The following is a 115,343-nucleotide window of genomic DNA, read 5'->3' on the forward strand; positions in this document are numbered from 1 at the left end:
GAAGGCGCCGAAGTGGCCCATGGTGAAGCTGCCGTCGGCGTTCACGAAGGCGGTGTAGAACACCGTGCCGACTGGCACGGCCAGGAACAGCAGCAGAAAACCGAACACCAGTAGCGCCGTCAGCAGGGGGCCGACGGGCAGGCGCGAGTGGCCCGAAGAATTCATCGAGATTCCCGAAATCGTTGCCAGGGGAAAGCCGCGGCGGCGGACGGGACCGGCCCGTCCGCCTCGCGTCCTGCGGGTGTGGCGGCCTAGAGCGCGGCGGCCTGCTTGGCGAGCTTCACGGCTTCTTCGTAGTTCGCCTTGGAACGGCCGTTCCATTCGCCTTCCAGCTGGGTGATTTGCTGGTTCACGGCGGCGTCCTTCTTGTTGCCGGCGAAGATCGCCAGGAAGGCCGGGTCGGCGGCCTTCTTGCCGTCCACGAGCGGCGCCCAGGTCAGCTTGCGGGCCTGCGCCAGCAGCTCTGCAGCCTTGCCGCTCTTGGCCTTGTCGCCCAACTTGGCTTCGGCCTCGTAGATGGCCTTGGTGGCGGCCTGCAGTTCCTTCAGGCGGAACGTGACCGTCTGGTCATACAGCGACTGCACGACGTAGTAGCGCGACTGCGACAGGTCGGCGTTGAATTGCACCTTGCTGCGTTTGGCGATCTCGGCGGGGTCGGGGTAGCCCTGGGGAATCTTGCCGGCCAGCGCCGTGTAGGGCAGCACCGGCAGGCGCGAGATCTTGGGTTCCAGCAGCAGTTCCTGGCCGGCCTGGCTGAGGGTGAAGGCGATGAACTTCTTGCCTTCCTCGGTGTTCTTCGCGCCTTCGATCAGCGCGATATTGGCCGGCACGATGGCGGTTTCGGAGGGGTAGACGAACTCGACCGGGAACTTGGAATACTTGCTGGACAGGCCGAAGAAGTCGATCACCGGGCCGGCGCCGAACTGGCCGTTGTTGACGCCGTCCGGCACGCCGAAAGAACGTTCGGTGACGGCGCTGCTGTTGCCCGACATGCGCAGCAAGGTGCTCCAGCCTTCGTCCCAGCCTTCGCCCTGGAGGATGGTTTCCACCGTCAGGTGCATGGTGCCCGAGCGCGACGGCGAGGTGATGCCGACATGGCCGAACCATTGCGGCGACAGCAGGTCCTTCCATTCCACCGGCGCGGGGATCTTGTGCGCCGCGATATAGCGGGTGTTGTAGATGATGCCGTAGCCGGCCAGGGCCTGGCCCAGGTACATGCCGCCGGGATCGTTGATGGGGTAGTTGCCGATCTTGTCCGGCACCTGCTTGTTGGCCACGTCTGCGGAGCTTGCCAGCAGCTTGTCGCGGCCCAGCACTTCAAAGGCGTCGGGCGCGCTGGCCCAGAACACCTCGGGACGCTGGCCGGCGGGCGTTTCGCGCACGTAGGCGATGCCCGATACGGTGTTCTTGTTCAGGATTTCCAGCGTGATGCCGGGGTTGGCCTTTTCGAAGGCCGTCTTGTAGGCCTGGGTGAGGTCTTTGGGGAACGACGTGATCACCGTGACGGTGCCTGCCAGGGCAGGGGCCGCGCAAACGGCCAGCACCGCACCTGCAAGAGCTGTGCGCATTGCATGCATGGTTTGTCTCCGTAGTTTTAGATTTGTCCGGAGACAGTACTGGCCGGTCCAGGCAGCGTCCAATCACAAATTTTGATGCGCGCCATCAATGCGGGCGCCCCGGCCGGGCGGGGCGCCGTGCCTGGCCCGCTAGGCCGTGGCGGATACGCCGCGTTTCATGGCCTGGGCCTGCTTCTCCATCACTGCAGTGATCTGCTGCTGGATCTGCATCGCCTGGGCATTGAGCGCCATCAGTTGCTGGGCCTTCATTTCGGCCGGCATGCCGCTGGCCTTGACCTTGGCGATCTGGTCCATCACGCGCTTGAGTTGCTTCTGCAGTTCCTTGATCTGGCGCGTGTAGGCGTCGTCGTTGCTGGAGTCTTCGGTTTCCTTGGCTTCCTGCACGTTGCCCATTTTCAGGCCGCCGGGGTTGTTGACGCGGATCTTGCCGTCCGCGGACACCGTGCTCGTTTCCGCGTCCGAGGCGCTTTTGGCTTCCTTGTTGGCGCGGATCTTCTGCGCCCAGAGGTCGGCCAGGCTGTTGATTCGGGAATTGCCGCTGATGGGATCGATCGCCATGATTGCTCCTGCCGCCTATGAGGATTTCGGGGTTTTCACTAGTACGGCATTCTGACGGCGAACTTAAGCATTGCCCCCCGTTTGCGGCCCCCTTTACACTGGCGCCCGCTCACACCCGACACCTACTTTGGGATATCCATGTCCAATTCCTACTTTCCGCGCTGGCGCCTGGCGGACGACACCGAGCCCGGCGTCATCATCGCGCCCGACGAAAGGCTGTCCTGGCCCAAGAACGTGGCCATGGGCGCCCAGCACGTGGTCGCCATGTTCGGCTCCACCGTGCTGGCCCCGTTGCTCATGGGCTTCGACCCCAACGTCGCCATTCTCATGTCGGGCATCGGCACGCTGATCTTCTTCCTGTTCGTGGGCGGCAGGGTCCCCAGCTACCTGGGTTCCAGCTTCGCCTTCATCGGCGGCGTGATCGCCGTGACCGGCTATGCCGGCGGCGGGGCGAACGCCAATATCGGCGTGGCGCTGGGCGCCATCATCGCCTGCGGCCTGGCCTACACGTTGATCGGGCTGATTGTCTGGTTCGTCAACGCGCGCGCCGGGGGCGGCGCGAACTGGATCGACACGCTGATGCCGCCCGTCGTCACCGGCGCGGTGGTGGCGGTCATCGGCCTGAATCTGGCGCCTATCGCGGCCAAGGGCGCGATGGGCGCGTCGGGCTTCGACAGCGTGATGTCCATGGTCACCATCCTCTGCGTGGGCGGCATCGCCGTGTTCACCAAGGGCATGGTGCAGCGCCTGCTGATCCTGGTCGGCATGATCCTGGCCTGCGTGGTGTACGGCATCCTCGCCAACGGCTTGGGGCTGGGCAAACCCATCGACTTCTCCGGCGTGGCGGCCGCAGCCTGGTTCGGCCTGCCGCATTTCGCCGCGCCGGTGTTCAAGGCCGAGGCCATGGGCCTGATCGTGCCTGTCGCCATCATCCTGGTGGCCGAGAACCTGGGGCACGTGAAGGCTGTCAGCGCCATGACCGGGCAGGACCTGGACCGTTATCTGGGCCGCGCCTTCGTCGGCGACGGGGTCGCTACCATGGTGTCCGGCGCCGTGGGCGGCACGGGCGTCACCACCTACGCCGAGAACATCGGCGTGATGGCCGTCACGCGCATCTATTCCACCCTGGTGTTCGTGGTGGCCGCCCTGATTGCCATCGTGCTGGGCTTTTCGCCCAAGTTCGGCGCGCTGATCCAGATGATCCCGGCGCCCGTGCTGGGCGGCATGTCGGTGGTGGTGTTCGGCCTGATCGCCATCGCCGGCGCCCGTATCTGGGTGGTCAACCAGGTGGACTTCAGCGACAACCGCAACCTCATCGTGGCCGCGGTCACGCTGGTGCTGGGCGCGGGAGACTTCACGGTCAAGCTGGGTAACTTCACGCTGGGCGGCATCGGCACCGCTACCTTCGGCGCCATCATCCTGTACGCCTTGCTGCGCCGCAGGAAGTAAGCGGCGCGGCCATGCGCGGACCTGGCGTCGCGCGCATGGCCGGCTGGCGCGCCTAGGTGCGCGACAGCCGCGAGGTTGCGGCCGTGCCGGTCAGCGCCACCGGCGCCGCCTCGATCACCTGTCCTGATTGCGTCTTGAATACCGAGGTGGCTTCGGCCAGGCGCCGCGCCTGTTCTTCCATCGCGGCCGCCGCGGCCGAAGCTTCCTCGACCAGCGCGGCGTTCTGCTGCGTCACCTCATCCATCTGCGAGATCGCCAGGCTGACCTGGTCTATGCCGCCGGCCTGCTGTGCCGAGGCGGCTGAGATCTCGGCCATGATCGCCGCCACCCGCTGCACGGAATCCACGATCTCCTGCATGGTCTGCCCGGCGGCAGCCACCTGGGCCGATCCCGCTGCCACGGTGTCCACCGAGGCCTCGATCAGCGTCTTGATCTCCTTGGCGGCTTGGGCCGCGCGCTGGGCCAGCGAACGGACTTCGCCCGCGACCACGGCAAAGCCCTTGCCCTGTTCGCCAGCGCGTGCGGCTTCGACGGCGGCATTCAGCGCGAGGATGTTGGTCTGGAAAGCGATGCTGTCGATCACCGAAACGATGTCGGAGATGCGCCGCGAGCTGTCCGAGATGCCGTGCATGGTGGCTACCACCTGTTCCACGTTCTGGCCGCCACGCTGCGCCACGTCCATGCTGACCGAGGCCAACTGATTGGCCTGGGCGGCGTTTTCCGCATTCTGCTTGACGGTCACCGCCAGCTCTTCCATCGTGGATGCGGTTTCCTCCAGCGCCGCGGCCTGTTCTTCGGTACGTACTGACAGGTTGGAGTTGCCGGCAGCGATTTCCGCCGCGCCCACGTTGATTTCATCCACGCCCTGGCGCACGGACGTGACGGTGCGGGTCAAACCTTCCTGCATGCGCTTGAGCGAGGCAAAGAGGACGCCGATCTCATTGTTGGAGCGGGTTTCCACGCGGTTCGTCAGGTCGCCCGCCGCGATGCGGTCGAAGTGCCTGCCGGCCTCCTGCAGCGGACGGAGCACGGCGCGCCGGATGAAGGTCCAGCACAGTGCCGTCAGCAGCAGCGCAGCCGATATCAGCGCGACCGCCGAGATCCGGGCGGTGGAGTAGGTTTGCTCCGAGCTTGCCAGCACGCCGTCGCTGCGCTCCTGGACCCGGGCCAGGAAGGCTTGCATGTCTTTCATGAAGTAGGCGTCGGCCTGGGGCAGCCGTCCCTCGTCCTGGCGGAACTTGGCAGGCGCGCGTTCCTTGAGGTCGGCTTCCAGCCTGTCCAGGATGGCGGCGTATTCGGTGAAGCGGCCCTGTAGCGTCTGGGCCAGCTCCTGGCCGCGCGGGCTTTTGGGCACGGCCATGTAGCGGGCGAAACGCTCGCGCGCCTGCTTCAGATGGCTGGCGGCTTCCTCGCCGGCCAGCCCGGCTTGGTCCATGCCGCCTGCCTGCATGGCAGCCATGCCCGCACCGAGCGCCAGCCGCGCGCGCAGCAGGGCGGCGTTGGCTTCGTAGAGCGGGTCGACCTGGTGGACCGCGACATTGTTCAGATCCTTGATCTCGGTCACGCTTTTCTCGGCGTTCATCCAACTCAAGCCGCAAGCCAGCGCCAGAGCGATGACGAAGCAGCCCAGCACCAACAGCATTCCAGTACGGACTTTCAATTTTTCCAGCATGAGAGCTCCTCGTTCTTGAACGCGATCCGCCGTGTTGGGAACGGCCCAGGCCGCCCGCTGCGCGGCGGAACGGCGAACGTCGCGCCGGGTGGCTGCGATGCGTCCGCCTCCACTGCAACTACCCGCAAAAACAAGACTCCTGCGCGCGGCAAGTGCTTGCGGTCCGCAAGCTGCAGCCAAACGGTATCCAGTTGGATGTATTAAATTGTCATGAATGACACAATTTGTTGTTTTATACTGATTCAGTCCGTTTTTGCTGGCGTTTTTTGGAGGTAATCCCTGGTTGTTGTAAAAAACTATCGAAGAGTAGTTTTTATGCCACACGTGCACCAAGGAATCGCGGCGACGGGCCTGCGCGATCCGGTCCAAGATCGGATCGGAAAAATTGGAAAAAATGACGGGTTTTAGCGGGTTACAGCGGCGAAATGCGGCGAAAACGGCGGTTTCTCCGGCGGCTTGCAATTCCCGTGGACTTTGACCACAATATGACCTTGATTGCCCCGGTTCCGACCCGAGCCGGGGTTTTGTTTTGGTCGTCCGCGCCGCTTGCCAGTTTTGCTTTCACTCGGCTGCCTGCGCGCGCCAGGATTCCGACCTTCACCGAGAACGCTCCGTCCGGGGCGTTTTCTACTTTTGTTTGGGAAACGACATGTCTGCCATTCCTTTGACCGTGCGCGGGGCCGAGCGCTTGCAAGAAGAGCTCCAGCGGCTGAAAACCGTGGAACGTCCTGCCGTTATCAACGCGATCGCTGAAGCGCGTGCGCAGGGTGATCTGTCGGAAAATGCCGAGTACGATGCTGCTCGCGAGCGCCAAGGCTTTATCGAGGGCCGGATTGCCGAGCTTGAAGGCACGCTTTCCAACGCCCACCTGATCGATCCTACCGCCCTGGATGCCGAAGGCCGCGCCGTGTTTGGCGCCACCGTCGACATCGAGGACCTGGATTCGGGCGATCGTGTGACATACCAAATCGTCGGCGACGTTGAAGCCGACATCAAGTCGAACCTGATTTCCGTGTCGAGCCCGGTGGCCCGCGCGCTGATCGGCAAGAGCGAAGGCGACGTGGTCGAGGTCAAGGCCCCGGCTGGCGTTCGCGAGTATGAAGTCCTGGGCGTGCGCTACATCTGACGCCGACGTAGTAAGCTGGAAGTTGTCAAAACACCATAGTCCGAACCGTGCGTTCGACTGAATTCCGCGGTTTAATGCGGATCGCTATGGTGGACCGGGCGCGTAAAGCGCCCGTTTTTGTGCCCGCACTTACCTTTTCGCCGTCTTGCGGCTGGTGCCGCTGCGTGCTCCGGCCCGCAGGCTGAGCGCGCTGCCGGCGCGGCGGGGAATGCCGTGACCGCTGGCGGTGGTCTTCCTGGTGCCAGGGCGCATGGGCTTGCCGTTCTTGTTGAGCTGGTCCTGGGGCACGAAGCGCGTCTTCGGCTTGGGCTCTTCGGATTCGCTGCGGCGCGGGCGCTTGGCCAGGGTCTTGCCTTCGGCGGCCAGCTTCTTGGGCGTGTGCGGCTCGGAGGCGCGGCGCTTGGCGGGGCGTTCAGGTTCCATGGCGGCCAGCGCGGCGGGCTTGATATTGCCGGCCAGCGGGCGGAACAGGATCAGGGTTTTGCCCAGATGGTGCACGGGGGCGCAGGAAAGCGTGTCGCAGATGGTCGACAGCATTGCGTCGCGGGCCTCGCGGTCATCGCCGCCGGCGCGCACCTTGATGAGGCCGTGCGAAGTCAGCGCCAGGTCGATTTCCTTGAGCACGGCTTCGGTCAGGCCGTTGTCGCCGATCAGGACGACGGGGCGCAGAGGGTGAGCGGCGGACCGAAGGTCGCTGCGCTCACGAGAGGTAAGTTCTAATATAGGCATGCGTGGAATTGTACGGTAATGGCCAAGAATAAATTCTCCAAAGACTGGATTCACCAGCACATCAATGATCCCTATGTGAAGCTGGCGCAACAGAAGGGCTACAGGGCCCGCGCCGCCTTCAAGTTGATCGAGATCCTGGATACCGAGAAGCTGATGCGCCGGGGCGACCTCGTGGTCGACCTGGGGTCGGCGCCCGGCAGTTGGTCCCAAGTGGCGCGCGAGCGCCTGGCGGGGCCGGGCGGGGTCGTGGACGGACGCATCATCGCGCTCGATATCCTGCCCATGGAGCCCGTGGCGGGCGTTGAATTCATCCAGGGCGACTTCCGCGAAGATGAAGTTTTGAAACAATTGGAAGACATGGTCGGATCGCGCGCGGTGGATCTTGTTATTTCCGACATGGCCCCCAACTTGTCAGGGGTGGGTATTGCCGACTCCGCGCGCATCCAGCATGTGTGCGAGTTGGCGATGGAATTCTCCTGCGCCCACCTCAAGCCCAACGGGGCGCTGATCGTCAAGGCTTTCCACGGCAGCGGCTTTTCGCAGATCGTGGAATCCTTCAAGCAGCGCTTCAAGCGGGTGGTCGAACGCAAGCCGAAGGCATCGCGGGACAAATCCTCCGAAACCTTTCTGGTTGCGCGCGATCTGAAGTAGCCCGGGTCCGGGGCGCGCCGCCTCGGATTCGAAAAACCTACAGCCTGCCGGGACAACGACCAGAAAATTCGCGAATAAGACAAAACTCAGAGGGGCTCAGGCATCCCGGGACGCAATCTGGTCTGACAGGGTAGAATGAGCTATTGACATACTTGTGACTGTGCCATATGCGGGTGCGCGGTCGCCGGTCGGAATCGAAAGCAGGAGATCGACCTTGAATAATTCATTTTCGAAAGTCGCTGTCTGGATGGTGATAGCCCTCGTGCTGTTCACCGTCTTCAAACAGTTCGACGGACGCGCTCAGACCCAGGACGGCGTGACCTACACGCAGTTCATGGACGACGCCAAGGCGGGACGTATCCGCAAGGTCGACGTCCAGGGCGACGTGCTGTACGTCACCCCTGACGCGGGCCGCGCCTACACGCTGACTTCGCCGGGCGACCTCTGGATGGTCTCCGATCTGCTGAAGTACGGCGTCCAGGTGTCGGGCAAGCCGCGCGAAGAGCAGTCGCTGCTGATGAGCATCTTCGTGTCGTGGTTCCCCATGCTGTTGCTGATCGGTGTCTGGGTGTTCTTCATGCGCCAGATGCAGGGAGGCGGCAGGGGCGGGGCGTTCAGCTTCGGCAAATCGCGCGCCCGCATGCTCGACGAGAACACCAACCAGATCACCTTCGCCGACGTTGCCGGCTGCGACGAAGCCAAGGAAGACGTCCAGGAACTGGTCGATTTCCTGCGCGACCCCAGCAAGTTCCAGAAGCTGGGCGGCCGCATCCCCCGCGGCGTGCTGATGGTCGGCTCGCCGGGTACCGGCAAGACGCTGCTGGCCAAGGCCATCGCGGGCGAAGCCAAGGTGCCGTTCTTCAGCATCTCGGGCTCCGACTTCGTTGAAATGTTCGTCGGCGTGGGCGCGGCCCGCGTGCGCGACATGTTCGAAAACGCCAAGAAGCACGCTCCCTGCATCATCTTCATCGACGAAATCGACGCGGTCGGCCGCCAGCGTGGCGCTGGCCTGGGCGGCGGCAACGACGAACGCGAGCAGACGCTGAACCAGATGCTTGTGGAAATGGACGGCTTCGAGTCCGGCCAGGGCGTCATCGTCATCGCCGCGACCAACCGTCCCGACGTGCTGGATCCCGCGCTGCTGCGCCCGGGCCGCTTCGACCGCCAGGTCGTGGTGCCGCTGCCCGACATCCGCGGCCGCGAGCAGATCCTGAAGGTCCACATGCGCAAGGTTCCGCTGTCGCCCAACGTCGATGCGACCGTGCTGGCGCGCGGCACCCCGGGCTTCTCCGGCGCCGACCTGGCCAACCTGGTCAACGAAGCCGCGCTGTTCGCCGCCCGCCGCAATGGCCGCACGGTCGACATGTCCGACTTCGAAAAGGCCAAGGACAAGATCATCATGGGCGCGGAACGCCGCTCCATCGTGATGCCCGAAGAGGAACGCAAGAACACCGCGTACCACGAGTCCGGCCACGCGATCGTCGCCCGTCTGCTGCCCAAGACCGACCCGGTCCACAAGGTCACCATCATCCCGCGCGGCCGCGCGCTGGGCGTGACCATGCAGCTGCCTGAGACCGACCGCTACAGCATGGACAAGGGCCGTCTGCTGTCCACCATCGCCGTGCTGTTCGGCGGCCGCATCGCCGAAGAAATCTTCATGGACCAGATGACGACGGGCGCCTCGAACGACTTCGAACGCGCCACCGCCATCGCCCGCGACATCGTCACGCGCTACGGCATGACCGACGAGCTGGGCCCCATGGTCTATGCCGAGAACGAAGGCGAAGTGTTCCTGGGCCGCAGCGTCACCAAGACCACGCACATGTCGGAAGCCACCATGCAGAAGGTGGACACCGAGATCCGCCGCATCATCGACGAGCAGTACAGCGTTGCCCGCAAGATCCTGGAAGACAACCGCGACAAGGTCGAAGTGATGACCTCCGCGCTGCTCGAATGGGAAACCATCGACGCCGACCAGATCAACGACATCATCGAGGGCCGTCCTCCGCGTCCCCCGAAGACGCCTCAGGGCCCGTCGGATACGTCCGACACGCCGCCCACGGGCCTGGCGGCAGGTGGCAATACGGCTGCCGCTGTCTGAGGCTGCTCATCCTGAGTTATGGCAAATAACTTCCTTTGCGGGCGCTTCGAGTTTGATCTCGAGCGCCCGCTTGTCATGGGTATCGTCAACGTCACGCCGGACTCGTTTTCCGACGGCGGCCAGCATGACGATACGGATTCCGCAGTGGCGCATGCGCGCCAATTGATCGCCGAAGGCGCCCAGATCCTGGACCTGGGCGGCGAGTCCACGCGTCCCGGGGCCGACCCGGTCTCAGTGGCCGACGAACTGGCCCGGTTGCTGCCGGTGGTGGAGGCGCTGCGCGATTGCGGCGTGCCCCTGTCCATCGACACCTTCAAGCCGGAAGTCATGCGCGCCGTGCTGGATGCCGGCGCGGACATGATCAACGACATCTATGGCTTCAGGCAGCCGGGCGCCGTCGAGGCGGTGGCCCATACGCGCTGCGGGCTGTGCGTGATGCACATGAAGGGCGAGCCTCGCACCATGCAGGCCGCCCCGCCCGAGTACACCGACCTGATCGGTGAAATCGGGCTTTTCCTGGGGGCTCGCGCGCACAAGCTGCGCGCGGCCTGGATCGATCCTCGCCGCATCGTGCTGGACCCGGGCTTCGGCTTCGGCAAGACGGGCGACCAGAACTTCCAACTGCTGCGCCGGCTGTCCAGCCTGCGCAGCGCCGGTTATCCATTGCTGATCGGCCTGTCGCGCAAAACCATGATCGGCCAGGCTACCGGCCGGCCCGTGGACGGCAGGTTGCCCGGCAGCATCGCCGCGGCGCTTGCCTGCGTGGCGCGTGGCGCTTCCATCGTGCGGGTGCACGATGTGGCGGCCACGGTCGACGCGCTCAAGGTATGGCACGCGGCAGAACAAGGAGCACTCAGTTCATGATTCGACGTAAATATTTCGGTACCGACGGGGTCCGCGGCGAAGTCGGCGGTCCGGTGATCAACGCCGAATTCGCGCTGCGTCTGGGTTACGCGGCCGGCCGCGTCCTGGCGCGTGAGCACGCCGTACGCGGCGGCAGCCGCCCGCAGGTCGTGATCGGCAAGGACACGCGGATCTCTGGCTACATGCTGGAGTCGGCGCTGGAAGCCGGCCTGTCGGCGGCAGGCATCGATGTGCTGCTGGCAGGCCCGGTGCCCACCCCCGCGGTGGCCTACCTGACCCGCGCGCTGCGTCTGGTGGCGGGCATCGTCATCAGCGCTTCGCACAATCCGTACCAAGACAACGGCATCAAGTTCTTCTCGGCGCAGGGCATGAAGCTGCCCGACGAGATCGAGGCCGCCATCGAAGCCGCCCTGGACGAACCGCTGGGTTGCGTCGCGTCGGAGGCCCTGGGGCGCGCGCGCCGCATGGGCGACGCGCAGGGCCGCTACATCGAATTCTGCAAGAGCACCTTCCCCAACGATCTGGACCTGAACGGCATGACGATCGTGGTGGACGCCGCCCACGGCGCCGCCTACAACATCGCGCCGCACGTGTTCCGCGAGCTGGGCGCCGAAGTGCACGCCATCGGCGTCAATCCGGACGGCTTCAACATCAACAAGGGCGTGGGCGCGCTGCATCCCGAGCTGCTGGCCAAGGAAGTGCATGCCCGCGGCGCCCAGTTGGGCATCGCGCTGGACGGCGACGCTGACCGCCTGCAGATGGTGGATGGCGAAGGCCGCATCTACAACGGCGACGAACTCATGTACGCCATCGTCCGCGAGCGCATGCAGCGCGGCAAGGTGGACGGCGTGGTCGGCACGTTGATGACCAACTTCGGCTTCGAGCGCGAAATGCAGCGCCTGGGCGTGGGCTTCGAGCGCGCCAATGTCGGCGACCGCTATGTGCTGGAGCAGATGCAGGCGCGCGGCTGGCTGTACGGCGGCGAGAGCTCCGGCCACCTGTTGTGCATGGACTGCCATTCGACCGGCGATGGCATCGTCGCCGCCCTGCAGGTCCTGACCGCGCTGCGCCGCAACTCGGTCGGGCTGTCGGAGTGGGTGAGCGATCTGCGCATGTATCCGCAGAAGATGATCAACGTGCCGCTGACCCCGGGCCAGGACTGGAAGACGCACGCCGGCCTGAGCGCCGCGCGCAAGGTCGTCGAAGCCGAGCTGGACGGCCGCGGCCGCATCCTGATCCGCGCCTCGGGCACCGAGCCGAAGCTGCGCCTCATGGTCGAAGCCGAAGATGAGGCCCTGGCCGTATCCTGCGCCGAGAAGCTTGCGGCCAGCCTGGGATAAACGCGGACCTGCGATTTCGAACAAGGCCACCCGGTGCGTGACGGGTGGCCTTGTTTGTTCAAGGGTTGTATAGATTTGTAAAGTTTTGTCGATTTGGGCGGAAGATTGATTTATCCGCTCCGGACTAAACTTCATAGTCACGTAACATATTGGTCAAGTCTTTGACATACAGGGCGTCCACACTGGCTGGACTCTCTAGGAGCTTCGCGCAATGCTGGAATTAGCACGCATCAATCCGAGCCGTAATGCCGCAGAACCTTGGACCGGCGCCGCCGCCAAGGTGCTGGTGGTGGGCTTGGCGCGCACCGCTGAAGAAATCGAGCAGATTCAACGCCTGCGCTACGACGTCTTCACCGAGGACATGGGCGCGGTGTTCCCCGACGCCCAGGACGGCATCGAGCATGATCGCTTCGATCCGTACTGCGAACATCTGATGGTCCGCGAGCTGGACACGGGCCGCGTGGTCGGCACCTACCGGATCCTGACGCCGGAAAAGGCGCGGGAGGCCGGCGGCTACTACTCGCAGTCCGAGTTCGACCTGTCCGGGCTGGGAGCGATCCAGGACGAGCTGGTCGAAGTCGGCCGCTCTTGCACGCACCCCGACTACCGCAGCGGCGGCGTCATCATGCTGCTGTGGTCGGGCCTGGCCGAATACCTGCGCCGCGGCGGCTATCAGTACGTGCTGGGTTGCGCCAGCGTCAGCCTGCGCGACGACGGCGTTACCGCCGCCGAAGTGTGGCGCACCATCTCCAAGCAGCTGCCGCAGGGCGACGAGCCGCGCGTGACGCCGCTGCATCGCTATCCGGTGGAGAAGCTCAACAGCACCTTGCCGGCGCGCGTGCCGCCGCTGATCAAGGGTTACCTGAAGCTGGGCGCCAAGGTCTGTGGCGAGCCCGCCTGGGACCCGGATTTCAACGCCGCGGATTTCCCGGTCCTGCTGAAAATGGACCGCATGGACGAGCGCTACCGCCGCCATTTCGGGCTGGATCAGCCCGCAACCGCCACTGCCCAGCGCTGAGGCCACCATGCGCCGCCTGTTCCGCCGCATGAAGATCAGGTTGATACGGCGGGCCACCAGGCCTTTGCGCATGGAGCTAAAGCGGCTGGATCGCGAGACCGATCTGTCGCCGTTTTAGTGCAGCGGCCCCGCAGCGCGGGGCCGGAACAGGGCGGGCACGCTCGCGCCGCCCGGCTGGTTCCTCAGAACTCCAGCAGTTCGAATGAAAAGCCCACCTTGTTCCACTCAGCTTCTTCCGCGCGCAGCGTGAAGTCGCTCAGGGGGTGCTGCGCCAGCCATTCGCGGTTGACCCGCACCACGATGGAGTTGTCGCGCACCGACGCGGTCAGCGGCAGCGGTTCGATTTCATTGCGGCGGCGGAACAGCAGCACCGCCAGCCGCAGGCTGAGGATGGCCTTCCATTGCGCGCGCGAACGTACCAGGGGTTCCAGCTTGGTCAGCTTGCCCTGGTGGCCGAGCGCGAGCAGCGCCAGCAGTTGCTGGTCGGCGCGCGAGAAGCCCGGCATGTCGGCGTTTTCCAGCACGTAGGCGGTGTGCTTGTGGTACGCGTTGTGGGCGATGGACAGGCCCACTTCGTGCAGGTCGGCCGCCCAGCCCAGCGCGGGGCGCAGCTCGGCGCGTTCCGGGCCGTCCGGGAACATGGCGTCGAACAGGGTCAGCGCGGCGTGGTGTACGCGGCGCGCCTGGTTGACGTCGACGTGGTAGCGCTTCATGAACTGGCGCACCGATTCATCGCGCTTGTCATGCTCGTCGTCGCGGCCCAGCAGGTCGTACAGCACGCCCAGGCGCAGCGCGCCGTCGCCGGTGTGCATGACGTCGATGCCCAGCTCGTCGAACAGGGCGCTCATGATGGCCAGGCCGCCCGGCAGGACGTCCGAGCGTTCGATCTTGATGCCGGGCAGTTCGGACGGAATCACGCGGCCCGAGCGGATGATGCGGTCTTTCAGCTTGTTCAGGCCGGCGCGCGTGATGCCGCGGTCCGAGAAGCGGCATTCGGTCAGGATGGCGAACAGCGCCTTGGCCGTGCCGGAAGAGCCGTAGGCTTCCTTCCAGCCCATCTTGCGGTACTGCTTGGCGATGACTTCGATCTCGCGGCGCGCGGCCAGCTCGGCCTGCTTCATCTGGTGCGCGTCCACCACGCCGTCCGAGAAGAACTGGCGGCTGTAGCTGACGCAGCCCATGTACAGCGAGGACATCAGGCCGGGCTCATGGCTCTTGCCGATGATGACTTCGGTGGAGCCGCCGCCGATGTCGATGACCAGGCGCTTGTTGGGCGAAGGGGGCAGGGTGTGGACCACGCCCGAGAAGATCAGGCGGGCCTCTTCGCGGCCGGCGATGACTTCGATGGGAAAGCCCAGGGCGGCTTCGGCTCGCGGCAGGAAGTCGCGGGTGTTGCGGGCGACACGGAAAGTGTTGGTGGCGACGGCGCGGACCCGGTTGGGGTGGAAGCTGCGCAGACGGTCGCCGAAGCGTTCCAGCACGGCGATGGCGCGGTCGATGGCCTCGTCGCCCAGCCTTTTTTCGGAGTCCAGGCCGGCCGCAAGCCGGACGGTTTCCTTGAGGCGGTCAATCTGATAGATCTGGGGCGTACCGTCCTGTTGAACGATGCGTCCGATGGAGAGGCGGAAGCTGTTGGACCCGAGGTCCACCGCGGCCAGAAGTTGATCCATGCGGCTCGTAAATATTGTCTGAGAGGTGGCCCGATTATAGAGATCCCATGTGACAGCGCTTCCGCGCGCGCTTTTTTTCTTATGGAACAGGGGTTTGCGGCATCTGATCGGCCTGCTATGCGTCCCGGTTTTGGCGTACGCTACGTATTTGCTGCTGTGTCATGGAACCGTCACCTTTTTGCAGTAAAACTCCACGCTCTCCCTACGTATGGAACCCGGTATGCCCTCACGCCCTCCTGCCGAGCCTTTGCTTCTGAACCGCGAGTTGTCGCTGCTGAAATTCAACGAACGCGTGCTGGCGATGGCGGAGAATCCCAAGACTCCCTTGCTGGAACGCCTGCGCTACGTCTGTATCGTCAGTTCCAACCTGGATGAGTTCTTCGAGATCCGGATTTCCAGCCTGAAGGAGCAGCAGCGCCAGTCGCCGAATCTGGTGGGACCCGATGGCATGACGCCGGACCAGGCGTTCGACAACGTGCAGCAGGCGGTGCATGCGCTGGTGTATCGCCAGTACAACCTGCTCAACGACGAGATCCTGCCGGCCATGCACGCCGAGGGCATCTCGCTGCACCATGCATCGGAATGGAATCCGCAGCAGCAGGAATGGGCGCGCGAGGTCTTCAACCGCGACGTGATGCCGCTTCTGACCCCGATCGGGCTGGATCCGGCGCATCCGTTTCCGCGGGTCTACAACAAGAGCCTGAATTTCATCGTGTCGCTGTCGGGCGCCGATGCCTTCGGCCGCCAGGCCTCGATCGCCGTGGTGCAGGCGCCGCGCGCCTTGCCGCGCCTGATCAAGATGCCGCAGGAGCTGTCGGGCCAGCCCGAGGGCTACATCCTGCTGACCTCGCTGCTGCGGGCCTTCGTGGGTGAGCTGTTTCCGGGGCTGGAAATGCTGGGCTGCTACCAGTGGCGGGTCACGCGCAACAGCGACCTGTTCGTGGACGAGGAAGAAGTCACCAACCTGCGCCATGCCTTGCAGGGCGAGCTGTCGCAGCGCAACTTCGGCGCCGCCGTGCGCCTGGAGATCGACAAGCTGACGCCGGTCGAACTGGAACACTTCCTGCAGCGCGAGTTCTCGCTCAAGGCGGAGGACACCTACCGCGTGCCGGGGCCGGTGAACCTGTCGCGTCTGATGCAGCTGTGCAATTCGGACTCGCGGCCGGACCTGCTGTTCCCGGATTACCGCGCCCCCGTGCCGGCGCCGTTCGACCGCGTGGGCGACAAGCCGGCCGAGCTGTTCGAGGCCGTGGCCGAGCAGGACCGCCTGCTGCACCATCCCTACCAGTCGTTTCAACCCGTCATCGACTTCCTGACCGCGGCCGCGCTGGATCCGGACGTCATGGCGATCAAGCAGACCATCTACCGCACCGGCGAAGACTCCGAGCTGATGAAGATCCTGCTGGCCGCGGCGCGCGCCGGCAAGGAAGTGACGGTGGTGGTGGAACTGATGGCGCGCTTTGACGAGCAGACCAACATCAACTGGGCCTCCAAGCTGGAAGAGGTGGGCGCGCACGTGGTGTACGGCGTGGTGGCGCACAAGACGCACGCCAAGATGGCCGTGGTGCTGCGCCGCGAAAAAGGGCGCCTGCGCCGCTACGCCCACCTGGGCACCGGCAACTACCACCCGCGCACGGCTCGGCTGTACACCGATTTCGGGCTGCTCACGGCCGATCCCAAGCTGTGCGAGGACATGGACAAGGTGTTCGCGCAGTTGACCGGGCTGGGCGCGCGCCGCTCGCTCAAGGCGCTGATGCAGTCGCCCTTCACCATGCACGACGGCATGGTGGCGCTGATCCGCGCCGAGGCCCGCGCGGCCAAGGCCGGCAAGCGTGCGCGCATCATGGCCAAGATGAACTCGCTCTTGGAAGAGCAGATCATCGAAGAGCTTTACAAGGCGGGCCAGGCCGGCGTGAAGATCGACCTGATCGTGCGCGGCGTATGCGCGCTGCGCGCCGGCGTGCCGGGACTGTCCGAGAACATCAGGGTGCGTTCCATCGTCGGCCGCTTCCTGGAGCATTCGCGGGTCTTCTACTTCTATGCCGAGGGCGAAGAGACCGTCTACCTGTCGTCCGCCGACTGGATGGACCGCAACTTCTTCCGCCGGGTCGAGATCGCCTTCCCGATCTACGACAAGACCCTGAAGAAGCGCGTCATCGACGAAGCCTTCACCTACGCCCTGCGCGACAACCAGCTGGCCTGGCAACAGCTTCCCGACGGCGACTACACCCGGGTCAAGAGCCGCCGCGAGCCTTTCAACGTGCATCAGTACCTGATGCAGAAGCTGGGCGTGTAACGTCCGCCGCCCCGCCCGGGGCGGCTTCGGAAGCAAGGCCTCCCGTATGTTCCGCCCCCTTTAAGAAGGCGGCGTTCGAGGCAAATCCTCCCCAGATCCAGGCCGCGCGGATCCGGCTTCGCCGGTCCGCCACCGGCGCCCCCCTGGGGGGAGGCGCGCAGCGCCTCGGGGCGGGATCATGACTGTCACTATCCTGTCATGTAGGGCTTCTAATATTCGAGGGTCGCTGAAAGACAGGCAGTTTTCCAAGCCTGCCAGACTCCTCCAACGAGCACAGAAGGAACCCTGATGTTCAAACGTGTCTTCAAACAAGTTTCCCTGGGCGTCGCGCTGAGCGCCGCCGTGTTTGCCGTCCAGGCCGCCGACGTGACCGGCGCCGGCGCTTCGTTCCCGTACCCGATCTACGCCAAGTGGGCCTCCGACTACAAGGCCGCCACCAATAGCGCCGTCAACTACCAGTCCATCGGTTCGGGCGGCGGTCAGCAACAGATCATCGCCAAGACGGTTGATTTCGGCGCTTCCGACGATCCCATGAAGGCTGCCGATCTGGAAAAGAACGGCCTGCTGCAATTCCCGGCCGTCATCGGCGGCACGGTTGCCGTGGTGAACATCGACGGCGTCGAACCCGGCAAGCTGAAGCTGTCGGGCAAGGTCCTGGCCGACATCTTCCTGGGCAAGATCAAGAAGTGGGACGACGCCGCCATCAAGGCGCTGAACCCCGACCTGAAGCTGCCGGCCGCCGACATCATCGTCGTGCACCGTTCGGACGGCTCGGGCACCACCTTCGGCTGGACCAACTACCTGTCCAAGGTGTCGCCGGACTGGAAGTCGACCGTGGGCGAAGGCAAGGCCGTCAAGTGGCCCGTGGGCCAGGGCGGCAAGGGCAACGAAGGCGTCGCCGCCTACGTCGGCCAGCTGAAGAACTCGATCGGCTACGTGGAATACGCCTACGCCAAGCAGAACAAGCTGGCCTGGACGCAGCTGCAGAACAAGGACGGCAAGTTCGTCCAGCCGGAACAGAAGGCTTTCGCCGCCGCGGCCGCCAACGCCGACTGGAAGAGCGCGCCGGGCATGGGAGTGGTCCTGACCGACGAGCCGGGCGCCGATTCCTGGCCCGTCACCGCCGCCACCTTCATCCTGGTCCACAAGTCGCAAGACAAGCCGGCGCAAGGCAAGGCCGTGCTGGAATTCTTCGACTGGGCCTTCAAGAACGGCGCCAAGTCGGCTGAAGCCATGGACTACGTGCCGCTGCCGGAAGCCGTGACCAAGGAAATCCGCGCCGCCTGGGGCGAAGTCAAGGCCGCCGACGGCAAGGCCGTCTGGCAATAAAGGCTTGAGCGCGAGGGAGGCCGGCTGACAATGCCAATCTCCGTCGCGCGCAATCCACAGCGGCCGCCGCTGGCGTTCCGGGTATGGAATGCCGGCGGCGGTCCGCCGCAAGACCTTCGCAGTTTCTCCCCTGGTTTCCTAAGGAAAGTCCATCCATGAGCGCGGTAATGGATAATAGTGTGCCGCTTTCGCCCAGCGTGGCGGACTCCGTGACTACCGGCACGCCTTCGCCTATGAAGCAAAATAAAAACGCGCTGATGGATGCGCTATTCAAGAACCTGACCCGCCTGTTCGCCTTCCTGGTGTTCATCCTGCTGGCGGCGATTCTTGTTTCCCTGATCTACGGCAGCCGCGAATCGCTGGCCAAGTACGGCCTGTCGTTCCTCTGGCTCAACGACTGGGATCCGGTCAATTCCAATTACGGCGCGGTGGTGCCCATCATCGGCACGCTGCTGACCTCGGCCATCGCCCTGATCATCGCGGTGCCCGTGTCCTTCGGCATCGCCATCTTCCTGACCGAACTGTCGCCCACCTGGCTGCGCCGCCCGCTGGGCACCGCGGTCGAAATGCTGGCGGCGATTCCGTCCATCATCTACGGCATGTGGGGCCTGTTCGTCTTCGTCCCCGTGTTCCAGCAGTATGTGCAGCCTTTCCTGATCGCGACGCTGGGCAGCCTGCCCGTGATCGGCGGCATCTTCGCGGGGCCGCCTTTCGGCATCGGCATCTTCACCGCCGGCCTGATCCTCTCGATCATGATCATCCCGTTCATCGCCGCGGTCATGCGCGACGTGTTCGAACTGGTGCCGGCGATGCTCAAGGAGTCCGCCTACGGCCTGGGCAGCACGACCTGGGAAGTGATGTGGCGCGTGGTGCTGCCCTACACCAAGTCGGGCGTCATCGGCGGCATCATGCTGGGCCTGGGCCGCGCGCTTGGCGAAACCATGGCCGTGACCTTCGTCATCGGCAACGCCTTCAAGTGGTCCGGTTCGCTGTTCTCGCCGGGCAACTCGATCGCTTCCGCGCTGGCCAACGAATTCAATGAGGCGGGCGGCATACAGAAGTCGGCGCTGCTGGAACTGGGCCTGATCCTGTTCCTGATCACGACCATCGTGCTCGCCCTGGCCAAGATGCTGCTGGTCCGCTTGTCCGCCAGTGAAGGCAAGAAAACCTGACGCGCCGCGAGCACAAGGAAAACATCATGGCTGTATCCGTACTCAATATGCAGAACGGCACCTATCGCCGGCGCCGCGTGGTCAACCGCATCATGCTGACCATTTCGCTGGGCACCCTGGTGTTCGGGCTGTTCTGGCTGTTCTGGATCATTCTGACGCTGCTGATGAAGGGCGCGCCCGCGCTGTCGTACACGCTCTTCACCGAGATCACGCCGCCGCCCGGACAGACCGGCGGTCTCATCAACGCCATTTTCGGCAGCGTGATGATGGCTGGCGTGGGCACGCTCATCGGCACGCCCGTCGGCATCCTGGCCGGCACCTACCTGGCCGAATACGGCCAGCGCGGCTGGCTGGCGCCGGCCACGCGCTTCCTGAACGACGTGTTGCTGTCGGCCCCGTCCATCATCATCGGCCTGTTCATCTATGCCGTGTACGTGGCCCAGGTCGGGCACTACTCGGGCTGGGCCGGCGCCATCGCGCTGTCCATCCTGGTGATCCCGGTGGTGGTGCGCACCACCGACAACATGCTGCTGCTGGTGCCCAACAGCCTGCGCGAAGCGGCTGCCGCGCTGGGTTGCCCCAAGTGGCGCATGATCACCATGGTGTGCTATCGCGCCGCCAAGACCGGCATCATCACCGGCGTGCTGCTGGCCATTGCCCGGATCTCGGGTGAAACCGCGCCGCTGCTGTTCACCGCGCTGTCGAACCAGTTCATGTCCCTGAACATGAACGGCCCGATGGCCAACCTGCCGGTCGTGATCTACCAGTACGCCGCCAGCCCCTTCAAGGACTGGAACAACCTGGCATGGGCCGGCGCCACGCTGATTACGCTGCTGGTGCTGGGCATCAACATCATCGCCCGCAACATGTTCCGCAAGTAAAGATCGCTTTGCCGGCGCGCCTGGGGCGCTCCGGAGCCAAGGGAAACCAAATGGAAAACACCGCTACCGCCGTCAAGAATAAGATCGAGGTCAAGAACCTGAACTTCTACTACGGCAAGTTCCATGCGATCCGCAATGTGAACATGTCGATCCAGGAGAAGAAGGTCACCGCCTTCATCGGCCCGTCGGGCTGCGGCAAGTCCACGCTGCTGCGCACCTTCAACCGCATGTTCGAGCTCTACCCCGGCCAGCGCGCCGAGGGCGAAATCATCCTGGACGGCGAAAACCTGCTGACGGCCAAGACCGACATCTCGCTGATCCGCGCCAAGGTCGGCATGGTGTTCCAGAAGCCCACGCCGTTCCCCATGAGCATCTACGACAACATTGCCTTCGGCGTGCGCCTGTTCGAGCGCTTGTCCAAGGGTGAAATGGACGAGCGCGTGGAATGGGCCCTGAGCAAGGCCGCGCTGTGGAACGAAGTGAAGGACAAGCTGCACCAGAGCGGCAACAGCCTGTCGGGCGGCCAGCAACAGCGCCTGTGCATCGCGCGCGGCGTGGCCATCAAGCCCGAAGTGCTGCTGCTGGACGAGCCGTGCTCGGCGCTGGACCCGATTTCGACCGCCAAGATCGAAGAGCTGATCGCCGAACTGAAGAACGACTACACCGTCGTCATCGTGACGCACAACATGCAGCAGGCCGCGCGCTGTTCGGACTACACCGCCTACATGTACCTGGGCGAGCTGATGGAATTCGGCCAGACCGACCAGATCTTCGTGAAGCCTTCGCGCAAGGAAACGGAAGACTACATCACGGGCCGTTTCGGCTGATCGCCAGCGAGACGGGCCGTCGCCGGACGCACGGCCAGAGACAGGCATAGGCCAGGCGGGCCGAGATCTGGTATAGTTGCCACCCTTCGGGGCGTAGCGCAGCCTGGTAGCGCATCTGCTTTGGGAGCAGAGGGTCGTGAGTTCGAATCCCACCGCCCCGACCAATAAAGAAAGGCCGTCAACGACATGTCGCTGACGGCCTTTTTGCTGCTGGCGCAGGCGGCGATCGGGCTGCCGCACGAAGCGGCCGTCTTCAGGCCAAGCGCAGTATCCGCCGCATCCTTTCCGTCAATTGCTGCTTGATTGCATCGTCCGCGAGGTGCAGCGGCCCCGGGTCCGTCAGCATCATGATGCTGAGCGTTCCCGACAGCATCTGCATGGCGATCTTGATATCCAATTCGACATCCTCGCCTGCCCGGACCGGCATTTTTCGCGCCAGAGCGGGTATGAACAGGGCACTCATATGGCGATTCAGGGCGACCAGCGGACTCGATTCCCGGCGGTCCATCGAAAAAACCTTTAGCAGAGCCTGGAAGATTCCCCGGTTTTGGCGGCAGCCGCGGACGTAGTAATCGACTAGGGCCGCGACCATATCGGAGGCGGTGCCTTCGGTCCAGACGGCGTCCTGCCAGACCAGGTTGTCGGCTTCCGCCTGGGTTTCCGCGACCGCGGCGTCCAGGACTGCCGCAAGAAAGGTTTCCTTGTCTTGGAAGCGGCCATAGAACGCGCCGATGGATGTGCCCGCCAGACGTATTACGTCATTGATCAGCACCAGGTCCAGGTTCGCATGTCGTTCTATCAACTCTCTGCCAGCGCGAATCATCTTGGCCAGCGACTCCTCGCTGCGCAATTGCTGGGGAGGGCGGGGAGCAGCTGGTGATTTCGGAGCCGCGCGGGGAGCCTTTCGCTCCCCGGAGGCGCGTGTCGTCTTGGTAATTGCTTTCTGTGATCGAGAGGTGGCCATGGCAACATCTATCCAACCTGAAGTGCAACATTATGCAGTAGCAGGCGATATCTCTCTTAACAATCAAGCGAGGTCACTGCTCTCTCTTATGGCGGACGCCGTTTGCCGAAGGAGCGGCGGTAACGAGCGCTTTGCCTGGCGCTGAGCGGGCCTAGGGAAACCCCGCATTGAAGAGGGGCCGGCGCCTCTCAATAATAGAATCAGAATTTGAATTCTGATTTATTGAGTGGTTTATGCCTATTGGACGATCGCAGCCGTCCAGTAATGCATCGCCCCTCGAATCGACCCTTCCACCTTCCCGCCCCACATCATGAACCATACCGATTTCGATCTGCCCGGCCATGTCTCGAAAGTCCTGGTTGATGCTCAGGTCTATGCCGACATTGATGAACTGCATGCCACTTACACATGGGCGCGTGCCAACAACCCGTTGGGGCGAGCGATCAACGACGGCTTCGATCCCTTCTGGGTCGTCACCAAGCATGCGGACGTGTCCGCGATATCGCGCGACACCCAGACTTTCCGCAATGGCGACTACGCCATTATCTGTTCCCCCAAGGCGACGATTCAGCAGCTCGTGGCCGTAGGCGGGAGCCACAACGGCGGCATCAGGTCGCTGGTGCATGTCGACGGCGAGGAGCACAAGGGGCTGCGATCACTGACGCAGGCATGGTTCATGCCGAACAGCATACTCAAGCTGGATGAGCGGATCCGCGACCTGGCCGCCCGTACCGTCGACAAGCTTGCCGCCGCCGACGGCGAGGTCATCGATTTCGCCACGGAGATTGCGCTGCATTATCCGCTGCACGTCATCATGGACATCCTGGGCGTGCCACCCGAGGACGAAAGCAGGATGCTGCTGTTGACGCAGGAGCTGTTCGGCAGCGAAGACCCCGAACTCAAACGTGCGGGGCAGGCGCGCGCCAGCGATCCCGAGGCGCTGGCCAAGTACACGCTGGCCATCGTGGCCGACTTCCGCGCGTACTTCGAAAAGGTCACGGCCGACCGGCGTGCGAATCCGCGCAATGATGTGGCGACGCTGCTTGCCAATGCGGTCATAGACGGCGTCCCCATCAGCGAGGACAGCCGATTGGGCTACTACGTGATCATCGCCACGGCAGGGCACGACACGACCTCGTCGTCGACCGCGGTTGCCATGTGGGCGCTCGGCCAGTATCCCGAGCTTTTGCCCAGGCTCCAAGCCAATCCTGGCCTGATCCCGCAGTTCATTGACGAAGCGGTGCGCATGGCGTCCCCGGTGCGGCATTTCATGCGTACCGCCGTGGCAGACACCGAAATCCGCGGCCGCCAGATTCGCAAGGGCGACTGGTTGATGCTGTGCTACGGCTCGGCCAATCGTGACGAGGAAGCCTTCGAGAATCCCTTTGCTTTCGACATTGACCGCAAGCCGAATCGGCACCTGGCCTTCGGGCTGGGAACGCATATCTGTCTGGGGCAACACCTGGCAAAGATGGAGATGCGCCTGCTGTTCGAAGAGATGATTCCGCGCTTGCAGCGTGTAGAGCTGGCAGGCGAGATGACCATGAGCGCCTCGCGTTTCGTCGGCGGCCCCAAGCATCTACCTGTTCGATGCTTCATGAACTAGCGGTTCTTCCCCTCATTCCGTAGAGCATTAGCGATGCAATCTCAAGTAACGAGTTCAGTGCGCGTTACGCACCGGCGGCAGGAAGCCGACGACATCATCAGTCTGGAACTGGAAGCTCTGGACGGCGGCAACCTGCCGCCTTTCGAGGCAGGAGCCCACATAGATGTATACATCGCTCCTGGCATTGTGCGGCAGTATTCGCTGTGCAACGCGCCGTCGGAACGGCACCGCTACGTCATCGGCATCCTGCGGGATCCCCAGTCGCGTGGCGGTTCGGTTGCGATCCATGAAACCCTGCAACCGGGGGCCATCGTTGTGATCGGCATGCCGCGCAACCACTTCCCGCTCAAGCCGCAGGCCCCGAGCATCCTGCTCGCGGGAGGCATAGGCATTACGCCCATGCTGTGCATGGCGGAAACCCTGCATGCGGCGGGGACGGAATTTTCCTTGCACTACTGCGTTCGCAATCAATCGAAAGCGGCCTTTCTTGACCGCATCGCCCAGTCCGCCTTCAGCGCAAACGTCATCTTCCACTATGACGACCAGCCCGATGAGCAGAGATTGCGTCCGGATGAACTGTTTTCCCAAACGGGCGCAACGCAAGAGATCTACGTCTGCGGTCCCGCTGGCTTCATCGAATGGGTCTGCCGGGCGGCGGATGGGGCTGGCATCGCGAAGCATCGGGTGCGGTATGAGCACTTCGGCGCCAAGGCCGTGGATGTCTCGCAGGACACCGCCTTCGACGTAAAGCTCGCCGGTTCCGGCCAGTTGTTCCATGTGCCCGCGGACCAATCAGTGGCGTCCGTGCTGCTTGCTGCGGGTGTCGACATCTATACCTCTTGCGGCGAGGGCTCCTGCGGTTCTTGCGTCATGCGGCTGGTGGAAGGAGTGGCGGACCATCGCGACGTATTCCTTACCGACGAAGAGCATGCAAGCGGCGACCAGTTCACCCCGTGTTGCTCGCGCGCCAAGTCGCCGCTGCTTGTGCTTGATCTCTGATTGTTCATCACGGCGCTCGGTAGCGAGCGCCGTCAGCCAACGCGCGGCCGATGGACGTTTTGCCAGGCCCGCAACATTGAGGTCCGAATCACCATGGGAAATCCCATTGAATTCAGTATGACCATAGATGGCAAGGCCGTAGATGCGTCAAGGCGCATCGAGGTGCTCGATCCGGCCACGGAGCAGGTCGTGGCTCGCGCGCCCGACGCCGCGCCGCGGCAGTTGGACGAAGCCGTGGCCAGCGCGCGGCGCGCGGCGCCCGCCTGGGCCGCACTGCCATTGGAAGAACGGCGAAAGTTGATCGCCCGGGTGGGTGAAGTCATCGTGTCCAATCAGGAAACGTTGGCGCAGTTGTTGACGCGGGAGCAAGGCAAACCGCTTGCGGCTGCGCGCCAGGAGGTAATGGCCGCCGCATTCTGGTGCACGGCGACGGCTGGGTTGGATTTTCCCGCCGACGTGAGCACCGAGTCGCCCGAAGAGTTGGTCAGGGTGCTGCGCGTGCCGCTAGGGGTGGTCGGCGGCATCGTGCCCTGGAATTTCCCGCTGGTGTTGGCCATCTGGAAGATCGCGCCCGCCTTGCTCACGGGCAATACCATGGTGCTGAAGCCTTCGCCGTTTACGCCGCTGGCGACCTTGAAGCTGGGCGAGTTGCTGCGCGATGTGTTGCCGCCGGGCGTGCTGAACGTCATTAGCGGGTCCGACGCGCTGGGTCCGCTGATGTCAGAGCATCCGGGCATCGACAAGATCAGCTTCACCGGATCGACCCAAACCGGTCGCGCCGTGATGGCTAGCGCAGCAGGCAACCTGAAGCGGCTGACACTTGAGCTCGGCGGAAACGACGCGGCCATCGTCATGGCCGATGCCGATATCGACGCGATTGCACCCCTTATCTTCTGGGGGGCATTCGCCAATAGCGCGCAGTACTGCCTTGCCATCAAGCGCTTGTACATCCACGAAGATGTTTACGACCGGATGGCGCAGGCGCTGGCGAGGCTGGCGCGTGAAACCCGGCTCGGGGCCGGCAACGTCGAGGGCGTCCAGCTCGGTCCCGTGCAGAATCGCCGTCAGTTCGAGCGGCTGAAGCGTTTGCTTGAGGACACGCGCAGCCAGGGTTGCCGCTTTCTGGCCGGCGGAGAAGTCCCCGAAGGGAAGGGCTATTTCTTTCCAATCACCTTGGTGGACAACCCGCCAGATACGGCGCGCGTGGTGCGCGAGGAACCTTTCGGTCCGATCCTGCCGCTGCTCAGTTTCCGCGACGAGGAAGAAGTGATTGCGCGGGCCAACGACAGCGAGTATGGCTTGGGCGGGTCGGTGTGGGGGAGCGATCACGCGGCCGCGACCAGGGTCGCACTGCGATTGAACACCGGCACTGTCTGGGTCAATCAGATCCACACTCTCAAGCCCTCCAAGCCCATGGCCGGGCACAAGCAATCGGGCATAGGCATCGAGAACGGGGTCGATGGTTTGCTGGAGTACACGGTGCCCAGGACGGTGTCGGTGAAGCGGCCGCATCGAACGCAGGGCGGCTCCTGACGCGTCATTGCACCGATAGACCGATACGACGGCAAGGTACGCACATGGCAGCCATGCGGCTCTGCGCAAGCGGCTTGCCTACATCGAGGCATACAAGGAAAAACACCATGAACGACTACATCTCAGGCAAGACCATCGTCATTACCGGCGCAGGCGGAGGCTTCGGCCGTTTGGTCGCGCAGAAGGCCGCTGCGCGCGGTGCGTTGGTGACGTGTGGCGACGTCAATGCGGCGGCGGCCAAGGAAACCGTCGCGGGCATTATTGCGGCCGGGGGGCGGGCGCAGGCCTTAGCCGCCGATGTCCGCATTCTGGATGACCTGAAGCGTCTCGTCGCGGCCAGCGTGCACGAATACGGTTCGATCGACGTGATGCTCAATAACGCGGGCATCATGCCGCTGGCTTTTGTCGCCGATCACGCGCTTGCCTACGATGCCTGGATGCGCTGCATCGATATCAATATGAAGGGCGTGTTCAACGGCATGATCGCCGCCCACGACGCCATGATGTCCCAGGGACGCGGTCACTTCGTCAACATCTCGTCCATCTACGGGAATTTTCCCGTGGTGGGCGCGGCGATCTATGGGGCCACCAAGGCGGCAGTCAACTTCATGTCGGAAGCCGTGAGAATGGAGGCGCGCGGAAAGATCAAGGTGACGACGATCAAACCCACGGGCGTGCCCAGCACCGGACTGGGCGGCTCCGTGGTCAACCACGCTGCCGCCGTTGGCATAGTCGGGAACAACATGGAGCAATTCACGGCGATGATAAAGGGCCTGCAGGATGGGTCCTTGCCGCCCCATTCCCGCGATCCGGAGAGCATATCGCACATGCCGCTGGAGCCTGAATCGATCGCCGACGCGGTCCTGCTGGCCATCGATCAACCCTGGGGCGTTTCGGTCAGCGACATGACGGTGCGCGCTTCGGCGGATTGCTTCGTGCTTTGATGGAAACGGCGTTTACCGGCCTGCAACGGCCGGCCTGCCAAGCAGCCATCTGACAGTGCGGCCAGGAACCTGGCCGCGAAGATTGAACCAAGGCCCGCCCTGACCCGGCGGGCTTTTTCTTGCGGAGCCATCCGAGAGCAACTTCGCGATGCGCACCGCCTGGCAGCTATCGGTCCGCCGTGAAGCCTTCGCATTAATGCGAAATACATCAGTTTATTGCGATGTTATCAGTTGCAACCCAGAAAATTCCCTTTCGCCATAAGAAGATATACCTAGTTTCAGGTATAGACGAAGAGTTTCAATCCTCGTCTAATGCTTGCAGTCAATAGACAAAATGATGCATTGACTTGAGCAAAAAGGCCGGCATATCAGCAACAGTGTGTGCAAGCTTTACATGATGCTCGGGTCCGTAACTGGAAAAAGGCAAGGAGGGCTAGAGGCATGTCAGCGACTGTGTTTTATGAACGGGCTGTGGCGCTGGATCGGGCAGCGCACCAGGACACCAAGATCCAGATTCAGCCGGATCATTACGCATTTGCGCAGGACACGAATGCTCTGCCCATCGCCGCCAGCGAATTCGCCGATGCCGGCCGCCACTATCCGATCGTGTTCGTGGGCGACGACGCTGGCAACTTCCACGTGGCCGTGCTGCTGGGCCTGGAAGACAAGTCCAATCTGTTCGTGACCGAGCTGGGCACCTGGAAGGCCGATACCTACGTTCCCGCCTTTGCCCGCCGCTATCCCTTCGTGCTGGGCACCACGGCCGAGGCCGACCGGTTGGCCGTGTGCATCGACGAGTCCTATCCCGGCGTCAATGCCGCGGAGGGCGTGGCCTTGTTCGAGGACGGCAAGGAAACCGGCTACCTGACGCAGATGATGGAATTCCTGCGCGTGTTCCAGGGCGAAATGGAACTGACCAAGAACATGGCCCAGCGCCTGAACGAACTGGGCTTGCTCACGGCCAAGACGATCACGATTTCGCAGGCCGACGGCGACCGCTATCTGAGCGGCTTCTGGGTCGTGGACGAGCAGAAGTTCGCCGGCATCGACGATGCCCGCGTGCTCGAACTGCATCGCGCCGGCATTCTGCGCTTGATCGAACTGCATCGCGCGTCGCTGGGTAACGTCCAGCGCCTGGCCATGCAGCTGGACGAGCAGCGCCGCCTGAAGGCGCTGCAGCAGGACGCCGCGCCCGCCGAGTCCGCGGCCTGATTCCCGCCGCAGGGCCATGCTGACCGCAACCTTGACTCCCGCGATCGGCCAGGCCCCCAGCCAAGCCGGCGCCGAACCCGAGATCCATATCCCCCTGCACACGCTGCGGGGGGAGCAACGGATCTGGGCAGACCGTTTGCTGTCGGTCTTCAAGAACCGGCAGATCGACGGGGTCGAATGGTCGATGAAGTTCTCGGCCGCAGGCCTGGTCGGCAACCGCTTCATGCTGGGCATACAGCGCGAAAACTGGCGTCAGCTGGATTTGGCCACCTTGTCGCGCGCGCTTGCCATGCCGCAGGCGCTATGGATGCGGGTGGCGCAGGACATGGAGCATGCGCGCGCCATGTTCTTCGCCTATGAACCCGATGGCGCGGCCGGCACGTACCGCGTCTATCTGGAGTTCATGCCCACGCCGGAGGCGCTGCGCCAGCATGGCGTGCTGCCCCTGGGCTGCGGCTACAAATGGCACCCGGCGACGCAGCGCGAGGCGGCGGTGACGGCTTACCGCATGCGCCATCTGCAAGACCGCGCGGCGTTCGATGCGCACCTGGAGCCTTATCTGGCCCGGCTCGGCAACCCGGTGTTGCGGCAGGTTGCGCAGCGCATCGTGGCGCAGGCTTGCGGGCAGGCCGATCCGGCCGGCTTCATGTTCCTGGAAGTGGACGAGGCCGACACCCGGCGCGATTCGTTCACCGTGACTTTTCGTGGGGCCGAGCTGCCGTTGCGGGCGTTCATCCCCGATCTTCTGCGTCTGGCCGCCAGTCTCGCTTTGGCGGAAAGCGATGTTCTTGGTTTCCTGTTGCCCGACGAACCCCGCAGCCTCTATAGCCTGGCTGCGGGCGCAGCGCGGGACGGGCACGAGTTCCTGACTGTCTACTATGACTGACTACAACAAGCTTCACTTTCCTCCGGCGTTCGCGCGCAAGGGCATGCTGGCGGCGGCGGTTATGGCCGCATTGAACGTGGCGGGCTGCGCCTCGTCCAGCCAGGGGACGCCGGCCATGTCCGTGTCGGCCTCCTCCGCGCCGGCCGCCTCCGCCCCAGCCGCTGCCGCGACGGCGCCGCAAACCGAAAGCGGCCCGCTCAAGCTGGGGCAGTCCACTCCCCAGGAGGATTCCGGCTTCGGCAAGACCACGCCCAGCGCCCAGATGGACGACGTGGCCCCCGCGCCCGCGCCGCGCTTTGACGAGAACACCGTGTTTCCGGCGCCGGCGTCCTATCTGGCGCAAGACATGCCGGCGTACAACGGCGCACAGTTGCCGGACCAGAGCGATCCGATGACGCTGGACCAGGTCTACATGATGGCGCTGCAGAACGATCCGCAGATGCAAGGCGCTTACCAGGAACTGCAGGCCGTGGGCTATGGCGTGATCTCCGCGCGCGCGGGCCTGCTGCCCAGCGTGAGCGGCGAAATGAATCGCAGCCGCGTCCGCCAGAACGTGGTCGACAGCGAAAACACCGTCTACCAGACCGGCCGCGCCAACTGGGCCGAGAACGGCTGGGCGCTGACCCTGAACCAACCGATCTTCGAGCTGGGCGCGTATCACAAGTGGCGCCAGTCGCAGGAGGCCGAGCGCAAGGAAGTGGCCAGCTACGCCTACGCGCAGCAAGACCTGATGCTGCGCACGGCAACCGCCTATCTCAGCGTGCTGGCGGCGCAGGATCAGATCGAGCTGACCGAGGCCGAGCGCCGCACCACGCGGAAGCAGCAGGAACTGGTGCAGGCGCGCTTTCACAGCGGCCAGGAAACCCGCGTGGGCCTGAGCGAAGTGCAGGCGCGCCTGGATATCCAGGACGCCAATACGCTGCTGGCAAAGAACGACTACCTGGACAAGCAACAGGCTGTGCAGGAGATCGTCGGCTACGGCAACCTGAAGCTGCGTCCGGTGCGCAAGGACCTGCCCATGACGCTGCCCGTGCCCAACGATCCCCAGGCCTGGCTGCGCACCGCGCTGGACCAGAACTGGTCGATCCGCGCGGCGTCGGCCGGCGTGGCGGTGGCGGAAAAGGAAGTGTCGGTGCAGAAGGCGGGCTACTACCCCAGCGTCAATCTGCGCGCCTCCACCGGCCGCAACGAGACGGGCGGCAGCCTGTTCGGCGGCGGCAGCACGGTGGCCGATACCCGATTCACGGTGAACCTGTCGGTGCCGATCTTCCAGGGCGGCTACACCTACGGCATGAGTCACGCGGCGGCCAGCCGCCTGAGCGCGGCCTCGTCCGACCTGAGCCTTACGCGGCGCAAGGTGCAGCGCCAGGTGTTCTCGTCGTTCCAGAACATCGTGATCGGCATGGACCGGATCAAGGCGCTGAACAGCTCGGTGGAGTCGTTCGAACTGGCATTGAAGCTCAAGGAAGAGGGCTTCCAGGCAGGGCTGAACGACATCGTCAGCGTGTTGGACGCGACGCGCAACCTGTACAACGCCAAGCGCCAGCAGGCCGAGGCTGGATACAACTTTTTGCTGGACGGCCTGAAGCTCAAGCAGGCTGCCGGCACGCTGAACGCGGCGGACATCGCGGCGATCAGCCAGCAGATGCTGTAGGACCGGAGGGGGCCTGCGCCACGACGCGCAGGCCGGGCAGTACGCAGGCAAGACCACAGCGGAGCTATCCGGCGATCAGCCGGATGGCTCGGAATCGTTTAAATCAGGGCGTTTCCAGCGCCCGCACAAGAAATGTCGAGCGACGATATGAGCATGAAGAAACTGGCGCGCAAACTCTGGACCGGCCGTTCCTCCCGCGAGGTGCAGCAGTCCCTGTTCCGCAGGCGGCCGCTCTTCGAGGCGCTGGAGCGCCGTTATCTCATGTCGGCCGAACTGCTGGTGCCGCCGCCGCCGCCCGCAAGCGATCAGGCTCCCGTGGTGGCGCCCGCCGATCCCGCCGCCGGCGCTCAAGGCAAGAAGCCCAGCGCGCCCGGCTCGCATCCGTACCTGGTGGAACGGGCGGCCTTCAAGGCCGTCACGCAGCACAGCGAGATGCTGACGCTGGAACAGTACGCCAAGGCCAGCGCCACGCGCCAGGGCGACGCCAAGGCCTGGCTGCCCGGGCAGGAAGCCAGCCAGTCCAAGCCGGCCGCCAACATCCCCGGCTACACCACAAACTCTGAACAGACGCCGGTGCGCCAGATCATCTTCGTGGATCCGGCGGTGGACAATGCCGAGCAGGTCGTCCAGGGCCTGTATGGCTTGATCAGCGGCAAGACCGAAGGCCTGGACGGGTTGGCCAGGCCCACAGGCGACGGCCCGCAATTGCAGGTGCTGCGCAGCCACGACACCGAGATCATCGTGCTGGACGGCCGCTACGACGGCGTGGACCAGATTACGCAGGTGCTGGGCCAGCACCAGGACCTGGCGGCGGTGCAGATCATGAGCCACGGCAGCGTGGGATCCCTGAAGCTGGGCACGGCCACCCTGGGTTCGGGCCAGCTGGATGCCTACAAGGACCAGCTGCGCGCCTGGGGCGACGCCATGTCGGAAGACGGCGACATCCTGCTCTATGGCTGCAACGTGGCGGCCGGCCGCGGCGGCATCGCCTTCGTCGATAGCCTCGCGGCGATTACGCGCGCCGACGTGGCGGCGGCCACCCATACCGTGGGCAGCGCCGCGCTGGGCGGCGACTGGGTGCTGGACTACCGTCACGGCGCGATCGAGGCCGGCTCGGTGACGGTCGCCAGCTGGAACGGCGTGATGGCCAGCGCCACCGGCCTGCAAAGCGGCGGTTCGACCCTGCAGGGCGTGGCGGTCAATGATCATTTGATCGGCTACGGCAGCAATAACACATTCGTGTTCGACAACAATTCGACCGCGGCGGTGACGACGATCGAAGTGCGCCAGGGCATGAAGCTGGATAACGGCGTCTGGGTGCGCAACGAGGACGACGACAACAGCAACAACACGCTGGATTTCTCGGGCATCCGCGGCAACGTCACGGCCATCATCAGCAACAACGACGCCTATCAGATCACGTACTCGACGGTGGACGCCGGCAACAACTGGACCCAGCGCGTCGTCAACGTGGTGTTCAAGTCCGCCGACGGCTCGCAAAGCCTGAAGATCGGCGACAAGACCTTCAACCTGATCGGCACGGCGCAAAGCGGCAAGACCATACTGGACTACAGCGGCTACGCCACCGGCGTGACGGTGGACCTGTCCGGCCCCACGGCGGACGCCAATGGCGAAGAGATTCCGCCGCCGCCGCCGACCGGGTTCGGCTATGTGCGGGCGATCAGCGGCGTCAAGGGTTCCACGCAGGGCGGCAACAGGATCACGGTGGTGGGCGACACCACGGTCACGATCAACAACTCGCAAGACATCATCAAGGGCAGCGGCGGCGGCAACACCTACATCGCCGCCGCCGGCACCCTCGGTTTCAACCTGACCCAGCAGGCCGGCCAGAGCGGCAACACACTGGACCTTTCCCAATTCGGCGCAGACGTCACGGCCCGCGTGCAGACCGGCGGGGGCATCAGCGTCTACATGGGCGCGGGCGTGGCGGCCGACGGCAGCGTCAACGGCCTGGCGGCCGCGCTGGTCAGCAATCTCGACGTGCAGATGTTCTTCGGCGTGGCGGGCAGGACCACGCTGGATTACTCGGCCTATGAAGACAACGTCACCGTCAACCTGAACTTCCAGGACGGCAATACCGGCCTTTACGATGCCAGCGGCTTGGGCGGAGTGCTGAACATCAGCAACGTCATCGGCGCGGGCGGCGATTATGGCAACGACATCGTCGGCAGCCTGGGCGACAACATCATCACCGTGGCCAATAGCCGCGGACAGAACCGCATCAGTGGCGGCGGCGGCAACGATCTGGTGATCGGCAACCTGGCCGCGGGCGGCGCAACCGAATACATCGCGGGCGTGGAAAGCAACGCCTCGCTTAGTGGCGACAAGACCTCGGCCACGTTGACGAACACGCCTCTGGGCGCGGGCGCCGCAAGCACGGTGACCCTGCGCGGCGTGAACGCCGTGACCTTGCAGGACTATCGCACCATCGACGCCGCCGCTGCGGCGGGCAGCGCCTATCACGCCGCCACCAGCGTCACGCTGGACGGCACGAATTACCGCGGCGACCTGACCTTGATCGGCAGCGCGGGCGCCAACGTCCTGCTGGGCGGCCTGGGCCACAATACCTTTACCGGCTACCAGGGCGCGAACCAGCTGTGGGCGCAGGCGGGTGCGCAGAGCAACACGCTGGACGAAAACGGCCAGTGGAATTTCACGCTCACCAACAATCAGCTGTCGGCGAGCTACGCCTCCGACGGCACTCCCCTGGGCGCCGGGGTGCCGGTCCCGACCCTGAGCAACACGCTGAACGGCGCTTTCAGCGACGCGCGCCTGAACGGCGGCCTGGGTTCCACCCTGATCGACGCCTCGGCCTTCAGCGGCAACACGGTGCTGGTCAGCGGGCTCATGGCGGGCGGCGTGATCCGCGCGGGCTCGGGCGACAACACCCGGCACCAGATCATGCTGCTGGGAGGCCGCTACAACCTCTATGGCGGCACGGGCGCCAATGCGGCCACCGAACTGGTGGTGGCGGCCGACGGCCTGACCGGCACGGACGGCGCAGGCTACCAGTCGCAGATGGCGGCCAGCGGCGGCGTGGGCTATGTGTCATTCCAGCAGACGGGCGCCACGGGCTGGATCCAGCGCACGGCCAACGAGACCCAGGCCACCGCTTCCACCTATGCCGGCATCTCCAGCGTGCGCGTGATCAGCGGCGAGTATGGCAACTGGATCGATACCTCTCGCTTTGCCGGGACGGCGGTGCTGGACGGCATCGCCGGCCTGTCCAACTATTTCATCATCAGCAATGCCTATGCCACCCAGGTGATCGGGTCCGCCGGGTCGAACACGATAGAGCTGTCCACGGGCGGCAAGAGCGTGGCGCTGGACAACAGCCAGGTGAAGATTGGTTCGGGCGGGGCGCAGATCAGCAGCGTCCACACCAACGTCAAGGACTTCCGCTTCGTGGTGGAGGGCAGCAGCGCCAATACCGTGGATACCACGGCCTACACGGGCGTGACCACGCGGACCTATCTGTCGGATCTGACCTCGGGCTACACGCCGGCGGAAGGGCCTGCGCTGGCGTTCTTGTTTCCCAATCACGGCAATGCGCGGGTCGACGTCGGCCTGGAAGGCGTGCGCACCATCCAGGATCTGCTGGACGCCATCGGCGCCGGCATCATGGTCAACGCGGCGGGCGAGCCGCTGCGCATTGCGGTCGGCGGCCCCAATGCCGGCAAGCTGATTCCGGCCAGCGACAGCACCACGCCCTGGGATTATCTCTATGCGTTGACGGCGAGCCTGGACGGGCAGGGCCGCCTGCAGATCCGGTACAGCCAGGACGCGATCGCGGCGGGCTATTCCGGCGCGTTCTCGCTGGCGCCCGGCATGCAGGCGGCGCTGAACGCCGACGGCACGGTGTCGAACTCCACGGTCAGCCTGTCGGATGCGGCCTATAAACTCGGCCTGATCGCGGCCGGACAGGTGCAAAGCAGCTCTGATGGCGCGGGCGTGCTGACCGGCGCGGCGCTGGCGATCGGCCATCAGACGCAGTTCGTGCTGGCGGGGTCCAACTCGACGATCCGCTCCGGCGGCGGCGACAACACCTTCGTCGTGAATTACGGCCAGGGCGGGCTGAACACCGGCGCAGGCAACAGCATCGCCGCGCAGGCCGGCGCGCGCAACAGCCTGGTGGTCAACACCAGCGTCGGCGCAGTGCTGTCGAATACCAACGTCCACTTCGTCAGCGGCGGCTCGGCCGCAAGCCAGGTGGCGCTCAACGGCGGCGTGTTCGCGGACGCCACCGTCATCTCCACCAGCTCCACCGGCGCGACCACGCTGGATGCCAGCGCCTGGACCCAGGCCGTCACCCTGGGCAGCAGCGGCGGTTACGACACGCTCAAGGGCAACACCAACAACGTTTCCTTCATGGTGACGCAACCGGCGGACACCGCCGGCGGCACCGTGACCGTAACGCTGGCGTCCAATAGCGGCAGCGGCAACAGCCTGCAGGTGATGGCGCTGGGCGGCAGCGCCGCCTTGTCCAACCTCATCTCCACCACCGGCACGATCGCCGGCGTGACGCTGGGCGCGAATACGAACAAGCTGGACTATGTGCTGGACATCGGCAGCGGCGCACTCGATCAGGCGTTGACGGTCAGCGGCCGCAACGTGATCATCCGCGGCCAGTCATATTCGGTGCTGCACAACATCACGCTGGATGCGGGCTACGCCCTGCGTCTGGAAGGCGAGAAGATCACCGTCGGCGCCACGAGCGGCGCCAACATCGTGCTGGCCGCGGGAGCGGTCGAGCTGGCGGCGCAGCGCTACCGTCCGTGGCGTAGCGCGGTGGCCCAGATCTACAAGCTGGACGCCGCCATCACGATCAACAACGCGACCCTGTGGGCCAAGGACACGGGCGGATCCGGCGTCAGCCTGAGCAGCAAGATCGACAGCAAGGACTACGACCTGGATCCGCTGATCAAGAACGGCGCGAACCAGGGCGGCGTGCTGGGCACGCTGGCGGGCGGCGTGAACTCGGCCTTCGACGCCTTGATGAAGTTCCTGGACGGCGCCGGCGCCATGGCGGCCTGGGCCGGCATCGAATACAACTCGTCGATCAAGGTCGGCGCGCAGGCGCGCCTGGTGTCCAACGGCGACGTGACCATCACGTCCACCACGTCGGCCACGGTCAAGCTCAGTCCGCTGGTAGCCAAGATCGCCGGCATCGCCGTGGGCGTGCTGCAGAACAAGTCCACTATCGACGTGCAGGGCACGGTGATCGCGTCCCGCTCGATCACGATCAAGTCCGACCTCACCAACGAGATGGAGATCGCGTTGCTGCCGGGCCAAATAGGCGCGGTGCCGGCGGTGATAGGCGTGGGCGTGGCGGTGGTGATCAGCGAATCCAGCGTGCACATAGGCACGGGCGCGAGGCTGGAAACGGGGCTGCTGCATACCGCCAATCCGGATACCGGCACCGTCAGCGGCGTGGGCGGCGACGTCACGATCCAGGCGCTGACCAGCCACAAGAGCACGATTTCGATATCGGCCGCGGGCGCCATGGCCGAAAGCGACGACACCAAGCCGGTGACCGGGGCCGACGGCAAGATCGATCCGTCCAAGGAGACGGGCAAGTACAAGGCTGGCTACGCCAAGGTCGGCGTGGCGGTGGGATTCGCGTACAACCAGCTGACCACCGAGGCCTATATGGACGGCACGGTGGTGACGCGCAATGCGGGCAAGGTGACGGTCGAGGCAAAGGCGCAGGACGCCGGCAGCGCCATTGCCGTCAAGACCATCCTGGGCGGCCGCGCGGCCACCGGCAGCGATTTCCTGACGTCGGCGCAGACCGAAGCCAAGAACGCGGCCATCGCCAAGACCGTCAGCCCCATCGTGGGCGGCGCCCTGGGCGGCCTGGGGACGGGCGTTCAGTACGTCAAGAGTTTCTTCAGCGCACTGGTGTCGGAAAGCCGGGGCGGCAAGTTCGGCGCCAAGATCAAGGAAATCAAGCAAGAGAAGGATTTCGAGGATCGCGCCAAGTACGATTCGGACATCCAGAAGGAAATCGACAATCCCTCCACCGAGTTCCAGGTGGGCGCGGCGCTGGGCATGGCGATGAACAACATCACCACGACCGCCCGCATCGGCAACGGCGTGGTGGCGGCCACGGTCAACACCGCGGGCGGCGACGTCACCGTCAAGGCACAGACGCAATACAACACCCGGCTCACCATCATGAGCGGGGTGGACGATCAGGCGATTGCGGACAAGCAGGCGTTCCTGAACAAGAAGAACAACCTGACGACCAATCAGCCCGAGCGCGCGCCCGGACCGGACGGTTCCGATTTTGGCGCGGCGGCGGCCGTGGTCATTGGCATCGACGACGTTGCGACGCGAGCGACCGTCAGCCAGCTGGCCGCGATCAACACCCAGGGCGGCGACGTGGCGGTTACCGCCAGCACCCTGAACCAGATCGACCCGATGAAGCTGTGGCTGGTCAATCTGTACGCGCCCTTCGACGGCATCAACGCCAAGTGGAATGACGCCGACGGCACCAAGGCCAAGGCCGAGGTTGCCGGCAAGGCGGCCGCGTCCTTCCTCAACAATCTGCAGGCCACGCTGACCAGCACGGGCGGCATCTCGTCCAGCTTCAGCAGCTGGGCCAGCGCCACGGCCAAGAGCAAGAAACTGGCCCTGTCGGGCGCATTCACGGTGCTGGTGCAGGACACCAAGACGCAGGCGCAGGTGGCGGGCAAGATCAATACGACCTTGTCCGGCGGCACGGCGGGCGATGTGACCGTCCAGGCGGAGAACTCCTCGCAGCGCCTGAACCTGGTGGGCAACATCATCCTGCCGTCGATTTCCCTGGGCGGCGCCAAGTCGCTCCAGCAGGCCGCGCCGCGCGGCGCGGCCGAGAGCCGCTACAGCTATGGCAAGGACCGGGTCAAGGGATTCCTGACGCCGAAATTCCAGGGCTTCGACTACGGCAGCAGCTCCAAGGAAGGCTCGGCCATCGGCGTGTCGGTGTACGTGAACGCGGCCAAGCACGATACGCGCGCCGTGGTCAGCGACACCGCCGAGATCAACTCGGGCAAGCTGACGGTCGATGCGGACAATGAACTGATCTCGGTCACGCTGGGCGCATCGGGCGGCCAGGCCAAGAGCCTGGCGCTCAACGGCGTGGTGCTGGTCAACTCCACCAGCGCGACCACCCTGGCCCAGGTCGGCCGGGGCGCGCGGATCGCGGCCGCGGGCGCGGCGGACATCCAGGCGACGGACGCGACCTGGGTCGGCACGGTGGCGGGCGCCGCCGCCGGATCGCAGGCGGTGGGCGTGGGCATGAGCGTGTCCATCAATGACGTCAACCGTTGGACGCAGGCGCTGATCGGCGACACGCTGCGCGTGGCCGATGGCGCACCCACCGGCTTGCCGGTAGGCTCGTTCTCGGCCGCTTCCTTGACGATCCGCGCAGAGAACAAGGGCTTCGTCGGCAATCTGGCCGTGGCGGGTTCGCGCGTGTCCAGCCCGGTGGCGGGCGCGGGCGGCGGCACCGGCGCGGGCGCCGGCGGCACGGGCGGCGCGGGAGGCACGGGCACCAGCATCGATGACATCAAGCTGCCCACCGGCCAGGGCGACGCGGCTCCGGGGGCGAACGATCCCGCGCCTGCGCCGGCCACGAGCCTGGGCTCCAAGCTGGAAGGCCTGAGCGGCCAAGCCACGCAACTGACCCAGGACGCGGGCGCGGCGCCAGGCAGTCCGGCGCCGGCAGGCGGCGCCAGCCAGCAGTCCAAGGCGGGCGTGGCGATTTCCGGCGCGGTGGCCGTGAACATGGTCAATGACTTCGCGCAGGGCTACATCAACGCGGCCGGCATGAATATCACGATCGGCGGCGACGCCAAGATCGAGGCGTTGAACGGCACCCACAGCCTGGCGCTGTCGGGCTCGGCCGCGCTGGCGCAATCGGATACGGCCAAGTCGAATGTGGCCGTGGCGGGCGCCTACAGCATGAACATGATGGGCGGCGAGGCGCGCGCCCAGGTGCTGGCCGTGGGCGAGCTGGTGGTGGCTGCGGATCTTGCGCTGGCGGCGCGGCGCACCGGCGTGGCCGTGACCATCGCCGCCGGCATGGCCGGCGCCAAGGGGCAGAAGGGCGTGGCGGTGGCCGGTTCGGCCGCCGTCGGCGTGGCGGACTACGCCAACATTGCCTTGCTGGGCAATGCGGCCAAGGTGAGCGCGCGCGACGTGACGCTGGAGGCCCGCGACTTGAGCGTGCTGGCCACCGTGGCGGGCGCGGTCGCCAGTTCCGACGGCAAGGCGGGGGTGGGCGCGGCGGTCGCGGTCAATGTCAGCAGCAGCAAGGTCGAGGCGGGCATCCGCCAGGTGACCGAGCTGCTGTACACGGGCCGTGTCGACGTGTCGGCGGAATCCACCCAGGTCGCGGTGGGCTTCGCGGGCGCGCTGGGCGCGGCGCGCGATGGGACGGGCGCGGGCGGATCGGTATCCGTCAATGTCATGTCCAACCGCATCGAAAGCTATCTGGTCAACAGCAAGATCGTCTACAACGGCGCCGCCAGCGGCAGCCACGACGTGACTGTGCGGGCGCAGGACAAGACCACGCTGGTTGCGGTGACCGGCGCCGCGGGCGTAGGCAAGAAGGCGGGCGTGGGCATCGCCGTCAGCTACAACGAGATCGGCAACGCCGTCATGGCCGGCATCCAGGGTTCGACCGTGGATACCGGCGGGCATGGCGCGGTCAAGGTCAGCGCCAAAGATACCTCGTCCCTGGGCGGCGGGGCGGTCGGCGTGGGCGTGGGCATGGGCGAGGCGAAGTTCGCGGGCGCGGGCTCGGTGCAGGTCAACCGCGTCGGCTCCGCGGTGGCGGCCTATGTGCTGCCCAGCCGCGACGGCAACGGCGCGGTCACGGCGCGCAGCCGCATCGACGCCTCGTCGCTGACGGTCGAGGCGACAGAGAACAATACGCTGGTCGCGGTGACGGGCGGCGTCGCGGTTACGGCGGGCGGTTCGGTGGCCGTGGGCGCGTCGGTCAGCGTCAACGAATTCAGCTCGCGCACCAGCGCGCTGATCGAGTACGCGGATGTGGACGTTAGCGGCAAGGTGGACGTGTCGGCGCATTCGTCGCCGCTGCTGGTGTCGGTGGGGGCGGCGGGCGCGCTGTCCAAGAAGTTCGCGCTGGCTGGCGCGGTCAATGTCAACATGATGCGCGCGGCCACCGAGGCCCGCATCAGCGACAGCACCGTCAAGGCGGGCAGCCGGGCAGGCTTCACGGGCGACGCCGTGCGCGTCAATGCCTCGGACGCCTCGGCGCTCTATGCCATTACGGTGGCGGGCGCGATTGCGACCCAGGGCGCGGCGGTAGGACTGGCCGTGGCCGTCAACATCATGGGCGGCAACACGGCTTTCGACCGCAATCTGCTGGCCTTCGACAACACCACGCTGGCCGATTCGGGCGCGGCCGTCACCACGGTGGGCGTGGCCGACAACGGCGGCGCCGCCGCCAATCCCAAGGTTGCGGCTGCCATCCTGCGCAGCGACGTGCATGCGGTGCAGGGCAACGTCAACGTATTTGCCGGCCTGGTGGACCCGATGGCCGCGGGCGGCAATGCCCAGCTCAACGGCGGCAGCCAGTTGCCGGTGGGCGACGGCAACATCCGCGTGGACCAGGGCGGCAGCACGCTGACCTTCACGGGCGATGCGGCGGCCGTCATCAACGGCGCCAAGGACGACAGCGGCAACGCCGGCATGCCGGCGCAAACCGGCGCCGCGGGCGGCGAGTTTTCAGGCTGGCAGACCGGCGACGGCGTCTACCTGAGTTCGGGCGCGGGCAACATCACGCTGGCCGACGGCTCCGCCCTGCGCAACGACCGCGTGTATTACGTGATCCGGCGCGCGGCCCCCGACGGCCAGGCCATCATCCAGCTGGCGGATACCCAGGAAGACGCGCTGCGCGGCAAGGCGCTGCAATTCGGCAGCGTCGCCAACCTGGCGGCCATCGGCTTTGCGCACGTGCGCATGCAGGAGGCCACCAGCGTCAACCTGCAGCCCTTCCACGGCGTGGACGCCGGCGTGACGGTGAATGCCGCCACCCATACGCTGACCCTGGCGCAGCCGTTCGCGGGCGTGCAGGAGGGCTCGGCCATCGTCTACAGCGGCTCTATCGGCGGCAACGGCCAGATCGAGGACGTGCTGGCCAACCGCATCCTGGCCCAAGGCAAGGACGTGCTGAAGGTCGGCGTCACCTATTACGTGTTCAACCTGAGCGCCGACCAGCGCTCGTTCCAGCTGCGCGACGGCCAGGGCAATCTGGTCGACTTCAGCGGCGCGGCCGTGGGCGGCGCCTTGCAGCGCTTCAGCGTCAACAATCCCGCAGGCGCAGCCCTGAACCCGGACGGCAGCCTGACGCTGCCCAAGGCCCACGGTCTGGCCACGGGCGACAAGGTGGTCGTCAACCTGGCGGCAAACGGTGTGCTGACTGGCTTGTCCAATGACCACGTCTATGTGGTTGAAGTGGTCAACAGCACCACGCTGCGCTTCAAGGACGTGAACGGCACGCCGGTGGCGCTGGGGACGCTGGGCTACGTGTCGGAGTTCAATGCGGGCACCAAGCGCTACGAGTATTTCCTGGCGGACGCCAACGGCGTCAAGCTGCTGGACGCGCAGAACAAGCCGATCTCGGTCAACCCGGACGCGATGATCGCGTTCACGCAGGTTGCCTTGGTGCGCCAGACTTCGCAGACCTCGACCAGCACGGGCAGCGACGGCACCCAGAACACCAGCATCACCCAGGGTACGCCGACCGATGCGACGCTGTCGGCTTCGTCGGCCCAGAGCCAGGTCATCGGCGAAAGCAGCTTCTCCTTCGCCAGCGATGCTGGCCTGGCGACGGGCGACGTGGTCATCTACCGCAGCCAGGGCGCGAACATCGCCGGCCTGGTGGACGGCCAGCGCTACTACGTGATCAACGCCTCGCAAGGCGGCGCCTTCCGCTACCAGCTGGCGAGCTCGCTGGACAACGCCCGCGACGGCATCGCCATGAAGCTGGGCGCGGCCACGGGTACGGGTGGCATCAGCCTGCAGAAGGCGGTGGACCGCATTACGTCCGGAGGGCTGATCTCGCTGGATATCGGTACGCTGACGCAAGGCCATGCGCTGAGCAACAGCATGTTGAGCATCACGGTGGCGGGCGCGGGCGGCAAGTCGCTGGGCGGCGCGGGCGCCGTCGGCGTGAATATCTCGCGTTCCGAGGTCAGCGCCATCATCGACAACACGGGGGCGGCGGCGGGACAGAAAGTGCGCGCCGAGGCCGGCGCGGTGTCGGTATCGGCACAGGATGCCAGCCGCATCGTGACGGCCACGGGGGCGCTGGGCATCTCCACTACCCAGGGCGCATCGGCCGCCATTGGCGCGTCCGTGAGCGTGGCGGACATGCGCAACGACGTGCGCGCGGCGATCGCGCAAGCGACCGTGGAGGCCCAGGCCGTGCAAGTGCGCGCCGAGGAGCGCGCCAGCATCTACAACGTGTCGGTCGGCCTGGCCGGCGGCGCGGGCGTGGCGGTGAGCGGATCGCTGGCCGTCAACACGATCAAGAACACGGTGCATGCGCAGATCCGCGATTCGTCGGTGACGGCGACCTCGGGCGATATCCGCATCGCCGCGCGCGACGTGGCCAGCATCGCGGCCTTGGCCGGCAATGTGGCGGTCTCCGTGGGCGGCCGCGTGGCCGCGGGCATGGCATTCGCGGTCAACCAGATATTCGACACGGTGTACGCGGGCGCATTGCGTTCGTCCCTGTCCGCCACGGGCGATATCGTGGTGCTGGCCAGTTTTGCCAAGCCCGATGACCTGTCGCCCGGGTTGAACGCGCAGATTTCGGCCATGGCGGTCAGCGGCGCGGTCGCGGCCGGCGGGTCTGGGGCCAATGTGGGCTTTGGTGGATCGGCAGTCCTGAACTGGATCGCCAACAGCATCAAGGCCGAGATCGGCGAGACCGCGGCCGGGCAGGACGTGACGGCGGGCGGCGATATCGTGGTCCGGGCCAGCGATGAATCCACGATCAACAGCCTGGCGGGCGCGGTGGCGCTGGGGCTGGGATCGCAGGGCGCGAGCGTCGCGGTGGGCGCCAGCCTGTCCTATAACTACCTGGGCGGCGCGCCCGCGGGCAACGCGCGCGAACACTCGATCTCGGCGCAGATCCGCGATACGCAGGGCGCCGTGCGCGGCGCGCACGTGCAGGTGGCTTCGCTCTTCAAGGGGCAGATTCATAACGTGACCGTGGCGGGCAGCGTGGCCGTGGGCACGGCGGCGGTGTCGGTGGGCGGTGCGGTGTCGGTGAACCGGCTGAACAGCAAGAACGAGGCCGGCATCCGCAACGCGCGCCTGGTCGAGGCGCTGTCGGCGGGCGGCGCGCCGGGCGTGGCCGTGCAGGCGCGCGACGACGGCTACGTGCTGGCCGTGGCGGGCGGGCTGGGTGTGGCGGTGTCGCCGGGCAGCGGTGCGGGCATTGCGGCCGGCGTGTCGGCCACCCACAACACCGTCAACAACCAGACCCGAGCCTATATCGACGGCAGCAGCGCCAGCAATGGCAGCCTGCGTACGGAGATCGGTTCGGCTAATGGCCTGGCGGTGGACGCGATCAATGACTCGCGCATCGTGTCGGTATCGATCGGCGTGGCGGCGGCGGTCGCGGTGGGGCAGGGCTTTGCAGGCGCGGGCGCCGGCGCGGGCAGCGGCAACACCATAGGCGGGTCGGTGGAAGCCACGTTGAAGAATGTGTCGCCGCTGAACAATGGCTATCTGGACGGCGACGTGCGCGTCAACGCCGAGAACACGGGAACCATCGTGACCGTGGCGGGCGCGCTGGCGGTGGCGGTATCCGCGGGCGGCATGGGCGCCGGCGCCTCGGTGGGCGTATCGGTGGCCATCAGCGAAATCAGCACGACGGTGCGCGCGCGGGTCGACGATTCCATCCTCCGCACGCGCGGCGGCAGCCAGGGCGTGACGGTGTCGGCGTCGGATCGCGCCGCCATCACCGCCATCGCGGTGGGTGGCGCGGTCAGCGTGCAGGCCGGCAGCGCCGGCGTGGCGATCGCGGTCGGCACCAGCGTCGCGGTCAACAAGGTTTTCAACACGGTGCAGGCCGAGATCCGGGGCGGGCGCATCGAGACTGGCGGCGCCAGGCTGTCGGTCAGCGCGATCCAGCAGGCCGACATCCTGTCGGTGGTGCTGGGCGCTTCGGTGGCGGTGTCGGTGGGCGATAGCGCCAACGCCGCCATTGGCGGCGGCGGCGCGCTGGCGCGCAACGTCATATCGGCCAGCGTGAAGGCGGGTATTGCCGATGCCGTCATCGATACGCGGGACGCGGGCGGGGCGCGCGGCGCGCTCGATGTGCGGGCGCTGGGCCTGTCGCAGATCGATGCGGTGGTGTTGGGCATGTCGGCGTCGGTCTCTGTCAGCCATTACGCGGCCGCGTCGGCATCCGTGGGCGTGGCCATGGCCGAGAACGTCATCGGCTACGACGTCAATAGCGCCGGCCAGGTGGTTGCGCTGGGCGCGGGCAGGCCGGTCAACGAGATCGCGGCGTCGATCGACCGCAGCGCCGTCATCGCGGGCGCGGTCACGGTGGATGCGAGCAATGTGAAATTCAAGGCCGACGGCAGCGTCGACCGGCAGCAAAGCATAGATGCCGTGGTGGTGGCGGGCGCGGTGGCGGTGTCGGTGGCCTATGCGCCGCCCATCGTCGACGGCGCCAGCCTGGCGGTCTCGGGCGCCGGCGCCGGCGCCAGGGCGGTCAACAAGATCAAGACCTCCATCACCGCCAGCATTACGGACCAGGGCCAGGGACATGCCTGGGATGCGGGCAGCGTGTCCGTTACGGCGACAGACCAGTCACGTATAGACAGCACGATCGCCGCCGTGGCGATCTCGGTGGCGGTGTCGCTGGGGGCGACCGCGTCGCTGTCGGTGGCCGTATCGCTGGCGCAGAACGAAGTCGCCAACGACACGCTGGCCAAGGTGGATGGCGTGAACTTCACCGGTGCGCCGGTCATAACCGTCAAGGCCGACAGCAAGGCCGACATCCACACCGTGGCGGTGGCGGTGTCGATCGCGGCGGGCGTCAGCCTGGGCGGGGTTTCGCTGGCGGGCGGAGGCGCCGATGCGCGCAACGTGATCGGCTCGTCCGCGGTGGCGATCATGGAAAACTCGCGCGTCAGCGGCAACGGCGCCAACGCGCTGACGATAGACGCCGACATGAGCGGCACCATCAAGGCCACGGTAGTGGTCGCCAGCGTGGCCTTCACGGCCGCGGGCGGCTCGCTGGCCATCGGCGCCTCGCTGGCCGACAACGAGATTACGCAGGCGGCGGGCGCGCGCGCCGGCCTCGCCAATACGCAGCTGTCCAACCTGGGCGCCATCAACGTCACCGCCGATACCGTGCAGACGCTGGAAGCGGTGGTGGTGGCGGGCGCGGTGGGCATCGCCTACCAGGGGCTGGCGCTGGCGGCCGCCGGATCGTCGGCCTACAACACCTCGCGCGCCGTCACGCGCGCCGAGGTCAACGGCCTGACGCAGATCGACCCCAATGTGCGGGGCGCGGCCAGCCTGAACATCAAGGCGTCGAATAAGTCCACGCTCAAGGCGACCGCCGCGGGCGCGAGTCTGGCGGGTACCTCCCAGGGGCTGGCGCTGTCGGTCGGCGTGGCCCTGGCCAGCAACAAGGCGCTGGGCGCGGTCGAGGCGGCGCTGTCGAACTCGGTGTTGAGCGCCGGCGCAGGCGTGCAGATGACGCGGGCGACGGTTACGGCCGAAGACACGACGACGCTGGAGGCCAAGGCCATCGGCGCGTCGCTGGCGTTCGCAATGCAGGGCGGATCCCTGTCCGTGGGCGCGTCGGTGGCGCGCAACGTGGCAGCCATGAGCGTGCAGTCGTCCGTGACCGGATCGACGCTGAACGTGTCGGACGCCGTGGCGGTGTCGGCCAAGGAAACCGCGACGCTGGACGGCGTGTCGGTCGCGGCCTCGGTTGCCGCGGGCTTTGGGGGCGTGGCGGTGTCGGGAGCGGGGGCGGAGAGCACGCAGACTGTCGCCAATGACGTGGGCGGCTACATCAGCGGCTCGACGGTCACGGCGGGTACCGGCGTGTCGGTCAAGGCGGACAATACCTCCAGCATCTCGGCCGTGGCTGGAGCGGTGTCGGTCAGCGCCACGGGCGCGGGCCTGGGCGCCAGCATTGGCGTGACAATCGCCAAGAACACGTTCGGTGTCCATTCGGACGACGGCGTCAACCGCGCCAACCGGGCGCTGGCCTATATCGACAACAGCACGATCTCGGTCGCCAAGGGCAATGTGGACGTGCTGGCCACGTCCAGCGAAACGCTTACCAGCGTCAACTTCGCCGGCAGCGTGGCGGTGGCGGGCTTCGGCGGGTCGGCCGCCGGATCCGGAGTGCAGGTCAGCAACCGCTTTGCGACGGCCACCTCCGCCTATATCCAGGGCTCGGAAGCCATCGCCGGCATCATCGGCGGGGCGGGCTCGGTGAACGTGCGCGCCCAGGACAGCAGCACCATCCTGAAGTCCGGCGCCTATGGCGTCGCCGTGGCGGCGTCGCTGCCCGTGCCGGGAAATTTTGGATTGAATCTGGCCCTGGCCGTGACGCTGGTGGATAGCGTGGCGGCCAACGAGGTCAGCGCCTATATCAATACGGCCAACGGCAAGAACGTCGGCGCGCAGGATGCAGTCTCGGTCGTGGCGGTCGAGAAAACCGAATTCAAGGGTCTGGACGCGGTCACCGCCTCCGTGGCGGTCGGCGGCGGTATCGCGGCGTCGGGCGCGGGAGTGCGCGTGACCAACAACACCCGCAATGCCGTCAGCGCCCGGGTCTCGGGCGCGGGCAAGGTGGGGGCGCTGGGCAAGGTAGAGGTCAAGGCCGATACCCAGGTCCGCGCCGATATCGACCTGACGCAAGTCAGCGTGGCGGTGGGCATGGTGGGCGCGGCGATCGGCGTGGGCATTGCCGAAAACATCGCGCGCGACACGACCACGGCGACCGTGGACGCCACGACCGTCAGCGCGCCGCTGGTGGACCTGAACGCGCTGGTCAGCGTGGACTTCAGCCAGACCCAGACGGCCGGCGTAGCGGCCACCACCGGGCTGGCCGTCAACGTGAACAAGGCGCTGGTGGACATTGCCACGACGACGCTGGCCGAAGCGCGCAACGGCGCGGTCTTGCAGGGCCTGTCGGTTACCACGCCGGGCCTGGGCGAAACCCCGGGCATGGTCAATATCAATGCCCAGGGCACGTACTACGGCCGGGCCTATTCGAAGGCGATCACCGGCGGCGTGATCGGCGTGGGCGTGATGAACGCCGAAACCCGCCTGGGCGGCTCGCTCAAGGCGTCGGTGGACAACGCGACGCTGCAGGGCGCCATCATCGGCGTGACCGCGAAGGGAACCACGGAGCGCAATGGCGAGGCCGGCCTGCTGGCCGAGGCCCGTTCGCTGGAAGTGGGCGGCGTGACGGTATCGATAGACAGCGCCTCGCTGACGACCTCGCTGGACACGCGCGTACAGATCGGCAACAACGCCCGCATCGACGGCACCCTGCTGAGCATCACGGCGGACCAGGTGCAGTCCGTGGACGTCAAGATGGACGCCGGCACGATCGCGCTGGTGGCGGGACGGCAAGGCAAGATAGACGTCGATCTGGGCGGCAAGTCCGCCATCGAGATCGGCGGCGGCGCGCACGTGATCGGGAACAAGCTGGATATCCGCAGCAACAATACCGTGCGCGGCACCTCTACCCTGAGCGGCTATTCGGTCAGGGTGGCGGGCGCCGACGTCAGCAAGCACACGGTCACGATCAAGCCGGAGTCGAGCATCACCGTTACCGGCGCGCGGCAGGCCAACAGCACCCTCGATACGGCCGGCATGACCGTGGTGCAGGCGCGGGGCAATTTCGATACGCCGGGCATGCTGGATCTGGTCGCGACCAACGACATCATCTACACCCAGCGCAACAAGATCACCGGCGTGGCGGGCGTGTCGGTGACGCTGTCGACCAACAAGCTCAGCACCGACGGCGCGCTGGCCCAGGTCAAGGTGAACGGCGCGTTCCTGCGCAATGCCTTCGGCGACGTGGTCATGGCTGCCAACACGCGCGGTGTGACGACCACGATCAGCGATCTGCTGGTGGTTTCCGTGTCCAGCTTCAGCAAGTCGGACAGCAACAACAATCTGACGGTGCGCAACGCCATCCAGATCGACAACGCCTCGATCGAAGGCGACAACATCCTGGCGCTGGCGGGCAACGGCAAGGCGACCGATCCTTTGTCGACCGGTTATCTGCTGGCCAACGACAACGTGTCGTTCACCCTGGTGGGCATCGCCCAGGTGCCGGCGGTGGACAGCGGCGCCAAGGCGCGCCAGATCAACACCGTGCTGATCGACGGTGTGGCGGCCAACGGTTCGGTGCTCAAGGCGCAGCGCAACGTGCGGCTGGAGACCAATCCGTCGAAGCTGGACCAGGCGCGCGTGAACGGTTCGGTGCAGGTGATCGGCCTGAACCTGAATCCCACGGTCAAGCTGGCCGAGGGCGTGGTGGATACCACGTCGAGCAAGGTGGCCACGGGCGCCGCCACGCGCATCATCGCGGGCGTGAACAATGCGGCCAACCTGTTCGTCATCCCGGCCGAACTGCTGGAGGAACTGGGCTACACCAGCGCCACGCTGCCCGCTGCGGGAGCGCCGCTGCGGTTCGACTCGAATTCGCCCGCGGTCAGGGCGATCCTGGAGAAGCTGCTGGGCGCGGGCAAGACCAGCCTGGACGGAGCGCCAGGCACGGTCAACATCGACGTGCGCTATGAACTGACCGCGTTCAGCGCCAGCGACATCAAGGTCAACGTCACGGCCGGGATGATCATTGAGCACAACGGCAGCTACTACCGCTACAACAGTCCCAACAGCCGCGACCTGGACCTGGCGGCGGAGGACTACGCCAACAGCAGCTATTGGATGTACTTGAGCAATCCGACGGCCGCCCAGGTCGGCGATGCCATGAAGTCGAACTTCGGGAGCTTTGCCGCCGGCAACGTCGGCAAGCTGTACTTCGTACTGAAGACGGTGGACATTGCCCAGCCTACGCTGCGCTATGCCAGCCAGCAGAACGTCATCAGCGAGCAGATCCGCACGTTGACGCGGATGCAGGCCGAGCATGCGTCGAATCCGCAGGCCGTGGCGCGCTATCAGGCCAATATCGCCGCCTTGCAGCAGCAGCTGCAAAGCATCCAGATGGGCGTGAAGCTGCAGAATGGCCAGATCCGCTACCTGGATTCCTTCAGTACCTTCTTCATCGACATGCCGGACATGTACGCGTCCGGCGGCTCGGTCTATGTGAACGCGACCGATACCGGCGGCGTGTACCGGTCGGGCATCGATGCCCGCGCCAACACCCAGATCAATATCGTCAACGATTCGCCGATGCTGATGAACGTCCGGGACGCGGTGGTGCTGGACGGCACCATCATCCGCCCGGGATCCGACGGCCAGCTCAAGGTCTTCAAGACCGGACACCTGTACGTCAACGACGTGTCCGTGAAGGGCGCGTCGGGCGCCGACACGGCCGAGGTCAGCATCAGCCAGATCAAGAACGGCTGGGCCGCGGACCCGTTCGGCGGCGCCTTGAACGACCCAGACGATCCGACCAACAGCGTGGCGAAGATGATTGCGAACGCGCCGGTCGACCTGAGCCTGATGGGCGCGGTGGTCAACCCGCTGGGCAAGGTGTCGGTGATCAACGCGCTGGGCAGCATCAATGTGTCGGGAACCATCCAGGCGCTCAGCCTGGACATCGTGGCCAAGGGCAACTTCAGCCTGCAGAGCGAGGGCTGGTACAACTCGGGCGCCGATCCCACCTTCCTGAACGACAAGTGGCAGAACGTCATCAACGCGCTGAAGAACAGCGGCGCCAGCACCGGCATCGACGACACGATGCAGAACGTGCTGCTGAAGTGGGGCTATACCAAGCTTGAGCCTTTCTCGAAATACCTGAACGACAACCCGGCGGCGCGGGATTCGCGCATTTTCGCCCTGGGCGCGATCAGCATTTCGGCCTTGACGCTGAACATCGACGGCAAGATCCAGAGCGGCGTCACGGATGCCTACATCAAGATCGACAGCTCTTTCCGCGGCGATCAGGACAAGGCCTTGCAGGATGGCAACGGCTACGCCATCAACGGCGTGTCGTTCAGCGCGGACGGTTCCCTGAACCGCTATGGCGCCATCACGGGCCGTTTCGATTACGCCACGCAGACCATCATCCTGGATCCGGTCAGGCTGGCGGGCGGCAGCATTTCGCTGACCGGGCAGATCGTGTCGGTGGGCAACGGCAACCTGGTCGTGGCCAACGGCTACGCCTCGGTCCATATCGACAACCAGACCACCTACGCGCTGGTGACGCACGATATCGACGTCAGCACCTATCGCCGCGGCCGCATCGAAATCATCGATACGTCGCGCGGGCAGAAGGACTTGTATGAACTGCAGGGCCTGAACAATGTCGTGCACACGGTCTGGAACAAGTTCGTGCAGGTCACGCCGGACCCGGCGGATCCGCTGGCGCTGAGCTGGATCTGGGTCTACGAGAACGCCGCCGGCCAGCGCGATGCTGGCGGATTGAGCAATTCCGCCGGCACGCTGCAGGACGGCCGCACGCTGACCCTTTCATACAAGCCGCAGACCGGCCAGATGATGGTGTGGGTCATGGGCTGGACCTCGGGAGAGACCACCACCACGGTCTACACCACCAAGCGCTTCAACCTGTTCGGGGATTGGGATCCGCTGGGCTGGCTGACCGACAACGACACCACCAAGTCCGGCCCCGTGACGGTCTACGAGACGCCGCGCCCGGTGCTGGTGTCCACGGTGCTTGCCTACGACGGCATCAATTCGGTGCCGGACGCGCTCAAGCAGCAGCTGGCGGCCAGCGGCAAGCTGAACGAAGCGCTGCTGCCGTCCACGATCGAGGGCAGCGGCACGCAGAGCCTGGTCGAGGACGCCAACGGCGACATAGTCGGCCCCGACGGCAAGCACTACCGCCTGGAATCGTCGGGCGGCACAGCGCTGGACACGTCCGCGTTCAGCGTGGCCTACCGCAAGTTCAATACCGGCGTGATCGTGCGCAACGACGGCCCGCACACCAGCGGGGGCGGCTGGCTGCGCACCAAGACCACCACGCTCACGCAAGTGGTCGAGAAGAAGCAGCAGGAACTGTTCACCTTCTATGTGCCGGCATCGCAGGAGATCACGCTGAGCTTCATGGGCTCCAGCAACAGCGATAACGCCATCTACATCCGCAGCAACGGCAACGTGACGCTGGCTGGCAACCTGATCGTCGGCAATGGCAAGACCGTGCGTATCGAGGCCGTGTCGGCCTCCACGCCGACCTCCATCACGATGCAGGGCGAGGTTGGCATCATGGCGCGCGATGCCAACGGCCAGATGCCGTCCGGCGCATCCGCCGTGGTCAATGTCGACGCCATCGCGCTGGGTGGCGCGATCAACCTGAACATCATGGGTTCCAGCGGCTACACCCGGGCCGAGGCGCGCAACGACATCCGCCTGAACTACTTCTCGGATGGCGGCGCCAGCTCCTGGGCTTCCTTGAAGAAGGTCGCCTCGTCCGCTGGCACGGTCTACATCGAAGCGCTCAACGGCATCTTCAGCCACGCGTCCGCGGGCAACGACACGGTGGTCTCGGGCAACCGTATCGAGCTGAACGCCGGCTACGGCGCCATTGGCACGGCGTCCAAGGCGCTGGTCATCCATGCGCGCCAGGGCTTCGCGGCCCAGGCGGGCCTGGCGGGCGGACCCGCCGGCGCCGACAAGAGCATCTATCTGGCGCAGAACGTCCTGAACGCCGACCTGACCCTGGTCAAGCCTGTGAATTGGAGCAACCCGCAGGCCGCCGTGTACGCGGAATTGGGTGGCGTGCACATCAGCCTGAACGGCGGTTCGCTGCTGGACGGCGAACTGGCGGACACGCGCACCGCGACGGAAAAGGCCTACCCCACGGTCACGGCCAAGATCCTGGCCGAACTGAGCGCGCAGCTGGCGCAGTACGACAGTTATTGGTCGGGAGTGCGCTCGCTGCAAACCGCCACCGTGACGCTGGGCGGCGTGGGCACCTACCTGAGCACGCAGGCCGAGGGCGGCCAGTACCTGGCGATCGGCATGACGGCCGATGAGTATGCCGCGGTCTTGCAGGCGGCGGTCGACGACCATCGCCTGGTGCGCCTGGCGTACAACAACAGCCTGAACGGCAACGCCCGCACCGAGATCCTGGGATATCTGGGGCTGGTGGCGGGTAGCGGCGCGAATGGCGTCTATCGGTTCAGCTTCACGCTGTACGATCCGTCCAACCCGGGCGCGGGCCCGGTGTCGCTGGCCTCGCTGGGCTATACCGCCGGCAGCCAGGGCGTGCTGTACGGACCGTCGTATGCGCTTGCGGGCGCAACGGAGCAGTCCAATGCCAATCTGCCGATCAGCTTCACGCTGCCCACGGGCGCCCTGACCACGCAGCAGGGTTCCGATACGCTGCGCCTGCAGCTCACCGCCGATCAGATGACGCAGTTCGCCGCCAAGGCGGATCCGTCCATCGTCGACTACGCCCAGCGCGTGCTGGCGGGAATGCGCAGCTACACCAGCATACTGGTGGGCGGGCAGGTGCTGGCGATCGATCAGATCCTGCCCACGGAATCGTGGTGGGGGTCGAACAGCTTCGATACCGTCCTCATCCGGCTCAAGTCGCCGTATGTGGGCGATCTGACCACCGCCGATCCCAATGGCCATCGCGAACTGAACATCGTGCTGAGCAATGGCGCCGATACGGCCGGGGCCGCCAGCTACACCGGAACCACCGACACGGTGCGGCCCGCTGTGCCGGCCGCGGGCGCCGTGGGCACGCCGCAAGCGGGCGATCAGGACATCAGCTCGGCCATCGTCAATGCGATCCTGCAGCACAACCTGGCGAATCCGAACGACCAGATCGCCACGGGCGCGGGCTCGCTGTACGCGAACCTGACCTCCACCGCGCCGAATAGCGCATGGTCCGTCATCGAACGCTCCGTTGTCTCCAATCAGCTGCTGCTTTCCGGCACGCAGCTGGGCTGGAGCATGCCAGGCAGCGTCTCCTCGGTGCAGGCCTACAACCAGTGGATGAACAATGCCGGCAACGGGCTGATCGGCAGCGAGATCACCTTCACGATAGACGGCATGAGCTACACGCGCCGCATCGAGTCCCTGAGCCTGGTCCAGGCGGACGGTTCGCCCGCCACCAGCCTGTACAACTCGCAGAACCACGTGTCCGTGACTTTCTCGGGCGCGGCGGTGGAGACGAAGAACTATTACATCCGCAACGGCCTGGGTACGGTGGTCTCGACCCGCTTGCCGACGGAACTGGCGTACGGCTTGACCGGCCTGGGCAAGGGCGCGAGTTCGGGTGCGGCTACGCTGGCCGTGGCGTACACGGTGCAGCGCGGCTTCGGCGCGTCGGCGCTCAAGCAGGGCGTGCTGACGTCGGACACCCCGACGTCCTACTGGGGCTGGTACGGCAGCAACCTGTTGCCCTTCCACACCTACACGGAAAAGTCGGGCGCCGGCGCGGGCTACGCCGAGTACGTGGACATGGGCAACAGCTTCAGCTGGGATCTGACCGGCGCGGGCTTGAGCGACAGCGCGCGCACGCAGCTGGCCAACAGCATCAAGGCGCTGTTGCAGAGCGGGCAATCGATCTCGCTGGCGGGCCTGGAGCTGTACATGACGAACCAGAACGGCGCCTTGCAGGGCCATGAGCTGGGCGTCTACGACAACGGCACGCTGCACATCCTGACCATCGTCGATGCCAACGGCAATCCGCTGACGGCCGCCAGCTCCGACAGCGACTGGCTGACCGGCCGCATCACCTTCAGCGGCAAGGTCTACGCGCAGAAGTCGCAATTGATGGACCTGGACGTCTACAAGAACACCAACGTCCACGACCCGGTTGCCACCGGCGCCTATACGCCGACCTTGCAGGGCAAGACCGTCAACGCCGGCATCCGCCTGGTCGACTCGGGCTTCGCGCAACAGTCCCTGACGCAGTTCGGCGTGGCCACGCTGACATTGCCGGGCACCGACCGCCTGGTGCAGGGCCAGCGCATCGAGCTGAGCTTCGCGAATTCGACGCAGACGGTCATCTATTACGTGCAGAGCGTGAACGGCCGCGTGGTGACCCTGTCCGACAGCGTGGACGGCGCCTTCAATGGCGGCGACCCTGTCACCGTCGGCAAGATCCTTGCGCTCGCGGGCAATTCTCCTGGAGCGGTCACCGTCAGGCTGCTGGACGCAGCCGCCAGCGGCGCTTCGGTACAGGCCGACAACGTCATTACGTTGACCGACATGAACATCGTGCCGGTCACTGACGCCAGCGGCCAGGTGACGGGCTATCGCGCCTTGCAGGACTTCGACCGCGTGTACCTGAACGACGTGCGCCTGCAGACGGGCAAGGTGTCCAGCCTGCAGACCAACGTGGCCTACTACGTGCTCGTCGGCGCCAACAATACGATCCAGCTGTTCGCCTCCAAGGAACAGGCGGTGCTGTACCAGCAGATCCAGGCGCTGAACCAGACGGCGGAGGGACAGGCGCTGGCCAAGGCGCTGTTCACGGATGCCGGCATCACCGGCGAACTGCTGCGCGGCTTCGCGGCGGCGGACGTGCGCGGCATGTTCACCGTCTCCACGCACCTGTTCCAGACGCAGGCGGCGGGCTCCACCGAAGGCTTGAGCGCCCAGCTGCAAGCGTTGCATGAACAGTTGCGCAACCAGGGCTTCGACCCCAACTACCTGCCAGCCGCGCTGAACATCGCCGCGGCCAAGGACCTGGTCAAGTCGACGCGCAACCAGGTCGTCTACGACTACGTGGTCGACAAGGAATTGGCGCAGACGGCCGAGTATCACAACTACTGGCGCGATAGGCTGGAATCCGTTGCCGGAACCGCGGTGTCCGGATTGACGGCCGTGGCCGATGGCAGTTTCAAGCTGGCCGACATGAACATCGTCGACGACGGCAGCGGGCAATTGCGCGCCTTGCGCACCGGCGACGAGATCTACTTCCGGCACTCCGTGGGCGACGTGCGGGCCGATACGGCCTACTACGCCATCGTGGGCGCGGACGGCACGATCCGGTTGGCGGCATCGCTGGCCGACGCCATGCTCTACCAGACCGGCGCAGGGCAGAATGACGGCTTGCTGGCCCTGTACCCGAACCTGGGCCAGGCCATCACGCTGGCGTTCGACGCGTCCAGCCTGAATGGGGCAGGGGTGGAGGCGTATACGCGCGTCTACTCGGTGCGCGCCGACGCGCCGCCGCAGACCGCGCAGGAGATCGCCCTGTACGGCCAGACCTATGATGCGGGCCATTTCTTCTACTTCTCGACGGCGACGCTGCGCAATATCGAGAACAACCTGCTGTATCCGGTGTCGGCGGCCATCAACGAACAGGTCTTCGACCTGGAGGTCAGCGGCGAGGGCGCGCCGCCCGCCGACCGCTTCCTGAACGTGAAGGCGGGCGCGGACATCGTGCTGCGAACTTCCGGCCAGGGCTCGATCGGCGCCGAACTCGGCGACTACACCTTGCAGTTGCCCAACCTGGGCGGACTGTCGGAAGCCGACCGCGCCAACGTGTTCGACTCGCTGCCGGAGGCCGACAAGGCCATCCTGTCGCGCGCCAACGCGGTCAACCTGGCGGGCGTATACCACACGCTTTACCGCTACATCGGCCCGGCCGGCACCATGCCGCTGGACCGCGCCAGCGTCGATTTCTCCGATACGTCGCTGTGGCAGCGCTTTGAACCGCTGTTCTCCAACGATGCCTCGCTGATGCTGGGCAGGACGCTGGCGGCTAACAGCGCCGTGCAGTTCCTGTTTGCCGAGCGTTTCGACCTGTACCAGAACAGCCGCGACGTCTTCATCTACAACAGCAAGATGCTGGAAGGCGCAACGGCGGGCCAGCGCAGCCAGTTGCAGGCCAATATTGATGCCGCGCGCGCCAGCGGCGTGCAGGTGGTGGATATCGGCAGCGGCTTCCTGGATCCGGTCTGGAGCCAGATCAGCGTGCCGTACATGGCGCAGGATGGCGCCAGCCCGCAGGCGCTGAGCGCCGGCATGCTGGTGGGCGATATGCGCGACCCGCGCTATCTGACGCTGAAACTGACGCGCTCGCTCGCGGTGCAGGCTGTCAACGGCGTGGTGTCCGCATACAGCGACACCACGGTGGGCCTGGACTCGCCGCAGGGCAGCATCCGCCTGGGCGACATCCATGCCAAGGAAGGCATCACCATCACGGTCAGCGCGCAGGGCGGCTCCATCATCGGCACCGACGCCGGCACGCTGGAGAGCGCCGGCCAGGTCAGCCTGGTGGCGGACAAGGACGTCGTGGGCAGCACGCGCGACGCCAACGGCATCTATCAATACGATGGCGCCAAGCACCTGCAGCTCAATCTCGCCGCCGGCCATTCCCTGTACGTGGAAGCGGGCGGCGTGGCGCGGGTGTCGCAGGTGGGCGCGCAGGACCTGAACCTGGTCCTGGCGCACACCAAGGGCACGGCGGCAGGAGGTTCGTCCTACCAGGCGGACGCCAATCTGCTGGTCGGCCAGGTGGTGTCGGCCGGCAGCGTGACGCTGCAGGCGGGGCAATCGATCCTGAACGCCACGGCCCAAGGGCAGCGGCAGTATGCGAACGTGGTGCTGTCGGATCTGGGCGCGGCGGACCTCGCCGCCTTGGGTTACACGCGGGAGGTGGTCCTGATCGCCGGCCAGTCCGTGGGCCAGCTGGGCGCGGACCTGTCGCAGCAGGGCACGCCGCTGCTGATCAGCATCTCGCAGAGCGACGCGCAGGCGCTGGTGCGCGCCTCGGCGGCGCAAGGCGTCAATCTGTACGGCATGCACAGCCTGCGCCTGGGCGGCATCGACGTGGTCGATGCCAACGGGGTCCGCGGGGATGCCCGCATCTATGCGCTGGATTCGATCCTGAACGGCACGCCGTCCGGCCAGGCCGCCATCACGGCGCGCAACGTGTGGCTGGAAACCCTGTCCGGCACGATAGGCGAGCTGGGCTCGCCGCTGTTGACGGACCTGTCCGGCCATCTGGTGGCCTCGGCTCAAGGCTCGATATCGCTCAGTCAGTTGGGCGTCCATGACTTGACGCTGTCTCGTGTGGAGTCGCGCTCGCGCGATGAGGTGCATCTGGCCAGCCAGGCCAGCATCGTCAACGACAAGACGGCGCATCCGGGAGTTTCCAGCGGCCGGACGGACGCGGTCGTGACGGGCGGCAGCCTGTACTTCACGGCGGGCGGCTCGGTTGGCGGCTATGCGCAGTCCGACGTCGCCGGCGTGCAGGCCAACGATGCCCTGATCGTGGCGGCAGTCGGGCCGCAGGCGACGATCAACGCCCTGGCGGGCGGCGACGTGGCGTTGGTACAGGCGGGGGCTGCCACTGACGCGCAAGGCGTGTCGCAGGCGTTGTCCATGAATGTTGGCCACATCGAGGCGAACAACGCATGGCTGGTGGCGCGCCACGAAGGCGGACAGACGGCGGCCTCGGGCGACATCGTCCTGGCGGCGGACTCCGTGATCAGCGTCATGGGCGCGCTCAGCCTGCTGGCGGGCAACAACCTGTCGGTGGCGGGCCGCAGCGGCCTCATGCCGGGCGCGCTGATCCAGGCGGGCCAGCGTATGAATCTGCGCGTGGACCGCGATGACCGTGGCCAGGCGGGCTACGGCAAAGCCGCGGTGGCGGACATCAATGGCCGCCTGCTGGCGCCGCAGGTGCATGTCTACGGCAGTGCAACGGGCGACAACGCCATCACGTTCGGCGCCAGCGCCGAGATCGGCGGCGGGGTGGATGGCAATGGGGCCTTGGTCCAAGGCCTTTTGCTGGACGTCACCGGCGGTTCTGGCCGGGACCGCGTAACGCTGCGGGCGCAGTTGATCGACCAGCAGGACACCGTCGTGCGTACCCTGGACGGCGACGACGCGGTGGTGTTCGATGCATCCGATCTGCGCGGCAACGCCCTGGTGCAGACTGGGTTGGGCGACGATGCGGTGTCTGTGTTGAATACGCGGATCGCGGGCGCGTTGACCGTGCTGGCAGACGCAGGCGACAACACGGTGCTGTTGGAAACGGCAATCGTGGGCGGCGATACCGTCATCACGACCGGTTCTGGTTTTGATCAGATCACCGTGCTGGCCAGCGGCTTGGCCGGCGGACTGACGGTGGACGCAGGCGATGGCGGCAACGTCGTTGTGCTGGACCGCGCGACCGTGGGCGGTAACACCGTCATTACGACCGGTTCCAGCGTCGACCAGATCACCGTCCTGGCCAGCGGCTTGGCCGGCGCACTGACGGTGGACGCAGGCGATGGTGGCAACATCGTTCTGCTGGACCGCGCGACCGTGGGCGGCGATACCGTCATCACGACCGGTTCCAGCGTCGACCAGATCACCGTGCTGGCCAGCGGCTTGACCGGCGCACTGACGGTGGACGCGGGCGATGGCGGCAACATCGTTCTGCTGGACCGCGCGACCGTGGGCGGCAATACCGTCATCACGACTGGTTCCGGTGCCGACCAGATCACCGTGCTGGCCAGCGGCTTGGCCGGCGCACTGACGGTGGACGCAGGCGATGGCGGCAATAGCGTTCTGCTGGACACCGCGACCGTGGGTAGCAATACCGTCATCACGACCGGTTCCGGTGCCGACCAGATCACGGTGCTGGCCAGCGGCTTGACCGGCGCACTGACGGTGGACGCGGGCGATGGCGGCAACATCGTTCTGCTGGACCGAGCGACCGTGGGCGGCCATACCGTCATCACGACCGGTTCCGGTGCCGACCTGATTACCCTATCGGAGTCGGATTTCCTCGGCCATCTGGCCGTGGATGCCGGCGCGGGCGACGACAAGATCTGGATGTCCCGCATCCTGCTGGCGCGGGGCGCCACCGTGCAGGGCGGAGAGGGCGACGACTACATCTACCTGTCGGCGCGCGCGCTGGCGGGCGGAATTTCGCTGCGCGGCAACGACGGCAACGATCTCATCGTGCTGGATCAACTGCCTTCCTTGACCAGCCAGCAAGGCTCGCCAGGCGTGACGGACCGGGTGGACGTGGATGGGGGCCGCGGCGCCGATCACATCGTCGTGAACCTGAACGCGGCGCTGACCTCCATCATCGTCAACGTTCACGATTCCGACGACCACGGTCGCGAAAACCTGGCCGACGTCAACAAGCTGACTATCAACGGCACGGCTCAGGACGAGAGCTTCCTGGTCCGCGCCAACCATGTCGCCAAGATCACGCCGCAAGGCGCGGGCTACGCCGATTCGGTCCAGCGCGTGAACTACGACCGCAGCATGACGGGCGGACTGCGCCTGAATGCGGTGGATGGCGGCAACCGCTTCTATATCGACGACACCGGCACCCACGTGGTCATCGACGGCGGCCTGGGCAGCGATCCGGCCAAGCACAACGAGTACCTGGTAGGGCAGCTGTACGCGCTGGACCGCCAACTGCCGCAAGTGGCTGCCGGCGACCAGATCGGCACGGTGCTGACGACGCAGGGCTATCTGTCGCGCGGCAACAGCTACGGCATGACGCTGTACGGCGCCGAGAACAGCAGCAACGTGTTCCGCGTCTACAGCAACGCCGCGCCGCTGGCCCTGCATGGCGGCAAGCGCGACGACGAGTTCATGGTCTATGCCTTCAAGCAAGCGCAGGCGCAGGCGGACGGCGGGCGCGGCTATGTCGTGAACGGGCCGGTTGCCATCGACGGCGGTGCGGGCCTGAATACCTACACCATGCTGGGTTCCGAGGACGCCGACGCGTTTGCGCTGACGCAGGAAGGCATACGCGGCGCGGGGCTGAACACCAGCTACCAGAACATCCAGCGCGTCAATCTGGATGCGCGCGAAGGCAATGACCACATCTACGTGTTGTCGACTCGCAGCAACGTCATCACGACCCTGATCGGCGGCAGCGGCAGCGATACCTTCGATCTGTCGGGAGATGTGGCGGGCAATACCATCGTCACGGGTCGCGGCGGTTCGCGCGACGTGTTCGATGGCGCGCAGCCGGTCAGCATCACGGCGCAGCCGGGCGAACTGGACGCCGATGGCGGCAATACCCTGTCGTTGTCGGTGAGCCTGGACGCCAGCGTGCTGCCGCGTCCGGCATCCGGCCAGGCCTACGTTTCCCTGAGCAGCGCCATGGTGGCATCCGCTGTACGGGTCGGTGTCGCAGGGCGCGGGCCTGTCTTCTGCGGATGCGCTGGCTGCGGCCATGCAAGGTCTGCAAGGGCGCGGCGTGCTGCTGTCGACCGACGGCGGCCAGACCTGGCATCAGAGCGTGGTGCTGGCCTTCGACGCCAATGGCACAGGCGCGCACGCCTGGGGCGTGGCGCAGCAAGTGTTGATCAAGGTCGAGGGCGGAGCCGGCGTCGGCCTGCCGCCAGTGAGCTTGGCCGGCCTGGACCTGCATCTGTCGGCCTCGCTCTTCACCACCCTGCCGGGGTTGCAGGATGTGGCGCTGCCGCCCATCCTGGTGCGCGTGGCGGATCCGGCCTATGCCGGCGCGGCCAACGAGCCGGGCAAGGTCCGCAGCCCGCGGGCCACCGATCAGCCCGTCATTACGGTGGATCCGGCCACGGGCGTCAGCTACGCCAACTATGGCGATCAGCCGCACGACGTATCGGGCATCCAGGGCAGCTTGCTGATTGAAGGCGCAACCATGGACCGCCCGGGCTACGACAGTGCGTTGCACGCGGGTGTGGGCCTGCCGAGCGAGTCGGATGGCGTCCTGGGCGCGCGCGATCAGGGGGCGGTCTCGACGGCGCCCGTCAATGACCGCATTCGGATCTTCGACGACGGCGCCACGGCGGGCAAGACGGGCATGCAGGACCAGGTGGACAACCTGAGCGGACTGGGCCGTCTGTACGGCAACGCGCAGGCGGCCGATTTCGGCCGCATCACCGGGCTGGGCATGACGCCGGGACTGGGCGGCGCGGGCGGCACGGTGTCGCTGTCCGGCCAGGCCGGCACTCAGGTGTACGACCGCGGCGTCATTTTCCATGGCGTGCAGTCGGTCAACACCATGCTGGGCCAGGGCGACGACACCTACACGGTGCGTCACGCCACGGTCGGCACGGTGACGCTGGTGCAGGGCGGCGGCGGCAACAATCTGCTGGTGGCCGAGGGCGGCACGGTGGGCGGCGCCGACCGTCCGGTTCTGCTGTTCGGCTCGACCAGCCAGGACGACTCCTACTACACCGCGCTGCCCGGCCAGCGCCAGGCGGGCCAGGCGCTGCATTTCGGCGCGGCCGGCAACAACGTGCTGGATGCGCGCACGACCACGCAGGGTGTCATCCTGTACGGCGGCGCGGGCAATGACCGCATCCTGGGCGGCCTGGGCAACGACCTGATCGCGGGCGGCGGCGGCAGCAATGTCATCGACGCGGGCCAGGGCAACAACATCGTGTTCGGCAATGCCGGCATGAACATAGACCTGGGCGCGCCGATGGACATGGGCGCCGCGGCGCGGGCGGATCTGCAATCGCTGGCGGCGCTGACCTTGGTGCTGACGCCGCAGCAGGCCGCAGGCCTGGCCGTGGGCGGGTCGGCGGACAGGCTGGCGGCAGGCGGCAACACGATCATGGCAGGCGACGGCAACAACATCGTGTTCGCCAACTTTGGCCGCATCGTGACCGTGGACCCGGTGAACTACCTGCGCGACCGCGGCGACTTCATCGATACGGCGGCGCCGAGCGCCGGTGCGCGCTATCTGGCGGGCGCCGGACTGCGGATGCTGGAGACGATCAACCTGCCGGCGGGCGGGCTGAATACCATCACCGTGGGCGCGGGCCGCAATGCCTTGTTCGGTGGCATGGGCGAGGACGTCATCCGCGCGACGGGCGCAGGCGGCTTCAATCTGATCGCCGGTGACGGCGCGCGGGCGCTGTACACCGCCGCCGGGCGCATCGCCATGTTCGAAACCTCGTACCCGTCGACGGGCGGCCGGGACAGCCTCTACAACAATGGCGAGGGCGTGATGCTGGGCGGGATAGGCGCGGACCAGCTGGAAAGCGGCGCGGGCAACAACGTCATGCTGGGCGACAACGGCCGCGTGGCCTTCGTCAACGACCGCGTCAGCCTGATCGAAACCACCGATATCGCTTTCGGCGGCGACGACATCCTGCTGGCGGGGACCGGCAGCAACTACATGCTGGGCGGCCTGGGCGCCGACAAGTTCCGCGGCGACTTCTCCAAGGATGTGATGGTGGGCGACTTCGCGGCGATCTACATCGACCCGGCGAGCGGCCGAGTCATCAACCTGACCCGCTTCGGCCAGGGCGGCAATACGCCCGACCTGATCACGCGCGCCATGGAGAACCTGTTCTCCTGGAACGGCAACTTTGGCGATTGGCCGCGGCCCGCGTTCGGTGCGCTGGCCGGCTGGGGAGCGGCGGATGGCCAGACGGATGCGCAGGGGCATGCTTTGGCCGCCCGCGTCAGGCTGGGCGTGGCTCGGCCGGACATCGTAATCGAGCGCCACGACGGCGGGCTTTCCGATTATGCTTCTTCGGCCGCGCCGCACCAGGTCTCGATGCGCACGGATCAGACGGTGCAGGACGGGGGCCAAGGCTATGCCGGCGGCGCCCAGGCTGCGTCGCCGACGTCGGCGCCGGTCGAGGATGCTGTGCCGCCGGACGCGGCGCCGGCAGCCGAGGGCGCGGCGCAAGCCGGGCAGCCGGACGCCAGGGCGGATGCGCAAGCGCCGCTGTCCGGTTCATCAGCGGCCGAGCGGGTGGCACTGGCCGCAGGGGTGGGCTTGCTGGGCTTGAGCGGGGCGTTGGGCGCGGCCTCCAAGGGTACGGTCGTGTTCAATTCGAAGACCAACACGTGGGAACCCAAGGCAGCCCGCAAGCGCGGACTGAGCGTGCGCCGCCGGGAACCCGAGCTGACGGAGACTGGAAGCGAGGATGAATGATGCAGTCGTGCCCGCGCAGGTGAAGCGCGCGGACCTGGCCTGGTGGTCGGCGCTGTCGGCCGCCAGCGACCGCCAGTCCTTCCTGGACGCCTGGCTGGCCTTGCAGGCCGGCCAGTTGACGGGTGTGCGTCATGCGGCGCTGATCCTGGGTGAACCGGATGCCGGCCCCTTCGAGGCGGCGTCCCAGTACCCGCCGGGCAGCCGGGCCGGCGCGGCGTTCTATGGCGCAGTCGACGAATCGCTGCAGGGACGGGAGGTCGCGGTGTCGGCCGACGCGCTCGGACTGGTGGTTGCCTATCCCATCGTGCTCGATGGACGCATCCATGGCGTGGCCGCATTCGAGACCGCCATGCAGGCGCCTGAGCCGCTGGTGCAGGCGTTGCGCTGGGGCGCGGGCGTGCTGGAGCTCTGGCTGTTGCAGCGGCAGGAAGCCGACAGCGCGCAGACGGTCGAGCGGCTGATGGTGGTGATCAACAGCGTGGCGCGAGCGCTCAAGGAAGGGCAGCTCAAGGATGTGGCGCTGACGCTGGTCACGGATTTGGCGACCCGCCTGGAGTGCGACCGCGTCAGCATCGGCTTTCGGCAGGACGGCCGCTCCAAGGTGTATGCGCTGTCGCACAGCAGCCGGCTGGTGCAGAACATGAATCTGATGCGCGCCGTGGCCGAGGCCATGGACGAGGCCATCGACCAGAACACCACGCTGTGCCTGCCCCAAGACGAAGCGCGCACCATCCAGCTGCGCGCGCATCAGAAGCTGGCGCGCGAGTTTGGCAACGGCAATGTGCTGACCGTGCCGTTCGCGCCCGAGGACGAGGCGCGCGGCGCCCTGGTGTTCGAACGGCCGGACAAGCAGCCCTTCGATCGGCAAAGCGTCGAGCTATGCCAGAGCGTGGTGCTGCTGGCCGGCCGCGTGCTGTACCAGCGCCTGCGGCAGGAGCGCCCCTTCTGGCGCAAGTGGCGCGATGGCGCGCTGCGCGAAGCGGGCCGTCTGCTGGGGCCGCGCTACATCGGGCGGAAATTGGCCGCGCTGGCGCTGGTGACCGTTGTAGCGCTGGGCGTGTTTGCGCACGGGCCGTACCGCATCAGCGCGACCGCCACCGTGCAGGGCGTGGTGCAGCGCGTGCTGGCGGCCCCGTTCGACGGCTACATCAGCGATGCGACGCGCCGCGCTGGCGACGAGGTGAAGCAGGGCGACGCCCTGGCCGCCCTGGACACGCGCGAAACCGAGCTGGAGCTGCTGCGCGCGGGCAATCTGGAGGTGCAGTATCGCCGCCAGGCCGAAGAAGCCTCGGCGCGCGGCGATAGCGCGGCGGCCGCGATTGCGCAGGCGCAGGCGCGCCAGGCCATGGCGCAGATGCAGTTCCATCGTGAACAGATCCAGCGCTCGACGCTGCGTGCGCCGTTCGATGGCACGATAGTCAGCGGCGACCTGAGCCAACAGTTGGGCGAAGCCGTCAAGCGCGGGCAGGAGCTGTTCAAGCTGTCGCCGCCGGACGGCTACCGGCTGTGGCTCGACGTGGAAGACCGGCTGATCGATGACGTGGCAGTTGGCCAGACGGGGCGGGTGGCTCTTGCCGCCATGCCCGACCGGCAGATTCCTTTCACGGTCACGCGCATCGTGCCGCTGGCCCAGGTGCAGGAGGGCAAGACGGTGTTCCGGCTGGAGGCCAGCCTGGATGAGAAGGCGGCGCCCGCGCTGCGGCCAGGCATGGAAGGCGTGGGCCGCATCGATATCGACGAGCGCCGCTACGCCTGGATCTGGACGCACGGGTTTTTCGATTGGCTCCGCCTGAAATGGTGGGCCTGGTTCGGCTGAAGAGCAGAAGATGTCTGGTACCGCGCTCTATAGCAATTCCTGGCACCGGGTCAGCGCGCTGCGCCCGCGGCTGCGCTCGCACATCCATATCCATCGCCACGTCTACCGGGGGCAGGTCTGGTATGTGATGCAGGACCAGAGCAATGGCGAGTTCCACCGCTATACGCCCGAGGCCAATCTGATGATCAGCCTGATGGACGGGCGCCGCACGGTGCAGGAGATCTGGGAGATCGCCTGCGGCCAGCTGGAGGGCGACGCCATGCCGCAGGACGAGGTCATCCGCCTGATGGCCCAGCTGCACCGGGCCGATGTGCTGACCACCGACCGCGCGCCGGACGTGCGCGACCTGGTCGAGCGCCGCAAGCGCCAGCGCATGCAGAAGATCAAGCAGTACATCGGCAATCCCAGCGCGCTGAAGATGCCGCTGCTGGATCCGGACCGCTGGCTGACGCGGGCGCTGCCGTATTACCGCTGGCTGTTCACCTGGCTGGGCGCCTTGCTCTGGCTGGGCGTGGTGGGCGCGGGCGCGGCGCTGGGCGCCATGCATTGGCAGGCCTTGACCCACAATATCTGGGACCAGGTGTTCTCCACGGGTAATGTGCTGGCGATGGCGCTGGTCTATCCGGTGGTGAAGGCCATCCACGAACTCGGCCACGCCTGCGCCGTGAAGGCGCGCGGCGGCGAGGTGCACGAGATCGGCCTGATGTTCCTGCTGCTGGTGCCCATTCCCTACGTGGATGCCTCGGCGGCCTCGGCCTTTGCCGACAAGCGCTGGCGCATGCTGGCGGGCGGGGCGGGCATCCTGGTCGAGTTGTTCCTGGCAGCCGTGGCGATGATCGTCTGGACCCAGCTGGATCCCGGGCTGGGGCGTTCGCTGGCCTATACCGTCATCGTCCTGTGCGGCGTTTCCACGCTGTTCATGAACGGCAATCCGCTGCTGCGCTATGACGGCTACTACGTCTTGTCGGATGCCATCGAGATACCCAACCTGGGCCAGCGGGCCAACGGCTATCTGGGCTATCTGTTCAAGCGCTATGCGCTGGGCCTGCGCGGCGTGGAAGCGCCGCGCGCGACACCGGGCGAACGCGCGTGGTTCGCGGGCTACGCCGTGCTGTCCTTCTGCTACCGCATGTTCATCATGTTCCTGGCCATCTTCATCATGGCGGGGCAGTTTTTCTTCTTCGGCGTGCTGCTGGCCATGTGGGCGCTGTTCAACACCATCGTCATGCCGCTGTGGCGCCTGGGCCGGCAGTTCTATGCCGACCCGCAGATCCAGGCGCACCGCTTGCGCTCCTATCTGATCTGCGGGCTGTGCGTGCTGGGCGCGGTTGGCCTGGCGGGCGCGCTGCCGCTGCCCTCGTCCACCGATACGGAGGGCGTGGTCTGGGTGCCGCCTTCCGCCCAGGTCAGGGCGCCGGTGGCCGGCTTCGTGCGTGCGCGGCAGGCGGCCGACGATGCGCCGGTGGGGCAGGGCGCGCCGCTGCTGACGCTGGAAAACGACGAGCTGCTGCGCCGCGATGCCATGCTGGCCGCCCAGGTCGACGAGTACCAGGCGCGCTACGTGCAGGCCTATGCGCAGAACCAGGTGCAGGCGGCCATCATGCGTCATCAATGGACCAGCCTGCAGACCGAGCGGCGGGCGATCCAGGAACAGGTCCAGGCGCAGCAGGTGCGCAGCCCGAACGCCGGACGCTACGTGCCAGCGCAGCCGGAGGACATGACGGGCCGCTATGTGCAGCGCGGCGAACTGTTGGGCTATGTGTTGACCGACGCCGAAACCGTGCGCGTGGTGGTGCCGCAATCCAGCCTGGAGCGCATCCACCGCTCGCTCAGGAACGTGCGCGTGCGGCTGGTGCAGGACAGCGGCGAGGAGTTCAAGGCGGTGATCTCGCGCGAGGTGCCGGCCGCTACCGATGAACTGCCCAGCCTGGCGCTCAGCCTGCAGGGCGGGGGCAGCATAGGCGTGGATCCGCGCAAGTCGCAGGAAGGCCGCGCCAAATCCGCGGAGAACCTGTTCGTGATGGACCTGGCGCTGCCCCAGGATGCGCCGCGCGCCTATCTTGGCGCCCGGGTCTACGTGAAGTTCTCGCACGAGCCCAGGCCGCTGGCGTTGCAGGCCTACGACGCGGTGCGGCAGATGGTGCTGCGCCAGTTCCGCCTCTGACATGCGCGCCTTCGACGCTCTCCACCCCGACCCGCTCTATCCTGAAAAGGAGAGCGAGCGCCATGCCAACAAGCTGGAGGCATGGGGCACGGCTGCGCTGCGCTGGCTGAGCCGCAAGCGCCGCCAGCCCCTGTGGCGCACCCGCCGCATCCTGGCGCGGGTGCGGCGCGAAACGCAGGCGCTGGGCGACATAGACCTGGCGGGCGTGCGCCGGCGGGCCGACGAGATCGCGTTCGACCTGCGCGCCAACGGCATCAACCAGGAAAGCGCGGCGCGCGCCTTTGCGCTGATCCGCCAGGCGGGCCGGCTGGCGTTGGGCAAGGCGCATTTCGACGTCCAGCTGCTGGGCGGCTGGGCCATGCTGCAAGGCATGGTGGCAGAGATGAACACGGGCGAAGGCAAGACGCTGACGGCGACCTTGCCGGCCGCCACGGTCGCCATGGCCGGCCTGCCGGTGCATGTCATCACCACCAATGACTATCTGGTCGAGCGCGATGCGCAGATCATGGGGCCCATCTACGAAGCGCTGGGCCTGTCGGTGGCCTGGGTCAGCATGGAAATGGACATACCCGCGCGGCGCAAGGCCTATCAGGCGGACGTGGTGTACTGCTCCAACAAGACCCTGGTGTTCGACTACCTGCGCGACCTGATCGTGCTGGACAGCGACAAGGACGAAGACGCCTTGCGCCTGGAACGGCTGCGGGGGGAGCAGGGCAGGCTATCCCAGCTGTACCTGCGCGGCCTGTGCTATGCGATCGTGGACGAGGCCGACAGCGTGCTGGTCGACGAGGCGCGCACGCCGCTCATCATTTCCGGCGTGCAGGAGGACGACACCGCCGACGTGACGCGCCAGGCCATGGAACTGGCCGCAAGCTTGACGCCCGAACACTACCGCCTGCACCGTGGCGAACGCCGCGCGATCCTGACCGAACTGGGGCGCGAGCATCTGCGCGGATTGTGCGCCGCGCTGCCGGCGCCGTGGAGTATCCCGTTCCGGCGCGAAGAGCTGATGCTCAGCGCCTTGACCGTGCTGCATCTGTACCGGCTGGACGAGCAATACATCATCCGCGACGGCAAGATCATGGTGGTCGATGAGTTCACCGGACGCGTGATGCCGGACCGGTCCTGGGGCCAGGGCCTGCACCAGATGCTGGAACACAAAGAGGGGCTGGAACTGAGCGAACCGCGCGCCACCCTCAAGAGCATCAGCTACCAGCGCTTCTTCAAGCACTATCTGCTGCTGTCCGGCATGACAGGAACGGCCGCGGAAATCCGCGCCGAGCTGGGCCGCGTCTACGACCTGCCGGTGGTCCGCATTCCCACCCATCGCAAGTCGCGGCGGCGACATGCGCCGGATGCCGTGTACCCCACTCTGGAAGAAAAGTGGGCCGCCGTGCGCGACCGCACGCGCGCCCTGCATCGGCAAGGGGTGCCCATCCTGATTGGCACGCGTTCGGTCGCCGCGTCCGAGCAGGTGGCCCAGGTGCTGGCCCAGGCCGGCCTGCCCGCCGTGGTGCTCAATGCCAAGCAGGACGCCGACGAGGCCGATATGATCGCGCGCGCTGGTGAACTGGGCAGCATCATGATCGCCACCAACATGGCTGGCCGGGGTACGGATATCCCCTTGTCGGAGGCCGCGCGCGAGGCCGGCGGCCTGCACGTCATCCTGACCGAGCGGCATGAATCCGCCCGCATCGACCGCCAATTGGAAGGACGCAGCGGCCGCCAGGGCGATCCTGGCCATGTCGAAGCCATCCTGTCGCTGGAAGACTCCGTGCTGGACAGTGTCGCCAGCGGCGTCTGGGCCGCCCTTTCGCGGCTGCTGCGCGCACGGCGCGGGCAGGACTGCAACGGGTTGGCGGCGCGCTGGCTGCGTTTCGCCCAGGCCCGCACCGAACGAAAACTGGCCCGCGAGCGCCGCCAGATGGTGGCCGCGGATGAAGAACTTGAGAATTCCCTGTCCTTCTCGGGGCAGGGCGACTGACATGCAAAGACCCGATCCCATGACGACCCGCCATCGCTTTGTCCGCCCGGCCCTGTTGGCCTGCCTGTTCGCCACTGCCGCAGGCGCGCAGGGGCTGCCGCCCGATGCCCGCCTGCCGGTGCTGGCCGAGCCCGCGCTGTCCGCGCAGGCCGGCAATCTGCATGCGCCCATGGCCTGCCTGATGGAACCGTTCCAGGTGTCCGAATTGGGCAGCGCGTCGGCCGGCGTGCTGAGCAGCGTGCTGGTGCAGCGCGGCGACGTGGTCAAGAAAGGCCAGGTGGTGGCCGAACTGAATACCAGCGTCGACGAGGCCACGCTGGGGCTGCGCCGCGCCGAGGCGGCCTACCTGAGCCGCGTCGTCGACCGCAACACCGATCTGTTCAAGCGCCAGCTGCTGCCTGCGGGGGATTACGACGAAATGACCTCGCGCAGCCGCCAGGCACAGTTACAGGTGGCGCTGCAGCAGGCGATTCTGGCCGAACGCAGCATCAAGAGCCCCTTCGACGGCGTCGTCGCCGAGCGCTATGCAGGTCCGGGCGACCGCGTCAATGACAACAAGATCGTCAAGCTGGCGCAGATCAATCCCTTGCTGGTGAGGGTGGTGGTGCCGGAAGGCCTGTATGGCCAGATCAAGGCCGATGCGCAGGCGCAGGTCAGCGTCAATCAGGCGATCACCGACAAGCCGCTGGAAGCGAAGGTCTGGCGCATCGACCGGGTGATGGACGCCGCCAGCGGCACTTTTACCGTGCTGCTGCGCGTGCCCAACGAGGGCAATGTGATTCCGTCGGGCATCCGCTGCTCGGTGAAGTTCTGAGCCTGCCTACCAGCGATAGCTCACCGTCCCGATCACCCGCCTGGGCTCGCCGTAGAAGCATCCATAGGTGCAATTCCCGATATAGGTCTTGTCCGCCAGGTTGGTGCCATTGAGCGCAAAGCGCCACGGGCCGGTGCTGTAGCTGATCATGGCGTCGAACAGCGTGAAGGCCGGCACTTCGGCGTTGGTCTGGCTGCGCGTGCTGCCCACATAGCGCATGCCGGCGCCCGCCTTCAGACCGGGCAGCCCGAGACTGCCGAAACTGTAGTCGGCCCAAAGCGAGAGCTGGTTGTACGGCACGCCGGGAGTGCGCATGCCTTCCTGTTCGGGTTGCAAGGGGCTGGCTTGCGTGGTGCGGGCGTCGGTATAGGCGTAGGCGGCGATGAGGTTGATGTCGCGGGTGAGAGCCGAACGGACTTCCAGTTCGAAGCCGCGCGAGCGCACCTCGCCAGCCTGTATCGAGTACGTCATCGACGGATCGGAGGGATCGGCGACCAGCACATTCTTGCGGGTTATCTGGTAAACGGCCGCCGACACCATGGTGTGGGAGCCCGGCGGTTGATAGCGCAGGCCGGCTTCGTATTGCTGGCCGGTGGTGGGCTTGAAGCGGCCGCCGCTGCGGTCATTGCCCTCGGTCGGTTCGAAGGACTCGCTGTAGCTCAGGAAGGGGGCGAGGCCGTTGGGGGCGAGGTAGACCAGGCCCGCCCGGCCGGTAAAGGCTTTGTTCTTTTCATTGTCCGCGGTCTTTTCGCCGGTGAAGAAGTTACCCGAGTCGAACCGTACCCAATCCTGCCGTCCGCCCAGCAGCACGACCCAGCGGTCGGCAATCTTCATCTGATCCTGGAGGTATAGGCCCAGCCGCTTGGTGTCGCTTTTCCAGGAGTAGGGGTTTTGCGTCTCGATGCCGCCTATCGGACTGCCATAGACGGGGTTGTAGATATCGATGTTGCCGAGTTCGCGCTGGTAGCGTTCGGATTCGTGGTGGGCGACGGAATAGTCCAGACCGGCAAGAAAGGTGTGTTCCACCGGACCCGTGCGCAACTGGTATTGCAGCGAGGTGTCCGAGACGACGCCTGAAGAGCGGTCCCAACGCGGCGCCGCGCCGCGATAGGCGGTCGTGCGGCCGTCATCCTGCAGTCCGCTGATCCAGACCGAGCGGTATTCGTTGCTGGCATGCATGTAGCGCAGGCTGTTGCGCAGCTTCACCTGGTCGTTGAAGGCATGTTCGAACAAATAGCCGACCGAGTAGCGCTCCAGGTCGAACTTGTCGTAACCGGGTTCGCCGGTAAAGCGTTCGCGGGGAATTCTGCCGTTGGGGTTGGGCAGGATCGTGCCGCTTTCGGGCAGGCCGTAGACATAGCCTGTCCTGTCTTTCTGATAATCGGCGAGCAAGGTCAGGGAAGTGGCTGCGCTGGGCCGCCAGGTCATCGCGGGCGCCAAGTAGGCGCGCCGGTCAGGAATGTGGTCGATGAAGGTGTCCGCATCGCGGCCGAGAAAGGTAAGCCGGTATGACCAGACGCCTTCCTCGTCCAGCGGCCCGCCGAAATCGCCTGATACCTGCTTGCGGTCGAAGCTGCCGGTTTCGACGTTCAGCTCGCGCAGGGCCGCGGCCGGGGGCCGCTTGCTGATGGTGTTGATGATGCCGCCGGGCGCGGCGGCGCCATAGAGCACAGAGGATGCGCCTTTGAGGACTTCGATGCGTTCCAGGCCATAGGGTTCCTGCTGGCCGTTGAAGATATTGACTGTGTACTTGGTGCCGTCGCGGTACTGGTTGCCGTTGCCATCGAGCTGAAAACCCCGGACGATCAAGGTGTCCGAGGTCCGGTCCAGTCCTTCCGAGCGGTTGACCCCGGCGACATAGCCCAGCGCGTCCTGCAGGTTCTGCGGCTTGAGCATTTCGATTTCCTCGGCGCCGACGATGCTGATCGACTGCGGCGTTTCAATCAGGGCGGTGTCCGTCTTGGTGCCGGTGGCGCTGCGCGTGGCGGCATAGCCGTAGAGAGGGCCGGTGGCGGTCTCGTGCGCGCCGACCACCTCGACGGGAGCGAGCTGCTGAGTGCTGCCAGGCCGCAATACATAGCCGCCGCTGGGCCGCACGGCGGCCTCGAAGCCGGTACCCGCCAGCAATGCTTGCAAGCCATCCTGCGCCGTGTAGCGGCCTTGGATTCCCTTGCTCTGGAGGCCGTTGGTCTGCTCGGTCGAGAAAGACAGCATCAGGCCGGACTCACGACCGTAGCGGTTGAGCGCGGCGGTCAACGGACCGGCGGGAATGTCGTAGTACCGTGCTTCCTCCGCGGCCTGCGCATGCGCCATTGGGGCGCACACGGCTAGCGGGACGATGGCGGCGCAACCCCGCAGGCCGCGCGTGGCCATGCTGACCAGGGCGTGCAGGCGCAGGCGGCCGGCCGCTGGAATGGAAGTCGTTGGTTTCGGGCGGTTTAAACCCATATGCAGTTCCCCGGAGCAAGAATGAAGGCAATGTGTGGTCCTACTCTTCTTGCCCCGCGAAAAACGAAAAGGGATCAACCGTTGCGGAATTTTTCTGTAGTCCGGGCCGGACGGGGCCGCAGCGTGACCCAATAGCGCGTGAGGTAGCTCACCGTGACGGGCAGGGTGTCGACGAGCATTTCCAGGACGCGGTCGGTATCGGCGGTGGGATAGGTGCCCGTGACCTTGAGGTGTGCCACCGCATCGTCCCAGGCCAGGCGGCCGGGGCGATAGCGCGCAAGCTCGGCCAGGAATGCCGGCAGAGGCATGTCCTGGGCGACGATGATGCCTTGGGTCCAGGCCAGCGCATCTTCGTTGGCGGAACCCGCCGCGGTAGCAGCATGACGTCCCAGCCAGCCTTGCTGCCCGGCCCGCAGCAGGGCTGGCGCGCCGCTGGCGGGAGCCAGCTCGACGGCGCCCTCGAAGACGGCGACCAGGCTTTCGGCGCTGCTGCGTCCGTCCAGGTCGCGTACGGAAAAACGCGTGCCCAGGGCGCGGATGCTGCCTTGGCCGGTGCGCACGAGGAAGGGGCGAGGCGGGTCCGCCGCGGGATCCGGCGCGGTGGTGATCAGCAGTTCGCCGCTGATGAGGCGCAGCGCGCGTTCCGTCTGCGTGAATTGGATGTCGATGGCGGTGCCGGCATTGAGCGCGACCTGGGTGCCGTCTGGCAGCAGGCGGTTCAAAAGTTCGCCCGCGCCGGTCCGGCTGTCGGCAGTCCAGCGCCGCCAGGCGCGCTGCTCGTCCAGCATCGAGGCCGCGCCGCCCGCGAAGACGGCAAGCGCCAGCGCCTTGACGAGCCTGCGGCGCGCGGGAGAATCGGGAACGGTGAGCGTTGCGCGCGCCAGGGGCGCGGGCACGCCCTGCAGCTTGGCCTGGAAGCCCTCGATATGCTGCCACGCGCGTTCGTGTTCAGGATCCGCTGCGCGCCATTCGCGCCAGCGCCGAAGCGTGTCGCTGGCCACGCTGTCACCTTGCAGTTCGACCAGCCAATGCGCTGCCTGAAGACGGACGCTGGAGGCGATGGGGGGCATCGGGCCGGGTTCCAGGTAATCGGGTTACGCGAAGCAGCAGTGCGCCAAAGCCTTGGCGATGTAGCGTTTGACCGTGGGCACCGACACGCCAAGCTCGACTGCGATCTCGCTTTGGCGCTTGCCATCGATCTGGGATAGCAGAAAAGCTTGTCTCATCAAGCGGGGCAGGGCGTCGAGCAGGCGATCGATCTCGAACAGGGTTTCGAGCAGGATGGCCTGGGTTTCCGGCGAAGGCGTCTGAGGCTCCGGCAGGAGCGCCAGCGCCTCCAGGTAAGCCTGTTCCAGACGCTGGCGCCGACGCAGATTCAGTACCAGCCCATGTGCGATGGTCGTCAGCAGCGCGCGCGGCTCGCGTATTTCGGGCAGGGCATCCTTTGTGAGCAGGCGCACGAACGTGTCATGCGCCAGGTCGGCGGCGCTGCAGGCATCGCCGAGCTTGCGCCGCAGCCAGCCTTTCAGCCAACCGCCATGGTCGATGTACAGGCCTTCGATGTCCTGCTGCGGTAACGCGAATTTATTGGCCGGCACGGCAAGCCCCCCCACCGCGCATCGGGCCTGGATTCGGCCGGCATCAGTGTTTATGAGAATGGTTCTTATTATATAGCATGAACACCGGCCGATCGAAGATAGCGCCGTTTCAGGCCGCCCAATCCGCCACGAAGTCGTCGCGGAACCGCCGTATCCAGTCCAGCCGCGTGGCTGCAAGCACGCGGCCGCCTTCCGTCTGCATGGTTTGCGCAATGCTGGCGAGCTTCAATTCGATGTGATCCAGCGTATAGACGCCATCGTCCAGTTGCCGATGCTCGCCCATGGGGTCGGTGGGGTGCGCCAGCGCCCGCCCCAACTGCCCGCCGACGTGGAACATGCGGGCCAGTCCCACCGGTCCGAGCGCATCCAGGCGGTCGGCATCCTGCACGATGCGGGCCTCGATGGTCCGCGGCGGGATGTTGGCGGAGTAACTGTGGGCCTCGATGGCGTGATGGACGCCTTCGAGCTTGGCTGAGGGATATCCGGCCGCCCGCAGCTCGCGCACGGCCTGGTCAGCCGCCATGGCCGAGGCGCGTGCCCGGTCAGGATGGTTCTTGGGCAGGTTGACCAAGTCATGCAGGTAACTGGCGGCCATGACCACCACGGCGTCGGCCTCGGGGTGGTGCGCCAGCATGCCGGCGGCGGCTTTCCATACGCGTTCCAGATGGCTCAGGTCATGGGCGCCGTCGCCGGTATCCGCGCTCTGGGCGATCTGTATGAGCTGCGGCCGCAATGCCGCCAAATCTACGCGCATGTTCATTTCCTTCCACCTGCCTGGGGATCAGTGGAAAGTGTACACAGGACACTTCGAGCCGGGCCGCGGGTTTTGCCGCGCGGCCCGGGTGCGGCATCAGCCGCCCTGCGCCTGCATCCGTCCCGCAGCCGTGGAGCAGATCCGGTACACCAGCGCCGACACCACGAAGCTGGCCGGCGCGGCCAGCGTCGCCGCGAAGCCGGCCGTATGCATCAGCGCGAGGCCGCAGATCGCGCCCGCGAACCAGCCGGCCAGGCCGGCGCGGTTGAAGGCCGCGCCGCCTTCGTTTGGCGCCGCGGATTCCTGGCCGCCCAGGATGTGGACCAGCGCCACCGCCACCCAGGACACCACGAAGATGCCCTGGTAGGCGAGCGCCTGCAGCAGGTACGAGAACACGTCCAGCAGCATCAGTGCATAGGTCACCGCACCCACGATGACCGCCCACATCGCCTTGGGCCAGCGCATGCCCGGCCAGCGCGCGAAGAACGCCTGCATGTTGATGGTGGCCAGGTAGTAGTTGGCGGTGTTGATGCGGGTCTGCGTGATCCAGACGAACAGCAAGCCGCCCAGGCCCATCAGCTTGAGCAGCGCCAGCACCACCGACACTTCCGACAGCGCGGCGTCGCTGGGAATCGTGCTGACCAGATAGATGCCGGCCACGCCGTTGAGCAGGAAGGTAACCAGGTAGAACGGCATGCCGAAGTTGTAGCGACTATGGTAGGTCTGGTCCTCGCGCTTGCCGAAGCGGGCGTAGTCGAAGGTGAACATCATCAGAACCCACACGCCCATGTAGTACACGAAGGCGTCCCACCAGCCGCCCGGGACGGGCCCTTCGGGCGGGCCGAACGACAGCCAGGCGTCGCTGTAGCCGTATTCCTGCGTCGCCATCACCACGGCCAGCAGCAGGCCCAGCAGATAGAACGGCAGCAGCACGCCGTTGAACTTGTCGAGCCATCTTTGCACGCTGCCGAAGATCAGCAGCACGCTGTAGATGACCACCACCAGCGCCACCAGCCAGTACGGCACGGCCGGATAGAGATGATGCGCCGCGACCGACATCACCGCGCCTTCGAACACCGCGTAGTAGATGGCGGTGGCGAAGAAGATCAGCGTGGCCAGCGCCGCGCCCGAGGTGCCGAAGAGCCGGCGCGAGAACAGCGCCACCGACAGGCCGCTGCGGATCGCATAGCGGCTGATGATGCCGTTGATCAGCCCGTAGCTGATCACCGACAGCACCATGCCGATGATGGCGTTGCGGGCGCCGTATTTCAGCGCCAGCGTGGCGCCGACGACGATGTAGAAGACGGCGCTGCACACGGCCCACCAGGCCATGGTGAGGGCGTAGCGGGGCATGCGGTCGCTGTCGGCGACGGCATGCAGCGAGTTGTCCGTCTCATCGGACGGTTTGCGTGAGGTCATGTTGGCCATGTCGGATCTCCTGGCGGGATCGGATGCTGCGGTTCGACTGCGGAACGGGCGCGCGTCGCCCACCGGCCTTGCCAGTGGGCGAGGCCGGAATACACGAAAACGGGGGAAGGGCGCGGCCTGGCCGCGCCCCGGGTGTCAGCCGCTGAGCGCCTGATGCAGCCGCTCGAAGCGGGCGCGGTAGTCGCGCCTTGCGGCCACCGCCTGCTCCAGCGTCACCCGCTCGAAATGGGCGCTCTGGTTGGGTTGCATCTGGCCGACCTTGTCCAGGTCGGCGCTGATGACCGTGCCTATCATGGCGTAGCCGCCGCCGGACACCGCGTCGCGGTGCAGGATGATGGGCTCCACGCCAGCAGGCACCTGGATGGAGCCGATGGGATAGCAGGCGTCGACGATGTTCGACGGGTCGGCGCCCGCGCCGAACGGCTGTTCGCGGGCGCGAAAGCGCAGCGGGCGGCCCTGCTTGTAGCGGTAGCCGATGCGGTCGGCTTCCGAGGTCACGGTCCAGACGTCTTCATAGAAGGCGGCGGCGGATTCGGGCTCCAGCCGGTGGTCGTACAGGCCCGGCAGCACGCGCAGCGTTTGCGTCTTAGGCGGAGCCTCGGCCAGCGCAGCCGGCAGTTCGCGGCCCACGCGCGTGCGGATGGAGGCCCGGCCCACCGCCAGCCGGTCGCCGGCCTGCAGCTTGCGGCCTTCATGGCCGCCGATGGCGCCCAGCGCATAGGTCGAGCGGCTGCCCAGGACCACAGGCACGTCGATGCCGCCGGCGACCGCGAGGCAGGCGCGGGCGCCGGCCTGCACGAAGTCGAACGACAGCCGGCTGCCGGCCTGCACCGCCAGCGCGACGTTGCAGGCCTGCGCCACGCCGTCGATCTTGGGGATCATGCTGGCGCCCGTCACGGCGATCACGGCGGCGCGGTGGAACATCAATTCGGGGCCGAGCAGCGTGCATTCCAGCACGGCGGCGTCGGCGGCGTTGCCCACCAGCAGGTTGGCGGCCGCCAGCGCGTACTGGTCGAGCGCGCCGGACGGCGGTATGCCCAGGTGGTAGTAGCCCTGGCGGCCCGTGTCCTGCACCGAAGTGGCCAGGCCGGGCTTGATGACTTCGATGATGGGATCGTTAGGCATGGAGCGTCTCCAGCAGTTGGGCGTTGCAGGCATCGGGGGCGCGCTGGAACTCGGCCAGCGAGAACGACACGGGCCGGATGCGCAGCGCGAAGCTGCCAGCCTCGACCTGCGCCGCGGCCTGGTCGTACTCGTCGCGGGTGATGGGCTTGAACTTCACGATGTCGCCCGGGCGGAAGAACACCATGGAGTCGCGCAGATGCGCCTGGCGCTGGGCCGGCTCGAAGATCGGCGCGGGCGTGACGCCGAACATCTGGTAGCCGCCCGCGCCGCGCACCGAGTAGATGCAGCCGAAGCAGCCGCCGTGTCCCACCGTGTGCTTGGGCGTGTCGGTGCGGGGGCGCAGGTACTTCGGAACTTGCAGCTGGCGCTCGCGCTCCACCATCTGGTACATGAAGGGCAGCCCGGCCACGAAGCCCACCATGGACACGAACCAGGGCGAGCCGGAATGGGCGTCGATGAAGCCCTGCACCGAGTCGTGGCCGTTGATGCGGGCCGCGTATTCCAGATCGGTGGACGCCGGATCCTGATGCCTTTCGCGAAACCGCATCAGGGTCTCGTGGGTCCAGGGATCGTTGTAATACACCGGCACTTCGATGATGCGGGTCGCCAGCGTCAGGTTGGCCAGGTCCATGCCCGCCTCCAGTTCGCGCAGCAAGGCCAGCAGGGCGTCCGGTGCGATGCGGTCGGGGTCGTACCGCACCTGGTAGGACGCATTGGCCGGGCAGATCTCGGTCACGCCGTCGACCGCGCGTTCGCGCAGCGCCCGCGTGATCGCCATGCCCTTGAAAAAGGATTCCAGCGACATGTCCTCGCTGATCTCGACGAAGATGAACTCGTCGCCGCCGTGGGTGTAGCGCAAGCTCATTGGTTGTCCTCCCGGTCCCTTTGCATCCAGGCCTCAAGATAATTGGTGTGGTAGCGGCCCGCCAGCACGTCCGCATCCTCCAGTAGCTCGCGGTGCAGCGCCAGCGTCGAATGCACGCCGGCGAGTTCGACTTCTTCGAGCGCGCGCGCCATGCGCGCCAGCGCCGCCGCGCGGTCCTCGTCCCAGACAATCAGCTTGGCCAGCAGCGAATCATAGTAGGGCGGTACGGCGCAGCCCGGATACAGCATCGAGTCCACGCGCACGCCGGGGCCGCCGGGCCAGCGCACGTGTTCGACCCGGCCCGGGCTGGGCGCGAAGTTGCGCGTGGGGTCTTCGGCGTTGATGCGGCATTCGATCGCCGCGCCGCGGATGGCGATGTCCTGCTGGCGCCAGCGCAGCGGCTCGCCGTCGGCGATGCGCAGCATTTCGCGCACCAGGTCCACGCCCGTGATGGCTTCGGTGATGGGGTGCTCGACCTGGATGCGGGTATTCATCTCGATGAAATAGAACTCGCCCGCGCCGCGGCTGTCGTCATACAGATACTCCAGCGTGCCTGCGCCACGGTATCCGACCGAGCGCGCCAGTTGCGCCGCCGATTCGCACAGTTTCTGCCGGGTGGCGGGGGCCAGGGCGGGTGAGGGCGCTTCTTCCAGCACCTTCTGCCGGCGCCGTTGCAGGGAGCATTCGCGTTCGTACAGGTGGACGGCGTTGCTGCCGTCGCCCAGGACCTGAACTTCGATGTGGCGGGCGCGCGGCAGATAGCGTTCCAGGTACACGCCGGCTTCGCCGAAGGCCGCCTGTGCCTCGGCCTGGGCCTGCGGCATCTGCGCGCGCAGTTCGGCTTCGTCGCGCACCACGCGGATGCCGCGTCCGCCGCCGCCCGCGGCCGCCTTGATCATGAGCGGGTAGCCGATGACGGCGGCATGGGTCAGGGCTTCATCCAGCGACGACAGCACGCCCTCGCTGCCCGGTACCGTCGGCACGCCGGCCTTCTGGGCGCAGGCGCGCGCTGCAGCCTTGTCGCCCATCGTGCGGATGGTGGCGGCATCGGGCCCGACGAAGATCAGGCCGGCGTCGCTCACGGCCTGCGCGAATGCCGCGTTTTCCGACAGGAAGCCGTAGCCGGGATGTACTGCCTGGGCGCCGGTGCTGCGGGCGGCGTCCAGCAGCGCTTCGGTATTCAGATAGCTGCGCGTCGCGTGCGAGGGGCCGATGAGTACCGCCTCGTCGGCCATGCGCGTGGCCAACGCGTCGCGGTCCGCCTCGCTGTACACGGCGACGGTGCGCATGCCCAGTTCGCGGGCGGCGCGGATGATGCGCAAGGCGATTTCGCCGCGGTTGGCGACCAGCACCTTGTGGATGCGGCGCGGCCGGTAGGGGAGATTGATATCGGACATGGCGCGGCCTATCCCTCGATGCGCAGCAGGGGCTGCCCGGCTTCCACCGGTTCGCCGTCTTCGACGAGGATTTCCGCCACCACGCCGCCGGTGGGCGTTTCGATCTGGTTGAACTGCTTCATGACTTCGACGATGCCGATCACGGCGCCGGCGGCGACCGTGGCGCCAGGCTCCACGAAGGGGGCCGCGTCGGGGCTGGGGCGGCGATAGAAGGTTCCGGGCAGGGGGCTGGGAATATCGTGCAACGGCATGGGTTTCTCCTTGGAATGTTGTTTGGGCGGCAGGCGGTTCAGGGGCCGGTCACGCTGGGCGGCGCGATCCGGATGCCGTGGGTTTCCAGCTTCTCGCGGGTGGCGCGCACCAGGGACAGGGCGCCGGGCGTGTCGCTGTGTATGCAGACAGAATCGAAGTCGATGGCGATGTCCTTGCCTTCGACCGTGCGCACACGTCCCTCGGTGCAGGCGCGCAGCACCTTTTCGGCGACCTGGGCGGGGTCCAGCGGCTGGGTGTAGCGGGTGAAGACGATGGAGCCGCTGGCGTCGTAGTCGCGGTCGGCGTAGAACTCGCGCACCACGGGCTGGTTCAGTTCGCGCGCCAGGCGGTAGGTGACCGAGCTTTCCATGCAGTACAGCGCCAGCGTGGGCTCCAGTTCCTGCAGCGTTTCGATCAGGCGGCGCGACAGGGCTTCGTCGCGGGCGGCCTGCATGTACAGCGCGCCATGCGGTTTGACGTGTTGCAGGCGCAGTCCGTGCAGCCGGGCGAATTCGCGCAGCGCGCCCAGCTGATAGACGATGTCGTGCACCAGCGCTTCGGCGCTTTCGCGCATGTCGCGCCGGCCGAAGCCGACCAGGTCGCGAAAACCGGGATGGGCGCCGATGCAGACGCCGTGTTCGCGGGCCTGCAGCACCGTGCGGTTCATGATCCGCGGGTCGCCGGCATGGAAGCCCGTGGCGATGTTGGCCGAACTGATCAAGGGCATGATCGCTTCGTCCACGCCGTCCCCGATGGTCCATGGGCCAAATCCTTCCCCCATGTCCGAGTTGAGGTCGATGCTGCGCTTGCTCATTGCGGGAGGCTCCTTCTTGTCGCTCGCCGCATCCGGCGCGGCGTGTGACGTGAACATTAGCCAAGCATCAAGGGGATAAAAAGATCTTTTTATTGATCTATGGATATCTGTTTTTTAGATAAGCGTCCGTCCCGTTGGTGGCCGCGTTTCGAAGATTTCTCTATGAAAAATAAGGGATACCCCTGATGGGACGGATGGGAATGCACAAAGAATATGCAGATATCCTGAGGGAAAGATATCGATTAAACAGATAAGGCTAGACATGTCGATTACCCTACGCCAGCTCAAATACTTCATCGCCGCGGCCGAACTGGGCCAGATTTCGCAGGCGGCGATCCAGCTGGCGATATCCCAGTCGGCCATCACCAGCGCCATCCGCGAACTGGAGGAAACGGTGGGCACGGCGCTGTTCCTGCGCGGCGCGCACGGCGTGACGCTGACCCACAGCGGCCGCACCTTCCTGAACCACGCCTACAACATCCTGTCCTCGGTCGACGAAGCCCTGCGCATGCCGGCGGCGGCGGAAGAGGTCTCGGGCCGCCTGCTGCTGGCGGCGTCCTATACGGTGATCGGCTACTTCCTGCCGTATCACCTGCAGCGGCTGTCGCAGCTGTATCCCCGTTTGGACATCCAGCTGCACGAACTGAACCGCAGCGCCATCGAGGAAGGCCTGATCGCGAACCGCTATGACATGGCGGTGCTGTTGACCTCCAACGTCGCCAACCCGGATCTGGCGGTGGAGCATTTCTTCGGCTCGCCGCGACGCCTGTGGCTGCCGGCCAGGCATCCCTTGCTGGCGGCGGACGCCGTGACCCTGGAGGACGTTTCGCGCGAACCCTTCATCATGCTGACCGTGGACGAGGCGGCCTACACCGCCTTGCGTTACTGGAACGAAACCCCCTTCAAGCCCGACGTGAGGCTGCGCACCTCATCCGTCGAGGCGGTGCGCAGCATGGTGGCCAACGGCAGCGGCGTGGCCCTGCTGTCGGACATGGTCTACCGGCCCTGGTCGCTGGAAGGCCGGCGCATAGAAACGGTCCAGCTCAAGGACCCGATTCCGCCGATGAACGTGGGGCTGGCCTGGCGCCGGGGCGCGGAAGTATCGCCCGCCATGCAGGCGGTGCGGGACTATTTCCGGCATGCGTACATGGCGCAGCGGGGCGGGGCGGGCTGAGCCCACGCCAACGGTTCGAACCATCTTCCAAATCGATCCGCCAGGCCGCCGGCGCCTCGCGGCAGGGGCTGCGCATGCCTGCGCGACTCCGTGAAATCCCTCATGCGGACAGGCCGTAAAACGATTGCCGTTTGAATATTCACTGATGTATATATCAATGTATGCATTGATGTGAACAGAAGTCGGGCCTGCCCGTGCCGCTTCTTGCCTTCCCGAGTTGGTTCCCGCCCATTCAGAGAGAAGAAGGAATATCCATGACGCAGCTCCACGGCGCCCGCATCCGGGCGAACGCGGAATCGGCAGGCCCGGATCCGGTCGGACTGGATCACGTGGGGCTGTACGCGCACGACATGGGGGCGGCCGCCGCCTTGTACGAACGGCTGGGGTTTCAGCTGACGCCGCTGTCACAGCACTCCGGCACCCACGCCGTCACGCGCGAAGTGGTCAAGGCCGGCATCGCCAACCGTTGCGCCATGCTCGGCCACGGCTACATCGAGTTGGTCGCGGTGGTGGACCCGGCGCTGGACTTGCGCGGTATTCCCGACGGTTTGGCCCGCTATGCGGGCATGCACATCATCGCCTTCGATACTGCCCAGCCCGAGCAGCGCATCGCCGCGCTGCGCGAGGCCGGCTTTGCGGCCGAACCCGGCGTGCTGCAACGCTACATAGGCACGCCGCAAGGCCCCAAACTGGCGCGGTTCAGCCAGGTGCGCACGTCGCGCGACGCGATGCCTGAAGGCCTGATCCTGACCCTGCGCCACGAGACTCCCGAACTGCTCTGGCAGGAACGCTACCTGTCCCATCCCAACGGCGCCCGCGCGCTGGCGGCGGCCATCGTCGCGGTGGAGGATCTGGACGAGGCGGCGGCGCGCTATGAGCGCTATCTGGGCGTGGCCAGCACGCGGCGCGAGGGCGAGGCCTGGTTCCGACTGCATTCGGGATGGTTGGGGCTGACAACACGGGACGCTCTGCGGTCGCGCCTGCCGGGATGCGAGATTCCCGTGCTGCCGCGCCCGGCCGCGCTTGCCGTGGAAGTGGCCGACCTGTCCCGCACCGCTGCCGTGCTCGAGGCCAATCGCGTTCCCTACCTCCGCGCCAACGATCAATTGCGGGTGGCGGCCGAACATGCGGGCGGCGCAAGCCTCATTTTCTGCGCCGGCGCCGGCGCGGCCTTGCCCTGGGATTGCGCGGGGCGCTGATCCGGCGGGCAGTCTGCAGTACCGATATCCAGCTAGTACTTCAAATAAAACAGGAGCAGCAGCATGATAGGTATCGCAAATCCGAAGCGCCGCGTCCGGCGGGGGATCCTGGCAGCCGCAGCGCTGGTAACGCTGAGCGCCGCTGGCGGCGCGGCGAACGCGGCGGAGAAAGTCACGTTCGCCTACGGCACCAACATTTCGCTTTCCAACGCTCCCACGCTGATGGCGGTGGGCATGGGCTACTTCAAGGAAGCGGGCCTGGACGTACAGGCGACCTTCTTTCAGGGGGCCGCGGTGATGCTGCCGCAGGTCACGCAGAAGCACATCACTTTCGGCTGGATCACGCCGGATCCGCTGGTGATCTCGCGCCAGCCGGGCCGCGATCCCCTGCCGGTCAAGATGTTCTACAACGGCATCTACCTGTCGCCGTTCGACGTCGTCGTCACCAAGAACAGTCCGGTCCAGTCGCTTGCCGACCTCAAAGGCAAGAAGATCGGCGTGGGCGCCATGTCCTGGGGCAACCTGGCGGTCACCAAGGCGATGATGAAGAAGATCGGGCTGGAACTGCAGCGCGACTATGAGTTCGTGCCCGTGGGCGTGGGCGCGACGGCGTTGCGCGCGGTCAGCGATGACAAGGTGCAGGCGCTGAATCTGTTCGATACCTTCCACGTGCAGATCGAACAGATGGGCGTCGAGCTGCGCCGCCTGCCCATGGGCCAGAACTATCGCGAACTGTTCTCCAGCGGCTGGATCGCGCACGAGGATACCCTGCGCGACAAGCCGCAACTGGTGGTGGCGTTCGCGCGCGCCGCGGCCAAGGGCGTGGTCGCCTGCAACGCCAATCCGGAAGCCTGCGTGAAGAACTTCTGGACCCTGTATCCGGCCACCAAGCCGGCCGAGGGGAGCGAGGAGAAAAAGCTGGCGGACGCCGTGCAGATCCTGAAGGTGCGCCTGGCCACCATGCTGCCGGAACAGGGCGCCGGGAAGATGGGCTACTACACCGAGCAGTCCTGGAAGGACTATGTAGAGGTTTTGCACGAAGGCGGACAGCTGAGCACCGGCAACGTGGACGTCAAGCCGCTCTACACCAACGAGTTCGTCAAGGACATCAATGATTTCGACGCCGCGGCCGTGGTGGCAGCGGCCCAGCGGCTCAAGTAGATGCGAGCCGGAATCCCTATGAACTCCCTGAATCTATCCCTGGTGGAAGGCGGGCGCTCGCCAGCGCGTCCGGACGCCGCCGGCCGCCCCTTGCTGACGGCCGACAATGTGAGCGTGGTCTACCGCAGCAGCAAAGGACCGATCACCGCCGTCGACAATCTGTCGCTGCAGCTGGGCGCTGGTGAATTCGTGTCGGTGCTGGGGCCGTCTGGTTGCGGCAAGTCCACGCTGGTCAAGGTGTTCAGCGGTCTGCTGACGCCTTCCAGCGGCAAGGCCTTGCTCAGCGGCACGCCTATCGACAAGCCGCGCGGCGACGTCGGCATCGTGTTTCAACAACCCACGCTGCTGCCCTGGAAAACGGTGCTGGACAACGTGCTGGTGCCGATCCGCGCCTTGCGCAAGGATACCGAGGCCGGCACCGCCCGGGCGCTGGAACTGCTGCGGCTGGTGGGCCTGGAAAAGTTCGCGAGCAACTACCCCAGCGAACTGTCGGGCGGCATGCAGCAGCGCGTCGGCATCGCCCGCGGCCTGGTGCATGACCCCGCGCTGCTGCTGATGGACGAGCCGTTCTCCGCGCTGGACACCATGACCCGCGACCGCATGAGCATAGAGCTGCAGCGCATCTGGATGGCCACGCGCAAGTCGGCCTTGTTCATCACGCACAGCATTGCCGAAGCGGTGTTCCTGTCGGACCGGATCGTGGTGATGTCGGCGCGCCCGGGGCGCATCATCCGCGAGATTTCCGTGAACCTGCCGCGGCCGCGGACCCTGGCGACGCTCAACGACCCCGAGTTCACGCGCCTGTGCGCCGAACTGCGGGAACTGTTCGATCAGTTGGTGAAGTTCGACTAGCGGAGGCGTTCGTGTCCCGATCCATCAAATCCATACTCTATCCCTTGATCACCGGGGTGCTGCTGGTGATCCTGTGGTTCGTCAGCATCCGCGTGTTCTCGGTGCCCAACTACCTGCTGCCCGCGCCCGAATCCGTGTTGCAGGCGCTCAAGACCGGCTATATCGACGGGCAATACTGGCCGCACTTTCTGTTCACGCTGCAAAGCACCGTGTACGGCTACCTGATAGGTTGCGGGCTGGCTCTGGTGGTGGGAACCATCCTGGCCGAGTCCGAGACCTTCGAGCAGTTCATCTATCCCTACATCATCGCCCTGCAGTCCACGCCGAAAGTGGCGATCGCGCCCTTGCTGCTGGTCTGGTTCGGCTTCGGCATGGCCTCCAAGGTCGTGATGGTGGCCTTGATGAGCTTTTTCCCGATGTTCATCAACACGGTGGTGGGCATACGCCAGGCCGACCCGGCCATGCTGGATCTGATGAAGGCCTTTGGCGCCTCGCGCAGCCACGTGTTCTTCCACGTCAAGCTGCCCGCGGCCTCGGGCCACATTTTCGCCGGCCTGCAGATCTCGGTGGTTCTCAGCCTGATCGGCGCGGTGGTGTCGGAGTTCATCTCGTCCAGCAAGGGGCTCGGCTATCTGATCCAGTCGGCCTCGGTCAACATGGACGTTGCCACCATGTTCGCCTGCCTGTTCAGCCTGGTGTTCATCGGCCTGACGGGCACCAACCTGATCCGCTACCTGCACCGCAAGCTGGTGTTCTGGGACAAATCGACCTCGGCCACCGTGCAGGCCGAGTAGGCGCACAGGAGAACTCATCCATGGAATTCCATCAATGCTACGCGCTCGACTATGGCCGGGCGCGCGACAAGTTCCGGGCGGCAGCCGCGGGCGCAGGCGGACGCCTGGCCGAGTACACGCACGCAGGCGCGCGGGCGCCGGGCGGCACGGCGCTGGTGACCGACGTGGCCTGCTTCGGCCGCGCCGACGCGCCGCGCCGCCTGCTGGTGATCAGCGGCACGCACGGACTCGAGGGCTTCTTCGGCTCGGCCGCGCAGATCGCGTGGATGTTGGGCGGCGGCCCCGCGGCGCTCGACCCGGACGTGGCGGTGGTCATGGTGCATGCCATCAACCCCTGGGGCTTCGCGCACCTGAGCCGCACCACTGAAAACAACGTGGACCTGAATCGAAACTTCATCGGACATGAGGGAGCGCCGCCCGCCAACCCCGACTATGCGCTGCTGCATCCGCTGCTGCTGCGCGACGAATGGAGCCGCGCGGAGGTTGCGGCCGCGCAGCAGGCCATGGAGGATTTCGCGGCCAGCCATGGCGAGGATCGCTTGTACGACACGCTGGCGCGCGGCCAGTACTCCCATCCGGACGGCCTGAACTACGGCGGCAAGGGACGGGAATGGTCCAACCTGACGCTGGAGCGCATTGTCCGCGACCACCTGGCCGGCGCGGCCAAGGTCGCCCTGATCGATTGGCATACGGGCATAGGCGGATACGGCGAGCCGTTCTTCCTGTGCTTCAACGAGGAGGGCGGGCCGCTGCATGACCTGGCGGTGCAGTGGTGGGGCAAGGAGCGCATCGTCGGCCAGCGGCCGCACGGCAAGTCGCGCCCGAATTATCAAGGCCTGTTGTTCTATGGCGTGCAATCCTTCCTGGGCGACGTGCCGATGTGCGGCGCCGTGATCGAGTTCGGCACGCGCGGCTGGCACATGCGCCGCTTGCTGCGTCTGGACCTGTGGCTGAAATTCAAGGCGGACCCGGAGAGCGAGCGCTACGAGATGCTGCGCGCGGACCTGCTGGACTCGTTCTGCCCGGTGGACCAGATCTGGCGCGAAGGTACGCTGCGCCACTCGCAGGAGATCACGCGGCAGGCGGTGGAGGGGCTGACGGGCTGGAAGGATGCATGATGGCCGCATCCGCCAACCTGGGCGTGCTGTTTTCGCCGGACCACGACGCGAGCGCCGTCGCCCTGATCGACCTGGGCGGCGAGGCCGGACCGCGCACTTATACCTATGGCGAGCTTGATGCGCAGGCCGACGGCGTGGCGCGCGGGCTGCGGGCGCGCGGTTTGGCCCCGGGCGCGCGGGTGGCGATCCTGTCGGCCAATCGCATGGAGTTCCTGGCCGCCTATCTGGGTATCATGCGCGCCGGCTTGGTCGCGGTGCCGGTGAACCACCGGCTGCCAGCGGCAGGCATCGAGTTCATCCTGCAGGATTGCGGCGCCAGCCTGGTGTTCTGCGACGCGTTGCGGCGCGGACTCTGCACGGCGCAATTGCCGATGGTCGAGTTCGGGGCGGACGGCCCTGAAGGCTATGCCGCGTTCCTTGTTCCTGGCCCCTGGGAGGCAGAGCCCGTGGTCCCGGGGCAGGCCGCCTTGTTCCTTTACACGTCCGGGTCCACCGGTCGTCCCAAGGGCGTGATGCTGTCGCACGCTGGCTACCTCTGGACGGTGCGCCAGCGCATCGCGGCGACGGATTACTCAGGCCACCGCTTCCTGGTGGCGGCGCCCCTGTATCACATGAATGCGCTCAACACCGTCAAGCTGGCGCTCGCGGGCCGGGGCAGCCTGGTGCTGATGCCGCAGTTCGAACCCGCGGGCTATCTGGACGCGATACCGCGCTACCGCTGCACCTGGCTGACCGCGATACCCACCATGATCGCGTTGCTGGCCCGCGAGACCGCGCTGGCGGCGCAGGCGGACCTGTCCTCGGTGGCCATGGTGCGGCTGGGGTCCGAGCCGCTTACGCAACGCATCGCCGACAGCGCGCGCGCCATGTTCCCGCGCGCGGCCATCGGCAACGGCTACGGCGCGACCGAAACCGGCGCGCTGGTGTTCGGCCCGCATCCCGACGGGCTGGCACAGCCGGTGTTGTCCGTCGGGTATCCGCACCCGGCGGTGCAGGTGAGGCTGGCCGACGGAGACAACCTCGACGCCGCGGCAGGCGTGTTGCAAGTCCGCTCCGCGGCCCTGATGCTGGGCTATCACGCCTTGCCGCAGCAGACCGCGGCGGCCATGACGGAGGACGGCTTCTATATCACCGGCGACGTGATGCGTCGCGACGAGAACGGCTTCCATTACTTCGTGGGCCGGGCCGATGACATGTTCGTTTGCGGCGGCGAAAACATCTATCCCGGCGAGGTCGAGAAGATGCTGGAGCGTCATCCCGCCATCTTCCAGGCTTGCGTCGTGCCGCTGCCCGATGCGCTCAAGGGCATGAAGCCGGTTGCGCTGGTGGTGCTGCGTCCCGATGCGTTCTTGTCCGAACGGGAGGTCAAGGACCACGCGCTGGCTCATGGGCCGGCCTATCAGCACCCGCGGGCGGTGCGCTTTGTCGACGAGATGCCCGTCAGCAGCACGGGCAAGGTCAACCGCAAGGCGGCCGCGCAGCTGGCCGCCGAGCTGATGTTCAACCCAACCATCCTCAATCAGAGCAAGGAGCATCCATGAAGGCAGTAGTCATTCACGGACATGGCGGTCCGGAGGTCATGCAATATGACTCCGCGTTCCCCGATCCGAAGGCGGGCGAGGGCGACGTGATCCTGCGGGTCAAGGCGACGTCGATCAACTATCACGACGTCTTCACGCGCCGGGGCATGCCGGGCATCAAGCTGGATTTCCCGGTCATCATGGGCCTGGACGTGGCCGGCGAGATCGTCGAGGTCGGCCCGGGCGTCGAGGGCTGGGCGGTGGGCGACCGGGTGCTGGTCGATCCCATCAACCGCGCCGAGGGCGGCCTGATGGGGGAAACCGTCCACGGCGGACTGGCGGAACTGTGCAAGGCGCGCGTGCACCAGCTGATCCGCATCCCGGACGGGGTGAGCTACGAGCAGGCGGCGGCCTTGCCGGTGGCCTTCGGCACGGCCTACCGGATGATGCACACCATAGGCCAGGTCCAGGCCGGGGAAAAAGTGCTGGTGCTGGGCGCCAGCGGCGGCGTGGGCGTGGGCTGCGTGATGCTGGCGAAGATTGCGGGCGCCGAGGTCGTCGCCTGCGCCAGCAGCGAGTCCAAGATGCAGCGCCTGCGCGAACTGGGCGCCGACCATGTCATCAACTACTCGCAGGCGGATTTCGCCCGCGCCATCTACGAACTCTATGGCAAGCCGCACCGTCGCAAGTTCGATGGCGGCGTCGACGTCGCCGTGAACTTCACCGGCGGCGATACCTGGGTCAAGTCCATGCGCTGCCTGCGGCGCGGCGGCCGGCTGCTGACTTGCGGCGCCACCGCGGGCTACGACCCGCAGACCGATCTGCGTTTCATCTGGACCTTCGAGCTGAACATCCGCGGCTCCAACGGCTGGATGCGCGAGGATCTGGATGCCTTGCTGGCGCTGGTGCAGTCGGGAAAGATGCAGGTTCCGGTGGACCGCGTGCTGAGCCTGGATGAGGCGGGCGAGGCGCTGCGCCTGATCGAGGATCGCGAAGTCATGGGCAAAGTGGTGGTGACGCCATGAGCGAAGTAATGACGATCGAAGAAATGCAGCAGCGTCTGCAACGGGCCCCCTTCAACAGCTTCATGGGGCTTACCGTGCTGTCCGCCGACTACGACAGGCAGGAGATCGTGATGCAGATGAAGCTGCGTCCGGAATTCGAGCGCATGGCGGGCAGCGGGCAGTTTCATGGCGGCGTGATCGCGGCGATGATAGACGCGGTCGGCCAGTACGTGCTGATGATGATGCTGGGCAAGCCGCTGGCGACCATCAACTTCCGCACGGACTATCTGCGTCCGGCCACCAATACCAGCCTGCGCGCCGTGGGCCGGGTGCTGCGCATGGGCAAGAGCATATGCGTGTCGGATGTGGAGGTGCGCGACGATGCCGACAAGCTGGTGGCGGTAGGCCGCGCCAACTACGCCACGCCATCCTGAACGCGGCCGGCGGCCCGCCGGGCCGCCGGCCGCGATGCGTCCGGAGCCATTACAATCATCAACGCTTGCCCCCCTCTGATCGAGGCCGAATTCGCAGCCGCGGCGAACGTGATCCGCTCGCCGCCGCGCCGTCTCCCGCCGTGATGCCCGGCGGCCGGCGCAGGCTTCCGCAGCCCAAGACGAAAACAATGAACATGACAAGCATTGAACCGGCGGAAAAAGGTCGACGCGCTTTCTCGCACGTGCTGGAGAAGCTGCGCGAGATGGTGATTTCCTATGAAATCAAACCTGGCGAACGCCTCAACGAGGTCGCCCTGGCCGAACGCCTGGGCGTCAGCCGCACGCCGGTGCGGGAGGCCTTGCATCTGCTGGCGCGAGACGGTTTCCTGGAGGAAGCCGGACGCGGCTATGTGCGGCGCCAGCTGAATCTCAAGGAAATGATCGATCTCTACGAGACCCGCGAGGTGCTGGAACTCGCCTGTCTGCAACTGGCCTTCGAGCGCGCCACGCCGCAGAAGCTGGATGCGCTGGAGGCCTTCCTGGCGGACAGCCGCAGCAAGTCGCCGGACCTGCCGGTCACGCAGCTCGTGCACCTGGACGAAACTTTCCACCAGATGCTGGCGGAGATGTCGGGCAATCTGGAATTGCAGCGGGTGTTGGGCAACGTGAACGAACGCATCCGTTTCATCCGCTGGATCAACATGGAACGCATAGGGCGCGACAAGACCCAGGCTGAGCATGTTGCGATACTGGCCGCCCTGCGCGCGGGCGATCTCGCCGCCGCGCAGCGGAACCTGCGCAGCCATATTTCCAAGCGTACCGAACAGATCAAGGAATCGATCGCGCAAGGGCTGGCCCGGATCTACCTGGACGGGGTCGAAGACCTGCACGACGCCTGAAAAGGAACACACAATGAGAACATCCTTGCTTTTCCTGGCCGCCATCGTGACGGGCTGCGCCAGCGGTTCCAGCGACCTGCTGACCGAATCGAAGGTGGCCGCCATCAAGCTCAACGTCACCACCTACGAAGAGATGGTGCGGGACTACGGCCCGCCTCGCTCGCAGGGCGTCGGCCGCGATGGGCTGACGACGGCCACGTGGTTCTATTTCGACAACAGCGCCTATGGCGCGATGGACAACCAGCAGACGCTGACCGTGATCTTCAACAAGGACCGCACGGTAAAGGACTATGTGAACGCGTCCGCCGGGTCCGGCAAGAGCCGCTAGGCCGCGCAGGGGCCGCGGCCCCTGCGTTCAGAGCACCAGCTTCAGTCCGATCGCGAACATGGCCGCGGCGACGCAGCCGTCCAGCACCCGCCACGCATTGGGATTGGCGAACACCGGCCGCAGCAGGCGCGCGCCATAGCCCAGCGCAAAGAAGAAGGCGAACGACGCCGATATCGCGCCCAGTGCGAAGGCGGTCTTGTGGCCGTCGTACTGGCTGGAGACCGAGCCCAGCAGCACCACGGTGTCCAGATACACGTGCGGATTGAGCCAGGTCAGGGCCAGGCAGGTCGCCAGCGCGGCGGCGCGTCCCGTGGTCTGGGTGGATGAGGGCGTGAGGCTGTCGTGGCGGGCGCGCAGCGCCGATATCAGGCTGCGCGCGGCATAGGCGAACAGGAATAGCGCGCCGCCGTAGCGCAGCGCGGACTCGAGCCAGGGCAGGGCGCCTACCGCCAAGCCGAAGCCGGCCACGCCGGCGCTGATCAGGATGGCGTCGGACAGGGCGCAGGTCAGGCAGACGGCAAAGACATGTTCCTGGCGCAGGCCTTGGCGCAGTACGAACGCGTTTTGCGCGCCGATCGCCATGATGAGGCTCAGGCCGAGCAGGAATCCGGGAATGTAGGCGGTGGTCATCGTCAACCTTGGATCAAGGGCGACAGACTAGCCTTGGATGCAAGATTAGGAAAACTAATTACCCTAATCCTTATTTAGCTGACCTAATTCAGCGCAGATTCCGGCAGCCAGAGAATGGCCGACGATGGCGGCAAGGGACCGGCGTTGTCCGATGCCGCCAGCAGCGATGCGATACCTTCAACTGCCGCCCTGGTCGGCAGCGCGCAGGATGCCGTACAGCTTGTCCTTCAGGTGCAGTTTTTCCTTCTTGAGCACTTCGACCTCGTTGCCCGACGCCGGCTGGATACCGGCCTCCATGTTCTTGATTTCCTGGTCCAGGTCATTGTGACGCTGGAACAGCGCGGAGAAATGCGCGTTTTCGGATTTCAGTTGGGTAATGAGGTGGCGGTATTCAGGGAACATAGGGGCCTCTTTAAAGAACCGGTTGATGGGCACTGCGGGAAACCGGGGAACCTGATGATCCATAAAGCTTTCGATTCCATGACACGCCAACCCCGCGCCCTTGTCAACCATCCGGGTGCATGCCTTCCGTCTGAGAATTGATACCGCGCAAAGTGGGGGCAGGGACGCCATTCTGTCGCGCCTGATCACGTTTTATTACATTGAGATCCGTCCCCGGCGATAAACTCGCTTCCCCGTGGTCTGCCATAAATTTGAAATGAATCAGCGCGCGTCCATCCTTCGCCAGGTCTTACAGCTTTTCAAGCAGGACGGCAGGATCCACCCGGGTACGGGCATGATGAGCGGCGTGATCGCGCTGTTCCTGGCGATCCTGGCGGTCCTGGGCGTCCTGGCGTTTCACTTCCCCGCCTACCTGACCACGCCGGAGCTGCGCAGCTTCTACAACGTGGACGCGATGCGGGGCCTGCTGTTCACCGCGCTGTTGATTTCGGGCACCATCGCGCTGGCCAACACCGTGCTGGGCCGGCAGCGCTGGCTGAACATCGCCGCTTTCGTGCTGGTGTGCGGCGCGGTGGCCGCCGGCGGCAGCAACGTGGTGGTGACCACGTCCAACACCGGCCACCATCCCTACCTGGGCCTGGACTGGTTCATCCTGGACCTGCTGGCTTCCAGCACCGTCTTCATCATTTTCGAGAAGCTGTTCCCGCTGTATCCGGGCCAGCCGGTGTTCCGCGGCGAATGGCAGGTGGACATGAAGCACTTCCTGTTCAACCACCTGTCGGTGGGGGCGGTGCTGCTGTGCATCAACTTCTTCGTGCACCGGCTGTTTTCCTGGGCGGCTTACGAGCCTTTGCAACAGGCCATCGTGTCGCTGCCTTACCTGGTGGAGCTGTTCCTGGCCGTGCTGGTGGCTGACCTGGTGCAGTACGCGGCGCATCGCGCCTATCACGAGGTGCCGTTCCTGTGGCGCATCCATGCGGTGCACCACAGCACCCGCACCCTGGACTGGCTGGCCGGTTCGCGGCTGCACATCGTCGAATTGCTGATCACGCGGGTCGCGGTGCTGGGCGTGCTGTTCGCGCTGGGCTTTTCCAAGCCGGTGCTGGACGCCTACATCATCATCGTCGGCTTCCAGGCGGTGCTGATCCACTCCAACGTGAGGCTGCCCTGGGGCTGGCTGCGCTACATCATCGTGACGCCGGACTTCCACCATTGGCACCACTCCTCGGATACCGAGGCCATCGACCGCAACTACGCCGCCCACTTCTCGTTCATCGATTACGCGTTCGGCACGGCGGTGCGCGGCGTGAGCAAGCGCCTGCCCGAGAACTACGGCATCCTGGACAACGACATGCCAGGCACGTTCCTGGCGCAGCAGGCCTACCCGTTCGCCCGCAAGAAATGAAACGGCGGCGCGCCCGGTGCGCGCCGCCGTGGAAGTCCGCGCCAGCCGGTCACGCGCCTGGGCGCGGCCGGCGGGGACCTTACCTGCTGCCCTTGACGGTGGAGTAGGCCGCCATCAGGTTGCGGTAGTCGGGAATGTGGTTGGAGAACAGCGTCCCCAGGCCTTCGATGTCGTTGCGCCAGTCGCGGTGCAGCTCGCAGGCCACGCCGAACCAGCTCATCAGCTGCGCGCCGGCCTGTTCCATGCGGCTCCAGGCGGCATTGCGGGTCACCTCGTTGAAGGTGCCGGACGCGTCGGTCACGACAAACACCTCAAAGCCTTCCTCCAGGGCCGACAGCGCCGGGAAGGCCACGCAGACCTCGGTGACGACGCCGGCGATGATCAGCTGCTTCTTGCCGGTGGCCTTGACGGCCTTGACGAAGTCCTCGTTGTCCCAGGCGTTGATGTTGCCCGGGCGGGCGATGTAGGGCGCCTTGGGGAATTTGTCCTTCAGTTCCTGTACCAGCGGGCCGTTGGGGCCGTCTTCGAAGCTGGTGGTCAGGATGGTGGGCAGCTTGAAATAGTCGGCCAGGTCGGCCAGCGCCAGGACGTTGTTCTTGAACTGGTCGGGCTGGAAGTCCCGGACCAGGGACAGCAGGCCCACCTGGTGGTCGACCAGCAGCACCGCGGCCTGGGTCTTGTCGAGTTTCACATAGGGCTTGGTCATTGCGTACTCCATAAGGGAATTGCGCGCCCTGCGGCGCGCGGGGAACATCCGGGCGGACTCAACGTTGCGAGTCGAGCTGTTCGCCCTTCTTGATGACTTCCTGGGCCCGGTTGTAGCTTTCGATCAGCAACTGGTAGGGCGGGAAGATCTTGGTGTAGACCTCGGCCCACTTGGCCGCGTCTTCGCGGTGCCAGGTCTTTTGCAGTTCGGCCGCGACGGCGCCCGTGTCCATGGGTACGACGCCGGCCTGGACCACGCGCGCCAGGGTGATTTCCTGGGCCATCTTGCTGTAGGTGCCCGAGGCGTCGACCACCACGAAGACCTTGTAGCCCTCGGCCACCGCGCTGATGGCGGGGAACGCCATGCAGACGCTGGTGATGGTGCCGGCAATGATCAGGGTCTTGCGGCCGGTCGCCTTGACCGCGGCAACGAATTCAGGATTGTCCCAGGCATTGATTTCGCCCTTGCGCGCGACATATTTCGCGTGCGGGGCGTTTTCATGGATTTCGGGAATCAGCGGGCCGTTGGGGCCCTGCGGCACGGAGGCCGTGGTGATGACGGGCAGCTTCGCCAGGGTGGCCATGGAAGCCAGCGCGCCGGCGAGCGAGCGCAGCTCGGTCATCGGCATGTCGGCAACCGTCTGGAACAGGCCGCTTTGATGGTCGATCAGCAACATGACCGCATCGTTGGGATCGATGACGGGGCGCTGGCCATTGAAGTTGGCGGGGACGCTCATGGTGTGCTCCTGGTGACGTGGGGCTAATCATCCTAGGAGCAACGCGGGCGGGTGGGTAGGCAGGAAAAATGGGTTTCTGCGTCCCACTCGTCGGACGCTGCGCGAGCATGCTGCTACTTCAAGGTTGGCAGCTTGTGGCGCACTTGCGTGTCGTGTTCGCGCTTGGCCACGTCCTGATACTCCGAGCTCAGGAAATCCAGCAGCTCCCGCACGCCGGGCAGCAGGCCGCGGCGGGACGGGAAAATGGCGTGCACGCTGCCCGCTTCCGGCTGCCAGGGGGCGCCCACGTCCACCAGGGTGCCTGCGTCCAGTTCGTCGCGAATCATGAGCAGGGGCAGGGCGACCACGCCCACGCCGCGCAAGGCGGCCTGCTTCAGCGCCAGCATGTCATCCGTCACCAGCCGCGGCGTGAACGGCACGACGATGCGCGCGCCGTCCGGCCCGTCCAGCCGCCAATGGGATTCGCGCTGTTCCGTGCCCAAGGCCAGCGTGGGCAGTTCGTTCAGGGCTTGCGGATCCGCAGGCAGCTTGATGCTGCGCGCCAGCGCTGGACTGGCCACCAGGCACTGGCAGCTCATGCCCAGCGGTTTCATGATGAGGTCGCTGCTCTCGATGGGGCCGAAGCGCACGCGCACGGCGATGTCGAAGCCCTCGCGCAGCACGTCCACGGGGCGGCTGAAGCTCTTCAGGTAAACGTGGACCTTGGGGCAGCGGACCATGAAGCGGGCCACCAGGTCGCCCAGGAAGTAGTAGATCAGCGCAGGCGGCGCGCTCAAGCGTATGGTGCCGGCAGGTTCGGCGCGGGTGCGGTCGATGACTTCCTGGGCGGCTTCCGCGCCTGCCAGCATCGACAGGCATTGCTCGTAATATTCCTGACCCAATTCGGTCACGGTGAAGCTGCGCGTGGAACGCTGGATGAGCCGCACGCCCAGCCGGTCTTCCAGCAGCGCAATGCGCCGGCTCAGGCGGGATTTTGGTATGCCCAGCGCTCGCCCTGCGGGTGCGAAGCCGCCGTTCTTGACGACCTGGACGAAGTAATAGAGGTCATTCAAGTCATGCATTGCTTCCCCGCTGTTCTGAAAATAGGACGTCAAGGGGAGCATATAACGGCTGCGGCGCCGTGCGGGCAGGTTTTCTTTTACATTTGAGCGTACCCTCAGGAGCCACCATGCCAGCTTCCGACCTCGCGGCGCTTGCCCGCGACATCAAGGCGGCGCAGGACCATGCCTCTTACATTGCGCCGGTCACGGCACGGCGTCCGCGCTTCGACCTGGATGCCGCCTATGACGTGGCCGCTCGCATCCATCAGGCGCGGCTGGCCGAAGGCGCGCTGCTGGTCGGCCGCAAGATAGGCTTCACCAACGCCGCGATGTGGGCGGCGCTGGGCGTGGAATTTCCGGTGTGGGGGCGCGTCTATGAACACAGCGCGGTCTATGACGACACCGGCGAAGTCCATTGCCGCTTGGGCCGCTATGTCGAGCCGCGCATCGAACCCGAGATCGTGCTGCATTTTCATGGCGCGCCGCCGCGCACGCGGGAGCCGGCCGCCATATTGGAATGCGTGGATTGGATCGCCCATGGGTTCGAACTGGTGCAGTCGCACTACCCCGCCTGGCAGTTCCAGGCCGCCGATACCGTGGCGGACAACGCCTTGCATGGCGCGCTGTACATCGGGCCGCTGATGGAGCCGGCCGAGCTCGGCCCGGGCCTGATCGAACGGCTGGCGGACTTCCGGGTGGAGCTGTCCTGCAACGGCATCCGCCGTGAAACCGGTATCGGCGCCAACGTGTTGGGCAGTCCGCTGGCGGCGCTGGCCCATCTGCTGGAGGTGGTCGGGGAACGCCCGGCCGACGAGGCGATCCAGGCGGGCGAACTGGTCACGACCGGCACGTTGACCAAGGCCTATCCGGTGCACGCGGGCGAAACCTGGAGCACCAGGCTCGACGGCATCGGCTTGCCGGGCCTGCGCATCGTGTTCGACGAGTGAGCCCGCGCCGGTTGCCGACGCGCAGGGGACGCTAGGCGCTGGCGCGCTGGTTCAAGGTCAGCGGGAACACTTCCTGGCGCGCGGCGGGCGCGCCGCCATTCAGGCGTTGCAGCAGCAGTTCTCCAGCGCGGGCGCCCAGCTTGCGGCTGTCCACGCCGATGGTGCTCAGGCCGGGCTCGATTTCGCGGGCGATGTCGGTATCGCCGAAACCCAGGATGGCGATGTCGCGCGGAATCGCCAGCTTGCGGTCGCGCGCCTCGAACAGCGCGCCCACCGCCAGCAGGTCGTTGGCGCAGAACACGGCGTCGAAGGCCTGGCCCATCGCGAGCAACCGGCCCAGGGCCGCGCGTCCGTCGGCGATGGTTTGTGCATTGTCCACGGCCAGTTCCGCCACCACCTGCAGGCCCAGTTCGGCAGCGGCGGCATTGAAACCCTGGCGCCGCAGTTCGCCGCGGCCGCCCTGGCGCGCCACGAAGGCGACGCGGCGATAGCCGCGTTCGGCCAGATGGCGCGCGGCCATGACGCCGCCGTCATAGTTGGAAAAGCCCACCAGCATATCGATCGGGTCGCGCGGATAGGCCCAGGTCTCCATGATGGGGATGCCCAGCTCGCGCAGCGACTGGCGGTTTTCCTCGAGCTCGATAACGCCGGTGAACAGCACCGCCGCGGGCCGCAAGGCGCGCAGCGACGCGATCATGCTGGTTTCCTTGGCGTAGGAATACGAGGTCTGCCCGACCATCAATTGATAGCCCTGCGGCTCCAGCACTTCGGCGCAGCCCTGCACGGCCAGCGCGAACTGCTGGCTGAGGATGTTGGAGACGAACGCCGCCACCACGCTGGACTGCCCGGAACGCAGGGCGCGCGCGTGCGGATTCGAGGCATAGCCGGTCTGCGCCACCACCTGCAGGATGCGGTCGCGCTTTTCCTGAGCCACTTTCTCGGGCTGGCGCAAGGCCCGCGACACCGTGATGGGCGATACGCCCGCCAGCCTGGCCACTTCCTCGATGCGCGGCGGCTTGGCGGGGGCGGCCGCGCGCGCGGGCGCGGCGGCGCCCTCGGGACGCACGCGCAGCACGTCGTCGTAGGTGGGGGCGGAAGGAGGCGCGGGCCGGTGGGTCATGCGGTTTCTTTTGATTGTTCCGGGATCAGGCGGCAGGCGTCAGGATATCAGCCTGGCCGACGGGACGCGCAACCTGGATCAGGCTGTCGCCGGATTCGCAGTCCGTGTGCAGGCGCCGGGAAATGACGATACCCGACTGCCGGAAGCGCAGAACTTCCTCTTCCGCGTCCAGCTGGTTGAGGTCGTGGTAGTAGCCCGCGACGTCGCCCGCGCGCACGCTGGCTCCGATGTCCACCGCCGGCTCGAACCAGCCGCGCCGGGTGGCGAAGATGTTCTGTTCGTGGCTGTCCAGTTCCAGCAGTTGCATGGCGGGCGCGCCGGGCTGGTGCGGGCCGAGCACGGGCGCGTCGGTCACGCCCAGCTTCTGCAGCAGGTTGTCGATGGCGCGCTGGGTCGCGGCCAGTGTGGCGGGCGTCAGCGTGCCGCCGCCGCCGAACTCGCCGCTGATGCCGATCGCGCCGGCGCGCGCGGCCGCCGCCATGGAGGTGGGCGCATCGCGGCCATTGGCGGCGACGAAGGCGTGGCCCATGCCCAGCGAGCCCATCAGGTCCAGCGCGCGCGCCATGCGCCCGGGCGAGTCCTGGCGCTCGATCAGGGCGGTGGGCAGGTGTGCCATCGAGGTGCCGCCGGAATGGATGTCGAACACCACGTCGTGGCGCGGGAACAGTTCGTGTTCGAGGAAGTGCGCCAGGCGTTCGGTCGGGGTGCCGCCGGGCACGCCGGGGAAGGCGCGGTTGAGGTTGCCGTTATCCAGCGGCGAGCGCCGCCGCGCCGCCATCACAGCAGGCAGGTTGGCGAGCGGCAGGATGGTGACCTCGCCGCGCATGCGGGCGGGATCCAGGCGGCGGATCAGCCGGCCCAGGGCGACTTCGCCTTCGTATTCGTCGCCATGGTTGCCCGCCATGAGCAGCACGCGCGGGCCGCTGCCGTTGCGGATGCGGCAGATGGGCGTCTTGATCTGGTAGTAAGGCGAACGGTCCACCGAGTAGGGGGTGCCCAGGAAACTGAGCGCCTTGCCGTCGGCATCGAAATCTATGTCGTGAAACAGGCCGGTATGCATGGGGAGATACAACAGCGCCGCGCGAGGCGGCGCGAAGAGGGATCGGAAGGCCGCAGCAAGGCGCGCTTAGCGTAGCGCGGCGACCGCGGTCATTTCGACCCGCAGGTCGGGGTCGGCCAGGCGGGCCTCGACGCAGGCGCGGGCCGGCGGATTGGCGGGGTCGACCCAGGCGTCGTAGACGCGGTTCATGGCGTCGAAGTCGCCGATGGCGGGCAGGAACACGTCCACGGCCAGCAGGCGCGATTTGTCGCTGCCGGCCTCGGCCAGCAGCGCTTCGATCTTGGCCAGCACTTCGCGGGTCTGCGATTCCAGCGAGCCCTGGCGATTGTCGGCCACCTGGCCGGCGATGAACACGAAGCCGTTGTACGAGACGGCCTGGCTCATGCGCGAGCCGGATTTGTAGCGTTTGATCATGCGAGTCCTTGGTATGTCGGCCGATTACATCTGCGGCAGGGTCTGGGCTTCCTTGAACCACTTTTGCTGCAGGGCCGGCAGCTTGCCGTTCAGGCGGTTGGTGAAGAGGAAGGTGTTGATCCAGTTCAGCAGGTTCTGCTGGCCCTGCTGCACGGCGGCGTGGGCGGGCGATTGGCGGATGAGGAACTTGAGTTCGGGCGCCTTCGCGGCGTTGTCCTCGGCCACCTTGAGCGCGATGGCGCTGTTCTCGGCGAACGATTCCGACTGTCCCGCCAGATAGGCGGCCACGGCCGAAGGCGTGTCCTCGAAGCGCACCAGCTTGGCGCCCGGCGCGTTGTCGGTGAGCCAGATGTCCAGCGTGGAGCCCTTGGCGACGGCGATGCTGTGGCCCTTCAGTTCGTCCACGGTCTTGGCCTGCGGCATGCTGGCGCCGCCGTAGACGCCCAGGTTCACCGCGGCATAGGGCTGCGAGAACATGACCTGCTGGGCGCGTTCCGGGGTGGCGCCGGCGGCCGCGATCAGCACGTCGACCTTGCCGGCCAGCAGGCTGGGAATGCGGCTGGCGCCGGTGACCTGCACCAGCTCCAGCTTCACGCCCATGTCGGCGGCCATGAGCTTGGCCAGGTCGATGTCCAGGCCCGCGGCCTCGCCCTTGGCGTCCTTGAAGCCCCAGGGCGCGGCGTCCATCAGCACGCCCACGCGCAGCTTGCCCGCGCCCAGCACGTCCTGCAGTTTGTCGGCGGCCGAGGCGGGCGCGGCCAGGGAGAGACAGACGGCCGCGGCGGCGGCCAGCTTGGCGAACAGTTTCATGCAATGACTCCAGTGGCGGATGACTTAGTGGGAGGAAGGCGCGGCCGTGCCGATGAATTGGCGCAGCTCGGGGGTTTGGGGGTTGGCGAAGAGTTCGGCGGGCGGGCCTTGTTCCCAGACGCGGCCCTGGTGCATGAACACGACCTTGGAGGCGACGTTGCGGGCGAAGGCCATTTCATGCGTCACCAGCACCATGGTCATGCCCTGGCGCGCCATGTCTTCCATGACCTTCAGCACCTCGCCCACCAGCTCGGGGTCCAGCGCCGAGGTGACTTCGTCGAACAGCATCAGTTGCGGCGCCATGGCCAGGCAGCGCGCGATCGCCACGCGCTGTTGCTGGCCGCCCGACAACAGGGCCGGATAGGCGTCGATCTTTTCGGCCAGGCCGACGCGGCGCAGCACGTCCAGCGCCAGCGCGCGGCCCTGCGACTTGGCGATCTTGCCGTTGAGCGTGGGCGCCAGCGTGATGTTGCGTTCCACGTTCAGGTGCGGAAACAGGTTGAACTGCTGGAACACGATGCCCACGCGCTGGCGGAACTGGCGCAGGCCGGGCATGCCGGCGTGGATCCGTTCGCCGCCGATGCGGATGTCGCCGTCATCCACCGTCTCCAACGCGTTCAGGCAGCGCAGCAGGGTGGACTTGCCCGAGCCGGAGCGGCCGATGATGGTGACGATCTCGCCTTCGTTGACCTCGAGCGAGACGCCGTTGAGCACCGCGTTGGCGCCGAAGCGTTTGTGGATGTTGGAGACTTCAACGAGCGCCATGGAAGCGGCCCTCCAGGTTACGGGCCCACATCGTCAGGGGCAGGCACGCCGCGAAGTACAGCAACGCGACGCAGGAATAGACCAGCAAGGGCTGGAAGGTGGCCGCGCTGGCGATCTGCCCGGCGCGCGCCAGTTCGACAAAGCCCACCACCGAGGCCAGCGAGGTGCCCTTGACGAGCTGCACCAGGAAGCCCACGGTGGGCGGCAGCGACAGGCGGAACGCCTGCGGCGCGATCACGTGGCGGAACTGGTGCCACTTGGACAGACCCAGGCAGGCGGCCGCTTCCCATTGCTCGTGCTTCACGGCCTGGATGCCGCCGTACCAGATCTGGCCCAGGAAGGCCGCCGTGTAGATGATGAAGGCGACGCTGACGGCGGTCAGCGCGGGCACCTCGATGCCCAGGAACACCGGCATGCCGAAGTAGAAGAACATCAGCAGGCCCAGGAGCGGCACGCCCTGGACCAGTTGTTGCATGGCTGCGGCCAGCCAGCGCAGCGGCGCCGAACGGTGGCCGCGCAGCAGCGCCAGCCCCAGGCCCAGCGGCGCGCCGATGGCCAGCGCGATCAGCACCAGGGCCACGGTCCATTGCAGCGCGCTGAGCAGGGAGGCGAAATCACTCAGGGTAAACGTACGCATGCTCGCGACTCCTAGCGGCGCACGGGCCAGGTGAAGGCCAGACTGCCGGCCAGGGCCAGCAAGGCCTTGGTGATCAGCACCAGCGTGAAATAGATGCCGCAGATCACGGCATAGACCTCGAAGCTGCGGTAGGTGCGGCTTTCGATGAAGCTGCCGGCATGGAACAGGTCCTCGGCCGATACCTGCGAGGCCAGCGAGGTGCCGAGCAGCAGGATGACCAGCTGCGTGCCCAGCGCGGGGTAGACGTTGCGCAAGGCGGGCGCCAGCACGATGTGGCGGTACACCTGCCAGGTGCTCAGGCCCAGGCAATGGCCGGCCTCGATCTGGCTGCGCGGAATGGAGTCCAGGCCGGCGCGCAGGATCTCGATGGCGTAGGCCCCGAAATACAGGCTGAGCGCCAGCGCCGCGGCCACGAAGGGCGGCATGCGCAGGCCCAGCCCCGGCAGGATGAAGAACACGACGAACAGCTGGATCAGCGACGGCGTGTTGCGGAACACCTCGACATAGGCGCGCAGCGCCAGCTTGACCGGCCTGGGACCATGGCGCGTCAGCAGGGCGCCGGCCAGGCCGATGGCCAGCCCCGCGACCACGGCGATGACGGTCAGCTCCAGCGTGACCTGGATGCCGTCCCAGAGCTGTTCGCGGTAGCGCCAGATCTGTTGGAAGTTCAGCTGTTGCATGGCTTATCCGAAGAACGTGCGGTAGGCCGACTGCACGCGGCCGTCCGCGTCCAGGCCGAAGAAGACGCGCCAACGGTCCAGACAGGTGCAGGGATGCGAAATGCCGAACTCGATCACGTCGCCCGGCGCCAGCTCGCTGTCCGGCGCGATGGAGAGGAAGGCGTGCTGGTCGTTGAGCCGCGTGACGCGGGCTTGCATATCCCAGCCGGGCAGGGCCGCGCCGCCGCGGAAGGCGGCCAGCGGCGCGGGCAGGTCCTGGTCGTAGGACACGTCGCGCATGCCGAAGCCGCAGATCGCCAGGCCCGGTTCCGGGCGCGACAGGACTTCGCCCCACAGGCGCAGGGCCGGCCGGAAGTCGGCGGCGGCGTTGCGCGCCTGGCCGTCGACCTGGAAGCCCGCGCGGGCGTCCATGGCCTGCAGCGCGCGCTGGTAGGTGCCGTGGTCATGGAAGAAGATGGCGCCGCTGCGCAGCACCAGCTGGGCATTGCCGTCCTCGGCCAGCCAGCCCTTGGCCGCCTGCGTGACATGGTCGAAGAAGGCCGAGCCGCCCGCGGTGAACACCAGCGGCGCGTGCGGCGCCAGCGCGCGCACTGCCTTGAACGCGCGGGCGGCGCGCTCCATCAGCGCGGCGATATTGCTGGCGGTGAGCGCCGCGTCCGAGCTGGCGACGGCGCCTTCGTAGGTGGCCACGCCCGCCAGCGCGAGCTTGTCGCCCTGCTCGCGGATCGCGGCCAGGATGGCCGCGACCGCGGCATCGTCGCGCGCGCCCGCGCGGCCGCCGCCGACTTCCACCAGCACCTCCACGGGCCGGCCGGCTTCAGCGGCCGCGGCGGCCAGCGAACGCACGGTGTCGGCGGAGTCCGCGAACGCCAGCAGGCGCGCGTCGGGGTAGCCTGCAAGCAGCTTGCCCAGGCGGGCGCCGCTGGCCGCGCCGCCGATCTCGTTACCCAGCATCAGGCGGGATACGCCGGCGCGCAACAGCACGGCGGCCTGCTGCAGGTTGGCGACGGTGGCGCCCCAGGCGCCTGCGTCGAGCAGGCGCTGCACGATCTGCGGCGACATCGGCGTCTTGGCATGCGGCGCCAGCGCCGCGCCGTGGCTGCGGGCGTACTGGAAGATCTGCTCGACGTTGTGGGCGAAGGCGGCCTCATCCAGCGTCAGGACGGGCAGGGCCATGTTGCCGCTCCTGGGCTGCCAGCCCCGGGCTGCGACACCGCGCAGCGGGACGGCGGGTTCGCCCGGAGGAATGCCCCGGTAGGTGTCGTCCAGTGGAGTATCGAGCAGGGTTTCCAGGAATGGATTCATGTGGCCGCCGAAGAAAAATCAGGGTTATGACAACGTTATCATTTGATGGCGGCAGTCTAATGGTAACGTTGTCAAATTAGGATTAGGGCAATCCCCTAGGGATGCCGGACCGGCGGCTCAGGCTGGCGCCGAGGCGGTTTCGTCCTTCCAGCGCTGCTTGTCGCGCAAGGGCGGCGAACCGAACAGGCGGCTGTATTCGCGGCTGAATTGCGACGAGCTTTCGTAGCCCACGGAATGGGCCGCCAGCGCCACGCCGGCGTCATCGGTCAGCATCAGGCGCCGTGCTTCCTGCAGGCGCAGGTGCTTCTGGTATTGCAGCGGGCTCATGGCGGTGGCCTGCTTGAAATGATGATGCAGCGAGGACACGCTCATGTGCACGTCGCGCGCGATCTCTTCCACGCGCAGGGGCAGGGCATAGTTGTCGCGCAGAATGCGGATGGCCTTGGCCACGCGGTTGAGCTGGCTGTCCTGCAGCACCGACTGGCGCAGCACCGCGCCCTGGCCGTTCATCAGCAGGCGGTACAGCAGCTCGCGCTTGACCAGGGGCGCCAGGATGGGAATGTCGCGCGGGGTGTCCAGCAGGCGCAACAGGCGCAGCACCGCGTCCAGCAGCGCGCCGCCCAGCGGATTGACGCAAAGCGCGCGCGCGGCCTCGGCCGGCGGCTGCGGCGGCAGGCTGTCGTCGCTGATCAGCGCGGTGATCTCCTCCACGTTCAGGTCCAGCCGCAAGCCCAGATAGGGCAGGGTCGGGCTGGCGACGGACACCTTGGCCACGACCGGCAGATCCACCGAGGAAATCAGGTAATGGAAGGGGTCGTACTCGTAGGCTTCATCGCCGATGAGCAGGCGCTTGGATCCCTGGGCGATAACGCCCAGGGCGGCTTTCTGCAGTCCGGGCTTGGCGCCGGTGGGCTGCGAAATGCGGTGCAGGAACAGGCCCTCGATGGGCGTGTCCAGCGAACCCTCCAGGTCTCCGGTCATGCGTTCCAGCGTGCAGAGCAGTTCGCGCCGCGCCGGCTCATAGGCGACGTCCAGGGCCGGGACGGCGACGCTGGCGGCAAGTGCGGATGTGATGGTCATGGGGGCTCCCGTGGCGCGCCGTGCCGGGTAGGCATAGGGCGGCAGAAAGTCGGAGGATTGGGTGGCTTTCAGTGTATGCCTAAGCGAGCCTGCGTCCAGGCGGTGGCGCTTTTCATGGAGAAATGGGCAGAAAACTCGGAGGAATGAGCGGCCAGGCGCCACAGGCGGGGCAGCGCTGCAGGATTGGGCAAAAAAAGGGCAGGATCAAGCAGCGTCCGCGCCGGCCCCTGGACGCATACTTGCCTTCATCCCGGCAGGCGGGCCGCGGCCATTCCATCCCGGAGCGCCGGCTCCCGCCCAGCCCTTGAAGGAGCGCAACCATGCGGTACAAGAAATTCGGAAGCACCGGCCTGTTCGTGTCGGAACTCTGCCTGGGCACCATGACCTTCGGCGGCGAAGGCGAACTGTGGAGCAAGATCGGCAGCCTGCAGCAGGAAGACGCCAACCGGCTGGTGGGCCGCGCATTGGATGCCGGCGTCAATTTCATCGACACGGCCGACGTGTACTCCGAGGGCCGCTCGGAGGTCATCACCGGGCAAGCGCTGCGCGACCTGAAGGTGGCGCGCGAGGACGTCGTGATCGCGACCAAGGTGTTCGGACAGACGGGCGCCGGCGTCAATGCGCGCGGCAACTCGCGCTCGCACATCATGGACGGCGTCAAGAAGAGCCTGTCGCGCCTGCAGCTGGATCATATCGACCTCTACCAGATCCATGGCTTCGATCCCGCCACGCCGGTGGAAGAATCGGTCAGGGCGCTGGACAATCTGGTGCAGCATGGCCACGTGCGCTATGTCGGCGTGTCCAACTGGGCCGCCTGGCAGATCATGAAGGCGCTGGGCATCGCTGAACGCCTGGGGCTGGCGCGCTTCGAATCGCTGCAGGCCTATTACACGATTGCCGGCCGCGACCTGGAGCGCGAGATCGTGCCCATGCTGCAAAGCGAAGGCGTGGGCCTGATGGTATGGAGTCCGCTGGCGGGCGGCCTGCTCAGCGGCAAGTACAGCCGCGACGGGCAGGCCGAAGCCGGCAGCCGCCGCGCCGCCTTCGACTTCCCGCCGGTGGACCAGGAACGCGCTTATGACAGCATCGAGGTCCTGCGGCGCGTCGCCGGCGCGCGCGGCGTATCGGTGGCGCAGGTAGCCCTGGCCTGGCTGCTGCACCAGCAGGCCGTGACCAGCGTCATCATCGGCGCCAAGCGCGTGGAGCAGCTGGACGACAATCTGGCGGCCACGGCGATACGCCTGACGGCGGACGAACTGGCCGAACTCGACCAGGTCAGCGCCCTGCCGCCGGAGTATCCGGGCTGGATGCATGTGCGCCAGGGCGAATACCGGCGCAAGCAGCTGAGCGAATCCGGCGCGGTGTAAAACGCCGGAGGCGGGCGGGGCCGCCGCCGGCATGGCTGGCGGCCGGCGCGCCGGACCTCGCGCCGTGCCGCGGCGACTAGAATGTCATGCACTTTGCTGTGTATGGATTCTTGTCTTGAAGGGACACGCGTGGCCATTCCGTATCTACGCCGCCTGACGGCCGTCAGCCGCAGCCCCCAGGCCAACAGGCACCTGGCTTACGCCCTGACTTTCACCGCCGGCGCGGTCAACGCCGGCGGCTTCCTGGCCGTGCAGCAATACACCTCGCACATGTCCGGCATCGTCTCCATGATGGCCGATAACCTGGCGCTGGGCGGGGTGATCGTGGTGCTGCAGGGCCTGGCGGCGCTGCTGTCCTTTCTGGCCGGCGCCGCCAGCTCGGCCTTCCTGATCAACTTCGGGCGCCGCTCGCGCCTGACCAGCGAATACGCCATGCCGCTGCTATACGAAGCCGTGCTGCTGCTGGGCTTCGGCTTGCTTGGCGCCAACCTGGAGACGCTGCGCTGGTTCTATGTGCCGGGCACCGTCATGCTGCTTTGCTACATCATGGGTCTGCAGAACGCCATGATCACCAAGCTGTCGCGCTCCGAGATCCGCACCACGCACGTGACGGGCATGGTCACCGATATCGGCATAGAACTGGGCAAGCTGTTTTACTGGAACATGGCCAAGGGGGATCCCGCATCCATGCGGCCGGTGTGCGCGGACCGTAGCAAGCTTGTCGTGCTCACCGTGCTGGTGTCGTTGTTCTTCGTCGGCGGCGTGACGGGCGCGTATTCCTTCTTCAACTTCGGGTTCGGCTCGACGGTGCCGCTGGCGCTGATGCTCATGGCGTTGGCCGCGGTGCCCATCGTGGACGACATCCGCAGCCTGCTGCCGCGGATGTAGGGCCGGGACGCCCGCCGTCGCGCCGGCGAACTACAATGCCCCGCACCGATACACAGGAGGCAGACCGGGCATGGACGCGGAATTCTGGCTGGAGCGTTGGCGCGAAGGGCGCACGCATTTTCATCAATCGCGGGTCACGCCGCTATTGCAGAAGTATTGGCCGACGCTGGGCGTACCCAAGGACGGCCGGGTGCTGGTGCCGCTTTGCGGCAAGTCGCTGGACATGGTGTGGATCGCGGCCCAGGGGCATTCCGTGCTGGGCGTCGAGCTGTCGCAGCTCGCGGTCGAACAATTCTTCGAGGAAAACGAGCTCAAGCCGCTCACGCACGTGTCCGTCTATGGCAAGCACTACGTGGCGGGCAGCATCGAAATCATCTGCGGCGACATCTTCAAACTGGACGCGCAACTGCTGTCGCATTGCGTGGGCGCCTATGACCGCGCCGCGCTGGTGGCGTTGCCCGATACCATGCGCGCGGACTACGTGCGCCACGTCTACGGCAATCTGTCGCCCGCCTACCAGGGACTGCTGATCACGCTGGATTATCCGCAGGAAGAAATGCCGGGGCCGCCGTTCTCTGTCGTGGACAGCGAAGTGCAGAACATCTTTGCGGGCGTGTCGCCCGCCAGGATCATCGATCGCCGCGACATCCTGGAAAAGGAACCGAAGTTCCTGGCGGCCGGCGTCAGCCGGCTGGACACGGTGGTCTACCACCTGGGCGCGCACGGGTGAAGAAAGCGCCCGCCTGCGTTCGGGCGGGCGCTGCCTGCGATGCTCTCAGGTCATCAGCCAGCCGCCGGCCACGTCCAGCACCTGGCCGGTGACGAAGCGGGCCTGGTCCGACGCGAAGAACAGGCAGGCATCCGCCACTTCCTCCGGCGTGCCCAGGCGGCGCAGCGCGGTCACCTGCGCGACCGCGTCATTGATCTCCTTGGGCACGGTCTTCAGCAAGGGAGTGCTGATGCGTCCCGGCGCCAGGGCGTTGACCGTGACCTGGTGCTCGCCCAGTTCGGCGGCCCAGTGGCGCGTCAGGCCGATCAGGCCGGCCTTGGTGGCCGCGTAATGCGCCGCCACGATGTCGCAATAGGCGCGGCCGGCCACCGACGACATGTTGATCACGCGGCCCTGGCGCTCGCGCACCATGTGCGGCGTGGCCAGGTGCGTCATGTAGAACACGCTGTTCAGGTTGACGGCGACCACGTTCTCCCATTCCCTGGGCGGCATCTCCCAGACCTTCAGCGCGCGTCCATCGGTCTTCGGTGAAATGCCGACGTTGTTGACCAGGATGGTGGCCGGACCCAGCTCCGCGCTGATGCGTTCGTAGGCCGCCTGGCACTCCTCGAAGCGCGCGACGTCCGCGTGCACGAAGCAGACTCCGTGGCCGCGCTTGCGCAGTTCCTTTTCGTAAGCCTGGCCGCCCTGCGCATTGAAATCGATGAGGCCCACGCGGCCGCCTTCGGCCAGGAAGCCTTCGACGATGGCCGAACCTATGCCGCCGACCGCGCCGGTCACGATGGCGACCTGGTCCTTGAAGCGTCCGCTCATGCGGCCACCTTCAGCATGATCTTGCCGATGTGTTTGCTGCTTTCCATCAGCGCATGCGCCTGGGCCGCTTCCTCCAGAGGGAACACCTTGTGGATGCGGGGCAGGCATTGCCCCTGTTCCATCAGCGGCAGCACCTTTTCCGCCAGCGCGCGGGTGATCGCACCCTTGTCCTCGTCGGAGCGGGGGCGCAATGTGGAGCCGGTGAATTGCAGGCGCTTGAGCATGATGGGCATGGCGTCGATCTCGGCCTTGCTGCCCTCCAGGAAAGCGATCTGCACCAGCCGGCCATTGAGCGCCAGCAGCCGCAGGTTCTTGTTCATGTAGGCGCCGCCCACCATGTCCAGGATCACGTCCACGCCCGCGCCGCCGCTGCCCTGGCGCACCGCTGCCTCGAAGTCGGCCTCGCGGTACAGCACGGCATGGTGCGCGCCGGCGGCCAGGCAGGCGTCGGCCTTTTCCTGATTGCCCACCGTGGTCCAGACTTCGGCGCCAAAGGCGCGCGCCAGCTGGATCGCGGTCAGGCCGATGCCGCTGGAACCGCCGTGCACCAGGAAACGCTCGCCGGCCGCCAGACGGGCGCGGTCGAACACATTGGTCCAGACGGTGTAGTAGTTCTCGGGGATGGCGGCGGCCGTCAGCAAGTCCAGGCCGCGCGGCACGGGCAGGCAATGGCGTTCGTCCGCCAGGCAGTATTGGGCGTAGCCGCCGCCCGGCGTCAGCGCGCAGACCTGGTCGCCGACTTTCCAGAGGCTGGCGTCGGGTCCGGCGGCGATGACGGTGCCGGACACCTCCAGCCCCAGGTGGGGCGAGGCACCCGGAGGCGGCGGATAGGAGCCCGAGCGTTGCAGCACGTCGGGGCGGTTGACCCCGGCGTAGGCGACCTCGATCAGCACCTGGCGGCCGGCGGGCGCTTCCATGTCGCGTTCGGCCAGGCGCATGCAGTCGGGCGCGCCGCCCTGGCCGTGGTCGATGTATGTGCAGCGTAAAGACATAAGGAATCCTTGGTATCAATGGCCCAGATAGGCCTTCTTCACATGCGGGTCGCTCAGCAGCTCCGCGCCGGTGCCGGTGCGCACGATGGCGCCGTTCTCCAGCACGTAGCCGCGGTCCGCCAGCCGCAGCGTGCGGAACACGTTCTGCTCCACCAGCAGCACGGTCACGCCGTGCGCGGTGACGCCGCGGATGATGTCGAACATCTGTTGCACCAGCAGCGGCGACAGGCCCAGCGAGGGTTCGTCGAACACCAGCAGCTTGGGATCGGCCATCATGCCGCGGGCGATTGCCACCATCTGCTGTTCGCCGCCGGAAAGCGAGCCGGCGTACTGGTTCAAGCGTTCCTGCACCCGCGGGAAGATGCCCAGCACCTCGTCCAGCTTGCGCTGCACGATGGGGCGCGCGGCGCGCTTGTACGAGCCCATCAGCAGGTTGTCGCGCACCGTGAAGTGCGGGAACAGCTGGCGGCCTTCGGGAATCATGGTGATGCCCGCGTCGACGATGTCGTAGGGCTTGCGGTTGGTCAGGTCCTGGCCTTCGAACTCGACCTTGCCGTCCATGGCGGCGATGACGCCGCACAGCGTCTTCAAGGTGGTGGTCTTGCCGGCGCCGTTGGCGCCGATCAGCGTGACGATCTCGCCCGCATGGACCTCGAAGTTCAGGCCGTTCAGGACCTGGCTCTTGCCGTAGCCCGAGGACAGATTCGAAACCTTAAGCATCCTGGTACTCCTTGCCCAAATAGGCCTCGATGACGGCGGGGTTCTCCACCACGTCCTTGGGCGCGCCGCTGACCAGCACCGCGCCTTCGTTCAGCACGATGATGCGGTCGGACAGCGCCATGGTGGCCTGCATCATGTGCTCGATCAGCAGCACCGACACGCCGGAATCTCGGATGCGCCGGATCATCTGGATCGACTTCTCGATGTCGGTGGGGTTCAGCCCGGCCATCACCTCGTCCAGCAGCAGGATGCGGGGCTTGATCGCCAGCGCGCGGGCGACTTCCAGGCGCTTCATGCCGCCCACGGTCAGGTTGCGCGCCTCGATGTCCAGGTACTTCACCAGGTCGGTCTGTTCGGCGACCTTAAGCGCGATCTGTTCGGCCTCGTCCCGGTTCGAGGTGCGGATAAAGGCGCCTAGCATGATGTTCTCCAGCACGGTCAGGCCGGTGAACGGCTTGGCGATCTGGAAGGTGCGGCCCAGCCCCTGGTGCGCGAACTCGTCGGGCGTCTTGCAGGTGACCCATTTGCCTTGCGCGTCCAGCATGGTGATGCCGCCCTTGTCCGGCGACAGGAAGCCCGACAGCAGGTTGAACACCGTGGTCTTGCCCGCGCCGTTGGGGCCGATCATGCCCAGGATCTCGTTCTGGTTCAGCGTCAGCGACACGTCGTTGGTGGCGCGCAGGCCGCCGAAGCTCTTGAACAGCTTGTCGGCCTTGAGCACCGGCTGATCCGTGCGTTCGGCGTTGTGCAGGCGCAGTTCATCGGCCAGCTTGAGCTTGGCGCGAGGTGCGCCCAGATAGGGCAGACGCGACAGCCAGCGTTCGATGGCCGGGCCGAAGGCGCCGGCCAGGCCGCGCGGAATGGTCAGCACCACCGCGACCAGGATCAGGCCGTAGATCAGCCCGTGCATGCCGTTGCCCACGCTGCTGAGCCAGCCGCGCGCCAGTTCGGCGATGGGCAGCACCAGGAAGGTGCCGGCGATGGGGCCGGCCACCGTGCCGAGCCCGCCGATCAGCGCGAACATGGCCACCTGGATCGACAGTTCCAGCGAAAACGCCGAGCTGGGGTCCACGAAGGTCAGGTAGGTGATGTGGAAGGTGCCGATGATGCTGGTCAGCATGGCCGACACGACCGCGGCGATGATCTTCATGCGCACGGTATGGATGCCGACCGCCAGCGCCGCATCCTCGCGTTCGCGGATCGCGATCAGGTAGTGGCCGATGCGCGACTTGCGGATGTACCAGGAGGCCCAGGTCACCAGCAGGAACAGGCCGAAGGCGATGATCACGTAATTGACCTTCTCGCGGAACACGATCCAGGTCCAGCCTATGTTCAGCGGCAGGCTGATGCCGCTGGAGCCGCCCGTCCAGCTTTCCTCGTGGATCACCAGGAGTCGCACCACTTCCAGGATCGCGATGGTGGCCAGCGCGAAGAACGGGCCGCGCAGCCGCAGGGTAGGGTAGCTGATCAGGATGGCGACCGCGCCCGAGATCGCCGCGCCCGCCAGCATGCCGAACCACGGCGAAATGCCGAAGTTCTGCGTCAGCAGCGTGGCGGTGTAGCCGCCGATGCCGTAGAACACGGCGTGGCCCAGGGACAGCTGGCCGGCGTAGCCGCCGACGATATTCCAGGCCACGGACAGGGCCGAGAACACGAACAGCAGCACGAACAGGTTGGTCCAGAATGGCGTGCCCATGATCACGGGCACAAGGAACATCGCGATCAGCAGGATGAGGCTGACGTAGGTCTTGGGGTGTCGGATATCGGGAAACACATCTCGCTCCTTGTTGCTCTGATCACTCTGTGCCGACGCCGAACAGGCCGTTCGGACGCAGCACCAGGATCAAGAGGAAGATCCCGAAATAGACGACCTCTTTCAGGTCGGGGGCGATGTAGAAGCCGGCCAGCGTGTCCACGATGCCGATGATCATGGAACCGGCCACCGCGCCGTACAGGCTGCCCAGGCCGCCCAGCACCACGATCACGAACGCCGTCAGCACGAAGTACGTGCCGACGGTGGGAAACACCGGATATTGCGGCGCCAGCAGGCCGGCGGCGATGCCGACGAAGGCCGTGCCCAGGCCGAAGGCGATGGCGTAGACGTTGTTGACGTTCACGCCCATCAGGGTCGCGGCGTAGCGGTGCTGCGCCACGGCCCGCAGCGCGCGGCCCAGGTAGGTGCGGTGCATGAAGAGGTGCAGCAGCACCGCCAGGGTCAGGCCGATCACGAAGGTAACGAGCTGCCCGGTCACCATCGAATAGGGGCCGATGTCGATGGCATTGGTGCCCAGCTCCACCGGCGCGCGGTAGACGTTGGCGCCGAAGATCACCAGGGCGAGATTCAGCAGGATGGTGGACACGCCCACCGTGGCGAAGATCTGGATGTGCTGGTCGGCGTTGAGCAGCGGCTGGATGATGCCCTTCTGCGTCAGCGCGCCCAGCGCGAACAGGATGACGGCGACGGGTACCAGGCCGGCATAGGGATGCACGCCGAATTGCGCCGCGATCAGATAGACCATGTACATGCCTATCATCAGGAACTCGCCGTGCGCGAAGTTCACGACGCGCACCACGCCGAAGATCAGCGTCAGCCCCAGGCTGATGATGGTGTACGCGCCGCCCAGCAACAGGCCGTTGATGACCAGTTGAATGAATAGTTCCATGTTGCAACCTCTTAGAACGGGTGGCGGCCCCGGCCCGGCCGTGTCGTCGGCCGAACCGGGGCGCGCGGACCCCGGGAAACGTCAGGCGCCCCCGAGCGCCTGAGCACTGGCGTGGCGCTTATTTCTTGAAGACGGGCTTGCCGAGTGCGAGGTTGCTGGGTGCGATGGTGACCAGCTTGCCGTCCTGCCACTGCATCACGTAGAACGTGGATGCGTTGTTCTGGCCGTCTTCGCCGAAGTCGAAGGCCCAGCCGTTGGCGGTCTGGCCGGCCGGCTTCTTGTAGGCCAGGACCGCGGCGCGGATCTTGTCCTTGTCGGTGGACTTGGCGTTGCCGATGGCTTCGAAGAAGGCCTTGGCGCCGACGTAGTTGGTCAGGCTGTGGCCGGATTGGGGGTCGCTCTTGTAGGTGGCTTTGTAGGCTTCCAGGAACTTGTCCAGGCCGGGCGCGCCCGCGGGATTGATGGAGGATTGCGGGAAGTCCAGGTCGAACACGCCGTTCATGTCGGCGCCCACGGCCTTGGCGGTGTCCGCCAGCGAATAGCCGCCGCCCGCGCCGATCACGACCTTGGGCTTGAAGCCCGCGGCGCGCGCCTGGCTGAAGAACAGGATGGCGTCGTTCTGGTAGGCCGTCTGCAGCACCACGTCGACCTTGGCGCCCTTCAGGCGCAGGATCAGCGAGGACAGGTCCACGGTCTTGGCCGAGTACGGCAGCACTTCCGCGACCGTATAGCCAAGCTCCTGCGCGCGCTTCTTCTCGGTGGCGGCCACGTCGGTGCCGTAGGGGCCGTCCTCGTGGATGATGCCGATCTTGATGTCCTTGGGGTTCAGCCCCATGCCCGGCGCGATGGTGTCGTGCAGCGCGTTGACCACCGACACGCCGTACAGCGCGGTGTTGGGGTTGCTGCGGAACAGGTATTTGTAGCCGCGGGTGGTGATCTTGTGCGCGGTGGCGCCCAGTTCGAAATAGGGCACGCCGGCCAGCTCGGTCACGGGCGAGGCCGCATAGGAGATGCCGGAAGCGTAGCTGCCGAACACGCCGACCACGTTGGAGGAAATCAGGCGCTTGGTTTCCGACACGGCTTGCGTCGGATCGACGGCGTCGGCCTTGATGATCTCGATCTTTTCGCCGTTGACCCCGCCGGCGGCATTGATCTCATTGACGGCCAGTTCCAGGCCGCGATAGCTCTCTTGTCCCAGAAGCGCGAGCGCGCCGCTGAACGGGAAGAGGGCGCCTACCTTCATGTCGGCCGCTGCGGTGCCGCTTGCCAGCGCGCCGCACAGGCCCAGCGCCAAAGCAATTTTGTTGAACTTGAACACTGTCTACGCTCCTTTGTCGGTATGGGATGCGGACTTTCTTGTTTGGTCCGTTTTTTTGAATATATGATATATCGGCCGGGCGGGTAGCAAACCCCGCCTTGGATTCTAGTTGGGGCCGTAACCCGCCGAATCGGGGAATTCCCTAAAGCCGCATGAATAAAGACTTAGCGGGCTGATATCAAACAAATGGCGGGGGTTTTACGGCTTTGGGATGAAGCATTCCGGTGGCTGCAACGGTTGCAACAAACGCTAGAAAATAGCTGTTTTTTTCATATATCGTATATCATCAATCGGCCGTTTTTCATAAGAATCAGGAGACAGAGGCATGTTCGAGGAAGTGGATTTCGCCGGGAAAAAGGTGCTCATCACCGCCGGCGCGGACGGGCTGGGCCTGGAGATGGCGAAGGTGTTCCGCCATGCCGGCGCCTCCGTGTTCGTATGCGACGTGAACCAGGAGCGCCTGGCCGCGCTGCCGGCCGAATTGCCCGGCGTGCATGCGGCCCTGGCCGACGTCTCGGACGAAGACAGCGTCGCCGCGCTGTTCGACCAGGTCCGCGCCAAGCTGGGCGGCCTGGACATCCTGGTCAACAACGCGGGCGTGGCCGGTCCCACCGGCTACGTCGAAACCCTGTCCAAGGCGGACTGGGACCGCACGCTGGCCGTGAACATCACCGGGCAATTCCTGTGCGCGCGCCAGGCCATCGGCCTGCTCAAGGAGTCCAAGGCCGGCGTGATGATCAATCTGTCGTCCGCGGCCGGCCATCTCGGCTTTGCCGGGCGCTCCGTCTATTCCGCCTCGAAGTGGGCGGTGATCGGCTTTACCAAGTCCCTGGCCATCGAGCTGGGCCCCTATGGCATCCGCGTCAACGCCATCCTGCCCGGCGCGGTGGAAGGGCCGCGCATCCGCGCCGTCATCGCGGCCAAGGCGGATACGCTGGGCCGGCCGGTGGAGGAGATCGCCGCGCAGTACGAGAACCAGGCCGCGCTGGGCCGCATGGTCACGGCGCGCGATATCGCCAACATGGTGCTGTTCAATGCCAGCGAGGCCGCCCGCAGCGTTTCGGGGCAGGC

At 66.2% G+C, this 115,343-nt stretch carries 78 protein-coding genes, 1 tRNA gene and 1 pseudogene (2 of these 80 cut by a window edge); 43 read left to right on the forward strand and 37 right to left on the reverse strand.

Translation table 11 applies throughout. The features are described 5' to 3' along the window. The 3 genes from NGK62_RS26885 to NGK62_RS26895 form a co-directional block, all read right to left on the reverse strand. On the reverse strand, positions 1 to 165 hold the start of the coding sequence (locus tag NGK62_RS26885; RefSeq protein ID WP_251881159.1) for an ABC transporter permease. 1,548 nt of this gene lie to the left of the window's left edge; only the first 165 of its 1,713 coding nucleotides appear in the window; it begins with the start codon at positions 163 to 165; its stop codon lies off the left edge, out of view. Between the two features lie 86 nt (positions 166 to 251). After that, complete coding sequence (locus NGK62_RS26890; RefSeq protein ID WP_118932914.1) at positions 252 to 1,577, reverse strand: ABC transporter substrate-binding protein; 1,326 nt, start codon at positions 1,575 to 1,577, stop codon at positions 252 to 254. A 129-nt stretch (positions 1,578 to 1,706) separates the two neighbouring features. Beyond that, entirely contained in the window at positions 1,707 to 2,135 is a 429-nt protein-coding gene (locus tag NGK62_RS26895) for a hypothetical protein (protein WP_059380162.1), read from the reverse strand. 138 nt (positions 2,136 to 2,273) lie between these two features. Here NGK62_RS26895 and NGK62_RS26900 point away from each other — a divergent pair, with 138 nt between their 5' ends. After that, on the forward strand, positions 2,274 to 3,584 hold the full coding sequence (locus NGK62_RS26900; protein ID WP_251881161.1) for a solute carrier family 23 protein: 1,311 nt from the start codon (positions 2,274 to 2,276) through the stop codon (positions 3,582 to 3,584). Positions 3,585 to 3,636: 52 nt separating this feature from the next. Here NGK62_RS26900 and NGK62_RS26905 read toward each other — a convergent pair whose 3' ends face one another. Further along, the gene (locus tag NGK62_RS26905) at positions 3,637 to 5,256 is read right to left on the reverse strand and encodes a methyl-accepting chemotaxis protein (RefSeq protein ID WP_059380160.1); all 1,620 of its coding nucleotides are present in this window, start codon (positions 5,254 to 5,256) and stop codon (positions 3,637 to 3,639) included. Positions 5,257 to 5,905: 649 nt separating this feature from the next. Here NGK62_RS26905 and greA point away from each other — a divergent pair. After that, complete coding sequence (greA, locus tag NGK62_RS26910) at positions 5,906 to 6,382, forward strand: transcription elongation factor GreA (RefSeq protein ID WP_054451366.1); 477 nt, start codon at positions 5,906 to 5,908, stop codon at positions 6,380 to 6,382. A 129-nt stretch (positions 6,383 to 6,511) separates the two neighbouring features. On the opposite strand, the gene NGK62_RS26915 is transcribed toward greA, so the two are convergent. Further along, entirely contained in the window at positions 6,512 to 7,111 is a 600-nt protein-coding gene (locus tag NGK62_RS26915; protein WP_251881163.1) for a YhbY family RNA-binding protein, read from the reverse strand. 18 nt (positions 7,112 to 7,129) lie between these two features. Here NGK62_RS26915 and NGK62_RS26920 point away from each other — a divergent pair, with 18 nt between their 5' ends. The 5 genes from NGK62_RS26920 (at position 7,130) to NGK62_RS26940 (ending at position 13,085) form a co-directional block, all read left to right on the forward strand. Then, entirely contained in the window at positions 7,130 to 7,762 is a 633-nt protein-coding gene (locus tag NGK62_RS26920; RefSeq protein WP_054451364.1) for an RlmE family RNA methyltransferase, read from the forward strand. A gap of 214 nt (positions 7,763 to 7,976) precedes the next feature. Beyond that, on the forward strand, positions 7,977 to 9,863 hold the full coding sequence (ftsH, locus tag NGK62_RS26925; protein ID WP_054451363.1) for an ATP-dependent zinc metalloprotease FtsH: 1,887 nt from the start codon (positions 7,977 to 7,979) through the stop codon (positions 9,861 to 9,863). Between the two features lie 18 nt (positions 9,864 to 9,881). After that, positions 9,882 to 10,727 (forward strand): dihydropteroate synthase, encoded by an 846-nt coding sequence (folP, locus tag NGK62_RS26930; protein ID WP_059380158.1) that lies wholly within the window; start codon positions 9,882 to 9,884, stop codon positions 10,725 to 10,727. Further along, positions 10,724 to 12,067 (forward strand): phosphoglucosamine mutase, encoded by a 1,344-nt coding sequence (glmM, locus tag NGK62_RS26935; protein WP_251881165.1) that lies wholly within the window; start codon positions 10,724 to 10,726, stop codon positions 12,065 to 12,067. Before folP ends, glmM begins: the two co-directional genes overlap by 4 nt. Positions 12,068 to 12,278: 211 nt before the next feature. After that, entirely contained in the window at positions 12,279 to 13,085 is an 807-nt protein-coding gene (locus NGK62_RS26940; RefSeq protein WP_059380156.1) for a GNAT family N-acetyltransferase, read from the forward strand. A 182-nt stretch (positions 13,086 to 13,267) separates the two neighbouring features. Here NGK62_RS26940 and ppx read toward each other — a convergent pair whose 3' ends face one another. Next, a complete protein-coding gene (gene ppx / locus NGK62_RS26945) occupies positions 13,268 to 14,755 on the reverse strand; it encodes an exopolyphosphatase (RefSeq protein ID WP_118932911.1) in 1,488 nt (495 codons plus the stop codon). Positions 14,756 to 14,975: 220 nt separating this feature from the next. Here ppx and ppk1 point away from each other — a divergent pair, with 220 nt between their 5' ends. The 6 genes from ppk1 to NGK62_RS26975 all read left to right on the forward strand — a co-directional run bounded on the left by ppk1 (position 14,976) and on the right by NGK62_RS26975 (position 21,424). Next, on the forward strand, positions 14,976 to 17,051 hold the full coding sequence (gene ppk1, locus NGK62_RS26950; RefSeq protein WP_059380154.1) for a polyphosphate kinase 1: 2,076 nt from the start codon (positions 14,976 to 14,978) through the stop codon (positions 17,049 to 17,051). 288 nt (positions 17,052 to 17,339) lie between these two features. After that, the gene (pstS, locus tag NGK62_RS26955) at positions 17,340 to 18,380 is read left to right on the forward strand and encodes a phosphate ABC transporter substrate-binding protein PstS (protein WP_054451357.1); all 1,041 of its coding nucleotides are present in this window, start codon (positions 17,340 to 17,342) and stop codon (positions 18,378 to 18,380) included. Positions 18,381 to 18,535: 155 nt separating this feature from the next. After that, complete coding sequence (gene pstC, locus NGK62_RS26960) at positions 18,536 to 19,552, forward strand: phosphate ABC transporter permease subunit PstC (RefSeq protein ID WP_059380153.1); 1,017 nt, start codon at positions 18,536 to 18,538, stop codon at positions 19,550 to 19,552. Between the two features lie 26 nt (positions 19,553 to 19,578). Further along, positions 19,579 to 20,433 (forward strand): phosphate ABC transporter permease PstA, encoded by an 855-nt coding sequence (gene pstA / locus NGK62_RS26965; RefSeq protein ID WP_118932910.1) that lies wholly within the window; start codon positions 19,579 to 19,581, stop codon positions 20,431 to 20,433. A 50-nt stretch (positions 20,434 to 20,483) separates the two neighbouring features. Further along, positions 20,484 to 21,260, forward strand: coding sequence for a phosphate ABC transporter ATP-binding protein PstB (pstB, locus tag NGK62_RS26970; RefSeq protein ID WP_006221056.1), 777 nt, complete (start codon positions 20,484 to 20,486; stop codon positions 21,258 to 21,260). 87 nt (positions 21,261 to 21,347) lie between these two features. Beyond that, positions 21,348 to 21,424 (forward strand) — tRNA-Pro (locus tag NGK62_RS26975). 89 nt (positions 21,425 to 21,513) lie between these two features. On the opposite strand, the gene NGK62_RS26980 is transcribed toward NGK62_RS26975, so the two are convergent. Then, a complete protein-coding gene (locus tag NGK62_RS26980; protein WP_251881167.1) occupies positions 21,514 to 22,224 on the reverse strand; it encodes a TetR/AcrR family transcriptional regulator in 711 nt (236 codons plus the stop codon). A gap of 310 nt (positions 22,225 to 22,534) precedes the next feature. Between NGK62_RS26980 and NGK62_RS26985 the strand changes: the two genes are divergently transcribed. The 13 genes from NGK62_RS26985 (at position 22,535) to NGK62_RS27045 (ending at position 69,880) form a co-directional block, all read left to right on the forward strand. After that, positions 22,535 to 23,830 (forward strand): cytochrome P450, encoded by a 1,296-nt coding sequence (locus NGK62_RS26985; protein ID WP_251881171.1) that lies wholly within the window; start codon positions 22,535 to 22,537, stop codon positions 23,828 to 23,830. 33 nt (positions 23,831 to 23,863) lie between these two features. Further along, entirely contained in the window at positions 23,864 to 24,829 is a 966-nt protein-coding gene (locus NGK62_RS26990; protein WP_251881172.1) for a PDR/VanB family oxidoreductase, read from the forward strand. Next, complete coding sequence (locus tag NGK62_RS26995) at positions 24,830 to 26,362, forward strand: aldehyde dehydrogenase family protein (RefSeq protein ID WP_353506929.1); 1,533 nt, start codon at positions 24,830 to 24,832, stop codon at positions 26,360 to 26,362. 107 nt (positions 26,363 to 26,469) lie between these two features. Then, complete coding sequence (locus NGK62_RS27000; protein ID WP_251881173.1) at positions 26,470 to 27,306, forward strand: SDR family oxidoreductase; 837 nt, start codon at positions 26,470 to 26,472, stop codon at positions 27,304 to 27,306. Positions 27,307 to 27,747: 441 nt separating this feature from the next. Further along, the gene (locus NGK62_RS27005; RefSeq protein ID WP_059380151.1) at positions 27,748 to 28,518 is read left to right on the forward strand and encodes a SapC family protein; all 771 of its coding nucleotides are present in this window, start codon (positions 27,748 to 27,750) and stop codon (positions 28,516 to 28,518) included. A 16-nt stretch (positions 28,519 to 28,534) separates the two neighbouring features. Beyond that, positions 28,535 to 29,404 (forward strand): hypothetical protein, encoded by an 870-nt coding sequence (locus NGK62_RS27010; protein ID WP_059380150.1) that lies wholly within the window; start codon positions 28,535 to 28,537, stop codon positions 29,402 to 29,404. Continuing rightward, on the forward strand, positions 29,397 to 31,058 hold the full coding sequence (locus tag NGK62_RS27015; protein ID WP_251881174.1) for a TolC family outer membrane protein: 1,662 nt from the start codon (positions 29,397 to 29,399) through the stop codon (positions 31,056 to 31,058). The genes NGK62_RS27010 and NGK62_RS27015 overlap by 8 nt, the downstream gene beginning before the upstream one ends. A 147-nt stretch (positions 31,059 to 31,205) precedes the next feature. Continuing rightward, complete coding sequence (locus tag NGK62_RS27020; protein WP_251881177.1) at positions 31,206 to 60,836, forward strand: DUF4347 domain-containing protein; 29,631 nt, start codon at positions 31,206 to 31,208, stop codon at positions 60,834 to 60,836. Between the two features lie 373 nt (positions 60,837 to 61,209). Continuing rightward, on the forward strand, positions 61,210 to 63,102 hold the full coding sequence (locus tag NGK62_RS27025) for a calcium-binding protein (protein ID WP_251881435.1): 1,893 nt from the start codon (positions 61,210 to 61,212) through the stop codon (positions 63,100 to 63,102). Beyond that, positions 63,095 to 64,918 carry an HlyD family secretion protein gene (locus tag NGK62_RS27030; protein WP_251881178.1) on the forward strand — a complete coding sequence of 608 codons (1,824 nt, stop codon included), beginning with the start codon at positions 63,095 to 63,097 and terminating at the stop codon, positions 64,916 to 64,918. The genes NGK62_RS27025 and NGK62_RS27030 overlap by 8 nt, the downstream gene beginning before the upstream one ends. A gap of 10 nt (positions 64,919 to 64,928) precedes the next feature. Further along, entirely contained in the window at positions 64,929 to 67,082 is a 2,154-nt protein-coding gene (locus NGK62_RS27035; protein ID WP_251881180.1) for an efflux RND transporter periplasmic adaptor subunit, read from the forward strand. Between the two features lies 1 nt (position 67,083). Further along, positions 67,084 to 69,066 (forward strand): preprotein translocase subunit SecA, encoded by a 1,983-nt coding sequence (locus NGK62_RS27040; RefSeq protein WP_251881182.1) that lies wholly within the window; start codon positions 67,084 to 67,086, stop codon positions 69,064 to 69,066. Between the two features lies 1 nt (position 69,067). Then, complete coding sequence (locus NGK62_RS27045) at positions 69,068 to 69,880, forward strand: efflux RND transporter periplasmic adaptor subunit (RefSeq protein ID WP_118933705.1); 813 nt, start codon at positions 69,068 to 69,070, stop codon at positions 69,878 to 69,880. A gap of 6 nt (positions 69,881 to 69,886) precedes the next feature. Here NGK62_RS27045 and NGK62_RS27050 read toward each other — a convergent pair whose 3' ends face one another. The 10 genes from NGK62_RS27050 to NGK62_RS27095 all read right to left on the reverse strand — a co-directional run bounded on the left by NGK62_RS27050 (position 69,887) and on the right by NGK62_RS27095 (position 80,561). Next, positions 69,887 to 72,328: a TonB-dependent siderophore receptor gene (locus tag NGK62_RS27050; RefSeq protein WP_118933706.1), complete on the reverse strand. Its 2,442-nt coding sequence runs from the start codon at positions 72,326 to 72,328 to the stop codon at positions 69,887 to 69,889. 74 nt (positions 72,329 to 72,402) lie between these two features. Further along, positions 72,403 to 73,398, reverse strand: a complete 996-nt coding sequence (locus NGK62_RS27055) for a FecR domain-containing protein (protein WP_251881184.1) — start codon at positions 73,396 to 73,398, stop codon at positions 72,403 to 72,405. 24 nt (positions 73,399 to 73,422) lie between these two features. Then, the gene (locus NGK62_RS27060) at positions 73,423 to 73,926 is read right to left on the reverse strand and encodes a sigma-70 family RNA polymerase sigma factor (RefSeq protein ID WP_251881185.1); all 504 of its coding nucleotides are present in this window, start codon (positions 73,924 to 73,926) and stop codon (positions 73,423 to 73,425) included. 109 nt (positions 73,927 to 74,035) lie between these two features. Next, on the reverse strand, positions 74,036 to 74,686 hold the full coding sequence (locus tag NGK62_RS27065) for an HD domain-containing protein (protein WP_251881187.1): 651 nt from the start codon (positions 74,684 to 74,686) through the stop codon (positions 74,036 to 74,038). Positions 74,687 to 74,776: 90 nt separating this feature from the next. Then, complete coding sequence (locus tag NGK62_RS27070; protein ID WP_251881189.1) at positions 74,777 to 76,108, reverse strand: purine-cytosine permease family protein; 1,332 nt, start codon at positions 76,106 to 76,108, stop codon at positions 74,777 to 74,779. 135 nt (positions 76,109 to 76,243) lie between these two features. Beyond that, entirely contained in the window at positions 76,244 to 77,233 is a 990-nt protein-coding gene (locus NGK62_RS27075; RefSeq protein WP_059379576.1) for a 5-oxoprolinase subunit C family protein, read from the reverse strand. Continuing rightward, complete coding sequence (locus NGK62_RS27080) at positions 77,226 to 78,098, reverse strand: 5-oxoprolinase subunit B family protein (protein WP_118933711.1); 873 nt, start codon at positions 78,096 to 78,098, stop codon at positions 77,226 to 77,228. Before NGK62_RS27080 ends, NGK62_RS27075 begins: the two co-directional genes overlap by 8 nt. Continuing rightward, positions 78,095 to 79,495, reverse strand: coding sequence for an acetyl-CoA carboxylase biotin carboxylase subunit (locus NGK62_RS27085; RefSeq protein ID WP_251881191.1), 1,401 nt, complete (start codon positions 79,493 to 79,495; stop codon positions 78,095 to 78,097). Before NGK62_RS27085 ends, NGK62_RS27080 begins: the two co-directional genes overlap by 4 nt. Positions 79,496 to 79,503: 8 nt before the next feature. Then, the gene (locus tag NGK62_RS27090; RefSeq protein WP_013395528.1) at positions 79,504 to 79,746 is read right to left on the reverse strand and encodes an acetyl-CoA carboxylase; all 243 of its coding nucleotides are present in this window, start codon (positions 79,744 to 79,746) and stop codon (positions 79,504 to 79,506) included. A 38-nt stretch (positions 79,747 to 79,784) separates the two neighbouring features. Next, positions 79,785 to 80,561, reverse strand: coding sequence for a 5-oxoprolinase subunit PxpA (locus tag NGK62_RS27095; protein WP_251881193.1), 777 nt, complete (start codon positions 80,559 to 80,561; stop codon positions 79,785 to 79,787). A 262-nt stretch (positions 80,562 to 80,823) separates the two neighbouring features. On the opposite strand from NGK62_RS27095, the gene NGK62_RS27100 reads away from it, so the two are divergent. The 11 genes from NGK62_RS27100 (at position 80,824) to NGK62_RS27150 (ending at position 91,044) form a co-directional block, all read left to right on the forward strand. After that, a complete protein-coding gene (locus NGK62_RS27100; RefSeq protein ID WP_059379572.1) occupies positions 80,824 to 81,735 on the forward strand; it encodes a LysR family transcriptional regulator in 912 nt (303 codons plus the stop codon). Positions 81,736 to 81,989: 254 nt separating this feature from the next. Further along, the gene (locus NGK62_RS27105; RefSeq protein ID WP_251881195.1) at positions 81,990 to 82,934 is read left to right on the forward strand and encodes a VOC family protein; all 945 of its coding nucleotides are present in this window, start codon (positions 81,990 to 81,992) and stop codon (positions 82,932 to 82,934) included. Between the two features lie 63 nt (positions 82,935 to 82,997). Next, on the forward strand, positions 82,998 to 84,095 hold the full coding sequence (locus NGK62_RS27110; protein WP_059379570.1) for an ABC transporter substrate-binding protein: 1,098 nt from the start codon (positions 82,998 to 83,000) through the stop codon (positions 84,093 to 84,095). Between the two features lie 18 nt (positions 84,096 to 84,113). Then, positions 84,114 to 84,947: an ABC transporter ATP-binding protein gene (locus NGK62_RS27115; protein ID WP_251881197.1), complete on the forward strand. Its 834-nt coding sequence runs from the start codon at positions 84,114 to 84,116 to the stop codon at positions 84,945 to 84,947. A gap of 11 nt (positions 84,948 to 84,958) precedes the next feature. Beyond that, positions 84,959 to 85,741 (forward strand): ABC transporter permease, encoded by a 783-nt coding sequence (locus tag NGK62_RS27120; RefSeq protein WP_118933718.1) that lies wholly within the window; start codon positions 84,959 to 84,961, stop codon positions 85,739 to 85,741. Between the two features lie 20 nt (positions 85,742 to 85,761). Next, positions 85,762 to 86,859: a M14 family metallopeptidase gene (locus NGK62_RS27125; protein ID WP_251881199.1), complete on the forward strand. Its 1,098-nt coding sequence runs from the start codon at positions 85,762 to 85,764 to the stop codon at positions 86,857 to 86,859. After that, the gene (locus NGK62_RS27130) at positions 86,856 to 88,400 is read left to right on the forward strand and encodes a class I adenylate-forming enzyme family protein (RefSeq protein WP_251881201.1); all 1,545 of its coding nucleotides are present in this window, start codon (positions 86,856 to 86,858) and stop codon (positions 88,398 to 88,400) included. The genes NGK62_RS27125 and NGK62_RS27130 overlap by 4 nt, the downstream gene beginning before the upstream one ends. Beyond that, a complete protein-coding gene (locus NGK62_RS27135) occupies positions 88,397 to 89,404 on the forward strand; it encodes a zinc-binding dehydrogenase (RefSeq protein WP_059379565.1) in 1,008 nt (335 codons plus the stop codon). Before NGK62_RS27130 ends, NGK62_RS27135 begins: the two co-directional genes overlap by 4 nt. A gap of 8 nt (positions 89,405 to 89,412) precedes the next feature. Next, the gene (locus NGK62_RS27140; protein WP_251881203.1) at positions 89,413 to 89,817 is read left to right on the forward strand and encodes a PaaI family thioesterase; all 405 of its coding nucleotides are present in this window, start codon (positions 89,413 to 89,415) and stop codon (positions 89,815 to 89,817) included. Between the two features lie 188 nt (positions 89,818 to 90,005). Beyond that, positions 90,006 to 90,716, forward strand: a complete 711-nt coding sequence (locus NGK62_RS27145; RefSeq protein WP_118933721.1) for a GntR family transcriptional regulator — start codon at positions 90,006 to 90,008, stop codon at positions 90,714 to 90,716. A 13-nt stretch (positions 90,717 to 90,729) separates the two neighbouring features. Then, positions 90,730 to 91,044 (forward strand): hypothetical protein, encoded by a 315-nt coding sequence (locus NGK62_RS27150; protein ID WP_059379562.1) that lies wholly within the window; start codon positions 90,730 to 90,732, stop codon positions 91,042 to 91,044. A gap of 27 nt (positions 91,045 to 91,071) precedes the next feature. On the opposite strand, the gene NGK62_RS27155 is transcribed toward NGK62_RS27150, so the two are convergent. Both NGK62_RS27155 and NGK62_RS27160 read right to left on the reverse strand, forming a co-directional pair. Beyond that, the gene (locus NGK62_RS27155) at positions 91,072 to 91,674 is read right to left on the reverse strand and encodes a LysE/ArgO family amino acid transporter (RefSeq protein ID WP_251881205.1); all 603 of its coding nucleotides are present in this window, start codon (positions 91,672 to 91,674) and stop codon (positions 91,072 to 91,074) included. A gap of 177 nt (positions 91,675 to 91,851) precedes the next feature. Then, entirely contained in the window at positions 91,852 to 92,076 is a 225-nt protein-coding gene (locus tag NGK62_RS27160; protein WP_013395499.1) for an HP1242/YdcH family protein, read from the reverse strand. A gap of 256 nt (positions 92,077 to 92,332) precedes the next feature. Here NGK62_RS27160 and NGK62_RS27165 point away from each other — a divergent pair, with 256 nt between their 5' ends. Continuing rightward, positions 92,333 to 93,481, forward strand: a complete 1,149-nt coding sequence (locus NGK62_RS27165) for a sterol desaturase family protein (RefSeq protein WP_059379554.1) — start codon at positions 92,333 to 92,335, stop codon at positions 93,479 to 93,481. Between the two features lie 79 nt (positions 93,482 to 93,560). On the opposite strand, the gene ycaC is transcribed toward NGK62_RS27165, so the two are convergent. From ycaC to NGK62_RS27180, 3 genes are all read right to left on the reverse strand, one after another. After that, complete coding sequence (gene ycaC, locus NGK62_RS27170) at positions 93,561 to 94,187, reverse strand: isochorismate family cysteine hydrolase YcaC (protein WP_118933728.1); 627 nt, start codon at positions 94,185 to 94,187, stop codon at positions 93,561 to 93,563. 58 nt (positions 94,188 to 94,245) lie between these two features. Further along, entirely contained in the window at positions 94,246 to 94,923 is a 678-nt protein-coding gene (locus tag NGK62_RS27175; protein ID WP_054457838.1) for a hydrolase, read from the reverse strand. 113 nt (positions 94,924 to 95,036) lie between these two features. Further along, entirely contained in the window at positions 95,037 to 95,984 is a 948-nt protein-coding gene (locus NGK62_RS27180; protein WP_251881207.1) for a LysR substrate-binding domain-containing protein, read from the reverse strand. Between the two features lie 107 nt (positions 95,985 to 96,091). Between NGK62_RS27180 and NGK62_RS27185 the strand changes: the two genes are divergently transcribed. Then, the gene (locus NGK62_RS27185; RefSeq protein ID WP_251881215.1) at positions 96,092 to 96,910 is read left to right on the forward strand and encodes a 2-keto-4-pentenoate hydratase; all 819 of its coding nucleotides are present in this window, start codon (positions 96,092 to 96,094) and stop codon (positions 96,908 to 96,910) included. A 31-nt stretch (positions 96,911 to 96,941) separates the two neighbouring features. Here the strand turns inward: NGK62_RS27185 and NGK62_RS27190 are convergent, their stop codons facing one another. The 9 genes from NGK62_RS27190 to NGK62_RS27230 all read right to left on the reverse strand — a co-directional run bounded on the left by NGK62_RS27190 (position 96,942) and on the right by NGK62_RS27230 (position 104,781). Further along, on the reverse strand, positions 96,942 to 98,030 hold the full coding sequence (locus tag NGK62_RS27190; RefSeq protein WP_059379550.1) for a LacI family DNA-binding transcriptional regulator: 1,089 nt from the start codon (positions 98,028 to 98,030) through the stop codon (positions 96,942 to 96,944). Between the two features lie 25 nt (positions 98,031 to 98,055). Then, positions 98,056 to 99,090 carry a M14 family metallopeptidase gene (locus tag NGK62_RS27195; RefSeq protein WP_251881217.1) on the reverse strand — a complete coding sequence of 345 codons (1,035 nt, stop codon included), beginning with the start codon at positions 99,088 to 99,090 and terminating at the stop codon, positions 98,056 to 98,058. A gap of 66 nt (positions 99,091 to 99,156) precedes the next feature. Continuing rightward, entirely contained in the window at positions 99,157 to 99,504 is a 348-nt protein-coding gene (locus NGK62_RS27200; protein WP_054457833.1) for a RidA family protein, read from the reverse strand. Between the two features lie 24 nt (positions 99,505 to 99,528). Then, the gene (locus NGK62_RS27205) at positions 99,529 to 100,314 is read right to left on the reverse strand and encodes a transporter substrate-binding domain-containing protein (RefSeq protein WP_059379547.1); all 786 of its coding nucleotides are present in this window, start codon (positions 100,312 to 100,314) and stop codon (positions 99,529 to 99,531) included. Positions 100,315 to 100,338: 24 nt separating this feature from the next. Beyond that, positions 100,339 to 101,079, reverse strand: a complete 741-nt coding sequence (locus tag NGK62_RS27210; RefSeq protein WP_118933730.1) for an amino acid ABC transporter ATP-binding protein — start codon at positions 101,077 to 101,079, stop codon at positions 100,339 to 100,341. After that, entirely contained in the window at positions 101,066 to 101,716 is a 651-nt protein-coding gene (locus NGK62_RS27215) for an amino acid ABC transporter permease (RefSeq protein WP_054457830.1), read from the reverse strand. Before NGK62_RS27215 ends, NGK62_RS27210 begins: the two co-directional genes overlap by 14 nt. Before the next feature lie 11 nt (positions 101,717 to 101,727). Continuing rightward, complete coding sequence (locus NGK62_RS27220; protein ID WP_118933731.1) at positions 101,728 to 102,396, reverse strand: amino acid ABC transporter permease; 669 nt, start codon at positions 102,394 to 102,396, stop codon at positions 101,728 to 101,730. A 3-nt stretch (positions 102,397 to 102,399) separates the two neighbouring features. Further along, positions 102,400 to 103,701: an alanine racemase gene (locus NGK62_RS27225; RefSeq protein ID WP_251881219.1), complete on the reverse strand. Its 1,302-nt coding sequence runs from the start codon at positions 103,699 to 103,701 to the stop codon at positions 102,400 to 102,402. 117 nt (positions 103,702 to 103,818) lie between these two features. Beyond that, entirely contained in the window at positions 103,819 to 104,781 is a 963-nt protein-coding gene (locus tag NGK62_RS27230) for an AraC family transcriptional regulator (protein ID WP_059379544.1), read from the reverse strand. A 320-nt stretch (positions 104,782 to 105,101) separates the two neighbouring features. Between NGK62_RS27230 and NGK62_RS27235 the strand changes: the two genes are divergently transcribed. From NGK62_RS27235 to NGK62_RS27245, 3 genes and pseudogenes are all read left to right on the forward strand, one after another. Continuing rightward, entirely contained in the window at positions 105,102 to 106,148 is a 1,047-nt protein-coding gene (locus NGK62_RS27235) for an aldo/keto reductase (protein ID WP_251881222.1), read from the forward strand. 129 nt (positions 106,149 to 106,277) lie between these two features. Continuing rightward, positions 106,278 to 107,015 (forward strand): annotated as a pseudogene (locus tag NGK62_RS27240) (YoaK family protein); the annotation flags it as partial. 91 nt (positions 107,016 to 107,106) lie between these two features. After that, a complete protein-coding gene (locus NGK62_RS27245; RefSeq protein ID WP_251881224.1) occupies positions 107,107 to 107,766 on the forward strand; it encodes a thiopurine S-methyltransferase in 660 nt (219 codons plus the stop codon). Between the two features lie 45 nt (positions 107,767 to 107,811). Here NGK62_RS27245 and NGK62_RS27250 read toward each other — a convergent pair whose 3' ends face one another. The 6 genes from NGK62_RS27250 to NGK62_RS27275 form a co-directional block, all read right to left on the reverse strand. Beyond that, positions 107,812 to 108,579 (reverse strand): SDR family oxidoreductase, encoded by a 768-nt coding sequence (locus tag NGK62_RS27250; RefSeq protein WP_059379540.1) that lies wholly within the window; start codon positions 108,577 to 108,579, stop codon positions 107,812 to 107,814. Continuing rightward, positions 108,576 to 109,571 (reverse strand): NAD(P)H-quinone oxidoreductase, encoded by a 996-nt coding sequence (locus tag NGK62_RS27255; protein ID WP_251881226.1) that lies wholly within the window; start codon positions 109,569 to 109,571, stop codon positions 108,576 to 108,578. The genes NGK62_RS27250 and NGK62_RS27255 overlap by 4 nt, the downstream gene beginning before the upstream one ends. Before the next feature lie 15 nt (positions 109,572 to 109,586). After that, the gene (locus NGK62_RS27260; RefSeq protein ID WP_118934500.1) at positions 109,587 to 110,291 is read right to left on the reverse strand and encodes an ABC transporter ATP-binding protein; all 705 of its coding nucleotides are present in this window, start codon (positions 110,289 to 110,291) and stop codon (positions 109,587 to 109,589) included. Further along, complete coding sequence (locus tag NGK62_RS27265; RefSeq protein ID WP_118934498.1) at positions 110,284 to 112,065, reverse strand: branched-chain amino acid ABC transporter ATP-binding protein/permease; 1,782 nt, start codon at positions 112,063 to 112,065, stop codon at positions 110,284 to 110,286. The genes NGK62_RS27260 and NGK62_RS27265 overlap by 8 nt, the downstream gene beginning before the upstream one ends. Before the next feature lie 22 nt (positions 112,066 to 112,087). Beyond that, the gene (locus tag NGK62_RS27270; protein ID WP_054457820.1) at positions 112,088 to 112,954 is read right to left on the reverse strand and encodes a branched-chain amino acid ABC transporter permease; all 867 of its coding nucleotides are present in this window, start codon (positions 112,952 to 112,954) and stop codon (positions 112,088 to 112,090) included. A 118-nt stretch (positions 112,955 to 113,072) separates the two neighbouring features. Beyond that, complete coding sequence (locus NGK62_RS27275; protein WP_118934496.1) at positions 113,073 to 114,272, reverse strand: ABC transporter substrate-binding protein; 1,200 nt, start codon at positions 114,270 to 114,272, stop codon at positions 113,073 to 113,075. A 325-nt stretch (positions 114,273 to 114,597) separates the two neighbouring features. On the opposite strand from NGK62_RS27275, the gene NGK62_RS27280 reads away from it, so the two are divergent. Further along, a protein-coding gene (locus tag NGK62_RS27280) for an SDR family oxidoreductase (RefSeq protein WP_054457818.1) crosses the window boundary here: on the forward strand, positions 114,598 to 115,343 show its 5' portion. 37 nt of this gene lie beyond the right edge of the window; only the first 746 of its 783 coding nucleotides appear in the window; its start codon is at positions 114,598 to 114,600; its stop codon lies off the right edge, out of view.

The organism is Achromobacter sp. Marseille-Q4954, from assembly GCF_943737025.1.
GTDB lineage: Bacteria > Pseudomonadota > Gammaproteobacteria > Burkholderiales > Burkholderiaceae_B > Achromobacter > Achromobacter bronchisepticus_A.

Excerpts from the sequence above, each read along its gene's own strand:
- NGK62_RS26890 (WP_118932914.1), bottom strand. The coding sequence starts at position 1,577 with ATGCATGCAATGCGCACAGCTCTTGCAGGTGCGGTGCTGGCCGTTTGC.
- NGK62_RS26895 (WP_059380162.1), bottom strand. The coding sequence starts at position 2,135 with ATGGCGATCGATCCCATCAGCGGCAATTCCCGAATCAACAGCCTGGCC.
- NGK62_RS26900 (WP_251881161.1), top strand. The coding sequence starts at position 2,274 with ATGTCCAATTCCTACTTTCCGCGCTGGCGCCTGGCGGACGACACCGAG.
- NGK62_RS26905 (WP_059380160.1), bottom strand. The coding sequence starts at position 5,256 with ATGCTGGAAAAATTGAAAGTCCGTACTGGAATGCTGTTGGTGCTGGGC.
- greA (WP_054451366.1), top strand. The coding sequence starts at position 5,906 with ATGTCTGCCATTCCTTTGACCGTGCGCGGGGCCGAGCGCTTGCAAGAA.
- NGK62_RS26915 (WP_251881163.1), bottom strand. The coding sequence starts at position 7,111 with ATGCCTATATTAGAACTTACCTCTCGTGAGCGCAGCGACCTTCGGTCC.
- NGK62_RS26920 (WP_054451364.1), top strand. The coding sequence starts at position 7,130 with ATGGCCAAGAATAAATTCTCCAAAGACTGGATTCACCAGCACATCAAT.
- folP (WP_059380158.1), top strand. The coding sequence starts at position 9,882 with ATGGCAAATAACTTCCTTTGCGGGCGCTTCGAGTTTGATCTCGAGCGC.
- glmM (WP_251881165.1), top strand. The coding sequence starts at position 10,724 with ATGATTCGACGTAAATATTTCGGTACCGACGGGGTCCGCGGCGAAGTC.
- NGK62_RS26940 (WP_059380156.1), top strand. The coding sequence starts at position 12,279 with ATGCTGGAATTAGCACGCATCAATCCGAGCCGTAATGCCGCAGAACCT.
- ppx (WP_118932911.1), bottom strand. The coding sequence starts at position 14,755 with ATGGATCAACTTCTGGCCGCGGTGGACCTCGGGTCCAACAGCTTCCGC.
- ppk1 (WP_059380154.1), top strand. The coding sequence starts at position 14,976 with ATGCCCTCACGCCCTCCTGCCGAGCCTTTGCTTCTGAACCGCGAGTTG.
- pstS (WP_054451357.1), top strand. The coding sequence starts at position 17,340 with ATGTTCAAACGTGTCTTCAAACAAGTTTCCCTGGGCGTCGCGCTGAGC.
- pstC (WP_059380153.1), top strand. The coding sequence starts at position 18,536 with ATGAGCGCGGTAATGGATAATAGTGTGCCGCTTTCGCCCAGCGTGGCG.
- pstA (WP_118932910.1), top strand. The coding sequence starts at position 19,579 with ATGGCTGTATCCGTACTCAATATGCAGAACGGCACCTATCGCCGGCGC.
- pstB (WP_006221056.1), top strand. The coding sequence starts at position 20,484 with ATGGAAAACACCGCTACCGCCGTCAAGAATAAGATCGAGGTCAAGAAC.
- NGK62_RS26980 (WP_251881167.1), bottom strand. The coding sequence starts at position 22,224 with ATGGCCACCTCTCGATCACAGAAAGCAATTACCAAGACGACACGCGCC.
- NGK62_RS26985 (WP_251881171.1), top strand. The coding sequence starts at position 22,535 with ATGAACCATACCGATTTCGATCTGCCCGGCCATGTCTCGAAAGTCCTG.
- NGK62_RS26990 (WP_251881172.1), top strand. The coding sequence starts at position 23,864 with ATGCAATCTCAAGTAACGAGTTCAGTGCGCGTTACGCACCGGCGGCAG.
- NGK62_RS27000 (WP_251881173.1), top strand. The coding sequence starts at position 26,470 with ATGAACGACTACATCTCAGGCAAGACCATCGTCATTACCGGCGCAGGC.
- NGK62_RS27005 (WP_059380151.1), top strand. The coding sequence starts at position 27,748 with ATGTCAGCGACTGTGTTTTATGAACGGGCTGTGGCGCTGGATCGGGCA.
- NGK62_RS27010 (WP_059380150.1), top strand. The coding sequence starts at position 28,535 with ATGCTGACCGCAACCTTGACTCCCGCGATCGGCCAGGCCCCCAGCCAA.
- NGK62_RS27015 (WP_251881174.1), top strand. The coding sequence starts at position 29,397 with ATGACTGACTACAACAAGCTTCACTTTCCTCCGGCGTTCGCGCGCAAG.
- NGK62_RS27020 (WP_251881177.1), top strand. The coding sequence starts at position 31,206 with ATGAGCATGAAGAAACTGGCGCGCAAACTCTGGACCGGCCGTTCCTCC.
- NGK62_RS27025 (WP_251881435.1), top strand. The coding sequence starts at position 61,210 with ATGCTGGGCCAGGGCGACGACACCTACACGGTGCGTCACGCCACGGTC.
- NGK62_RS27030 (WP_251881178.1), top strand. The coding sequence starts at position 63,095 with ATGAATGATGCAGTCGTGCCCGCGCAGGTGAAGCGCGCGGACCTGGCC.
- NGK62_RS27035 (WP_251881180.1), top strand. The coding sequence starts at position 64,929 with ATGTCTGGTACCGCGCTCTATAGCAATTCCTGGCACCGGGTCAGCGCG.
- NGK62_RS27040 (WP_251881182.1), top strand. The coding sequence starts at position 67,084 with ATGCGCGCCTTCGACGCTCTCCACCCCGACCCGCTCTATCCTGAAAAG.
- NGK62_RS27045 (WP_118933705.1), top strand. The coding sequence starts at position 69,068 with ATGCAAAGACCCGATCCCATGACGACCCGCCATCGCTTTGTCCGCCCG.
- NGK62_RS27050 (WP_118933706.1), bottom strand. The coding sequence starts at position 72,328 with ATGGGTTTAAACCGCCCGAAACCAACGACTTCCATTCCAGCGGCCGGC.
- NGK62_RS27055 (WP_251881184.1), bottom strand. The coding sequence starts at position 73,398 with ATGCCCCCCATCGCCTCCAGCGTCCGTCTTCAGGCAGCGCATTGGCTG.
- NGK62_RS27065 (WP_251881187.1), bottom strand. The coding sequence starts at position 74,686 with ATGAACATGCGCGTAGATTTGGCGGCATTGCGGCCGCAGCTCATACAG.
- NGK62_RS27070 (WP_251881189.1), bottom strand. The coding sequence starts at position 76,108 with ATGGCCAACATGACCTCACGCAAACCGTCCGATGAGACGGACAACTCG.
- NGK62_RS27075 (WP_059379576.1), bottom strand. The coding sequence starts at position 77,233 with ATGCCTAACGATCCCATCATCGAAGTCATCAAGCCCGGCCTGGCCACT.
- NGK62_RS27080 (WP_118933711.1), bottom strand. The coding sequence starts at position 78,098 with ATGAGCTTGCGCTACACCCACGGCGGCGACGAGTTCATCTTCGTCGAG.
- NGK62_RS27085 (WP_251881191.1), bottom strand. The coding sequence starts at position 79,495 with ATGTCCGATATCAATCTCCCCTACCGGCCGCGCCGCATCCACAAGGTG.
- NGK62_RS27090 (WP_013395528.1), bottom strand. The coding sequence starts at position 79,746 with ATGCCGTTGCACGATATTCCCAGCCCCCTGCCCGGAACCTTCTATCGC.
- NGK62_RS27095 (WP_251881193.1), bottom strand. The coding sequence starts at position 80,561 with ATGAGCAAGCGCAGCATCGACCTCAACTCGGACATGGGGGAAGGATTT.
- NGK62_RS27100 (WP_059379572.1), top strand. The coding sequence starts at position 80,824 with ATGTCGATTACCCTACGCCAGCTCAAATACTTCATCGCCGCGGCCGAA.
- NGK62_RS27105 (WP_251881195.1), top strand. The coding sequence starts at position 81,990 with ATGACGCAGCTCCACGGCGCCCGCATCCGGGCGAACGCGGAATCGGCA.
- NGK62_RS27110 (WP_059379570.1), top strand. The coding sequence starts at position 82,998 with ATGATAGGTATCGCAAATCCGAAGCGCCGCGTCCGGCGGGGGATCCTG.
- NGK62_RS27115 (WP_251881197.1), top strand. The coding sequence starts at position 84,114 with ATGAACTCCCTGAATCTATCCCTGGTGGAAGGCGGGCGCTCGCCAGCG.
- NGK62_RS27125 (WP_251881199.1), top strand. The coding sequence starts at position 85,762 with ATGGAATTCCATCAATGCTACGCGCTCGACTATGGCCGGGCGCGCGAC.
- NGK62_RS27130 (WP_251881201.1), top strand. The coding sequence starts at position 86,856 with ATGATGGCCGCATCCGCCAACCTGGGCGTGCTGTTTTCGCCGGACCAC.
- NGK62_RS27135 (WP_059379565.1), top strand. The coding sequence starts at position 88,397 with ATGAAGGCAGTAGTCATTCACGGACATGGCGGTCCGGAGGTCATGCAA.
- NGK62_RS27140 (WP_251881203.1), top strand. The coding sequence starts at position 89,413 with ATGACGATCGAAGAAATGCAGCAGCGTCTGCAACGGGCCCCCTTCAAC.
- NGK62_RS27145 (WP_118933721.1), top strand. The coding sequence starts at position 90,006 with ATGAACATGACAAGCATTGAACCGGCGGAAAAAGGTCGACGCGCTTTC.
- NGK62_RS27150 (WP_059379562.1), top strand. The coding sequence starts at position 90,730 with ATGAGAACATCCTTGCTTTTCCTGGCCGCCATCGTGACGGGCTGCGCC.
- NGK62_RS27155 (WP_251881205.1), bottom strand. The coding sequence starts at position 91,674 with ATGACCACCGCCTACATTCCCGGATTCCTGCTCGGCCTGAGCCTCATC.
- NGK62_RS27160 (WP_013395499.1), bottom strand. The coding sequence starts at position 92,076 with ATGTTCCCTGAATACCGCCACCTCATTACCCAACTGAAATCCGAAAAC.
- NGK62_RS27165 (WP_059379554.1), top strand. The coding sequence starts at position 92,333 with ATGAATCAGCGCGCGTCCATCCTTCGCCAGGTCTTACAGCTTTTCAAG.
- ycaC (WP_118933728.1), bottom strand. The coding sequence starts at position 94,187 with ATGACCAAGCCCTATGTGAAACTCGACAAGACCCAGGCCGCGGTGCTG.
- NGK62_RS27175 (WP_054457838.1), bottom strand. The coding sequence starts at position 94,923 with ATGAGCGTCCCCGCCAACTTCAATGGCCAGCGCCCCGTCATCGATCCC.
- NGK62_RS27180 (WP_251881207.1), bottom strand. The coding sequence starts at position 95,984 with ATGCATGACTTGAATGACCTCTATTACTTCGTCCAGGTCGTCAAGAAC.
- NGK62_RS27185 (WP_251881215.1), top strand. The coding sequence starts at position 96,092 with ATGCCAGCTTCCGACCTCGCGGCGCTTGCCCGCGACATCAAGGCGGCG.
- NGK62_RS27190 (WP_059379550.1), bottom strand. The coding sequence starts at position 98,030 with ATGACCCACCGGCCCGCGCCTCCTTCCGCCCCCACCTACGACGACGTG.
- NGK62_RS27195 (WP_251881217.1), bottom strand. The coding sequence starts at position 99,090 with ATGCATACCGGCCTGTTTCACGACATAGATTTCGATGCCGACGGCAAG.
- NGK62_RS27200 (WP_054457833.1), bottom strand. The coding sequence starts at position 99,504 with ATGATCAAACGCTACAAATCCGGCTCGCGCATGAGCCAGGCCGTCTCG.
- NGK62_RS27205 (WP_059379547.1), bottom strand. The coding sequence starts at position 100,314 with ATGAAACTGTTCGCCAAGCTGGCCGCCGCCGCGGCCGTCTGTCTCTCC.
- NGK62_RS27210 (WP_118933730.1), bottom strand. The coding sequence starts at position 101,079 with ATGGCGCTCGTTGAAGTCTCCAACATCCACAAACGCTTCGGCGCCAAC.
- NGK62_RS27215 (WP_054457830.1), bottom strand. The coding sequence starts at position 101,716 with ATGCGTACGTTTACCCTGAGTGATTTCGCCTCCCTGCTCAGCGCGCTG.
- NGK62_RS27220 (WP_118933731.1), bottom strand. The coding sequence starts at position 102,396 with ATGCAACAGCTGAACTTCCAACAGATCTGGCGCTACCGCGAACAGCTC.
- NGK62_RS27225 (WP_251881219.1), bottom strand. The coding sequence starts at position 103,701 with ATGAATCCATTCCTGGAAACCCTGCTCGATACTCCACTGGACGACACC.
- NGK62_RS27230 (WP_059379544.1), bottom strand. The coding sequence starts at position 104,781 with ATGACCATCACATCCGCACTTGCCGCCAGCGTCGCCGTCCCGGCCCTG.
- NGK62_RS27235 (WP_251881222.1), top strand. The coding sequence starts at position 105,102 with ATGCGGTACAAGAAATTCGGAAGCACCGGCCTGTTCGTGTCGGAACTC.
- NGK62_RS27245 (WP_251881224.1), top strand. The coding sequence starts at position 107,107 with ATGGACGCGGAATTCTGGCTGGAGCGTTGGCGCGAAGGGCGCACGCAT.
- NGK62_RS27250 (WP_059379540.1), bottom strand. The coding sequence starts at position 108,579 with ATGAGCGGACGCTTCAAGGACCAGGTCGCCATCGTGACCGGCGCGGTC.
- NGK62_RS27255 (WP_251881226.1), bottom strand. The coding sequence starts at position 109,571 with ATGTCTTTACGCTGCACATACATCGACCACGGCCAGGGCGGCGCGCCC.
- NGK62_RS27260 (WP_118934500.1), bottom strand. The coding sequence starts at position 110,291 with ATGCTTAAGGTTTCGAATCTGTCCTCGGGCTACGGCAAGAGCCAGGTC.
- NGK62_RS27270 (WP_054457820.1), bottom strand. The coding sequence starts at position 112,954 with ATGGAACTATTCATTCAACTGGTCATCAACGGCCTGTTGCTGGGCGGC.